Here is a 115,343-nt window from a genome sequence, read left to right as displayed (position 1 = left end):
GAGCCGGGTGGCCACCACGACGCCGCGGTCCGCGACCATTGCGGCGTCGAGCAGCTCCAGCGCCTGCCCGGTTGACAGAGTTGCCAGCCCCGCCCGACTCATCCGGGCCTTGTCGCGGTCCCCCAGGTGTCCGGTCATCGCACTGGGCTGTTCCCACAACCCCCACGCCACCGACAATCCCGGCAACCCATGCGCGCGCCGATACGCCGCCAGCCCGTCGAGGAAGCTGTTGGCCGCCGCGTAATTGCCTTGTCCCGGGGTGCCCATGATCCCGGCCATCGACGAAAAGAGGACGAACGCCGAGACGTCCAGATATCGGGTCAACTCGTGCAGGTTCCAGGCCCCGTCCACCTTGGCGCGCAGCACGCCATCCATCCGCTCGGGCGTCAGCGAGGCGATCAGCCCGTCGTCGAGGACCCCGGCAGCATGAAACACCCCCCGAAGCGGATACCGCGGCGGCACCTGGGCGAGCAGCGCCGCCACCGCGTCACGGTCAGCCACGTCACAAGCCACTACCGAAACCTCGGCCCCGGCATCCCGCAACTCGTCCGCCAGCTCCGAAATCCCTTGGGCCCGGGTCCCGGATCGGCTGACGAGTATCACGTGGGCCACCCGGAGGCGGGACACGACGTGGCGGGCCAGCGCCGCACCGGCCATTCCGGTCCCGCCGGTGATCACGACCGTGCCCCCGGCAAGCCGGCCGGCGCTGTCGCAAACCGTCAACACCACCTTGCCGATATGACGAGCCTGGCTGACGAAGCGATACGCCCGCCGGGCCAGCCGCACATCGAAAGCCTTGGCCGGCAACGGCTTCAACTCTCCGGCAGCGAACATATCCATCAGTTGGGCCAACATCTGCGCGATCCGGTCCGGCCCGGCTTCGATCAGATCGAACGCGCGGTAACCGGCGCCCCGGTACTGCTCGGCGATCGTCTGCGGATCGCGAATATCGGTTTTGCCCATTTCGATGAAGCGCCCGCCCGGGCTCAGCAGCCGTAGCGACGCGTCGACAAACTCACCGGCCAGCGAGTTGAGCACCACGTCAACTCCGGCGCCGCCGGTGGTCCGGCGGAACTTCTCCTCGAATTCCAGGGTGCGGGAGTCGCCGATATGGTCGTCGTCAAAACCCAATGCCCGCAGGGTATCCCACTTGCCGCGACTGGCCGTGACGAAAACCTGCAGGCCCCAGTGCCGAGCCAGTTGGACCGCGGCCATACCGACCCCGCCGGCGGCGGCGTGCACCAACACCTTCTGCCCGGCCCTCACCCCCGCCAAGTCCGACAGACCGTAGAACGCCGTCAAGAACACCACCGGGACACCGGCAGCCGTATCCAGCGGCCAGTCCGCCGGAACCGCGGTCACCAGCCGCTGGTCCACCACCGCTTCGGGTCCCGCCACGCCCAGCAGCCCCAGCACCGCGTCGCCGACGGCCACACCGGATACACCCGGCCCTACCTCGACAACGACCCCGGCGCCCTCGATGCCGAGCTCGCCCCCGCCCGGATACATTCCCAACGCCACCAGCACGTCACGGAAATTCACCCCGACCGCGGCCACCGCTACCCGCACCTGCCCGGCGCTGAGTTCGCTTCGTTCATACGGGCCCACCTGCACGTCGTCGAGTGTGCCCGCGCCTCCGGGGATCAAGCGCCACCCAGACGGGACCTCCGGCAGCCGAAGCGTCGGGTCAGCCGGCCGCAGCCGAGCCTGATAGGCCACACCGTCGCGCGCCACCAGTTGCGGCTCACCAGAACGGATTACCGCGCTGACATCCACCGACCCGTCCGAATCCAACAGCACCACCCGGCCGGGATGCTCCGCCTGCGCCGAACGCACCAGCCCCCACACCGCCGCACCGGCCAAATCCGAGACGTCGTCGTCGGTCAGACCCACCGCGCCATGGGTCAGCACCACCAAGACGCCGGCCTCGTCGCCGGCCAACCACGACTGCAACACCGCCAGCACCGCATGGGTGGCCGCCCGTACCGATATCACCACGTCCGCCTGCCGCGGCACCTGGGCAGCCAACTCCCACACCGTAGCGGCTGGCTCATCAATACCGTTGTGCGCCACGGTTATCGGCGACCACGCCACTTCGAACAAGCCGCCGTCATCACCCACGACTGCGGACAGCGCCCGGTCGGGCAACGGACGAAACGCCACGTTCCGCACGGTCAATACGGGTAACCCCGCCGCATCAGCCAATTCCAACGACACCGAGTCGGCACCCGCCGGCGCCAGGCGGACCCGTACCCGAGATGCCCCCGCGGCATGCAGCGACACGCCCTGCCAGGAGAACGGCAAAACCGTCTTGCCCTGCCCGGCGGCGACACCCACCGCATGCAGTGCCGCGTCGAGCAGTACCGGATGGATGCCGAATCCGCCGACGTCCAGACCGGCATGCTCGGGCAGGGTCACCTCGGCGAAGATCTCCTCTCCCAGCTGCCAGATCGCCCGCAGACCGCGAAACGCCGGACCATACGTGTAGCCCCGTGCGGCCAGCCGCCCATATGCGCCGGTCACATCCAACGGGGTTGCGCCCGCCGGTGGCCATACCGACAAGTCTGTTCCCGGCGAGAGGACCCCGGGCGCCAACACCGCCTCAGCATGTAACGTCCAGGCCGAATCTCGTTGGGCAGCGCGCGAATACACCGATACGCTGCGCCGGCCCGACGCATCTTCGTCACTCACCACGAGCTGCACCTGCGCCGCGCCGGCCGTCGGCAACAGCAGCGGCGCCGTCACCGTCAGCTCCGCCACAGTGGCGCAGCCGACCTCGTCGCCGGCCCGGATGGCCAGCTCCGCGAATCCCGCACCCGGGAACAGCGCCACCCCGGCCACCGCGTGGTCGGCCAACCACGGCTGGGCAGTCACCGATAGCTGTCCTGTCAGCACGACTCCGCCGGAGTCGGGCCGCTCGATTACCGCACCCAGCACGCCGTGCGCGGCGCCGGTCAACCCCAGACGCCCCGCATCTAATCGCCCGGCATCGGGTTGGGCGAGCCAGAACCGGCGATGGACGAAACCGTACGTCGGCAGTTCCACGCGGCGAGCGTGCAGACCGGCGAACGCCGCGGCCCAATCCAGCCCGACGCCCGCCACATGTGCCTGTGCTGCCGACAGCCAGAATCGGTCCAGTCCGCCGTCGTCGCGGCCCAGAGACGGGATGACGATCGGTTGGTCGGCGTCGGCAGAGTCGTGCTCGGTCAACGTCTCTTCAATGGCGACGGTCAGGACGGGGTGCGGGCTGGATTCGATGAAGACTTGGCATCCGGCGTCGAAGGCGGCGCGGACCGCCCGGTCGAATTGCACCGTCTGGCGGATGTTTTGGTACCAGTAGTCGGCGTTGAGGCCGGCGGTATCCATGAATTGACCTGTCACGGTGGAGAAGAAGGCGATGGGCGCCGATCGGGCCTCGATGCCGGCGAGGGCGGCGGTGAGTTCGGCCCGGACGGCGTCGACGTGGGCGGAGTGCGACGCGTAATCGACGTCGATCCGGCGGGCCCGAATGCCGGCCGCCTCGCATCGCCGGATCAGTTCCTCGACAGCGGTCACTTCTCCGGAGACGACGATGGTCGAAACACCATTGACCGCAGCGATATTGAGTCCGCTACCGCAGCAGGCCAGTAGCTCCCGGGCGCGGGTCAGCGGACAGGCGATCGACGCCATACCACCCGCACCGGCCAACGGCACCAACAGCCGGCTGCGCAACGCCACCACCCGAGCCGCGTCGTCCACCGACAGTGCTCCCGCCACACAGGCCGCCGCGATCTCGCCCTGCGAATGGCCGATCACCGCGTCGGGCACCACCCCGACCGATCGCCACAATTCGGCCAGCGACACCATGATCGCCCATAGCGCCGGCTGCACGACATCCACCCGGTCCAGCCCGGGCGCTCCAGGTGTGCCGCGCACCACGTCGAGCAGCGACCAGGGCACGTACTCGCCCAGTGCCTTCTCGCAGTGGCGCATCTGCTCGGCGAACACCGGTGACGCGTCGAGCAATCGGGCTCCCATCCCGGTCCACTGCGAGCCCTGTCCGGGGAAGACGAACACGATCTTGCCGGTCGGCCGGGCGCGGCCGGCCACCGCCGCGCCACCCGGCTCACCGGCGGCAAGACCGGCCAAACCCTGCAACAACTGCGCCCGGTCGGCGCCCACCACCACCGCCCGATGCTCGAACACCGACCGGGTGGACACCAACGACCACCCCACATCCACCACATCAAACCCGGGACGCTGCTCCACCCACGCCAACAACCGCCGCGCCTGGTTGACCAACGCCGGCCCCGAGCGTGCCGACACCACCCACGGCACCACCCCGGTAACCGGCTCGGCCAGCTCACTGGTCGCCGCACCATCCGCGGGCGCTTGCTCGAGAATCACATGCGCATTGGTGCCACTGATCCCAAACGACGACACCGCGGCCCTTCTAACCCGGCCCCGCGCCCGACCCAGCACCGGCTCAGCCGGCCAGGGCCGCGCCTGGGTCAACAACGACACCGCCCCCGCCGACCAATCCACATGCGGCGTCGGCACATCCACATGCAACGTCTTGGGCAACACCCCATGCTGCATCGCCAACACCATCTTCATCACCCCGGCCACCCCCGCCGCCGCCGACGTATGGCCCATGTTGGATTTGATCGACCCCAACCACAGCGGCCCGCTGCCAGACTCACCACCACGCTGCCCATAGGTGGCCACAATCGCCTGCGCCTCAATCGGATCCCCCAGCATGGTCCCGGTGCCATGCCCCTCCACCACATCCACATCGGCCACCCCCAACCGCGCACTGGCCAACGCCGCCCGAATCACCCGCTGTTGCGCCGGCCCATTCGGTGTCGCCAGCCCGTTGGAGGCGCCATCCTGATTGACCGCCGAACCGCGCACCAACGCCAACACCGGATGCCCCCACCGCCGCGCATCGGCGAGCCGCTCCACCACCAACACCCCCGCACCTTCGGAAAAGCCGGTGCCGTCGGCAGCCCCCGCATACGCCTTACACCGGCCGTCGGGCGCCAGCGCACGCTGCCGACTGAACTCCACGAACATCGCCGGGGTGGCCATCACCGTCACCCCACCCACCAGCGCCAGATCGCACTCGCGCGACCGCAACGACTGCACCGCCAAATGCAACGCCACCAACGACGACGAACACGCCGTATCCACCGACACCGCCGGGCCCTCCAACCCCAGCACATACGCCGCCCGACCCGACGCCACACTCAACGTCGAACCCCGCAGCCCGTACCTCTCGAGGTCGCCGGGCACCCGGCCCTGGCCACCATACGAGCCGTGGAACACGCCGACGAAGACGCCGGTGGGCGAGCCGCGCAGGGTGGTCGGGTCGATCCCGGTGCGTTCCAAGGCTTCCCAGGACACCTCCAGCAGCAACCGCTGCTGCGGATCCATCGCCAGCGCCTCGCTGGGCGCTATGCCGAAGAACTCGGCGTCGAAGCCGGCGACGTCGGCCAGGAATCCGCCGCTGCGGGTGTACGAGGTGCCCACCGCGTCGGGGTCCGGGTCATACAGATTCGCCAGATCCCAGCCGCGATCCGCCGGAAAGTCCGACACCACGTCGCGGCCGGCAACCACCATCTCCCACAAGCCCTCGGGGCTGTCAATGCCACCCGGATAGCGGCAGGCCATTCCCACCACGGCCACCGGCTCCGTCGTCTGGGCCAGGTAGTCACGGTTTTCGCGCTTCAGCCGCTCGTTTTCCTTGAGCGTCTTGCGCAGGGCCGTGATGAGCTGTTCTGGGGTGCTGTCCATACCACGCGGTCTTTCGTGCTACTCCAAGAACCGGCGCGACCGGCACGCCGCCTCCGCAACCCCCCGACCGAGCAGCCAGTCCACGTCGATTAGTGCCAGCGCAGCAGTACTAGTTCGGAGCAGAATCCCGGGCCCATCGCCATCATCAGCCCCGGACTTCCACTGGGCGGTGGTTTGGCGATCGTGTCGCGCAGCACGTGCAGCACCGACGCCGAGGAGAGGTTGCCGATCTCGCCCAGGGAACGCCAGGTCAGCTCCAACGCCTCCGGGGGCAGGTTGAGACTCTCGGTGATCGCGTTGATGATCTTGGGGCCGCCGGGATGGGTCACCCAGGCACCGATGTCGGGAATGCTCAAACCATGCCCGGCCAGGAATGCGGTGACGTCCTCGGCCACATACTGCTCGACAACGGCCGCGAGGTCCTTGGACAGGACGAGCTCGAACCCGGCCGAGCCGACGTCATAGCCCATGGTGCGCAACGAGTCGGGGTAGAGATGACTGCGCGAATCCAGAATGTCGGGGCCGTCGGCACCGACCTGGTCGGCGCGACCCTCTCCGACAGCCACCACCGCGGCGGCGCCGTCAGCAAACAACGCGCTGCCCACCAGGCCGGCCAGGGAGGGCTTGTATCCGGGATAGGTGAGCGAGCACAGCTCGACCGAAACCAGGGCCGCGATGCCGTCCGGTGCTCCGCGCAGGTAGTCGTGCAGCCGGGCCACACCCGCCGCTCCGGCCACGCAGCCCAGGCCGAACAGCGGCATCCGCCGCACATCCGGGCGCAGTCCGACCCGGCCGGCCATGCGCGCGTCCAGCGACGGCACGGCCACACCGGTGACCGTGGTGGTGATGATGAGATCGAGGTCCTCGGGCTGCAGCCCAGCCACGTCGAGCGCCCCCATCAGGGCTTCGACGCCAAGGTCGACGGCCTTGTCGATGAAAATCTCGTTGGCCTCGCCGAAGTCGTTCAGCTCCGGGTACGTCTCCAACGGCAGGACCAGGTGACGGCTGTCGACCTTCGAATTGGCATGCAGCTGCCGAACCACGTCTTCGTAACCCCGGAAATCCGGGATGTTGACGAATGTTTCGGTGAGTTCTCGCTGGCTATAGCGATACGGCGGTAAAGCACCGAACACACCGGCGATGACGCTCATTGGTCCCACCCCTTTAGCACGAACACCAACGCCGAAACGTTCAATCAGATAACCTAGCGGTAGAAGTCTAGTCCGCCGAGAACGGACCGGAGCGCGGTTTCGCCTAGGGCGTTAATTTCCGGCGCAATCGGTCGGTGGCATTGTTCACGACGTTGAGTTGATCGGCCACCCGGCTCGGCGCGGTACCACCCCGGGCGTCGCGCGACGCCACCGAGCCCGCCACGGTCAAGACGTCGCGAACTCGCGGCGTCAGATCGGCGCTGATGGCGGCCAATTCGTCGTCGGTGAGTTCCGGCAGCCCGACCCCACGTGCTTCGGCGGCGCGTACCGTCGCGCCGGCGGTCTCATGCGCAGTGCGAAACGGAATACCTTGGCGCACGAGCCATTCCGCTATATCGGTGGCCAGCGTGTAGCCGGCCGGCGCCAGCGCGGCCATGCGCTCGACGTGAAAGCTCAAGGTGCCCACCAGGCCTGCCATCGCCGGCAGCAGCAGCTCCAGCTGAGCTACCGAGTCGAACACCGGCTCCTTGTCCTCCTGCAGGTCGCGGTTGTAGGCCAACGGCTGGGCCTTCAGCGTCGCCAGCAGTCCGGTGAGGTTGCCTATCAACCGCCCGGACTTGCCGCGGGCCAGTTCGGCGATGTCCGGGTTCTTTTTCTGCGGCATGATCGAGCTACCTGTGGACCAGGAATCGTGCAGCGTCACATAACCGAACTCCGTGGTGCTCCAGATGATGATGTCCTCGGCCAGCCGCGACAGGTCGACGGCGATCATGGCCAGCACGAACGCCGCCTCGGCGGCGAAATCCCGGGCGGCGGTCGCGTCGACGGAATTCTCGGCGGCGGCCGAGAAGCCCAGCTCCGCGGCGATCGCGTCCGGGTCCAGGCCGAGCGACGAGCCCGCCAATGCGCCCGAGCCGTACGGGGACACGGCCGCGCGTTTGTCGAAGTCGACGATCCTTTCCACGTCGCGCAGCAATGGATGAGCGTGAGCCAGCAGGTGGTGAGCCAGCAGGATCGGCTGGGCCGACTGCAGGTGTGTCTTGCCGGGCATGATCGCGCTCGGATGCGCGGCGGCCTGCTGGGCCAGGGCTTGCACCACGTCGAGCACACCGGCGGCCACCCGGCGCACCGCGTCGCGCAGCCACATCCGGAACAGCGTGGCGATCTGGTCGTTGCGCGACCGGCCGGCCCTCAGGCGGCCGCCCAGGTCCGGGCCGACCCGGTCGATCAAACCGCGCTCCAGCGCGGCATGCACGTCCTCGTCGGTGACCAGGGGGCCGAAGCTGCCGTCGGCGACGTCGTGGGCCAGGCTGTCCAGCCCCGCCAACAGCCCGTCGCGCTGCTCTTCGGTGAGCAGCCCCGCTTGGAAGAGCACCTTGGTGTGCGCCCGCGAGGCTGTGATGTCGTAGGGTGCCAGCACCCAGTCGAAGTGGGTGGACTTGCTCAACGCGGCCAGTGCGTCGGAGGGGCCGCCGGCGAACCGCCCGCCCCATAGCGACCCTTCGTTGGTGCTCACTTTTTCTCCGCGAGCAGCCGCAAAAGCCCCTCCACGCCCGGCGTGTCGGGGGCTTTTGTGTCTGCTCGCCAAGGGTGCGTCACCGGAGGTCCCGGCGGGCGGCGAGCTTGGACGACAGCCCGTGCACGTAGACGAAGCCCTTCGCGGCGGACTGGTCGAAGGTGTCGCCCTCGTCGTAGGTGGCCAGGTTGAAGTCGTAGAGAGATTCGGCGCTGCGCCGGCCGTTGACCGCGATGTGGCCGCCGTGCAACACCAGCCGGATCTCCCCGGACACGTGCTCCTGAGTCTTGGCGACGAAGCTTTCCAGCGCGATCTTCAGCGGCGAATACCACAGCCCGTCGTACACCAGCTCGGCCCAGCGCTGGTCGGTATGACGCTTGAACCGGCCCAACTCGCGCTCCAATGTCACATGTTCGAGTTCGGTGTGCGCGGTGATGAGGACCATCGCACCCGGCGCCTCGTAGATCTCGCGGCTCTTGATGCCGACCAACCGGTCTTCGACCACATCGAGCCGGCCGACACCTTGCGCACCGGCGCGGCGGTTGAGTTGTTCGATGGCCTGCAGCACCGATACCGATCGACCGTCGATCGACACCGGCACGCCTTGTTCGAATCCGACGATCACCTCGTCGGGGGTGTTCCAGTTGACCGTGGGGTCTTCGGTGTAGGCGTAGATGTCCTTGGTGGGGGCGTTCCACAAGTGCTCCAGGAAGCCGGTCTCCACCGCACGACCCCAGACGTTCTGGTCGATGGAAAACGGTGAGCGCTTCGTGACATTGATCGGGATGGCGTTTTCCTCGGCGAACGCGATCGCCTTCTCCCGGGTCCAGGCGTAGTCACGGACCGGCGCCAGTACCTCCAAATCCGGTGCCAGCGAAGCGAATCCGACTTCGAATCGGACCTGGTCGTTACCCTTGCCGGTGCAGCCGTGCGCGACGATGCCGCCGCCGTGCTCGCGTGCGGCCGCAACCAGGTGCTTGACGATCAACGGTCGGCTGATCGCCGACACCAGCGGGTAGCGGTCCATGTACAGGGCGTTGTTCAAGATCGTGGGCAGGCAGTAGCCCTCGGCGAACTCGTCGCGGGCATCGACGACGACGGCCTCCACGGCGCCGCAGTCCAGCGCCCGCTGCCGCACCACCTCCATGTCCTCGCCACCCTGACCGAGGTCGATCGCCACCGCCACGACCTCACGGCCGGTCTCCTTGCCGATCCAGCTGATGGCCACCGAGGTGTCCAGACCGCCCGAATATGCCAGGATGACGCGTTCTGACATGAACCAACTCCTTTATTTCAGGTTTTCCAAGGCCGAGGCCAGCTCGGCGCCGGTCATCGGCTCGCGGGCGGCTACGAACACGGTGTCATCGCCGGCGATGGTGCCGACGACGTAGGGTAGCGCCGCGCGATCGATGGCGCTGGCCAGGTAGTGAGCCCCGCCGGGCGGAGTGCGCAGCACGGCCAGGTTGGCGCTGGCGTCGGTGGACACCAGCAGCTCGCCAAGCAGCCGGGAAAGACGCCCGGTGCCGCCAGTGACCCCCCGCACCGGGCTGCCGTCTTCGGGCACGACGTAGACCCCGACCCCGCCGTCGGCGCCCCGCAGCTTGACCGCGCCGAGCTCTTCGAGGTCGCGCGACAGCGTGGCCTGGGTGACGTCGATGCCTTCGGCGGCGAGCAACCCCGCCAGTTCGCTTTGGCTGCTGACCGGTTGCGTCGACAGGATCGCCACGATGCGCGCCTGCCGTCCGGCTCGAGTGATTTCAGGTGCGGCCTTCGATCCGCCGTCGCGGGTCATTGCGACCGCTCCAACAGCCACACCAGCAGCGCTTTTTGGGCATGCAACCGGTTTTCGGCCTCGTCCCAAACCGCGCTGGCCGGGCCGTCCATCACCTCGTCGGTGATCTCGTCGCCGCGATGTGCCGGAAGACAATGCAGCACAACAGCTTCCGAGTCGGCCAGACCCAGTAGTCGCGCGTTGACCTGGAACGGGCGGAACGGTTTGACGCGATCCAACCCGTCGCCCTCCTGTCCCATCGACGTCCAGGTGTCGGTCACCAGGACGTCGGCGCCGGTGGCGGCGGTCTCAGCGTCGGCGGTCACCGTCACCGAGGCGCCGGTCGACTGAGCGCGCTTTTCGGCGGCGGCCAGCACTGACCGGTCTGGCAGGAAGCCTCCGGGTGTCGCGACGGTGACGTGAATACCTGCGGTGACCCCGCCGAGCAGCAACGAGTGGGCCATGTTGTTGGCGCCGTCGCCGAAGTAGCACAGACGCAGGCCGCGCAGTGACCCTTTGCGCTCGGCGATGGTCTGCAAATCGGCGAGCACCTGGCAGGGGTGGAACTCGTCGGAAAGCCCATTGATGACGGGCACCGTGGCGGCCCCGGCCATAGCGTCGAGGCGGTCTTGGCCGAACGTTCGCCAGACGATGGCATCGACGAAGCGGGACAACACTCTTGCGGTGTCCTGCAGAGTTTCGTCGCGGCCCAGCTGGGTGCTCTTGGCGTCGACGACGACGGCGTGCCCGCCAAGTTGCGCGATGCCCATCTCGAAGGAGAAGCGGGTGCGGGTGGAATTCTTGTCGAAGATGACCGCCACCCCGCGCGGCCCCTGCAACGGGCGGCGGCTGAACGGGTCCTTCTTCAGTTCCGCGGCAAGCTCGAGAACCTCGGCCTGCTCGGTGGGCGACAGGTCGTCGTCGCGCAGAAAATGTCTGGTCATGTCTGTGCTCCGGCGGTGTCGAGGATTCCAGGCAGTGCGGCCACGAAGCCGTCGAGCTGCTGTTCGCTGATGATCAGCGGCGGCGCCAGCCGGATCACGTCGGGCGCGGCGGCGTTGACCAGGTAACCGGCGTCGCGGGCGGCCGCCTCGACGGCTTTGGCGTACTCGCCCGTCAACACGATGCCCAGCAGTAACCCACGGCCGCGGACATGGTCGACGAGCGGGTGTCCCAGCGATTCGATGCCCTGCCTCAGCGTTTTGCCCAGCACATCGGCGCGGCGGACCAAATCGTCGGTCGCCAGCGTTCGAAGCACTGCCAGGGCCGCCGCGGTGCACACCGGGTTACCGCCGAAGGTGCTGCCGTGCAGGCCGGGGGTCATCAGTTCCGCGGCCGGCCCGACGGCCAGGCACGCCCCGATCGGCAGCCCACCCCCGAGACCCTTGGCCAGGGTCACCACGTCCGGGGTGATGCCGTCGTGCTGGTGGGCGTAAAAGGCGCCGGTGCGGCCCATTCCGGTTTGCACCTCGTCGAGCACCAGCAAGGCGCCGTGTCGTGAAGTGATGTCGCGGGCGGCCGCCAGGTAGCCCTCGGGCGGGACGACCACACCGCTCTCCCCCATGATCGGCTCGAGAAACACTGCGGCGGTGTCGTCGTCGACCGCGGCGGCCAATGCGTCGACGTCGCCGTAGGGGACGTGGGTGACGTAACCCGGTAGCGGCTGAAACGGCGCCTGCTTGGCGGGCTGCCCGGTGAGCGCCAGCGAACCCATCGTCCTGCCGTGGAAAGCCTCTTGGGCGGCAACCAGTTTCGTGCGGCCGGTGAGCCGGGACAGCTTGAATGCCAACTCGTTGGCCTCGGTTCCGGAGTTGCAGAAGAAGACTCGTGCTCGGGTTTCGGCGCCCAGCAGTGCCACCAGTTCTTCGGCCAGCGTGACCCCTGGTTCGGTGGCATACAGGTTGGAGGTGTGGCCCAGCGTTGAAAGCTGTTGGGTGACAGCATCGATGACCGCCGGGTGACGATGGCCCAGGACGTTGACCGCGATGCCGCCGAGCAGGTCGACGTAGGTGTTGCCGTCCACATCGGTCACCATGGCGCCGTCCCCGCTGGCCAGCGCTATCGGCGGGATGCCGTAGTTGTTCAGCATCACGGCCTGCCACCGTTGTTGCATGCTTTCGGTTTGTGTCACACACCCACCACCTTGGTGCCCGTGCCCTCGTTGGTGAACAGCTCCACCAACACACAGTGTTTGACCCGGCCGTCGATGACGTGTGCACTGGGCACGCCGCCGTCGACAGCTCGCAGACACGCCTCGATCTTGGGGATCATCCCCGCTTCCAGGGTGGGCAGCAGTTGCGCCAATGTGGCCGTGTCGATTTCGCTGACCAAGGAGTTGCGGTCGGGCCAGCGGGTGTACAGACCCTCGACATCGGTAAGCATCAGCAGCTTTTCGGCTCCCAGCGCTTGGGCCAATGCCGCTGCAGCCGTGTCGGCGTTGATGTTGTGCACCACACCGTCGGCGTCCGGCGCCAGCGTCGAGACCACCGGAATCCGCCGCGCACCAATGAGATCCACCACAGCATCCGTGTTCACCTTGTCGACGTCGCCGACCAGGCCGATGTCGGTGGCCACGCCGTCGACCGTGACGCTGCGCCGCACCGCGGTGAACAGTTGGGCATCCTCACCGGTGATCCCGACGGCGTAGGGACCGTGCGCGTTGATCAGGTTCACCAGCTCGCGGCCCACCTGACCGAACAGCACCATGCGTGCCACGTCGAGCACTTCCGGTGTGGTGACCCGGAATCCGCCCTTGAAGTCACCCTCGATGCCCAGCCGCCGCAGCATCGCGGTGATCTGCGGTCCCCCGCCGTGCACCACGACCGGATGGATTCCGCAGTTGCGCAGAAATGCCATGTCCGCGGCGAATGCCCGCCGCAGCGTGTCGTCGATCATCGCGTTGCCGCCGTACTTGATGACGATGACCTTGCCATGCAACTGTTTGAGCCAGGGCAGCGCTTCGGCGAGCACCTGCGCCTTGACCTGAGTGGGCAGTGCCTCAATCGTCATGAGCGCCGCTCCTCCTCATCGCTTCGCTCTGCATCGTCGCGGCCGCGGGTCATGAGCTGTAGGCCGAGTTCTCTTCGACATAGGCGTGCGACAGGTCGGTGGTCCGGATGGCGGCCTGCCCATCGCCGACATTTAAGTCGACGGTAATGTCGATGTCGGCACCTGACAGGTCGACCTCGCGTGCTCCCGGAACACCGACGCCGTCAACACAGACGGCTGCTCCGTTGAACGACACACTGATTCGATTGGGGTCTAGAGTGACCGGTGCCATCCCGACGGCGGCCAACACCCGGCCCCAGTTCGGATCGGATCCGAACAGCGCCGTCTTGACCAGGCTGTCGCGAGCGATCACCCGAGCGGCGGTCAACGCGTCGTCGTCGCTGGTTGCTCCTCTTACCGTTACGGTGACGCGTTTGGTGACGCCTTCGGCGTCGGCTTGCATTTGAGCGCACAGATCATCGCAGACCCGCAGCACCGCATCATCGAGGTCGGCTTGCGACGGCGCGAATTCGCTGGCCCCCGAAGCCAGCAACAGCACCGTGTCGTTGGTGGAACAGCTGCCGTCGATGTCGAGCCGATCAAAGGTGCGGGCGGTGGCTCGGCGCAGCGCGTGATCGAGTGCCGCAGGCTCGGCGACCGCGTCGGTGGTCAGCACACACAGCATGGTGGCCAACGATGGCGCCAGCATGCCCGCACCCTTGGCCATCCCGCCGACCGTCCACTTCTGATGGTGCAGCGCAACCTGTTTGGGAACGGTGTCGGTGGTCATGATGGCGTGTGCGGCGTCGTCGCCGCCGGTCAGCCCGCCGTGCATCTCGTGCACGATGTCCCGAACGCCGTTGAGTACCTTGTCCATCGGCAACCGGTCGCCGATCAGGCCGGTGGAGCAGACGGCGACCTCGATGGCTCCGGTCTCGGTTCCCCAGTCCGACAGCGCGGCGGCGACCGCTTCGGCGGTGGCATGGGTGTCCTGAAAGCCGCCCGGCCCGGTGCAGGCGTTGGCGCCGCCGGAGTTGAGGATCACCGCGCGCAACTGGCCGGTGGTCAGCATCTGCTGGGTCCACAACACCGGCGCGGCCTTGACCTTGTTTCGGGTGAAGACGCCTGCGGCGGCATAGTCGGGGCCTTCGTTGAAGACCAGCGCGAGGTCGGGCCCGCCGGAAGCTTTGATCCCAGCGGCGATGCCTGCGGCCCGGAAGCCGGCCGGTGCGGTGACCCCTTGAGCCCGCAGTAACCTTGTGGCGGTTGGTGTTTCGGTCATGGCGCCACTCCCACGACCGAAAGTCCTTCGGTTTCCGGCCAGCCCAGCGCCAGGTTCATCGATTGGATCGCCGCACCGGCCGTTCCTTTGACCAGGTTGTCGATCGCAGCCAGCGCGACCAGCGTCTGGGCTTCCTCGTCCACGGCGACGGCGATGTGCGCAGCGTTGCTGCCGATCACCGCACCCGTGCGGGGTAGTTGACCCTCAGGTAGCAGATGGACGAATGGTTCAGCTTCGTAAGCCTTTTCGTACGCCGACCGCAATTGCGTCAGGGGTGCGCGGCTGCGAGCGGTGCAGGTGGCTAAGATGCCGCGCGAGGTTGGTATGAGGACCGGAGTGAACGACACCGTGACGTCACGGTCGGTCACCGCACGCAGCCCCTGCGCGATTTCCGGGGTGTGCCGGTGGGCGCCGGCGATGTTATAGGCCCGAGCCGACCCGATGACTTCCGATCCGAGCAGGTCCGTGGTGGCCGCGCGGCCCGCGCCGGAGGTGCCGCTGACGGCGACGACGGTCACGGCAGGCTCGATCAGGTCGTCGGCCATGGCGGGCAGGAGCGCCAGCAACGCGGCGGTTGGATAACACCCGGGAACGGCGATGCGGCGTGCGCTCCTCAGCCGTTCCCGCGCACCCGGCAACTCGGGTAGACCGTAGGGCCAGCTCCCGGCGTGCGGGGATCCGTAGAACCGCTCCCAGGCCGCCGCGTCCGTAAGCCGGAAGTCCGCACCGCAGTCGATGATGAGGGTCTCCGGCCCGAGTTGAGCGGCCAGCGCCGCCGAATACCCGTGCGGCAGAGCAAGGAACACCACGTCGTGGTCGGCGAGCACGCTGCGCTCCGTGGGTTCGAGAATTCGTTCAGCCAACGGCACCAGGTGCGGGTGATGCTCGTCGAGCGCGCTGCCTGCGCTGCCCGCGGCGGTCAACGCTCCGATCGTCAACCGGCCGGCGATGTAGGCTGGATGCCCGAGCAACAAGCGTAGGATCTCACCGCCCGCGTAGCCGCTGGCACCGGCAACCGCCACCTTTGTCACATCGGCCATTCAGCCGATTCTGCATGGTTATGCAGATGTTTGCAAATCCATTCTGGCGTGCGTCGGCTGGGCGTTGTTGCCGCCACGGTTGGAGGCGTACCACGACGCCGTCGGGCTACCCTGCACCGACCTCAACACCGAGGCTCGCGCTCAACGCCGCTTGGATGGCGAGTTGGAGGTTGGCCAGGGCAGCGCCGATATTGGCAACGAGTCCAAGAGATGCATTGTCCAAAGCCGTCAGAATTACCCCACCGGTCTGGGCGAGTCCGGCGGTGGCGTTGGCGATACCTGCGGCAAACGTCAGACCGACTTGGGACAGCCCCGGAAACCCGACGCCGAAGGTTGCCTCGACGGCGCCGCCCAGCGCACCGCCGATCTGAGCCGCGGCATTCTCCCAAATGGCCGCGAGCGCTTCACCCGTCTGCAGTAGTCCGGAAGCGCCTGCACCGAAACTGCCGGCGAGCAATTGGCCCGTGCCGATGAGACCCGACAGCCCAGCACCCAGACCACCCGCCAGAGTTCCGCCGGTCTGTACCAGCCCCGATCCCAATGCGGACAACGCGCCGTTCACGCTCGTCGCCAAGGCCGCGCTGAGTTCCGCCGATAGGCTGCCGCTCAAGCCCGCCGACAGGGCCGCGGATAGCCTCGCCGCCAGCTCCGGCAAGCTTCCACCGAACGCTACTCCCAGGCTGCCGAACAGATTCTGTCCGGTTTGAATCACTCCGTGGAGCCCGCCGTTGAGCGCGGCCACCACTTGCGGGAAGGATCCAACCAGGCTGGCCTGCAACATTGCGCTCAGTTGCGCAGCCAACGCCGGAGCATTGAAGCCGCCCGCCAAGCTGGCCACGAACGTCTCGCCGGTTTGAATCAGGGCATTCAACCCGCCACCGAAATTGCCGGCCAAGCTGGTCGCCAACGACTGGCCGGTCTGTATCAGCCCGTACAACCCACCATTGAGCGCGGCCACCACTTGCGGCAACGATCCACCCAGGCTGGCCTGCAACATCGCACCGAGCCGCGCGACCAACACCGGAGCACTCAACCCACCGGTCAAACTCGCCACGAACGTCTGGCCCAGCTCCACCAACCCGCGCAACCCACCATTGAGCGCGGCCACCACTTGCGGCAACGATCCACCCAGGCTGGCCTGCAATATCGCACCGAGCCGCGCGACCAATGCCGGAGCGTTGAAGCCAGCGGTCAGGGTCGCCACGAACGTCTGGCCCAGCTCCACCAACCCGCGCAACCCACCATTGAGCGCGGCCACCACCGCCGGGGCATTAACCACCGCGCTCAACGCCGCCGTGAAGCGCTGCCCCACCTCCACCAACCCGTACAACCCACCATTGAGCGCGGCCACCACTTGCGGCAACGATCCACCCAGGCTGGCCTGCAACATCGCACCGAGCCGCGCGACCAACACCGGAGCACTCAACCCACCGGTCAAACTCGCCACGAACGTCTGGCCCAGCTCCACCAACCCGCGCAACCCACCATTGAGCGCGGCCACCACTTGCGGCAACGATCCACCCAGGCTGGCCTGCAATATCGCACCGAGCCGCGCGACCAATGCCGGAGCGTTGAAGCCAGCGGTCAGGGTCGCCACGAACGTCTGGCCCAGCTCCACCAACCCGCGCAACCCACCATTGAGCGCGGCCACCACCGCCGGGGCATTAACCACCGCGCTCAACGCCGCCGTGAAGCGCTGCCCCACCTCCACCAACCCGTACAACCCACCATTGAGCGCGGCCACCACTTGCGGCAACGATCCACCCAGGCTGGCCTGCAACATCGCACCGAGCCGCGCGACCAACACCGGAGCACTCAACCCACCGGTCAAACTCGCCACGAACGTCTGGCCCAGCTCCACCAACCCGCGCAACCCACCATTGAGCGCGGCCACCACCGCCGGGGCATTAACCACCGCGCTCAACGCCGCCGTGAAGCGCTGCCCCACCTCCACCAACCCGTACAACCCACCATTGAGCGCGGCCACCACTTGCGGCAACGATCCACCCAGGCTGGCCTGCAACATCGCACCGAGCCGCGCGACCAACACCGGAGCACTCAACCCACCGGTCAAACTCGCCACGAACGTCTGGCCCAGCTCCACCAACCCGCGCAACCCACCATTGAGCGCGGCCACCACCGCCGGGGCATTAACCACCGCGCTCAATGCCGCCGTGAAGCGCTGCCCCACCTCCACCAACCCGTACAACCCACCATTGAGCGCGGCCACCACTTGCGGCAACGATCCACCCAGGCTGGCCTGCAACATCGCACCGAGCCGCGCGACCAACACCGGAGCACTCAACCCACCGGTCAAACTCGCCACGAACGTCTGGCCCAGCTCCACCAACCCGCGCAACCCACCATTGAGCGCGGCCACCACCGCCGGGGCATTAACCACCGCGCTCAATGCCGCCGTGAAGCGCTGCCCCAGCTCCACCAACCCGTACAACCCACCATTGAGCGCGGCCACCACTTGCGGCAACGATCCACCCAGGCTGGCCTGCAACATCGCACCGAGCCGCGCGACCAACACCGGAGCACTCAACCCACCGGTCAAACTCGCCACAAGACTCTCACCCGTTTGAATCAATGCATTCAGGCCACCACCGAAGCCGCCCGCCAAGTTGGTCGCCAGCGACTGACCCATCTGAAGCAACCCCGACACACCACCGTTGACCGCCGCCACCAACGTCGGCAACGTCCCACCTAGAGTCGCCGAAAAGGCAGTATTGAGGTGGGCGGCAATCTCAGGCAGATTGCCACCGAAGCTGGCCAATAGGGTTCCGCCCGTTTGGACGAGCCCACTAAGCCCGCTGCTAAAGCCTATGAGCACGTTCCCAGTCAGGGTTTGACCCGTGTGGATCAGTCCGGTCAAGCCACCGTTGAATGCCGTGATCAGCTCCGGTAGGCCGATGTCGAGGCTGCCTGACAGCGACGCGCCGAGTTGAGCGCTCAACGAACCGCCCAACGTCATTGCCTGTGTCAGGGCGGCACTTGCCTGGGCGCTCAACCCAGCGCCGACGCCCGACATAAGGACGCCGAAATTCTGCAGGGAGTGGCCGGCCGCCACGATGACTTCGCCCGTCTGGACCAATCCCGCGCCGATACCGGACACGATGGCTCCTCCGGTCTGCAGGGCAAGACCGGAAGCTCCGGCGCCGAACGCGGTCGCGAGCGAGTTGGCAGCCTGGAGAGCCAGTTCACCGTTGAAGGCAGCGGTCAGACCGCCGTTGAGGCTGCCGCCCACTGCAGCAGCCGCATTTTGGCTGGTGAGGACTTTGACAGCATTCGCTACCTCGGCTTCGACGTATGAAGACGCAGCGCCGTTCAGCAGCTTGACGAAGTCTGCATGAAACGCCGACGCCTGGGCACTGATGGCTTGGTACTCCTGACCGAAAGTGCCGAATAGTGCTGCGATTGCAGCTGATACCTCATCTTCGCCCGCCGCCGCCAACGCAGTAGTGGGAGCCGCCGCTGCTGCGGTGGCCTCTTCCAGCGCCAGGCGAATACCTGCGAGATCCTGGGCTGCCGCCTGGACAACCGCAGGCACAGCGTTCACAAATGACATGCTCATCGCCCCCACAACATGAACGGTATGACCCAATGAGACCCGACCTCATCGGCAAAAAGAAACGTAATCCGCTGGGGCACAACGACAACGGAAAACGATCGTTTTCAGTTGATCGGGTCGAACTTATCTACGTGATTAGCGGCGAAGTAACACTTGACCGAAGGAGTTCAACTCCACTCGGGGCAGCGACCCGGCTGGGTCCGGCGCGGGACTGTAGTACACGACGCCATTTCACACAGCGAACTTGTTGCGCCATAGCAAATTTCGATGGCTTGTCAGGCGACTTGCCGACACGCGGCGACAGCAATCGGCCGCGCCCTCGATGCCCGCCCACCAGCAGCCTTGCCCATCGTGACCGATTCACGTTATTGTCCTGTTGTACAACAACGCATTTGAGCGCTACGACAGCGCTCACCATGCATTCAAAAGCCAGTCGTTGTCGGATCGCTCATCATCGTCGCAAGCCTGACTGGCGAAAGGCGTTCGGCGGGCACCGCTTCCAGCGAGTGAGCACTTGAGGCAGTGATAACGCCATCTCGTTAGCTGCAGTCAGGGCCGGCGCCGAATGTTCAGATTGCAAGGCCGCTGGCCTTACCCGGTGTTATGCCGCCGCGAGCACCAGGCAATCACGTCACCGGAGACATGCCGAGCGGTTAGTGCGGTTTGCCAAATCTGCCTAAACCGCGGTCATTAGCTTACGAATTGGTCGAGGCAAATCACCCACGCCCTGGCACGACAGGAAGCGCAAGCCGGCGCGTCAAAGCCGAAAGTCACACAAACCCGTGGGAAGCCACACATATCCCCGCCGAGAGATTGGTTTGATTATGAATTCATTTTTGGTGATCGGACGCTCCCACCGACGTGGACCGAATACGGACACAACAGGCTTAGGTTCTCGCTTGCCGCCGCATGGCCCCGCCACACTAATTCGCGCCGATACGGCCAGTCTCCGAGCGCCGCAACTTGGCGCTCCAGCGATTACTCATCGTCGTTGCAACGATCCCTAAGCCCTCCGCTCATCACGACAACGTCGGACGTCTCGACGTGGGCCGAACCATCCACGACACGATCGAGCGGGATCCCGCGAGGCTGGACCCGACAGCGCCATCACCGCCGCCACCACGCACGGCCCGAGCGGATGATGCTGAACGGCTGGCCCGCCGGCACCTGCGTGCGACCGGTCAGCGCGGATCGCGAGCACCTGGCGAAATTCCCTCTATAGCTCTCCGCGCGAAGCACAGCTCCCCAACTACGCCCCAATCGCGTTCGCGAGCTGTTGGGGCCAATAGTTCAGCAGAGCGGGAACGATGCCGCCGATCTCCGTGCCGTTGGTTGTGACGTTGAGCATGCCGCCGCTGAGCGGGTTCGGCGCAATAGCCGTGATGCGCTCGAGGGGATGCAGGATCCCGTTGAAGGGGACGTTGTTCTGCAGCGTGATCGTTTGCGGCACGACGCCGATCAGCGGGACCACGAACGGAACCGTCAACGTCAGCGGCGTGGGCAGCACGTATTGGCCATTGAGGAAGCCGTCTGCGATGACGGCGGGTGCGTCTACCAATGCGGTCAAAGCCAGCGGTATGTTCCCGGCCTGCACGGCTTGGGAAAATGCCGTGGCACTTTTTCCGGCTGCGGCGGCTGTCGAGAACGCCGGGCCTACCAGCTCAAGCCCTAATGCCACCGGGAACCCGAGGGTCTGGGTGGGAGCCAAGAAATTGGTGACATCCACCGATATGGTCGGGTCGGTAAGCAGCTTGACCACGGTGGCGAAGTTCTGCGCCGACTCTCCGGGGATGGTCAGGATCGGTAGCAGATCTCCGAGGGCACCATTGACGACCGCGGTGAGTTGCGGGAAGTTGCCGGTCACGGTGAACAGGCTGGAGGTATCGACGAAGAGGCCGAACACGCCGGTCGCCACCTGCTGCACTGCACCGCTGACGTTGCCCGCCAGAAGGTCGGAGAAAGCCGCCATCAGGTGTTGGGGCAACTTATACAAATTGCTGTTGAAGTCGGTGACCGCGGCGCTGAGCGACTGGCCGGTCAGCTGGATGTAGCCCTCCACGTTATTGGCGATCTGGCTCAGGAAAGGCGCTGGACTGCCAGCAGAGGCGGCGCTCGTGCTGGCAAGATTCACAGCCGTATTCGCCACGAAGGCTTCATACGCGTTGGTGGTGCTCGGCGGCGGGGCCACCCCCCCGGCTAGACCGGGACTGCCCAGCTGTCCGGGCGTGCCGCCGGTACCGTTCGTGCCGCCGTTGATGCCGCTGCCGCCATTGCCGCCGTTTCCGATCACCGTGGTGGCGGCGTTGCCACCATTGCCGCCGCTGGCAGGCGTAATCAAGTTGAGAGGGGAATTGCCGGAATTGCCGCCGTTGCCGCCGGCGCCGACAAGGCCCATGGCATTGCCACCGTTCCCGCCGCTGCCGGCACCCGCGAGCGCGGCAAAGGTTGAGCCGCCGAGGCCGCCGTTGCCGCCGCTGCCGATGGACGTGGCGTTGCCGCCGTTACCGCCGGCCCCGCCGGCGCCGGTGCCGTTGACGCTGCCGCCGTCGCCGCCGGTCCCACCGTTGCCGAACCACCCGGCGGTGCCGCCGTGGCCGCCGGCCCCGCCGCTGCCGCCGGCGCCCCCTTGAGCGGCCGCGGAGCCGCCGCCGGCACCCCCGGTCCCGCCATTGCCGATGCCGAAGGCGTTGCCTCCAGCCCCACCGGCCCCGCCGGTCCCGCTGACGGTCGCACCGTTACCGCCGACGCCACCGGCACCGCCGTTGCCGTACGACGAGCCGCCGTTGCCACCGGCACCCCCGGCTCCACCGGCCCCGGCTCCGGCCGAGCCGACCGCGCCATTCCCGCCGGCACCTCCGGCCCCGCCGGCGCCGGCGAGGCTGACGCTGCCGCCCTGGCCGCCGTCACCGCCGGCCCCGGTAGTGGCGCCCGCGTTGCCGCCGTCACCGCCAGCGCCGCCCGATCCGACGTTGGCGCTGCCGCCGTTACCGCCGGCACCGCCGGCGCCGCTGGTCCCGCCGACTCCGCCGGCCCCGCCGGCCCCGCCGTCACCCATCCCGAGGCCGGCGCCGCCGTTACCGCCCGCACCGCCGGCGCCCTTGCCGAGGCCGGCGCTGCCGTCACCGCCGGCACCGCCGTCGCCAAACCACGATCCGCCGTTGCCGCCGCTGCCGCCGGCCCCACCGGTGACGTTGCCGTTGTAAGTCAGCCCGCCGGTGCCGCCGATACCGCCGTCGCCCCACAGCCTGGCATTACCGCCGTTGCCGCCGGCCCCGACGGTTCCATTGAAGAGAACAGCAAGATTGTTGCCGCCGACGCCACCGTTGCCGCCGGCGCCGATCAGCCCGCCGGTGCCGCCATTGCCGCCGGTACCGGCTGTTCCCGCCGCTAGAACCCCACCAAGAGTGTCGCCGCCGGCTCCGCCGCCGCCGCCGTTGCCGAACACACCGCCGATGCCGCCTGTGCCGCCGCCGCCAGCGAGACCTCTGGTCGAGCTGCCGCCCGCCCCGCCGACACCACCGCTGCCAAACAGCGACCCGCCATTGCCGCCCACACCGCCCGCACCGCTGGTACCACCGCTGGTCCCGGCGACGTTGTTCGTGGAGTTCCCGCCCTGCCCACCGGCGCCGCCGGTACCGAAGTACTGGGAGTTGCCGCCGGCACCGCCGGTTCCGCCGGTCCCGGTCGTGACGCTCCCGCCGGCACCACCGTCGCCACCACCGACACCGAACACACCGCCGTCGCCGCCGGCGCCGCCGTTGCCGCCAAGTCCGGTGGTGGCGGAGCCGCCGGCGCCACCCGCACCGCCGTAGCCGAGCAACCCGGCATTGCCGCCGACCCCGCCGATACCGCCGTGGGCGTTGTTGACCGTCGTGCTCCCGCCGGCCCCACCAACACCGCCGTTGCCGTAAAGCCACCCGCCCGCACCACCGGCGCCGCCGGTCCCGCCGGCGGTGGCGGCCGTGCCCGGCCCGCCGCTCCCACCCTTACCGCCATTGCCCAGCAAGCCCGCGGCCCCACCCGCCCCGCCAGTGGCTCCGGTGTTGGTGCTATCGCCACCGTTGCCGCCGTTGCCCAAGAGCCACCCACCAGGACCGCCGCTAGTACCGACGGGTCCGCTGGTCCCGTCGGTGCCGTTACCGATCAGTGGGCGCCCGGTCAATGCCAGGAAGGGCTGGTTGATCAGGTCGATCAGGTTCTGCTGGACGTTGGCGGCCTCGGCACCGGCATAGGCGGCCGCACCCGACGTGAGGGTCTGCACAAACTGGGAGTGAAAAGCCACGACCTGGGTGCTCAGCGCCTGGTAGTCCGCCGCGTGCTGGGAAAACAGCGACGCAATAGTCGCCGACACCTCGTCGGCACCCGCTGCCAGCAGCCCCGTGGTTGGCACTGCCGCCGCCGCGTTGGCCGAGCTGATCGTCGAGCCGATGCTCGCCAAATCCGTTGCCGCTGAAGCCACCATCTCCGGCATCGCGATCACAAACGACATCCGACAACCTCCACTTCGCGTCCCGAATCAAGCTGTCGTCGCGTCGCGACGGCCGGTGAAAGCAGATGGTAGGCGTTCCGAGACGCGAATTCCGTGTTTTCCCTGACAATTTCACCGATATAGTTCGGGGGCCCCGCCGAGCACACCGAAGGGCAGGAACCCACCACGCGGCTAACTTGGCGCTCGGCCCACAGTTTCAGCGACGCAGCAGGGCGCCGACGCGTTCCGCGGCCAGCTGTACCGCCGCGTCGCGGGCCGCGCTTGCGTCGTCTTCGGTCAGCGTGCGATCGGGCGCGCGAAACCGTAGCGCGAAGGTCAGCGACTTGCGCGCTTCGCCGATCTGCGGACCGGTGAAGACGTCGAATAACTGAATATCCTCCAGCAACTCGCCGGCTCCTTCGCGAACCGCATCCGCCACGACTTGGGCCGGGACATCCGCGGACACCACGAGGCTGACGTCCTGAAACACCGCGGGGAACGGCGACACCCTGGGAGCCGGAAGCGATTTCACGACGGGGATCGCATCGAGGTTCAGCTCAATCGCGCAGGTGCCCTTCGGCAGTCCCGTCCGCTCGATCACGGCCGGATGCAGTTGTCCGGCGTGACCGACGGTGGCATCGCCGACGAACACTTCGGCGCAGCGGCCCGGATGCCAGGGCAGGTACCGGGCCGCGCGAAGAGTCACGTCAATTCCGCTGGCCCGGGCAATGATTCGCACCGCCTCGAAAGCGTCAGCGGCTTCGACCGCGCGGCCCGGACCCCACGGGCCGCGAGGCTCGCGCAAGCCGGCCAGCACCGCAGCGACGTGTTGCGGTTGCCGGGGCAGCGATGCGTCCAGCTTGGCGATCTCACCTTCGGTGGGCCGGCGGTGCACGGGGATCAGCTCGATGCCGCGAGTCTGCTCGGTCGGCCGGACCACCTGCGCGATGGCGAACAACGCGACATCGGTTAGACCGCGGGATACGTTGCGCCCCAACGCCTCCAGCAGGCCCGGCAACAGCGTGCTAGCCAGCTGCGGACGGTCGGCTTCCAACGGGTTGACCACGCTGGTCGTGGTCCGGCGCGGGTCATCGGCCGTTAGTCCCCACAGATCGAATACGCCGGCGGGCAGAAACGGCGTCGGCAGCACCTCGACATAGCCGGACAGCGCCAGTGATTTACCAATCGCCCGACGGCGCCGCTGCGTGGCCGTGAGTCCCCGGCCCGCGGGCGCGGCGGGCAGCACCGACGGGATGACCTCTAGCCCCTCCAGCCGCATCACCTCCTCGACGAGGTCGGCGGGCTGCAGCAGATCGGGTCGCCAACTCGGCGGCGTCACCGCCAACACATCGGGGCCGTCGACGACTACCCGGGCGCCGATTTGCGTCAGCCGCCGAGCAGCCGTGCCAGGGGCGTAGGACACGCCCGCGAAGCGGTCCGGCAGGTCGGCGGCAATCCGGATCGGCGGCATCGACCAGTCATCGACCGGCGGTTCACCCCGCCAATCGGTCAGTGCCGAAACGACTACTCCCCCGGCGATATCGGCGAGCAGCGCAGCACATCGATCCAGGGCGGCCACCGAAATAGCCGGGTCGACTGCGCGCTCGTAGCGCCGGGCCGCCTCGCTGGGCAGGTGCAACCGCCGCTGGGTACGCGACACCGCAGCCGGATCCCATATCGCCGCCTCCAAAAGGACGTCGGTCGAATCGGCGCGGACCTCGGTGCTGGCCGCACCCATCACGCCGCCGATCGCTGCGGTGGTGACGCCGTCGACGATCAGGACGTCGGCAGGTTCGAGTCGCCGCTCGATGTCGTCCAGGGTGACGACGGTCTCGCCGGGGCGAGCGAACCGCACGCCCAGACTCCCGGTGATCCGGTCGCGGTCGTGCGCGTGCATCGGGTGACCGAGTTCGAGCATCACGTAGTTGGTGACGTCCACCGCCGGCGAGGTCGCCCGGATGCCACAGAGCAGCAGCCGGCGCTGCAGCCACCAGGGCGACACCGCGGCCGGATCGATGCCGGTGACCGGCCGCAAGGCGAACCGGCGCACACCGGTGTCGGGCTGCACGGTCAGCGGCCACGCCTCTCCCTCGACGGGCAGGGCCGGCACCTCAGCGGGGTCGACGAATTCCAGGTCATAGGCGCAGGCGACCTCCCGGGCCAGGCCGCGCACCGACATGCAATAACCCCGGTCGGGGGTGATGGCCAAATGGAAGACCACGTCGTCCAATCCGAGCACACCCGCGCCGTCGGCTCCCGGTTCGGCTGTTGCCGGCGGCAGCACCAGGATCCCGGAATGGTCTGCGGCCAAACCGAGTTCGGCTGTCGAGCAGATCATTCCCGCCGAGGTGCGGCCGTAGGTCTTGCGGGCGGTGATGGTAAAGCCGCCTGGTAGGGTGGTTCCGGGCAGTGCTACGACCACCAAATCGCCAACCACGAAGTTCGTTGCGCCGCAAACTAATTCGTGCTGTACGTCGTCGCCGAGATCGACCAGGCAGGCCCGGATCGGCTTTTTGAAACCGGTGAGTTCCTCGATACTGACGACCCGTCCCACGGTCAGCGGACCGTCGACCGGGCCGAGTGCGGTCACTTCTTCGACTTCGTGGCCGATCCGGAACAACGTCTGCTCGAGTTCACCGGCCGGGACGTCCCAGCCCGGCGCTCCGGCCGAAACCACCTCGCGCAGCCAGCTATACGGAACGCGCATCAGGCACCCACCCCGAACGGCAACGAGAACCGGACGTCGCCCTCGACCATGTCGCGCATGTCGGGAATCCCGTTGCGGAACTGCAGGGTTCGCTCAAGACCCATCCCGAACGCGAAGCCCGAGTAAATCTCCGGGTCAATTCCGGCGGCCCGCAATACGTTTGGATGCACCATTCCGCAGCCACCCCATTCCACCCAGTCGGCGCCACCCTTCTTGTTGGCGAACCACACATCGACCTCGGCGGACGGTTCGGTGAAGGGGAAGAAGTGCGGCCGGATCCGGGTGCGCGCCAACGGCCCGAACTCGGCCCGGGCGAAGGCGTCCAGCGTCCCGCGCAGGTGCGCCATGGTGAGGCCGCGATCCACCGCCAATCCCTCGACCTGATGGAACACCGGCGTGTGGGTGGCATCGAGTTCGTCGGTGCGGAAGGTCCGGCCGATCGAGATGATGTAGACGGGCAATGCGCGCTCCAGTAGGGTGCGCACCTGTACCGGTGACGTGTGGGTGCGCAGCAGCTGCCGCGAATTCTCAGGCGCGATATAGAAGGTGTCTTGCTCGCTGCGCGCGGGGTGGTCCGGCGGGAAGTTGAGGGCATCGAAGTTGAACTGCTCGCTTTCGACCTCCGGTCCTTCGGCCAGCTCCCACCCCATGGCGATGAAGGTGTCGGCGATGTGCTCGGCCAAGATCGTGATCGGATGCCGGGCGCCGGTCGGCTGCCGGGTCGACGGCAGCGTGACGTCAATACCCTCGGCGGCCAGCACAGCAGCGTCACGTTCGGCCCGCAGCGCCGCCAAACGTTCGTCGTAGCTGCGCTGAGCATCGCCGCGGGCGACGTTCACGCGCTGGCCGGCATCGGCACGCTCCTCCTTGGGCAACTTGCCCAGCGCTTGCCGGGCCAGCGCCAGCGGCGAACGGTCCCCAAGGTGCTCGGACTTGGTGCGCGCCAGCGCCTCAAGACTGTCGGCTAGCGCAATAGCCTGCTGGGCGGCGTTGACCGCCTTGGCCAATGCCTCCGGCGACAGATCGACGGGTTGCTCACCCACGCGGCGACACTCTCCTTGCTGACGAGGCTAGGTATAACTGCCCGGCTCTCCCCCAGGGGGGACACCCACCTCGGTCCGTCACCCGGCCAGCGGGTGGGCCCTAACGGGGCTCACATCGTCGCGGGGTGGGTTCACGGCACGGGTATGACGCAACTGCCGATCATAAGTCATCGATCGGCTCGTTTTGGTGACGCCCATTGGGCAAACGCCCCGGGGGCCGGACCCGCGTGCCACATCATCGAGACCGTCCGCCCTCGCCGGTGGCAGCGAGTCAACCGTCGCCTCGCCGTAGGCCTTACTCGGCGTCCGCGAGGATAGGCCCTACGGTGGTCCGCATCCGCAAGGGCATGGTTCCAGACCACCCGGAGTTCGTTGAGAAGTCCCCCCGCCACCGGCCAACGTCCTATCGGGACACCCGTCCGGCCCGGCCACGCGTCATGCTTGAGCCGGTACGACCCGCATGGTCCGCCAACGGGCAAACGCGTAGGCCACGCCCGCGCCCAGCGCGCCCACGGCAACACCGCTCACCGATGTCCAGCCGGTGTGAGCCAGCAGTAGAAAGCCGAACCCGGACGAGACCGTGAGCAACGCATACCGCGGCGGCGTCCAGCGAACCGGCCGATCGAACCGCATGGTCACCAGCATGCCCAGCAAGAGCGAAAGGGCGTGGCCGGAGTCGGTGAAATCACCGCCGGCGATCGCGGTCGTCACGGCCAGCGACACCCACCAGCCGATCCATGCCGGCCGCCAGCGGCCGGGGATCGTCGCGGTGAGCGCTCCGACCACCGCAAGGGCGCCGTAGCTCATCCCGACGTCGCTGACCCGGGTGATCGACCACGGCAGCCAGCCGAACTCGACCGCGCCGGCCAACGCGGCCGCCACCAGCAAGGTGGCCCCGAGATGGCCTACGACGAACGCGAGGGTCAACCGTCCGGTATGCAGGTGCAGTTCGGCAAGCGCGAGCAGACAGGCCAGACACGGCAGCCAGAAGTACAGCGGCCCCTCGGCGATCACGAAGGCGCTATTCCACAGAGTGCCCAGGCGACCGTGTGACAGGTTGTGCAGGTTTGTACTGGCATGCCGAATGACCTGCTCGTGGGCATGCGGACCGAGCATCAAGATCGCGATGCTGACCGACGCAAGAGCTGCCAGATAGCCAAGCGTGAACCGGACCCGGCCGAGCCGGTACACGAGTGCCCAAATGCGATGAGTCATCGACATCTACTATGCCTGCTGTTCTGTCTCGGGAGCGTCACCAAAAGCTGGCAGCTCCTTACGAGGTTTGAGGCGATAAATCGCCAAGTCCGGTGGAATGCCGGTGAGCTTGCTGGAAAACATCGGCCGACGTGCCCGCTTGGCGACGACACCCAGTGCGTCCAACTCGCTTTGTGGAATCAAGTCCAGGGTGGGACTCGATATCATGATGCCACCTTTTGTGGCGCGTTCCATAACGCGAGCGGCGATGTTGACGTCGATACCGAGCCAGTCAGAGGCCAGTCGCTGCGGCCGGCCGGTATGGATGCCGACCCGCATCCGCGGCGTGTAACCCGCCACCTCGACTGCACTCAACGCCTCCCGAGCGGCGAGCACGGCGCGGACGGCTACAGCCGGATTGCGAAATACGGCCATGATGCCGTCGCCCATCCGCTTGACGATGTGGCCCCCGGCGTCCAGCAGCGGGGGCTCGACAGCCCGGGCCACCTGGCGCAGCAGCGCCAAAGTGGCATCATCACCGGCCTGCAGCGACCAGGTCGAGAAACCCACCAGGTCGGTGAAGACCAGCGTCACCTCGGGATTCACCGGACGGCGGGAAACTGCCTCAGTCAATGCCTGCCACAGTTGCAGCACGCCCAGGCTGACTTCGCGCGAGGCCGCATCACGGTCCCCCAGCAGCCGGTCGGCAGCCCGTGCCGCGGCCCGCGGACCGCCGTCACCCGCGGTGGACAGCGGATCGCCGAACTCGGGATCGCCGGGCAACAGCCGTCGCGCCCGCCGAATGAACGCCACGACGCCCGGGCTGTGGTTGGTGGAGCGCAGCCAATGCCCCGGAGAACGCCGACGCGGAGCCGACGACGCGAGCGCAGTCGCTGTCTCGTCGGGCACGCCGGACTCCCCTTCGCCAGCCCCGACCTCCACCTCGCAAGGGTAGGTGCTATGGGCTGAGCCAGGCAATCACAGTCGTCCCGCCAGCGCCCCGGACGATCAGCAACCTAGAAACCGGAGAACAACCCCAACAAGCCGGGAACAAGGCCGCCGACCTGTGTTCCGCCCAATGCAATCGACGTGGGCGTTCCGCTGGTCGGCGTGAGCGTAAGCGTGAAGGGCTGAAGGGGAGACAACAGCCCGCCAACCGGAACGCTGAACGCCACATCCGAGTAACCAAGCCCCGCCGGCGCCGCCATCGACTGCGTTATGGTGTCGTGGCCGAAAAGGAAGCTGTTTACGGCATTGACGGGAGCAAAGAACAGCGTGCCTGCCGCCGCCAACGGATTCCCGCTTGACATCGCGTTGCCGAACGCTGTGGCGCTATTTTGGAGCGCGGTCGCCGCGAGGTAATACGGGCCCAACGCGTCAATGCCGAGCGCAAGCGGCGGAGGTAAGGCGATGGAGCCGGAGTCCAAGGCTACTTGAAAGGTAGTAAGGTCCACGGTCCCGTTGAGCGTGAGCGCCACCGGACCGAACGGGGTGCTGGTACTCACCAGCGGAACACTCACGGGAGCGGTCAGGCCGGCCAGCGGCACCATTGCGCCGCCGCCCGTGGTACCGGTGGCCGTCGCACCAGTGGCCGTCGCACCAGTGGCCGTGGTACCGGTGGCCGTGGTACCGGTGGCCGTCGCACCAGTGGCCGTCGCACCAGTGGCCGTCGCACCAGTGGCCGTCGCACCAGTGGCCGTCGCACCAGTGGCCGTCGCACCAGTGGCCGTCGCACCAGTGGCCGAGCTGAGCCCCGCACCGACACTCCAGCCGGCGCTCTGCGCACTGGCGGCAGTCGCGCTGGTGCCGCTGCCGCCAGTGGCGGCAGCGGCACCAGAACCTGCGACGGTCCCCAGCAACGGATGGCCAAGCAACGACAGCGCGGGTCCATTCACCGCGTTCAGCAGATTCTGCTCGGCGTTGGCGATCTCGGCGCCGAGGTACGCACCCGCGCCATTACTCAAAGTACGGACGAACTGGTCGTGAACCGCCACCATCTTCGCGCTCAGCGCTTGATAGTCCTGGGCATGTGTCGCGAATACCGCCGTGACAGCCGCCGACACCTGATCTGCCGCCATGGCCACCAGCCCTGTTGTGGGCGGGGCCGCCGCCGCATTGGCCGCGCTCATTGCGGAACCAATTTCCGCCAAATTTCCCGCCGCCGCGTTCATAACGTCCGGTACCACATTGAGAATCGACAAAGCCGGGCCTCCTTGCTTGACTCAAGAAGAAAATCACCGAGTAGTCTTCAGGAAAGAAACTCTACTCCCGGCAATCGCCTTTTGGTTAGCCCTTTTTCGGCCCTTCCAGCAACACCCGGCGCCTCGCCGCACCAGCTCGAAGTCAACGTGACGAGAAGTAAACAAGGCCAACATCCCCGTTCCCGCGGATGTTAACCGTCCGATCGGAACTGTTTTATGGCAGCCGGCAACATCCCGGTGGGCCGTCGCGCGTTCATCCCATCCGGTCGGTCGCATCCGCGGCTCGCGACGTAGTCGACCCGGCCGCCGGGTCCGAGGGCACGAGCTCGCGGGTGGTCGGCACCATGTCACGCGCTGCGACAAACAACCCTGGTCACGCGGGCGCCACGCCGCTATGGACACCCGATTACGGGTGCCGGGGCGCTCGCCGAAACCGTAGACAACGTATGTTGTCACCGTTTATCGTGAGCGCACATCGAGCGCGTGGAGGCCGCGATGACTGCCACATCGACGACACCAGTCGAGCCACTCGGACCCGATTCGCTGACCTGGAAATACTTCGGTGACCTGCGGACCGGAATGATGGGCGTGTGGATCGGCGCGATCCAGAACATGTATCCGGAACTGGGCGCCGGCGTCACGGAGCATTCGATCCTGCTGCGGGAACCACTGCAGCGGGTGGCCCGGTCGGTGTATCCCATCATGGGCGTCGTCTACGACGGCGACCGAGCGGCCCGGACCGGCGAGCAGATCAAGGGCTATCACCACACGATCAAAGGAGTCGACGCCGAGGGTCGTCGCTATCACGCCTTGAACCCGGAGACCTTCTACTGGGCACACGCCACGTTCTTCATGCTCGTCGTCAAAGTCGCCGAATACTTCTGCGGAGGTTTAACCGAGGCCGAAAAGCGCCAACTATTCGATGAGCACGTGCGGTGGTACCGGATGTACGGCATGAGCATGCGGCCGGTCCCCAAGTCGTGGGAAGAGTTTCAGGAGTACTGGGCCCGGGTCTGCCGGGAGGAACTCGAGATCAACCAGGCCACGCTGGACATCTTCCACATGCGCATTCCCAAGCCGAAGTTCGTACTCATGCCCACGCCCCTCTGGGACCAGATGTTCAAGCCCCTGGTTGCCGGTCAGCGCTGGATTGCGGCCGGCTTGTTCGATCCGGCCGTGCGGGAGAAGGCGGGCATGCATTGGACCCCGGGCGACGAGGTATTGCTGCGCCTGTTCGGGAAGCTGGTGGAGCTGGTCTTCCTGGCGGTGCCCGACGAGATCAGACTGCATCCCCGCGCGCTGGCCGCCTACCGCCGGGAAGAGGGCCGGACCCGAAGTGACGCGCCGCTGGTCGAAGCGCCCGCCTTCGTGGCTCCGCCACGGGACCGCCGCGGATTGCCTATGCATTACTTCCCACCGCGCGCACGCGGATTCGCCCCGTTCCCGCTGGAGCCGGCCCGGCTGATCATGGAGCGGGCTGGATCGTTGGTGCACACCACGCTCTCGCTGGCCGGCCTGCGCCCGGCCCGGGGCCGGGGCCGGGCGGCTCGGGCCGCATAAGACGTCGCAATAAGGCGCCGCATCGATCTCAGCGAGCAGAGCCGAGCGCCAGGGCGCTCTGGTACAAGCAGATGGCCGCGGCCGCGGCGACGTTCAGGCTCTGCGCGCCGCCCGACATCGGGATGCGCACCCGGTGGTCCGCTTCGCCGGCGACGTCGGCGGACAGCCCGCGTGATTCGGGGCCGAACAGCCATGCCGTCGGGAGGCCCAGCAGTTGATCGGCATCGTCGAGGGACGTCTCGCCATCCACCGCGCTGGCCAGCACCTGCAACCCCGCGCCCCGCAACGACGCGACGACGGCGTGCGGATCGGTTGCGACGACGACGGGGATGTTGAAGATGCTGCCCGCGGACGCGCGCAAACACTTGCCGTTGTAGGGGTCGACGCTGTGTCCGGCAAGAATCACGGCCGCGGCCCCCATCGCGTCGGCGATGCGGATCAGCGTGCCCGCGTTACCCGGCTCGCTGATCTCCACGGCCGTCGCGATGAGCCGCGGTGAGCGGGTCAGCACATCATCCAGGCGGGTCGTCGCCATGTCACACACCGCGACCAGTCCCGCCGGGGTAACCGTGTCGGACAAGGCTTTTGCGGCACGCTCGGTCACCAGATGGACCGGCGCGTCATACGCGGTCAACCAGGTCTCGTGCCGTTGCGCCGCGACCTCGGTGACAAACACCTCCCGAACCAGCCCGCGCGCCGACGCGGCCTCGACCAGGTTGGGGCCTTCGGCGAGAAATCGATTTGCACGACGCCGGCCGACGTGGCGATGCAATTTGACCGCGGCGGCAACCCTGGCCGATCGTTCGGTGAGCACCGGAACGCGGTGCGCCTAAGCGGCCTCTCCGGAGGGCGCGTTGACGTCTTCGGGCAGGGCCGCCCGGGCGACCTCCACGAGCGCGGTGAACGCCGTCGGATCGGTGACCGCGATATCGGCGAGGTTCTTGCGGTCCACCTCGACACCGGCGGCCTTCAGGCCTTGGATCAGCCGGTTGTAGGTGATGTCGTTGGCACGCGCCGCGGCGTTGATCCGCGAGATCCACAATTTCCGGAACTCGCCCTTACGGGCGCGACGGTCGCGGTAGGCGTAACTCAGCGAATGCAGCTGCTGTTCTTTGGCTTTGCGGTAGAGCCGGGACCGCTGGCCCCGATAACCTTTCGAGGCCTTCAGGACGGAGCGCCGCTTCTTGTGGGCGTTGACTGCCCGCTTTACGCGTGCCATGGATTGTTCCTACTCTCGTTCGGACTCGGACGTGCTTGGTCAGGTACCGGCGCCAGCCGGTCGTGCGGGGCGCCGGCTAACCGTTCAACAGCGAATTGACCCGCTTGGTGTCGTTGGCCGCCACCGCCGTACGACCTTCCAGACGCCTGGTTCGGGTCGACGGTTTGTGCTCGAGCAGATGCCGGCGGTTGGCTTTTTGCCGGACGATCTTTCCGGTACCGGTGCGGCGGAACCGCTTCGAGGCGCCGCTGTGAGTTTTGGCCTTGGGCATTTTTCCTCAGTCCTGGTGAGTTCTGGTTGGGCTAGCGAGTTAGTTCGATGAAGGTTTGATGTCGCCGCCCGCTGGTCCCTCCCCATGCCGCGCCCTGGCGCGAGTTTTCGCGCCGCGGTGGGGTGCCAGCACCATCGTCATGTTGCGCCCGTCCTGTTTGGGCGCCGTTTCGACGAATCCGTAGTCGGCAACGTCGGCACCCAGTCGCTGCAGCAACCGATAGCCCAATTCGGGCCGCGACTGCTCGCGTCCACGAAACATGATGGTGACCTTGACCTTCGATCCGGCCTCCAAAAAACGCACCACGTGGCCTTTCTTGGTTTCGTAATCGTGATCGTCGATCTTGGGTCGCAGCTTTTGTTCTTTGACGACGGTCTGCTGTTGGTTCCGGCGGGATTCGCGCGCCTTCTGCGCCGCCTCGTACTTGTACTTGCCGTAGTCCATGATCTTGCAGACCGGCGGTCTGGCATTCGGGGCAACTTCGACAAGGTCGAGATCGGCGTCCGCGGCAACGCGGAGTGCGTCTTCGATACGCACGATGCCTACCTGTTCCCCCCCTGGGCCGATCAAACGAACTTCAGGTACGCGAATGCGCTCGTTGACGCGGGTCTCAGTGCTGATGTGGCCTCCCTTGTTGGCATTCTTCCGCTGCAGCCAGGGCCCGGACGGGCCGGAATCAGCAGTGGGATACACCAGCCATCAGCAAAAAAGCCCTGCCTAAGCAGGGCCCAATGCCGACCGATCGCGGCTCGAGACAACTCCAGCCGCCTGCGCCACGCGCAGAACAGGCATCGCAAATAATGCCTGTGACCGGACCGCGCAACCTTGAAAAAGCGTTCGACCTTTTCGTGGCTAGCGGTGGGAGTGGGACTCCACTTAACTGTTCCTGGCCTTCGCCGGGATGGTCGCAGCAGCCAGTTTAACAGCCAAGACCCGTCCTCCGGGCAGCGAGCCGGCCGTCGCGCCGGCCCAAGCGCGCTGAGCAGGTGCAATCCAGCCACCCGGTCGCCAGGATTTTCCCGGTTTGAGCGAATATCCTCGCGGTTTGTGACCATCGCAAAGCCTCGCTCGATGGAGAGCGGGCCCGCCTCCCGGTATCACTGGGTTCCCGCAGCAGCAGGCTGGACCGTCGGAGTCATCGCGACGCTGTCGCTGCTGGCGAGCATGTCGCCGCTGATTCGCTGGCTCATCAAGGTTCCACGGGAGTTCATCAACAGCTACCTGTTCAACTTTCCCGACACCAGCTTCGCGTGGTCGTTCGTGCTGGCCTTGCTGGCCGCAGCGCTGACCGCACGCAAACGAATTGCCTGGTTGCTGTTGCTGGGAAACATGGTGCTTGCCGCCTTCTTGAACGCCGCCGATATCGCCGCCGGTGGCAATACCGCAGCCGAAAACTTCGGTGAGAACCTCGGTTTCGCGGTCCACGTGGTCGCGATTGTCGTGCTGGTGCTGGGTTATCGCGAGTTCTGGGCCAAGGTGCGCAGGGGCGCATTGTTCAAAGCGGCCGCCGTGCTGTTAGCCGGTGGAACCATCGGAATCCTGATTTCCTGGGGCTTGGTAGAACTGTTTCCCGGATCGCTTGCGGCGCCCGACCGGCTACCCTACGTGGCCAACCGGGTGATCGGATTCGCGCTCGCCGATCCCGACCTGTTCACCGGGCGGCCGCACGTCTTCCTCAACGCCATCTTCGGTCTGTTCGGCGCCTTCGCCCTGATCGCGGCCACCATCGTGCTGTTCCAGTCGCAACGCGCCGACAACGCACTGACCGGAGAAGACGAGTCGGCCATCCGCGGATTGCTGGAGTTGTACGGCAACAGCGACTCACTGGGCTACTTCGCCACTCGTCGCGACAAGTCGGTGGTATTCGCGCCCAGTGGCCGCGCCGCCGTCACTTACCGCGTCGAGATCGGAGTCTGTCTGGCCAGCGGCGACCCGGTGGGCGACCCCCGGGCTTGGCCGCAAGCCATCGATGCATGGTTACGGCTGTGCCAGACCTACGGCTGGTCCCCCGGCGTCATGGGCGCCAGTTCCCAAGGGGCTCAGACATATCGCGAAGCGGGCCTGAACGCGCTGGAGCTGGGTGACGAGGCGATTCTACGGCCAGCAGATTTCAAGTTGTCCGGCCCGGAGATGCGCGGCGTGCGCCAAGCCGTGACCCGGGCGCGCAGGGCCGGGTTGACGGTGCGCGTCCGTCGACACCGCGACATTTCTGCAGCGGAAATGGAACAAACCATCGCGCGCGCTGATGCCTGGCGCGACACCGAAACCGAACGTGGCTTCTCGATGGCGCTGGGCCGCCTTGGCGACCCGGCGGACTCCGACTGTCTGCTCGTCGAGGCGCTCGACCCGGACAACCGGGTGGTGGCGATGCTGTCGCTGGTGCCGTGGGGCACCACCGGCGTCTCCCTGGACTTGATGCGTCGCTCTCCGGAATCGCCTAACGGCACCATCGAACTCATGGTCAGCGAGCTTGCGCTGCACGCCGAAAGCCTTGGCCTCAGCCGTATCTCGCTGAACTTTGCGATGTTTCGGTCCGCCTTCGAACAGGGCGCGCAACTCGGCGCCGGCCCGGTTGCCCGGCTGTGGCGATGGCTGCTGATTTTCTTCTCCCGCTGGTGGCAGATCGAAACGCTCTACCGGTCCAACCAGAAGTACCAACCCGAATGGGTGCCCCGCTACGCCTGTTACGAGGACGCGCGACTGATACCCAAGGTGGGTGTCGCCTCGGTGATCGCCGAGGGCTTCCTGGTCTTACCGTTCAGCCGACGCAACAAAGCGCACACCGGGCACCACCCTGCGGTGCCCGAACCGCTGGCAGCCACCGGATTGTTACATCCCGACGGCTCGGCACCCGATATCACCGAGCTACAGCAGGTGGACCTCACCGACGACGAAGTTGGGCGTCGCCTGCCCGAGCAGGTCCGGGTTCGACTGAACAAGCTAAAAACCTTGCGGCGCAACGGTATTGATGCCTATCCGGTAGGCCGTTCACCCAGTCACACAGTCGCACAGGCGATGGACGCGGACGACAAGGCCACGCTGTCGGTGTCCGGACGCATACTGCGGGTACGCCATTACGGCGGCGTGTTGTTCGCGCACCTGCGCGACTGGACCGGTGAAATGCAAGTGCTGCTTGATAATTCATGCCTGCAGCAGGGCCGCGCTGCGGATTTCAACGCCATCATCGACCTCGGTGACCTGGTGGAGATGACCGGGCACATGGGCTCGAGCAAACGGGGAACCAGATCACTGATCGTGTCCAGCTGGCGGCTGATCGGTAAATGCCTGCGGCCCTTGCCGAACAAGTGGAAGGGGTTGACCGATCCCGAGGCCCGAGTGCGGACCCGCTATGTCGATCTGGCGGTCAACGCCGAATCCCGTGACCTGCTCACCGCACGCAGCACGGTACTGCGCTCGGTCCGGGAAACACTGTTCGCCAAGGGCTTTATCGAAGTCGAGACGCCCATCCTGCAGCAGGTGCACGGCGGAGCCGCCGCCAGACCATTCGTCACGCACATCAACAGTTATTCGATGGACCTGTTCCTGCGCATAGCGCCGGAGTTGTACCTCAAGCGGCTGTGCGTCGGCGGCGTGGAACGAGTATTCGAACTGGGCCGGGCCTTTCGGAACGAGGGCGTCGACTTCAGTCACAACCCTGAGTTCACCTTGCTCGAGGCCTATCAAGCACATGCGGATTACCTGGTGTGGCTGGACAGCTGTCGCGAGCTCATCCAAGACGCCGCTCAGGCCGCCAACGGTGCACCGATCGCGATGCGGCCCACCCCCGACGGCTTGCAGCCGGTCGACATCTCCGGCGTCTGGCCGGTCAAGACGGTGCACGACGCGGTTTCTGAAGCCCTCGGTGAGCACATTGACGCCGACACCAACTTGGCGACGCTGCGTAGGTTGTCCGATGCGGCCCACATCCCCTATCGCGCGCAGTGGGATGCCGGCGCCGTGGTGCTCGAGCTGTACGAGCACCTGGTGGAAAGCCGCACCGAGCGGCCGACGTTTTACATCGACTTCCCCACGTCGGTGTCGCCGCTGACGCGGCCGCATCGCAGCAAGCTCGGAGTCGCCGAACGCTGGGATCTGGTGGCCTGGGGCATCGAGCTCGCTACCGCCTACAGCGAACTCACCGACCCGGTGGAGCAACGACGTCGTCTGCACGAACAATCGCTGCTGGCGGCCGGTGGAGATCCCGAGGCAATGCAGCTCGACGAGGACTTTCTGCAGGCCTTGGAGTATGCGATGCCGCCCACCGGGGGCCTCGGCATGGGCGTCGACCGGGTAGTCATGCTGATCACCGGACGCAGTATTCGCGAGACACTCCCATTTCCGTTGGCGAAGCCGCATTAACCCGGTCCGACAGCTACCAGCGAATACACAGCGAACATTCAATGAACACGTTCCAGGACGGTTAACAAGCGATCACAATGGTCCTTGTGACAGCGTCGACGGCGTATTTGGCGCAACCGCTGGCCAGCGCCCATACCTCGCTGATGTACGGCTGGCTGCCGATCACGGTCCAGCTGGTGACCGCGACCGTCCTGCTGTTGGCGATCGGCTCGCGCGTTCGCCGGTGGCGTCGGCTATCGGCCGCGGTGGCCGTCGGCGGTGCGACGGCCTGCGGGACCGGGTGGTATCTCGGCGGGCTGGCCAATGATCCGGCCCCGGTCGCGCTCTGGGTCTGGGCCGGTTTGACGGGCGTGGCCGCGACGGTACTGGTCCTGGGCTGGCGCAGTGCGCGCTGGTGGGGTCGCGGCGCATCGCTGATGGCGGTGCCGCTATGTGTGCTCAGCGCGGCGTTGGCGCTCAACCTGTGGGTCGGCTATTTCCCGACCGTTGAGGCCGCATGGAACCAGCTCACCTCCGGTCCGCTGCCCGATCAGGCGGATCCGGCCAGCGTTGCCGCGATGGCCGGCAAGGGGACCCGGCCGCCGCACGGCAGCGTGGTGCCGGTCAACATCCCGTCCACGGCGTCGCACTTCAAACATCGCGGGGAACTGGTGTACCTGCCGCCCGCTTGGTTCGCGACTGATCCGCCCCCGCGGTTGCCTGTCGTGATGATGATCGGCGGCCAGTTCAACACCCCCGCCGACTGGACGCGAGCCGGCAACGCCGTACAGACGGTCGACGAATTCGCCACCGCCCATCATGGCAATGCGCCGGTGCTGGTCTTCGTCGACTCCGGCGGAGCCTTCAACAACGACACCGAATGCGTCAATGGACGACGCGGCAACGCGGCCGACCATCTCACCAAAGACGTCGTGCCGTATATGGTCTCGAGATTCGGCGTCAGCTCGCAGCAGCGCAACTGGGGCATTGTCGGCTGGTCGATGGGCGGGACTTGCGCCGTGGATTTGACGGTCATGCACCCCGATCTGTTCAGCGCATTTGTCGATGTCGCCGGGGATTTCTACCCGAACGCGGGAAACAAGGCGGAAACCATCGCCAGGCTGTTCGGCGGCAACGCCGACGCCTGGGCCGCATTCGATCCGACGACGGTGATCACCCGGCACGGCCCGTATACCGGGGTTTCGGGTTGGTTCGCCATCTCTGTCCCTGGTCAGCCGGCGGGGCGTCGGGATACTCCGATCGTCGACACCGCCGCCATGCGGGTGGCCGGGCGCGATGCCGCCGCAAATCCGAGCAACCAGACGGCGGCCGCCAATGCGCTGTGCGCGTTGGGCCGGACCAACGGCATTGATTGCGCGGTGGTCCCCCAACCGGGCAAACACGATTGGCCCTTTGCCGACCAGGCGTTCGTGCAGGCGCTGCCCTGGCTGGCCGGGCAGCTGGGCACTCCGGAGGTGCCTCGGATTTCGTTACCGGGCACCGGCGGTGCGGCCGCGCAGGTCGTCTCTGCCGGGCGGTAGGCGCGTTGTCGTCGGTCGCGCGGGTTCGACGGGCGATCTTCGCGCGGCACTGCAATCCCTGCAGCGCGTGGACGCGCTGGGCGAGCACACCGCTGGTACTGGTGCCGATGTGGACGCGGCGCTGGAGCGACGCGGCGGTGATCGCATTGTGGCTGGTGCTCAATCCGGTTGTCTTCGGCAAGCCGAAACACCATCGAGCCTGGGCGACGCGGGCGATGTTGGGCGAGGAACTGTGGATCACCGAGCGTCCGGCTGACGCGGCGATGCTGGTCAGCGCGGTGACATCGGCCGTTTCGCTGAGCGCGGTGATCGCCGCCCGCCGCCGCCGACTCAAGCCGGCGGTTGTCGCAACCGCGCTGCAAATGACGCTGACCATGGTGTATTGGGCACAGATGGTCCGTTACCTCGATCGCCGGCGCGGCGGTGATCCACAGCCGCAGTAACGTGGCGGCATGCCCGACGAACCAGCAGCCCAGGCCGACCAGTCCGACGCCGGATCAACCGCCGGATATGACCCTGGATATGACCCTGCGGGGGTCCCGACCTTCGAGTCGGTCCGGGAAAAGATCGAATCCCGATACGCGACGGCCATGGGTGCGGCCGAACTGGATGCCGACACGACACAGGGCCGATCCGTCGAGGAGCAGTACGAGAAGCGCCAGCGCGCGGCCGCCGAACGACTGGCCCGAATCCGCGAGTCGATGCGCACCGATGAGTGACACGGTAGGCGGGAGGGGACGCCAGGTCTGGTCACCGCCGCCGGTGTTGGCCGACGCCGAAACTTCAACCGCTAGTAGCGTTGCGGCGGCGTGTCGTCGCAACGGACTAACTGTCGCGGCCGAACCCGGCTCAGGCGCTGACTTTGCGTCGGCGGTTCGAGCGGGGTGGGCCCGCCGGCTTCCCGGTGTCGACGACTTCGGCCAGGAATTTGCCCGTGTAGCTTTCCGGCACGGCGGCGACATCCTCCGGAGTGCCCTGGGCGACAACGGTTCCGCCCCCCGCGCCACCCTCCGGTCCCATGTCGACGATCCAGTCCGAGGTCTTGATCACGTCCAGGTTGTGTTCGATGACGATGACCGTATTGCCCTTGTCGACCAGACCGTTGATCACTTTGAGCAGCTTGCGGATGTCCTCGAAATGCAGGCCGGTGGTGGGTTCGTCGAGGATGTAAATGGTGCGCCCGGTCGAGCGTTTCTGTAACTCGGAGGCCAGCTTGACCCGCTGCGCCTCACCGCCGGACAGCGTCGGCGCGGGCTGGCCGAGCCTGACGTAGCCCAGGCCGACGTCGACGAGGGTCTTCAGATAGCGGTGAATGCCGGTGATCGGCTCGAAGAACTGTGCAGCTTCCTCGATCGACATGTCCAGCACCTCGGAGATGGTTTTGCCCTTGTAGTGCACCTCGAGAGTCTCCCGGTTGTAGCGGGCGCCCTGGCACACCTCGCAGGGCACGTACACGTCGGGCAGGAAGTTCATCTCGATCTTGATGGTGCCGTCGCCGGTGCAGGCCTCGCAGCGACCGCCCTTGACGTTGAACGAGAATCGGCCCGGTTGGTAGCCGCGGACCTTGGCCTCGGTGGTGGCGGCGAACAGGGTGCGGATCTTGTCGAACACCCCGGTGTAGGTGGCCGGGTTGGACCGCGGCGTGCGACCGATCGGCGATTGGTCCACCCGCACCAGCTTGTCAAGGTGGTCCAGTCCGGTGACCCGGGTATGCCGGCCGGGAACCTGGCGGGCCCCGTTGAGCCGGTTGGCCAATACCGCCGCCAGGATGTCGTTGACCAGCGTCGACTTGCCCGACCCGGACACCCCGGTCACCGACGTCAGCACACCGAGCGGGAAAGACACGTCGATGCCGCGCAGGTTGTGTTCGCGTGCTCCGACAACGGTGAGCTGACGCCGCGGGTCGGCAGGTCGACGGATCGCCGGAATATCTATGCTTTCCCGCCCCGAAAGATAGGCTCCGGTGATCGAGTTCGCATCGGCCAGCAGTTCGTCGTACGGTCCGCTGTGCACGATGCGGCCGCCGTGCTCGCCGGCGCCCGGCCCGATGTCGACGATCCAGTCGGCGTGCGCGATGGTGTCCTGGTCATGCTCGACGACAATCAGGGTGTTGCCCAAATCCCTTAAGCGGGTCAGGGTTTCGATGAGACGACGGTTGTCGCGCTGATGCAGGCCGATAGAGGGCTCGTCGAGCACATACAGCACGCCCACCAGACCGGAACCGATTTGGGTGGCCAGCCGGATGCGTTGCGCCTCACCCCCGGACAGGGTGGCCGCCGCGCGCGACAGCGACAGGTATTCGAGCCCGACATCAAGCAGAAACCCGAGCCGCGACTGGATCTCCTTGAGGACCTGCCCCGCGATCGCCTGCTCACGCGGACCCAGGGAGAGCCGCTGAAGAAAGTCCGCGCACTCCGCGATCGACAGTTCGCAGACCTCAGCGATCGACTTGGGGCCGAGCTCCCGCCCGGCCAGCGTCACCGCCAGAATTTCCGGCTTGAGCCGGGTGCCTTCGCATTCCGGGCACGGCACGTCGCGCATGAAGCCCTCGTAGCGTTCTTTCATCTGCTCGGACTCGGTCTGCGACATCTTTCGCTGCAAAAACGCCAGCACGCCTTCGAAATCGGCGTAGTACGACCGGGTGCGTCCGTACCGGTTGCGGTAGCGCACGTGCACCTGCTCGTCGCAGCCTTCCAGAATCGCCTTGCGCGCCTTGGCCGGCAGCTTGCGCCAGGGAGTGTCGACGTCGAAACCCATCGCCTCGCCGAGCCCGGCCATCATCCGGATGAAGTATTCCGCAGTGTGGCCCGTCGACCACGGGGCAACCGCACCCTCGGCCAGGGTGCGTTCCGGGTCGGGCACCACCAGGTCCGGGTCGACCTCCTTGCGGATGCCCAGACCGCTGCATTCGGGGCAGGCCCCGTAGGGCGAGTTGAACGAGAACGACCGCGGTTCCAGGTCGTCCACGGCCAGGGCATGCCCGTTGGGGCAGGCGAGCTTCTCGGAGAACCGCTGCTCACGGTGCGGCGCGCCCGGCTCGTGGTCGGGGAACTCCAGCACCACGATGCCGTCAGCCAAGTTCAGCGCGGTCTCCACCGAATCGGTGAGCCGCTGCTTTGCCGCGGCTTTGACGGTGAGACGATCCACCACGACCTCAATGTCGTGCTTTTCCTGCTTCTTCAGCTTCGGCGGATCGGTCAAGGAATGCACGACACCGTCGACCCGGACGCGGCTGTAGCCCTGGGCGTTGAGCTTGTCGAACAGGTCGGCGAACTCGCCCTTACGGGTGCGCACCACCGGCGCCAGCACCAGAAAGCGGGTGCCCTCCGCCATGGCCAGCACCTGGTCGACGATTTGCTGGGGCGTCTGGCGCGCGATCCGCTCCCCGCAGACCGGACAGTGCGGCGTGCCGGCACGGGCGTACAGCAGCCGCAGGTAGTCGTACACCTCGGTGATCGTGCCGACCGTCGACCGCGGGTTGCGGTTGGTGGACTTCTGGTCGATGGACACCGCCGGGGAAAGCCCCTCGATGAAGTCGACGTCCGGCTTGTCCATCTGCCCGAGGAACTGACGGGCATACGCCGACAGGGATTCCACGTAGCGCCGCTGACCCTCGGCGAAGATGGTGTCGAAGGCCAGCGACGATTTACCGGATCCGGACAGTCCGGTGAAGACGATCATCGCGTCGCGGGGCAGGTCGAGGTCGACACTGCGCAGGTTGTGTTCGCGCGCACCCTTGACGATCAGGCGCTCAGCCACCCAGGCCCTTTCACTGACGGATTCCTTCTAGAGACGGAGTTCGTTCCCCATGCTATGTGCCCATACCGACGAGCATTCGGGGACCAGTAAGGTGACGCCTATGACCTGCGCCGACAACGATAATGCCGGGGCAGCCGCGATAGTCGCGGGTACCACCGCTTGCTGGGGAGAGTGGCGCACATGACCACCGTCGATCACGACTACACCGGACACGTCGACCCGGGGACGGCGGCCCGACGCACGCTGCCCGGCGCCACCATCCTCAAGGCGTCGGTGGGGCCTATGGACAACAACGCCTACCTGGTGACGTGTGCTGCGACCGGCGAAACGCTACTGATCGACGCCGCCAATGACGCCGACGTCCTCATCGACCTGATCCGGCGGTATGCGCCGAAACTTTCGTTGATCGTCACCAGTCATCAGCACTTCGACCATTGGCAAGCACTGCAGGCGGTGGCCGAAGCCACCGGTGCCCCCACCGCCGCCCACCAAATCGACGCAGAACCGCTGCCGGTCAGGCCCGATCGTTTCCTGGCCAACGGCGACACCGTCCAGATCGGCGAGCTGACGTTCGATGTCATCCACTTGCGCGGGCACACACCAGGATCGGTCGCGCTGGCGCTCGAGGGAGCCGCGACCGGCGGGGTCACACAGTTGTTCACCGGCGACTGCCTGTTTCCCGGTGGGGTGGGCAAGACCTGGCAGCCCGGCGATTTCACCCAGCTGCTCACCGACGTCACCACCCGGGTGTTCGACGTGTACGCCGACTCCACCGTCATCTACCCCGGCCATGGTGACGACACCGTGCTGGGCATCGAACGCCCTCACCTTCAGGAGTGGCGCGACCGCGGCTGGTGAACGACACTTCGCGCTGACATACGGTCAGAACAAGGCCAGAAGACAGTGGCTGAAGGGGACCTTGTTCCCTCGTCGGCAACCCGCCGGCAGCGCACAATCGGCACGAAGCCCGGCGTGAAGTGAGGTAGGCGCCGGTCGTAGCGCGTAGGAATGGAGCTCCGACGATGTGGGCACCGTCATCTGTCCCGTTCTCCGTTTGGCGCAAGATCGCCATGGCTACCTGGCGCCCCAGAAAGGACCCGATCATCTGGGCGACGGCCGAAATCGATGCTTCGCGGCTGCTGGACTACATCGCCCGGGTCCGCGAGGCCACGGGCCAGCATGTCACCCCCGTGGATCTGGTGGGCCGGGCGGCGGGCAAAGTCGTCGAAGCGCTGCCCGGCCTCAATGGCCGCGTGGTGTTCGGCAGCTTCCTGCCATCCCCGACAATCGACTGCTTTTTCGTCGTGTCGCTGCGGACAGACGTGGTGACGGGAGTCGAAGCGGCCCGGACGGATCTTTCCGGTGCCGTCGTGCGTCGCATCAACGAGAAGCCGCCCTGGGTCATCGCCAAAGAACTGGCTGATCGTGCCGCACGCATCCGCCACAACGAAGATCCACAGTTCAAGCAAGCCAAGACCATGGTCAAAGGCCTTCCGCCGCTGCTGCTGCGCCCGGTGATGGATGCGATCGCGTTCGTTACCGAAAGTCTCCAGCTGCCCCTGCCCTTCCTCGGGCTCGAGGCCCGTCCCTACGGTTCGATACTCGTCAGCAACGTGGGCACCTACGGCCTGGACACGGCCGCCGCTCCCTGGCCGACGTTTTGCCACGTGCCATTCGGGATCCTGATCGGGGCCGTGACCGACAAGGTGCTCGCCGAAGACGGTCAACCGGTGGTACGCCCGGTGCTGCCGTTGACGATCGGTCTGGACCACCGGTTCATCGACGGTTACCAGGCGGCGACGATGGCCCGGGTGTTTCGCCAGTATCTCGAGGATCCCGCCGCATTCGATCCGGTCCCTGCTGCCAGACCGCCACGCAAGACGCGTCAGTCCCTCGCCCGCCGGAATGGGAAGCGACCGGTGATGGCATAAGCGTGCTCTTCGCCGAAAGCAGGAGATGTCATGGAGCTAGCGCAAAAACGGGTCCTCATCACCGGAGCTTCGCGTGGTATCGGAGAAGCCCTCGCCCACGCTTTCGTCGGCGCCGGGGCAACCGTAGCGCTCGTCGCGCGAAGCGAAGGGGCTCTCCACGCGCTGGCCGTCGAGCTTGGCGGTTCTGCCCACGTTGCCGACTTGTCGGACCCCGGTCAGGTCGCAACCCTGATCAGCCGGGTTGAAGGCGAAGTCGGGCCGATCGACGTCCTCGTCAACAATGCCGGCATCGACAACAGCACGGGTAGCTTTACCGACGCACCCGACGATGACTTGCGAAGAGTGACCGAGGTCAACTACCTCGCCCCGGCCGAACTGTGCCGGCAGGCGATCCCCCGGATGCTTCGCCGCGGCTACGGGCACATCGTCAACGTCTCCTCGATGGGGGGCTGTGTCGCCCTGCCGGGGCTGGTGACCTACTCGGCTTCCAAAGCGGCCCTTTCTCATTTCACCGCGGGCCTGAGAGCCGACCTTCGCGGCTTGCCGGTACGCACCACCCTCGTCGAACTCGGGCCGATCCCCACCGACCTGCTGGCCCACACCGAGGATTACCCGCCGACCGCTGACTCCTTCCGCCGCCTTTACCGGATGCATCTCATGGTCGACGTCCCCCGCGAGGTGGTTGCCGATCAGGTCGTGTCCGCTGTACAGAGGGGCCGCAAACACGTCCGGCTGCCCAGGCGGGCAGCCGTCTTCCCGATGCTTGCCGAGGCTCCCAGGCGTACTGCCGAAATCGTTCTCACCGGCGTACCGCATCAAACGAAGCGCTCCGGGATGCGGGTTCGCCCCCCGTCTGCGCGAGCCACCGGTGAAAATGCGCCGAACGGAAATTCGGTCACCCCAGCACCCGGCCGGCCAGTTTGGCCCGGCTAGAGAGCCTAAGTGGTGTGCACGATGAGCACGTCGACCTTGGCCCGCCGCGAGACGTTGGCCGGCACCGAACCCAGCAACCGCCCCGCGATCGTGCTCAGGCCGACGTTGCCGACCACCAGCAGGTCGGCCTTCGCTTCTTCGGCAAGGCTGACCAGCGCGTCGACCGGAGCGCCCACGATCGCGCGTTCCTCGACGTTCTTCGCGCCGGCGTTGTGCGCCCGTTCCTTGGCGTCGTGCAGGATCTCGTAGATCGGGGCGGTGCCCGTCACCTTGTAGCTTTCGTCCTTGAGGACGTCGGCGGCTCGGGCGTCCTCGTGTTGAGGCAGATACGCCGATGCGATGATCAACGTGGCATCGGCCCCGGCGATCTGTGCGGCCCGGTCCACTGCCCGCATCGACGAGTCCGAGCCGTCGGTTCCTACCACCACGGTCCGATAGGCGCCCATTTACCCTCCCAGTGTCGGTTGCTACGCCAACCCCAGACAGTATCGCTTTGCCTGATCCAGATGGGTCAGATTACCCACACCGCAGCGGCGTGGCGCAATCCGCATGTTGCCGGGGCCGGGCAGCCGTAGAACGTCAGTGGGTGACGGCAACGCAATCGACAGTCCCGGGTCGCTCTGAAAATGGCTGCGGCGCAACGTGTTTAGCTAGATATGGTGATCATTCGAGGTGGCACCGGCGGCGGTGCGCCCCGACGCCGGCCGGGTGGCGAGACGACGGCTGGTGACCGGAATCATCGCCGGCGACCTACAGTGACAGGCATCATGTCTGCACCGACCCTCGATCAGGACGCGGCGCCGCTGGCGGGCGAGGCTGCGCACTCGCATGCCCCGGGCCGGCGCCTCGACCCCTGGGCGGTCGCTTTGCTGGCTATGGTCGTGAGCGGAGCCTGGGCCGGTCGGCCGTCGCTGTGGTTCGACGAGGGTGCGACGATCTCGGCTTCGGCACGGCGCACCCTGCCGGAGTTGTGGAACCTGCTGAGTCATATCGACGCCGTGCACGGCCTGTACTACCTGCTGATGCATGGCTGGTTCGCGATCTTCCCGCCGACCGAGTTCTGGTCGCGGGTACCCAGCAGCCTGGCCATCGGAGCCGCCGCCGCCGGCGTCGTCGTGTTCGCGAAACAGTTTTCCGGCCGCAGCACCGCATTGTGTGCGGGAGCCGTCTTTGCCATCCTGCCTCGGGTGACCTGGGCGGGCATCGAGGCGCGCTCCTCTGCACTCTCGGTGACGGCTGCGGTCTGGCTGACGGTGCTGCTGGTCGCCGCGGTGCGGCGCAACAAGCCGTGGCTGTGGCTGCTGTATGCGTTGGGGCTGATGCTGTCGATCTTGATCAGCATCAACCTGGGACTGCTGGTGCCCGTGTACGCCGCGCTGCTACCGCTGCTGGCGCCCGCGACGGCGCGGAAAGGTGCCGTGATCCGGTGGACGGTCGCCTCGGTGGCCGCGGTCGGGGCCATGACGCCCTTCGTCCTGTTCGCGCACGGACAGGTGTGGCAGGTCGGGTGGATCTCCGGGCTGAACCGAAACCTCTTCCTCGATGTGGTGCATCGGCAGTACTTCGACCACAGCGTTCCGTTCGCCATCCTTTCGGGTGTGGTCGTCGCAGCCGCGGTCGTGGTGCGGTTGGCCGGCGCGCCGTGGCCCGGCGAGGGCACCCGCCCGCTGCTGCTGGCCGGCGCGGCCTGGGTCGTCATCCCCACCACCGTCGTCCTGATCTACTCGGTGGCCGTCGAACCCATCTACTACCCGCGCTACCTGATCCTGACCGCGCCCGGAGCGGCGATCATCCTGGCCATCTGCATCGTCACCGTGGCCCGCGAGCCCTGGCTCATCACCGGGGTGGTCGTGCTCTTCGCCGTCGCCGCGTTCCCGAACTACTACTTCACCCAGCGTGGACCCTACGCCAAGGAAGGCTGGGATTACAGCCAGGTCGCCGACGTCATCAGCGCCCATGCCGCGCCGGGAGACTGCCTCCTGGTGGACAACACCGTGCCCTGGCGACCGGGGCCGATCCGGGCGCTGCTGGCCACCCGCCCGGCCGCGTTCCGGTCGCTGATCGACGTCGAACGCGGCGCCTACGGACCCAAGGTCGGCACACTGTGGGACGGCCACGTGGCGGTGTGGCTGACCACCGCCAAGATCAACAAATGCCCGACGCTGTGGACGATCACCAACCGCGACAAGTCGTTGCCGGATCATCAAGCAGGACAAGCGTTGTCGCCGGGAACGGCGTTCAGGCGCACGCCGGTGTACCAGTTTCCCGGTTATCTGGGCTTCCACATCGTCGAGCGGTGGCAGTTCCACTACTCGCAGGTCGTCAAATCAACCCGGTGACCGACGTTGGCGGTGGGTCGCCCGGCAGGAGGCGATGAACCCGAGGGCGGCCAGCACGGTGAATACCGCGAACAACCAGCGAGCGGCCGCCACCTCGCCCCCCGCGGCCGCGTTGACCACGACGCCGGCCAGGCCGGCGCCGAAGGCTGCCGAGATGAGCTGCACGATGTTGATGGCCGCCGCCGCGGCGCCGCCTTCGGCCGGGTCGTCGACGCAATCCATCGCCCACGCGGACAGATGCGGCCAGGCGATCCCGATCCCGGTCCCGGTGATCAGCAACGCCAGCGCCCACAGCCCGACGATCCCGAGGGACGCATCGGCACGCTGGGTGAGGGCGCCCAGCGCCAAACCCGACGCCATCACCAACGGCGCGGCCGCCACCACATGCCCGATCACTCGGCTGTTGTTCAGCGATGCGCTGACGATCTCGCTGGCCGTCCAGCCGACGGCCAGCGACGCACCCAAGAATCCGGCCGCCACCGGTGTGAGGTTCCCTAACCGCTGACCGAACAGCGGCACATAGGTGGTCACCATCGCGGCGACCATCTGCACCGACATGGTCAGGTAGATCCACTTCAACGGACCAGGACCAAAGACGCTGTGCGGCAACACTGCCGCCTGCATCCGCCAGTCGACGACCACGAAAATTCCGATCAGCAGCACGCTGGCGACCAGCAAGCCCGCGGTCTGCACCAGGTAGCGCGGGAGTTCGGCGACGCTGACAGCCAGGGCGGCAGCTCCCATCAACAACAACGACCACACCGGCACCCTGTGCGCGGGTGTCACCGGTTGCTCACCGCTGGCACCGGCCCGGGTGCGCAGCACGCCCAGCACCAGCACGGCCATCAGCCCGGACATCGCCGCCGTCGCAGCGAACGCCCACCGCCACAGCCCGAACTGTGCGAAAAGTCCGCCCGTGGCCGGCCCGACCAGCGTCGCCACCCCCCACATCGCAGACACCAGCGCCGATCCGCGGGTCCACAACCGATGCGGCAGCGCGGAGTTGATCAGCGCGTAGCCAAGTCCGGCCAGCAGCCCACCGGCCACCCCCTGCAGGGTGCGTCCGGCCACCAGGGTCTCCATATTCGGCGCGGCCCCGCACACCAGGCTCGCGACGCCGAAAACGGTCAACCCCATCAGGTACGAGGTGCGGGCACCGACCCGCAACAGCATGGGGTTGACGGCGGTCGCCGCCACCACCGAACCGACGAGATACAGGGTTGTCACCCAGGCGTACAGCCGGCTGCCGCCGATTTCGGCGATGATGCTCGGCAGGAGGCTGACGGTCAGGAACTCGTTGGTGGCATACAGCGCGACACCGCCGGCCAGCATGATGGCCGTACCCAAGTGCGTGCTCAGCAGTTCACGCCAGCTGCCGGTCTCCCTCGCCGTCTCGGTCACAGCTACACCGTAGGCACCGCGTGGTCACCGCGAGTCACTTGAGCCCGGCAGCGTCCATTCCGCGCAATTCCTTTTTCAGGTCGGCAATTTCGTCGCGGAACCGGGCGGCCAGCTCGAACTGCAGGTCGCGCGCGGCGGCCATCATCTGCTCAGTGAGGTCCTTGATCAGGTCGGCCAGCTCAGCGCGGGGCATGTTCGATGTGTCGCGGCCCTCGAAGACGCCCGCGCTGACCGCCCGGCCCGGGGCACCCTGGGCACGTCGCCCGCGGGACGCGTTGCGGCCCGACCCACCGACCGGGATCGACTCCGAGGCTTCGATATCAGCGGCCTCGCGGTAGACCTGGTCGAGGATGTCGGCGATCTTCTTGCGCAGCGGCTGCGGGTCGATCCCATTGGCCTCGTTGTAGGCGATCTGCTTTGCCCGGCGCCGCTCGGTCTCGTCGATGGCCTCCTTCATCGAGTCGGTGATCTTGTCGGCGTACATGTGCACCTCGCCGGAGACATTGCGCGCGGCGCGGCCGATCGTCTGGATCAGGCTGCGCGACGACCGCAAGAAGCCCTCCTTGTCGGCGTCGAGGATCGACACCAGCGAGACCTCGGGCAGGTCCAGGCCCTCGCGCAGCAGATTGATGCCGACCAGCACGTCGTAGTCGCCCAGGCGCAGCTGACGTAACAGTTCCACCCGCCGCAACGTGTCGACCTCGGAATGCAGATAGCGCACCCGGATACCCATCTCCAGCAGGTAGTCGGTGAGGTCTTCGGCCATCTTCTTGGTCAGTGTGGTCACCAGCACCCGCTGGTCGGCATCGGCGCGTTTGCGGATCTCCCCGATGAGATCGTCGATCTGCCCCTTGGTCGGTTTCACCACCACCTTCGGGTCCACCAGGCCGGTCGGGCGGATCACCTGCTCGACGAACTCGCCGCCGGACTGGCTGAGCTCGTACGGTCCCGGCGTGGCCGACAGATAGACCGTCTGCCCGATTCGGGTGGCGAACTCCTCCCAGGTCAGCGGGCGGTTGTCGCACGCCGACGGCAGCCGGAACCCGTATTCGACCAGGTTGCGCTTGCGCGAGATATCGCCCTCGTACATGCCGCCGATCTGCGGCACGGTGACGTGCGACTCGTCGATGACGAGCAGAAAATCCTCCGGGAAGTAGTCCAGCAATGTCGCCGGCGGCGAGCCCGGCCCCCGGGCGTCGATATGCCGCGAATAGTTCTCGATGCCCGAGCAGAACCCGACCTGCCGCATCATCTCGATGTCGTAGTTGGTGCGCATCCGTAGCCGCTGGGCTTCCAGCAACTTGCCCTGCCCCTCCAATTCGGCGAGCCGCTCGGCCAGCTCCTCCTCGATGGTGGAGATCGCATGCGCCATCCGCTCGGGCCCGGCCACGTAGTGAGTGGCCGGGAAGATCCGCAGCGAGTCGACCTGGCGGATCACCTCGCCGGTCAGCGGGTGCAGGTAATACAGCGCCTCGATTTCGTCGCCGAAGAACTCGATACGAACCGCCAGCTCCTCGTAGGAGGGGATGATCTCCACGGTGTCGCCGCGCACCCGGAAGGAACCGCGGGTGAAGGACAGGTCGTTGCGGGTGTACTGCACGTCGACCAGCAGCCGCAGCAGCCCGTCCCGCGGCACCTCGGTGCCGACCCGCAACTCGACCGAGCGGTCCAGGTAGGACTGCGGGGTGCCCAGGCCGTAGATGCAGGACACCGAGGCCACCACCACCACGTCGCGCCGCGATAGCAGCGCCGACGTGGCGGAGTGGCGCAACCGCTCCACGTCGTCGTTGATCGAGCTGTCCTTTTCGATGTAGGTGTCGGTCTGGGCGATGTACGCCTCCGGCTGGTAGTAGTCGTAGTACGACACGAAGTACTCAACCGCGTTGTGCGGCAACATCTCTCGCAGCTCGTTCGCCATCTGGGCGGCCAGCGTCTTGTTGGGTTCCATGACCAGGGTGGGGCGCTGCAGGCGCTCGATGAGCCACGCGGTGGTGGCCGACTTTCCGGTGCCGGTGGCGCCGAGGAGCACCACGTCACGCTCCCCCGCGTTGATCCGGCGCTCCAGCTCGTCGATGGCGGCCGGCTGGTCACCGGCGGGCGCGTGCGGGCTGACCACCTCGAAGCGCGCGCCGGAGCGCACCAACCCCTCCACGTCCTCTGCGGCTGGGCGGTATTCGGAATGGGCGACTACTGGGTGTTCGGTGGCAAAAGCCATGTCATCAGGGTAGAACGAGGCACCGACACGTCTTAGCCCTGACGGAACCACATGCGGCGATCGGGTCGCATTCGAGCAGGTAGGCCTCGTTGGAGGCGGAGATGGCGAACACCGGGAATGTCCGGTCCGTCGCTGTGCCGGGTTCGTGCGGTGGAAGATCCGGCTGAGCCGCTGACGAGACGCTAACGGTAAGGTGACGCCATCCACCCACCCAAGCACGAGACGTTCGACATCGTGGCCCGCACCAACACCGATCCCAAAGGCATTGTGCGGGCCGTCGATGAGTACGCCGTGCATCCATGGGGGCTCTATCTGGCACGGCCCACCCCGGGCCGTGCCCAGTTCCACTACCTCGAGTCCTGGCTGCTGCCATCATTCGGGTTGCGCGCCAACGTCTTTCACTTCAATCCTGGGCATGAGCGCGACTACGACCACTACCTCGACGTGGGTGAATACACGCCCGGCCCCGCGGTGTGGCGTTCCGAAGATCACTACCTCGACATCGAGGTCCGCACCGGACACGGGGCCAGACTGGCCGACGTCGATGAGCTGCTGGATGCGGTCCGTCACGGACTGTTGCCAGCCGAGGTCGCTGAGCAGGCACTGCAGCGGGCGGTGACCGCCGTCGACGGCCTGGCCCGCCATGACTACGACCTGGTGCGCTGGTTGGCCAGCAACGGCATGGCGCTTACCTGGCGCTCCGGTTGATCGCCGGCCGCCGCGGGTCATTTGCGGCCACAACGGGTACCTGTCTCTTATGCAATTGATCGAGAACCGGCGCCGACGGCGGGCCGACCGTACCGGGGGGCCGCGCGCCGAAGCGCCAGGACGACACCGCCCGAAGAAATTGACGGCCGAGGAGGGGCCGCGTTTCGTCATCCGGCACCACGTGGCCGACGGCGACCACTATGACGACCACTACGACCTGTGCCTCGAGATCGACGGTGTGCTCGCATCGTGGGCGATGCCCAAGAGTCCGTCGGCAAGTCCGAAGGACAAGCGGATGGCCCGTCGCATCGACGACCACCCGGTGCAGTACGCGACCTTCGAGGGCACCGGCGGGGTCATCGTCTGGGACTATGGCACGTACGCCAACATGACCGGCCACGAAATGATCAAAGGCCTTGAGTGTGGCCACCTTTCGTTCCGATTGCGCGGTCGGACGGTGCGCGGCGGCTACGCGCTGACCCGAATCCGCGAAGGTGACGACGAAACCTGGCTCATGACCAAACGCGACGACGACCCTCGGCCCCAAGAGGCCGACGCCCACCGCGAACCACCCGAAGCGGCCCTAGCCCGCGGCTTACTCGACGACCGGTCGTGACGGATTTCGCCCGCCCGCCGGGCTCGGTAAGCGTTGTGCTGCCCGCGACATTCCCCAACGGCTCGCGGGACAGCCGGATCCGTGAGCGGGCAGGTCAGGGCACGTTCGCGTGCTGGCCCAACCCCGGCAACCACGCCGGCAGCCGGCGCCGCGCTGGGCCGATTTCTCGGCCGCGGCGATCGTGGCCACCGCGCGTAACGTCATCGCTATGAGCTCCACCACGCAGAAATGGTCTTCGATCGCCGCGATGACGGCCGTCGCGGTCGGCTCACAAGTAGACCCGGCAACCGCGCTGGCCGACCTGCACAACGTCACCTACATTGCCAGGATCGACGGTGTCGCGCCCGGTAGCCAGGCCACCTTCGTGCTCAACGGCGGCCAGACAGCCACCGCCCCGCTGAGCCCGATGCCCGGCAACGTGTTCGAGGCCAACGAGGTACTGGCCGATCCGCAACGGGCGGGGATGCAGGTGGTCCTGCACTGGCCCTACTCCGCGAATGTGCACTGCGAGATCGACGTCGACGACAACATCGCCACCCAAGTCGACCAGTTCGTCAGGCCCAAGCAGGGCAACAGTGATCCCATGAGCGGCGTACTGCAGTGCGGCGCCCCGCTGCCCAGCGCCTGACCGGCCGCCCCCGGAGCGCGCCCGGCCTTAGGGCCGCCAGCCGACGGAGTCGGCCCAATCCCACGCCCGCCGGTAGGCGTCGAGAAACCACGGCTCTTTGGCTGCCGCGTAGTGTGCGATGTCGCCGGCACCTGATGCCGCGCTCTGCTCCGCGGCCCGCTTGACCGACAGATAGTCGGCCCGCACACCGGGGTTGGCCCGCAGCCAGGCCACGAACAGCAGCGCGAACTGCTGATTGGGCCAACCGTCCACCCGGATATGCACATTAGTCGGCCGCCCGGGATCGGCTGAGGCGTGAAAACGCTTGTGCCACATCGTATTATCGGCACTGTGATCGTAGCGGTCGACGGTGCTCCGGGCGTCGGCTTTGGCGACGTCCTGGGTGACGTGCTCCAGGCGCGGATAACCGGCGGATAGCAGCGATTCGGCGAGTTCGTCTGCCACCGCCAGTGATTCGACGGTGATCTGTATGTCGATGACGTCCTTGGCGTCATAGCCCGGCACCGCCGTCGAACCGATGTGGTCCACTCGCAGCGCCCGGTGGCCGGCTGCTGTCTTGAGCCGGTTGACGACGCGGCGGGCCTGGTCCGGCCAACTCGGATCGGCCGGTACCAGCCGTGTCGCTGCGCGGGCACACCGACGTTCGCCGAGGTTGTGGGCGAACGGCAGTATCCGGTTGTACCAGACGTCGCGGGCCCGCTCGATCAAAGCGTCCACGCTGCCCGAGTTGTCCAGCCAGATATCGGCGACTTCACGGCGCTGCTCATCGGTAGCCTGCGCGGCGATCCGGGCGCGGGCGTCCGCTTCGGGCATGCCGCGGTGCTCGATCAGCCGCCGCACCCGTTGTTCGGCGTCGGCGTGCACGATCACCACCAGCGGGAACAGCGGCGCCATCCCCGATTCGACCAGCAGCGGAATGTCCTCAACGACAACCGCATCCTGCGCTACCGCCGCAAGGATCTCGGCACGGCGGCGGGCCACCAGCGGGTGCACGATCCCGTTGAGTTTCGTCCGCGACTCGTCATCGCGAAAAGCCTTGGCGGCCAGCGCAGGTCGATCCAGCGCCCCGCTGGGCAGCAGGATGTCGTCGCCGAAAGCGTCGACCAGTGCCGCAAGCCCCTCGGTGCCCGGCTCGACTACCTCGCGGGCCAGAACATCCCCGTCGACGATGATTCCACCGCACTGCGCGAACGTGGTGGACAGCACCGACTTGCCGGAGCCGATGCCGCCGGTCAGTCCGATGCGCAGCATCGGCGACTAAGCGTTGCCGGCGAGTTTTTCCCGCAGTGCCGCCAGCTGGGCGTCGCTGGCCAGTGACCCGCCCGCGGCCTTCTCCGTCGACACCGGGCTGCCCGTGGACTGCTCGCCACCGCCGTGTCCGGCCGCCTCGGCCGCGGCGAACTTCTCCATCTGCGCGGTGTGCATCTTGTGCCGCCGCTCGGCTTCGGCGTAACGGGCTTCCCATTCGGTGCGCTGCGCGTCGAATCCTTCCATCCACTCGTTGGTGTCGGGATCGAAGCCCTCGGGGAAGATGTAGTTGCCCTGCTCGTCGTAGCTGTCTGCCATGCCGTACTTCGCCGGGTCGAACTCCTCGGTGTAGTCCTCGTTGGCCTGCTTGAGCGACAAGGAAATCCGGCGGCGTTCCAGGTCGATGTCGATGACCTTGACCATCGCGTCGTCGCCGACGGCAACCACCTGGTCGGGCACCTCGACGTGGCGCTCGGCCAGTTCGGAAATGTGCACCAGGCCTTCGATGCCCTCCTCGACGCGGACGAACGCACCGAACGGCACCAGCTTGGTGACCTTGCCCGGCACGATCTGCCCGATCGCGTGGGTGCGCGCGAAGTGGCGCCACGGGTCTTCCTGAGTTGCCTTCAGCGACAACGAAACCCGCTCGCGGTCCATATCCACGTCGAGCACCTCGACGGTGACCTCGTCGCCCACCTGAACCACCTCGGACGGATGGTCGATGTGCTTCCAGGAGAGCTCGGAGACGTGCACCAGACCGTCCACACCGCCGAGGTCGACGAAGGCGCCGAAGTTGACGATGGAGGACACCACGCCCTTGCGGATGGTTCCCTTCTGCAGCTGGTTCAAGAATTCGCTGCGCACCTCGGACTGCGTCTGCTCCAGCCAGGCCCGCCGGGACAGGACCACGTTGTTGCGGTTCTTGTCCAGCTCGATGATCTTGGCTTCGATCTCCTTGCCGATGTACGGCTGTAGGTCGCGAACCCGGCGCATCTCGACCAGCGAGGCGGGCAGGAAGCCGCGCAGCCCGATGTCGAGGATCAGGCCGCCCTTGACCACCTCGATGACGGTGCCCTTGACGGCCTCGTCCTTGTCCTTGAGCGCCTCGATGGTGCCCCAGGCGCGCTCGTACTGTGCGCGCTTCTTCGACAGGATCAGCCGGCCCTCTTTGTCCTCCTTGGTGAGCACCAGGGCTTCTACCTTGTCGCCGACGGAAACGACCTCATTGGGGTCGACGTCGTGCTTGATGGAGAGTTCGCGGGCGGGGATGACCCCTTCAGTCTTGTAGCCGATGTCGAGGAGCACCTCGTCCCGGTCCACTTTGACGATGGTGCCTTCGACGATGTCGCCATCGTTGAAGTACTTGATCGTTTTGTCTATTGCTGCGAGAAAGTCCTCGGAGGAGCCAATGTCGTTGACGGCTACTTGCGGCGAGGTGACGGCGGGACTCGGCATATTGTTGGGTTGCTCCGGACAGGGTCGGTCGTAGGTACTGGGACGTTGAATTGTTGATATGACCCGCCATCGAGCACCGACGGGCATCTGTCGAGGCTACTCGACTGTGTACATGCTGGACAAACCGCATCATCCGTCGCGAATGTAACGCCACGGCGAATTTCAGCGAGTTTTTCCCGCCGCCACGGTACACGCGCCGCCCGATCGCCTGTCAGTGAGCCGCCGCGTCCCAGCTGCGGCCGAAGCCCACCGACACTTCCAGCGGAACGTCCAACGGATACGCGCCGCCCATCTTGTCGCGCACCAGTGCTTCGATCCGCTCGTGTTCGCCCGGCGCGATCTCGAACAGCAATTCGTCGTGGACCTGCAGCAGCATGCGCGACGCCAGCCCGGCCTCGGTGAGCGCCTTGTCGACCTCGATCATCGCCACCTTGATGATGTCGGCCGCACTGCCCTGGATCGGCGCGTTGAGCGCCGCCCGCTCGGCGGCCTCACGCACCTGCCGATTGCTGCTGTCCAGCTCGGGAAGATAGCGCCGGCGCCCCAACACGGTTGAGGTGTACCCGTCCTTGCGGGCCTGCTCGACCACGGCCATCAGGTAGTCGCGCACCCCGCCGAAGCGCGCGAAGTATTGGTCCATCTGAACCTTGGCCTCTTCGGTGGAGATCTTCAGCTGCGTGGACAGCCCATAGGCACTCAACCCGTAGGCCAGCCCGTACGACATCGCCTTGACCCGGCGGCGCAACTCGCCGGTCACCTCGTCGATGGGCACACCGAAGGCGCGGGACGCGACGAACGAGTGCAGGTCCTCGCCGGTATTGAAGGCTTCGATGAGGCCTTCGTCGCCCGACAGGTGCGCCATGATCCGCATCTCGATCTGGCTGTAATCGGCGGTCATCAGCTCGCTGTAACCGGCGCCGACGACGAACGCGTCGCGGATCTGCCGACCGGCGTCGGTGCGGATCGGAATGTTCTGCAAGTTGGGCTCGGTCGAGGACAACCGGCCCGTGGCCGCGATGGTCTGGTTGAACGTGGTATGAATCCGGCCGTCGGCGGCCACCGAGTTCAACAACCCGTCGACGGTGACCTTGAGCCGGGTGACGTCGCGGTGTGCCAGCAGGTGCTGCAGGAACGGGTGCCCGGTCTTGTCAAAAAGACCCTGAACAGCGTCGGCGTCGGTGGTGTAGCCCGTCTTGGTCCGCTTGGTCTTCGGCATCCCGAGTTCGTCGAACAGCACTATCTGCAGCTGCTTGGGCGAGCCGAGGTTGATCTGCTTGCCGATGACGGCGTATGCGGCCTCGGCGGCGTCGCGGATCTGGTCGGCGAACTGGCTTTGCAGTTCGGCCAGCATCGGAATGTCGACGGCGATGCCGGCGCGCTCCATGTCCGCCAGCACCCGCTGCACCGGCAGTTCCATCTCGGCCAGCAAGGCCGTGGAGTCGATACGGGCCAGCTCGGCGTCCAGCGCTTCGGCCAGGTCCGCCACGGCCCGAGCCCGCAGAATAGCCGTCTGGACCGCCTGGTCGTCCACTCCTTCGATGTCGTCGAGCAGTGAAAGCTGTTGTTGCTCAGGCATTTCCGCGCGCAGCTCGCGGCGCAGGTAGCGCAGCGAGAGATCGTCGAGGGTGAAGCTGCGCTGCCCCGGCCGCACCAGGTAGGCCGCCAGTGCGGTGTCGGAGGTGACGCCGTTCAGGGTCCAGCCGCGGCCACCGAGGTCATGGATGGCGAGCTTGGCCTCGTGCAGTGCCTTGGGTTTGGCCGGGTCGGCCAGCCAGGACGCCAGCGCGGCGTCGTCCTCGGGTGTCACCGTGGCGGTATCGATGTAGCCGCCGTCGCCGTCGGCGGCCGCGATTGCCAGCGCGGTGGCGTCACCGCCGTGCGGCAGATGGGTGCCCACGACCGTCAGGCCGCAGCGGCGCCCGTCGCCGGCGTGCTCGGCCAGCCACTGCGCCACCGTGCCGGGCTGCAGCGCCCCGCCGCGCACGTCGAACCCCTCCTCGACCTCGGGCTCGACCGCGGCCAGCGTGTCGAATAACCGGTCTCGCAACACCCGGAACTCCAGGTCGTCGAAGAGCCGGTGGATGTGGTCGCGGTCCCAGGGCTGCAGCCGTAACGTGCCCGGGGTTTGGGCCAGCGGCACATCACGCACCAGGTCGGTGAGTTCGCGGTTGCGCACCACGCTGGCCAGGTTGGCGCGCAGTGCATCGCCAACTTTGCCGCGAACCGAGTCGACATGGTCGACCAGCTCCTGCAACGAGCCATATTCGGCGATCCACTTGGTGGCGGTCTTCTCGCCCACCCCGGGAATGCCGGGCAGGTTGTCGCTGGGGTCGCCGCGCAGCGCGGCGAAGTCCGGGTATTGCGCTGGCGTGAGCCCGTACTTCTCGACGACGGCCTCGGGGGTGAAGCGAGTCAGTTCGCTGACCCCTTTGCGCGGGTAGAGCACCGTCACGTCGTCGCTGACCAGCTGCAGGGAGTCGCGGTCGCCGGTGACGACCAGCACCCGATATCCCTCCTTCTCGGCCTGGGTAGCCAGCGTCGCGATGATGTCGTCGGCCTCGAATCCCGGTTCGGCGAGCACCGTGATGCCCAGCGCGCCCAGAACCTCCTTAGTGATGTCGATCTGGCCATGGAATTCGTCGGGCGTCGATGACCGGTTGGCCTTGTACTCCGGGTAACGCTGGGAGCGGAAGGTCTGCCGGGACACGTCGAAGGCCGCGGCGATGTGCGTCGGAGCCTCGTCGCGCAGCAGGTTGATCAGCATCGCGGTGAAGCCGTAGACCGCGTTGGTGGTCAACCCGCCGCGCGTCTTGAAGTTCTCCGCCGGAAGGGCATAAAACGCCCGAAACGCCAGCGAGTTGCCATCCAGCAACATCAACGTCGGCTTGGCCTGATCCTCACTGGCGGTGCTCACGGATCACACTCTATGCACCTGGTCCGACGCGGATGCGGCGCCGGAACTGCAACACGTTTCAGTTTTGTGCGTCTCACTCGGTAGGCTGGGCCGGTGCCTGAGGTCACCAGCCAAGCACCGGCCATTGACGGGTGGTTCGCCACCGACGACGCCGGCAACCCGCATCTGACCGGCAGCAAGTGCCCACAGTGCGGCACCTATGTCTTCCCGCCGCGCGAGAACAACTGCCCCAATCCGGGCTGCACCGGTGATTCGCTGGAATCGGTCGCACTGTCGAGGCGCGGAAAGCTCTGGAGCTACACCGAGAACCGTTACGCGCCACCGCCGCCCTACCGGTCGCCGGATCCCTTTGAGCCGTTCGCCGTCGCCGCGGTGGAGCTGGCCGACGAGGGGCTGATCGTGCTGGGCAAGGTGGTCGAGGGCACGCTGGCGGCCGACCTGACAGTGGGCATGGAGATGGAGCTGACCACCATGCCGCTGTTCACCGACGACGACGGTGTGCAACGCATCGTCTACGCGTGGAGGATCGCCTCATGAGTACGCCTGAACCCGTGTACATCCTCGGCGCAGGCATGCACCCGTGGGGCAAGTGGGGTCGCGACTTCACGGAATACGGCGTGGTTGCCGCGCGCGCCGCACTGGCCGAGTCGGGCCTGGACTGGCGCCAGATCCAGCTGGTGGCCGGCGCCGACACCATTCGCAACGGTTACCCGGGTTTTGTCGCCGGCGCCACCTTCGCGCAGAAACTCGGCTGGAACGGCGTGCCGGTCAGCTCCAGCTACGCCGCCTGCGCCAGCGGATCCCAAGCGCTGCAGAGCGCACGCGCCCAAATTCTGGCCGGTTTCTGCGATGTGGCGCTGGTGATCGGCGCCGACACCACGCCGAAGGGTTTTTTCGCCCCGGTGGGCGGCGAGCGCAGGAACGATCCCGACTGGCAGCGCTTCCATCTGATCGGCGCGACGAACACGGTGTATTTCGCGCTGCTGGCGCGGCGCCGGATGGACCTGTACGGCGCCAGTCTCGAAGACTTCGCTCAAGTGAAGGTCAAGAACTCCGGGCACGGGCTGAACAACCCGAATGCCCGCTACCGCAAGGAGAACTCGATCGACGACGTGCTGGCTAGCCCGGTGGTCTCGGATCCGCTTCGGCTGCTTGACATTTGCGCAACCTCTGACGGTGCGGCCGCCCTGGTCGTGGCGAGCAAATCGTTCGCCGAGAAGCATCTTGGCTCGCTAGGGGGTGTACCGTCGGTACGTGCGGTCAGCACCGTGACCCCGCGCTACCCGCAGCATCTGCCCGAATTGCCGGATATCGCAACGGATTCCACCGCGGCAGTGCCGGCGCCGGACCGGGTGTTCAAAGACCAGATCCTGGACGCCGCCTATGCCGAGGCCGGCATCGGGCCCGAGGACCTGAGCCTGGCGGAGGTCTACGATCTGTCCACCGCGCTGGAACTCGACTGGTACGAGCACCTGGGGTTGTGCGCCAAGGGTGAGGCCGAGGCGCTGCTGCGCAGCGGCGCGACCACCATCGGCGGCAGGGTCCCGGTCAACCCGTCGGGCGGGCTGGCGTGCTTCGGCGAAGCGATCCCCGCGCAGGCGATCGCCCAGGTGTGTGAGCTGACTTGGCAGCTGCGCGGTCAGGCCACCGGCCGGCAGGTGGAGAACGCGAAGGTCGGCATCACCGCGAACCAGGGCCTGTTCGGCCACGGCTCGTCGGTGATCGTGGCGCGGTAATCGCTGGCGAGCAGACGCAGAATCGCACTCCGCTGCGCGGATCGGTGCGATTCTGCGTCTCACTTACTCGAAAATGCGGTGACCCGAAGCGGGTGAGTGGCGGGCCCCCGGTGTTGGGCGGCGTGGGTGAGGGGTTCGAGAGTGACTGTGTAGCCAAGGGCCTGCAGTTGTTTGATGGCTTTTGCTTTGGTTTGCCCAGGGTGGTGTCGGGTGGAGTAGTCGGCGCCGGGGTCGTGGTAGAAGGCGCCGTTGACCACCATGTTCCAGGCGTCAATGAGCATGCTGTGTTCGACAGCGACCACGGCGATCAGGGCGGGCACCGACGGGCTGCGAGCTTTGCGGCGGTGGGATGTGGCGGGCCGGTGGGTGCCGGCGATGCGGCGGTAGCGGGCGTTGTAGTAGGTGTCTTTGGAACGCGCTGCCGACAGCGCGGCCACCCCGAGAGCGGCTTTGAGGTGGCGGTTGCCGGGGCGGGTGGTGGCCGATTTGACCCGGCCCGCCGATTCGTTGCAGCCGGGCACCACCGCGGCCCACGACGCCAAATGGGCAGCGGTGGGAAACACGCTCATGTCCGCGCCGGTCTCGGCGATAAACACATCGGCGACGATGTGGGAAAAGCCTGGGATACTCATCAGCAATTCCCGGGCGGGTTGAAAGGGTTTGATCGCCTCCTCGATGCGCTCCTCAAGGCGGGCGATGTCGGCGCCGTGGGCGTCGATGCGATCCAAATACAGCCGAGCCATAAACGCGTGATGGTCGCTAAACGGCCCGCGCAACGCCTCGGTCGATGCGGGGATCTTCTCACTCGAAAATGCGAGCCGCTGTTTGGCCAGATCGGCGAGCACCACCGGATCACGCTGCCCGCCGATCAACGCCTCCAGCATCGCCCGCCCCGAGACCCCGACGATGTTGGAGGCCACCGCCGACAGTTTGATCCCGGCATCTTCGAGCGGCTTTTCCAGCCGCTGGATTTCTTTGGTGCGCGCTCGGGTGATGGAGGTGCGCGCCCGGGTCAGATCACGCAACACCCGAATCGGCTCCGGCGGCACGGTACACGCCGATGCGGTCTGGGTGACGGCCTCGGCAGTGTGTGTGAATGAGACGGAACGCGGTATAACCCAATGACTCTGGCCCCGAATCGACGATGATCGCCTGGTGGCGGATCGCCTTGGCGGTGGCAGTGATCCACTGCTCCCACTCGTCGGGGTGTTGCGGCTCGACCTCAGCGTGCAGCAGTAGCTGGCCGCAAAGCGGGCAGCGTCCGCGCTGCATGCGGATCAGTCTCGACCGGGCCCGGCCCAGCGGGGGTCTCCCGCGGCGGCGCCGGGTCGCCCAGTAGTCGGTCAAGGCAGGGTCGTCCGGGGACGCCCAGCCCTTGACCAGGGTGTGCCGGGTGATCGCCGTCCAGGCGAACTTGACCAGGTAGGCGCCGTGTCGCGGTCACCGAATACCCAGCGGTCGCGCCGGGACGGGTGGAACGCGCCGAAGTAACGGGACACGATCCAGCGCCGTCCCTTGTGCGGATGGGTGAATCTGGCCCACTTGTCGGTGAGCTTCCACACGTGATTGTCCAGCGCATTGAACACCCGGGCCGACACGCAGTGCCGGTAGTAGGCCGACCACCCCCGAATGATCGGGTTGAGCCGGATGAGCACCATCTGGGCGTTGTGGCCCCGCAGTGCTCGCATCTCGGTGGTCAGCCGTGCCCGGATCCGTTTCACGGCCGCCTTGCTGGGTTTGATCAGCAGCCTGTTGCGGTAGCGGCGGATGTTGAACCCCAGAAAATCCACCCCGTCCTCGAGGTGCACGATACGGGTCTTGTCCTCGTTGAAGACCAGACCCCGAGGTCGCAGCCACTCCGTGAGCCGCGCCTTGACCTGTTGGGCGTGTTCCCGCGAGTGGCACAGGGCCAGCAGATCATCGGCGTATCTGATCAAAACCGGGGAGCCCGGCCGCGCCGTTTCGGCGTTGGTGCCGGTGCGGATATAGCGGACTCCGGCGGCCTGTTCCATTCCGTGCAGGGCAACGATCAGCAACGGGCTGATCACCCCGCCTTGTGGGCTGCCGTCCTCGGTCGGTGCGAACCGACCTTGATCGATCACCCCCGCGCGTAGCCAGGCCGCGATCATTCCCGCGCGGGGAACGAGCCGAGCTGCGCGAGAAGATGGGCATGATCGATGCGGTCGAACGCGGCGGCCAAATCGGCGTCTAGCGCCCACACGCGTTTGCAGGTCGCACCGCGAGCGGTCACGAAGATCGCCTGCATCGCGTCCTGACAGCTACGGCCTGGCCGAAACCCATACGATCGGGACTCGAACCGGGCCTCCCACTCGGGTTCTAGCGCGTTGACCGTGAGCGCTTGCAGCGCCCGATCGGCGATCACGAGAATCCCGAGGCCGCGCCGTTTTCCGTTGCTCTTCGGAATGAACACCCGCTTGACCGGTCGAGGTCTCCACGCGTTGGTGTCGCGCTGCAGCCAGGTGGCCATCTCGGCCTTTTCCCATCCCGCGAGCACGACCCTGCCGTCGACCCCGGCCGTCTTGCGGCCAGCGTTGAGCTCGGTGACCCGCCGCACACTCAGCAGAGCGTTTGCGTGGGAACCCAGCATCAGCTTCTGCAGATTACGGACCCGCTTGAGGTCCCCCGCCTGCATCGCCGTGAAGATTCGTCGCCGCAGCCTCCGTACGTCGTCTTCGACTTGGCGCCAATCCACGGCGTCCCAGTCGATGATCTCGTCCTCAGGTCCGTTCACCGTCACGGTGTCCAACTTGCCCATCGGTTCTGGAGTCTCCGATCATCTGGTCTTCACAGGCTCACCCGACCCACGTCAGCTCCCTTTCGGGCCGGGCAGCACGCCCGTATCCGACCGGTTATGCGGCTACCATCTGGCGGAGGAGCCAAATCGTGCGGTTGCCGGTTTCCCGTTGCCTTTCGGTGTGTCGGCATCGGCTTCTTGGGTCATCCAGCGCCTGCCGGGGAGTTGCACCTTCCCCACGGTCGGCCTACCGGCAGAATTCACCGGACCCCAACAGGGTTGTCATGTTGCGCATGAACAAGATTCGACCGGGCAGGGTGCCCCCTTTACCCCGGGGACGGTGATGCGCTCCCGACCAGCGACTATCCTCTGGCCGACACCCGCCGCTTCCAGCGGCGGGTCCCTACGGCCCCGCTGACACATCCCATCGGCGGGGGTCACCTTCACAAGGCGTCATCAGGGGTTCACTCGCGTTCACCCATCACCGCACGACGACTGGATGCCGCCCCGCAGCCGGGAAGCGCGTTCGCTTCCCGCCGGTCTTCTCCTCGCCCACGGTCCACGGATGGAACGCGAACCGCTTCGGCTTCTACCCCGGGCTTCGCACCCCGCAGTCACCCGCAGAGCACGCCGAGGCGAAGACAGGCCCTCACGCACTGGCCCGAGTACTACACCTACGGCATCAGCCGAACCTCCAAACGGTGCCTCCTGCTTCACTCATGCACCCTCATGTCGCACATACTCCGAGGTGGATTCGATCACCACGCAGCTGACCTGCTCGGCGATCCGATGCTCGACCACCGCCAAGATCTCGGCGGTGGTCGAGCCCCACGTGCTCACCGTCGTCGACGTGGCACGCCGACCCTGCCCCTGAACCCGGATACACGCCGTGGCGTCCTTCGTCGAGACATCGATACCCACACACCGCGGACGTATCACCTCCATAGTGGCACTCCTTCACCCAGAGTTATTGTCGTGGAGCGTGTTTCGGAGAGAGCCAAACAAACAGGAGTCTCACTCACGTGCGCACAGGCAACAATCCACCGCCCCCGCACAACCACCGGGGCACTCTCCGCTCCCAAGCTGCTCGCCGTGCTCACCGGCACCACAGACGCAACGGGGCCCACCGAAACACCCCCCACGCCTCGACCCCACCAGCCCGCCAAACAACCACTTACCCAGCCGAACGGCCGGCACCAATTTTCATCCCCCACCGCGGGGCTGGCCTAGCCCCCCGCACAACTGCTCGCGCCGTTAGGTGGGCGTGTCGAGGGTCTCCAGGACCACTTCGGCCACCCGCTTCATGGTGGTCCGCCGGTCCATGGCGGCGCGCTGGATCCACTTGAACGCCTCCGGCTCGGTCATGCCCTGCTTGGCCTGCAGCAGGCCTTTGGCACGTTCGACGAGCTTGCGAGTTTCCAGCCGGTCGGACAGCGCCGCCACTTCCTGTTCCAGCGCGGTGATCTCGCTGAACCGGCTGACGGCCAACTCGATGGCCGGGATCAGGTCGCTGGCAGTGAAGGGCTTCACCAGATAGGCCATGGCCCCGGCGTCGCGGGCGCGTTCCACGAGGTCGCGCTGGCTGAACGCGGTGAGCACCACGATCGGCGCGATGCGCTTGCTGGCGATCTCCGACGCCGCGTCGATCCCGTCGCGGCGCGGCATCTTCACGTCCATGATGACCAGATCGGGCTTGTGCCGCTCGGCGAGTTCGACGGCTTCCTGGCCGTCGCCGGCCTCTCCGACTATGTCGTACCCCTCCTCTCGCAGCATTTCGGCGAGGTCCATTCGGATGAGCGCTTCGTCTTCCGCGATCAAGACACGGTGTGGCTTTGCGGCATCGGCGTCGTTGGTGGGGCCGGTCATGACGGACATTGTGGCGTGAGCGGCTGAGATGGGAAACCTTGGGGGGCGGCGAGTCGGGATGACGGCATGAATCCGCTATGGTTGGAGGCTGCTCTGAGGTGGAACGCCGTACCGGAACAACCTCAGCCCTCGTATCCCAACTGGCAGAGGAAACGGACTCAAAACCCGTCCAGTGTGGGTTCGAATCCCACCGAGGGCACTCCGGGATCATGCTGTACACCATTGGCCACGGCGCCAAGACCGCCGGGCAACTCACCGACATGCTGCGCCAACACGACATCGCGCTGCTGGTCGACGTGCGCAGTTTCCCCGGCTCCCGTCGCAACCCCGACGTGTCCAAGCAGGCAATGCCCGATTGGCTGGGCGTCGCCGGGATCGCCTACCGGCACGAACCTGATCTCGGTGGCCGACGCAAGCCGCCCGCCGCGCCGGTGCCGCGCGACCGGTGGTGGGAAAACCCGGCGTTCGCGAACTACGCGGCGCATACCCGAACTCCCGGCTTTCACGCGGCATACCAGCGGCTGCTGTGGGATGCCGACACCACCAATGTGGCGGTGATGTGCGGGGAACCGACCTGGTGGCGCTGTCACCGGCGCATGATCGCCGACTTGGCCGCCCGCGACGGACACCAGGTGCTGCACATCATGCCCAACGGTGCACTATCGCCACATCGTCCGTCGGAGTGGCTCACCCATGACATCTCTGACGGGTCCTGAGTCTTGGCAGGTGGCCGACAATATCGAGCGCAGCGGTTACGCTCTTGATCGTGGCGGCTATGAAACGCGGTGCCCCACGGAAACGATCCGAGGGCTCAACACGCCACGACTGCGTCATGGTCGTGCGCGAGCAAACCCGCGAATTCGACCAGCACTACGCCCGCAGTGCGGCGCGCCGGGCCCGGCTGCTCAATATCGCCGCCTGGCTGGCCGTGATGGTCAGCGCGAGCTTTGTGCTGATGCAACTCCTGACCGATGCCTGGCTGTGGCCGCTGAGTTGGATCAACGTCGCCGCGGCCGGGGTCTTCGCGATCGTCCCGATGCTGCACCGGTTCGGGGAATTGGTGGCACCGCTGACGTTTATCGGAGCGGCCTACGTGACGGTCTTCGCCAGCTGCTGGAGCATCGGTACCGGGTCGGGCGCGCAGTTCTTCTTTCTCGTCGGCGCCTGCCTGGTGGTGCTGGTGCTGGGCATCGAACACATCGTGCTGGCCAGCGGACTGGCGGCCCTGGCGACGGCGTTGATCATCGCGGTGGAGTTCCTGGTCCCCCGCAACACCGGAGTGGAGCCCGGCTGGGCTCAATCGGCGGGCTTCGTCATCACCACGGTCTCCGCCTGCGTGGTGGTGGTCGTCTCGGTCTGGTTTGCCCTGTGGGACACCGCGCGCGCCGAAGCGATCATGGAAGCCCAATACGACCGGTCCGAGGCCCTGCTGACCAACATGTTGCCCGCCAGCATCGCCGAGCGACTCAAACATCCCGAGCGTGACGTCATCGCCGACAAATACGACGAGGCCTCGGTGCTGTTCGCAGACATCGTCGGCTTCACCGAGCGGGCCAGCAGCGCCGCGCCGGCCGACCTCGTCCGCTTCCTGGACCGGCTGTACAGCGCGTTCGACGCGTTGGTGGACAAGCACGGGCTGGAGAAAATCAAGGTCAGCGGCGACTGCTACATGGTGGTCAGCGGCGTGCCGCGGCCACGGCCCGACCATGTGCAGGCATTGGCAGACTTTGCGCTGGATATGGTCGGCGTCGCGGCCGGATTGACGGACCCGCAAGGCCACCAGGTGCCGCTACGGGTGGGCCTGGCCACCGGTCCGGTAGTCGCCGGCGTGGTGGGTTCGCGCCGCTTTTTCTACGACGTGTGGGGCGACGCGGTCAATGTCGCGTCACGAATGGAGACCACCGACTCGGTCGGCAAAATTCAAGTGCCGGATGAGGTCTATGAGCGCTTGAAGGCCGATTTCGCGCTGCAGGAGCGCGGGCACATCAATGTCAAGGGCAAAGGGGTCATGCGCACCTGGTACCTGCTCGGTCGCAGGCCGGCAGAGCAGCCGGCCGACGAGCTCGCCGCGGAGCCGAGCACGGCCAGCGTCTGAAACGTCTCTGCAACGCATTCTGAAACGTCACCGGACCCGCAACCACCGGTGGTTCACCTCTATGCCAAAACCGTCACATGCGTCACACTGGTGCCATGCAAACCACACCAGTCTCGGGCCCTGTCCCCCGCTTGTTGCCGCATCTGTGGAAATCGACGCTGTTGTCGGGACTCCTGTCGCTGGTCCTCGGCGTTGTGATCCTGGTCTGGCCCGGAATATCGGTCCTGGTGGCCGCCGTCGCATTCGGCGTCTACCTCGTCGTGACCGGCATCGCGCAGGTTGTCTTCGCGTTCAGCCTGCACGTTTCGGCCGGCAGCCGGATCCTGTTGTTCATCAGCGGCGCTGCCTCACTGATCCTGGCCCTCTTGGCGTTCCGCCATTTCGGCAACGCGGTCCTGCTGCTGGCCATCTGGATCGGCATCGGGTTCATCTTCCGCGGCGTCGCCACAACCGTGTCCGCGATCAACGACCCGACCCTGCCTGGACGCGGATGGCAGATCTTCGTCGGCGTTATCAGCCTGATCGCCGGCGTGGTGGTGATGGCCGCGCCGTTCGAGTCGATCATCACGTTGGCCATCGTCGTGGGTGTGTGGCTGGTCATCATCGGCGCCTGCGAGATCGTGTCGGCGTTCGGCATCCGTAAGGCGGCCAAGACACTGGGGCTATAAATCCTCCGATAAGCATCACTCAACTCGCGTCAACGCCGATACCTCTACTACACTTCGTCGTAGCCCGCTGTAAGGCCTGCATCCCGGGAGATGACAGATGAATGTCGTCGATATTTCGCGCTGGCAGTTCGGTATCACTACCGTCTACCACTTCATCTTCGTGCCGCTCACCATCGGCCTGGCCCCGCTGCTTGCCGTGATGCAAACGGTGTGGGTGGTCACCGGTAATACGGCCTGGTATCGGCTGACCAAGTTCTTCGGGAAGTTGTTCCTGATCAACTTCGCCATCGGCGTGGCCACCGGGATCGTGCAGGAATTTCAGTTCGGAATGAATTGGTCCGAATATTCCCGATTCGTCGGCGACATCTTCGGCGCCCCGCTGGCAATGGAAGGCCTAATGGCCTTCTTCTTCGAATCGACGTTCCTCGGACTGTGGATCTTCGGTTGGAGCAGGCTGCCCCGATTGGTCCACCTGGCCTGCATCTGGATCGTCGCGATCGCGGTCAACGTCTCCGCATTCTTCATCATCTCCGCGAACTCGTTCATGCAGCACCCGGTGGGGGCGCATTACAACCCGGCCACCAAACGCGCAGAGCTGAACAGCATCACCGCGCTACTCACCAATAACACTGCGATAGCGGCATTTTCACACACCGTAGCCGGTTCGTTGCTCACCGCAGGAACCTTTGTCGCCGCGGTCAGCGCATGGTGGCTGGTGCGTTCGAACACCGCCCCCGTCGGGCCCGGCACCCGCGCCATGTATCGCCCGGCGACCATCCTGGGCTGTTGGGTTGCGCTGGTCGCCACCGTCGGCTTGTTCTTCACCGGTGACCACCAGGGCAAGCTGATGTTTACGCAGCAACCGATGAAAATGGCGTCCGCGGAATCGCTGTGCGACACCCAGACCGATCCGGACTTTTCCATCCTGACGGTCGGCCGGCAAAACAATTGCGACAGCCTCACCCGGGTCCTCGAGGTGCCCTACGTGCTGCCGTACCTCGCCCAGGGCCAAACCACCGGTGTCACGTTGCAAGGTGTCCGCAATTTGCAGCAGGACTACAACCAACGATTCGGCCCCAATGATTACCGGCCCAATCTATTCGTCACCTACTGGTCATTTCGCGCGATGATCGGGTTCCTCGCGATTCCGGTGCTGTTCGCGTTGCTGGCCCTGTGGCTGACCCGCGGCGGACGGATCCCGGGACGGCGGTGGTTCGCCTGGTTTGCGCTTTTCACGATTCCCGCGCCGTTCCTGGCCAACATGTTCGGATGGGTTTTCACCGAGATGGGCCGTCAGCCCTGGATCGTGGCTCCCAACCCGACCGGCGACCAACAGGTTCGACTCACCGTCGCAACCGCTGTCTCCAACCACCCGTTCGGCTTGGTCGTCACCTCATTGATGACGTTCACGCTGGTCTACGCGGTGCTCGCGGTCATATGGTTCTGGCTGCTCAAGCGCTATGTCGTCGAGGGGCCGCAGGAGCACGACGCGGAGCCGGCGGCGGCTGCGACGCCTGGCAGCGACGAAGTGGCACCGTTGTCGTTCGCTTACTGACACCCACTGACCCAGAAGGGAGATGACCCGGTGGGACTCCAACAATTGTGGTTCGCTGTCATCGGGGTGCTGTTCCTCGGTTTCTTGGTTCTCGAGGGATTCGACTTCGGTGTTGGCATGCTCATGGAGCCGCTGGCTCGGGTGGCCCCGGGCGATCCTGAAATCCAAAGGCGAGCTGTACTGAACACCATCGGCCCGGTCTGGGACGGTAACGAGGTCTGGCTGCTCACCGCGGGCGCGGGAATGTTCGCCGCGTTTCCCGGCTGGTACGCGACAGTATTCTCGGCGTTGTATTTGCCGCTGCTGGCCATCTTGTTCGGCATGATCCTGCGCGCGGTGGCCATCGAATGGCGCGGCAAGGTCGACGACACCAAATGGCGGGCGTGGGCAGATTTCGGTATCGCCGCGGGGTCTTGGCTGCCCGCTGTCCTGTGGGGCGTCGCGTTCGCCATCCTGGTGCGCGGACTCCCGGTCGACGGCGACGCTCACGTGCATCTGGGCATCGGCGATGTGCTCAGCGCTTACACACTATTGGGCGGCCTCGCCACCGCAGGGTTGTTCCTGCAATACGGCGCGGTGTTCATCGCCTTGAAAACCGCAGGGCCGATCCGCGACAGCGCCTACCGGATCGCGCTGTGGCTCGCTCTGGCGGCGACGGTGCTGGTTGGGGGGTTCGGAGTGTGGACCCAGCTGGCGTATGGCAAGCAATGGACCTGGGCGGCACTGGGCGTGGCGGTGATCGCCCAGGTGGCCGCCGTACTGCTGGTATGGCGGCGGGCATCCGACGGGTTTGCGTTCCTGAGCACGTTGGTGGTCGTCGCGGCCGTGGTGGTGTTGTTGTTCGGCGTGCTGTACCCGAACCTGGTGCCGTCGACGCTGAACGAGCAGTGGAACGTCACGATCTACAACGCTTCGTCGACGCCGTACACCCTGAAGATCATGACCTGGGTGACGGCCATTTTCGCGCCGCTGACGGTGGTGTACCAGGCCTGGACGTACTGGGTGTTCCGGCAACGCATTTCGGCTGACCGGATACCTCCGTCCATCGGTCTGGCGAGGCGCACGTCCTGAGCGCAACGGATAAATCGGCCCGGGCGCCGCTGGATCCGCGGCTGTGGCGGGCATCGTCGGCCCTGCGCCGCCACCTGATCGCCGCGGTGGCGTGTGGAGTGGCGATATCCGGTTGTGCGATCGGCTCGGCGGTGGTCCTGGCGGGAATCGTGGCGCGGGTCGTGGCCGATCCCTCGACTCGACACCTAGGCTGCTGGCTGGGACCGCTGACAATATTGTTGGCGCTGTGGACAATCCGCGCCGTGATTCACTGGCTGCAGGCACGTCTGGGGCAGCGGGGAGCCAGCGCGGTGATCGCGGATCTCAGCGGCCAGCTGCTGACGGCAGTAACCGGCCTCCAGCCCAGGCAGGTTGCGGCACAGCGGGATGCCGCGGCGGTGCTGGTCACGCGCGGACTGGACGGACTGCGCCCGTACTTTACCGGTTACCTGCCCGCCTTGCTTCTTGCGATGATTCTGACGCCGGCCACCGTCGCGGTCATCGCGCTCTACGATGTGAAATCGACGGTGATCGTGGTGATCACGCTGCCGCTGATTCCGATCTTCATGGTGTTGATCGGACTGGCGACCGCCGATCGGTCGGCAGCCGCGCTGGCCGCGATGGGCACGCTGCAGGCCCGGCTACTGGACCTGATCGCCGGCATCCCCACCCTGCGGGCGCTGGGCCGCGCAGTGGGACCGGAGCAGCGCATCGCAGAACTCGGTGCGGCCCATCGGCGTTCGGCGATGGCCACGCTGCGGGTCGCCTTCCTGTCGGCGTTGGTGCTCGAACTGCTGGCCACGCTGGGCGTGGCCCTGGTTGCGGTGAGCATCGGTCTTCGCCTGGTGTTCGGCCAGATGAGCCTGGCGGCCGGGTTGACGGTACTGCTGCTGGCGCCTGACGTCTATTGGCCGCTGCGGCGCATCGGCGTGGAATTTCATGCCGCCCAAGACGGCAAGACCGCGGCCGACCAGGCTTTCGCGCTCATCGGCCAGCCGGCGCCCGCTTCGGCGGGCACCCGCACGGTGGCGGCCCGCGGAGCCCTGATCCGCATCGAAAACCTCAGCGTCGCAAGCAGAGACGGCCGATCGCCGGATGACCTGACCGCGGTGCTCGAACCCAGCCGAGTGACGGTACTGACCGGGCGAAACGGCGCGGGCAAGAGCACCGCCCTGCAGACGATAGCGGGCATCACCGTGCCGTCGTCGGGACGGGTCACCGTCGCCGGAATCGATGTCCGCGACTTGGACCCCGCCGACTGGTGGCGGCAGTTATCCTGGCTACCGCAACGCCCGGTGCTGATTCCGGGTACCGTTCGCGACAACCTGCTGCTGCTCGGTGATCTCGAGGACCTCGACAAGGCTTGCACCGCAGCAGGCTTCGATACAGTACTGGCCGAGCTACCCGACGGATTGAACACCACGCTCGGCCGCGGCGGCATCGGCTTGTCGCTGGGGCAACGCCAGCGCCTCGGACTGGCCCGAGCCCTCGGATCCACCGCCCCGGTGCTGTTGCTCGACGAACCCACCGCACACCTGGACGCCGACACCGAGGACCGGGTGTTGCGGGCCGTCGTCGAACGGGCCCGCCAGGGTGCGACGGTGGTGGTCGTCGGCCACCGGGCACCCGTTGTGGCCATCGGTGACCGGGTCGTCGAGGTCACCGCCGGCAGCGAGGTTGGCTATGCCCCGGTCTGATCCGCTGCTGGCCGGCTATGACCTGCTGCGTCCTCGACTCGGGCGCGTCCTGGCCGCGATTGCTTTGGCGGCGTTGTCGCTGGGCAGCGGCCTGGCCCTGGCCGGCGTTTCGGCATGGTTGATCACCCGCGCCTGGCAGATGCCGCCCGTGCTGGACTTGTCCATCGCGGTCGTCGCGGTGCGGACGTTCGCGATTTCGCGCGGGATCCTGCACTACTGCGCGCGACTTGCCACCCACGACGCCGCGCTGCGCGCGGCCGGCGCCGCCCGCGCCCGGATCTACCACCGGCTGGCCGCGGGGCCGCCGGCCGCCGCGGTCCGGCTGCACAGCGGCGAGGTGGTGGCCCGTGTCGGTGCCGACGTCGACACCGTGGCCGACATGGTGGTGCGCGCGGTGGTACCGATCGGCGTCGCTGCAGTACTGGCGCTGGCCGCGACCACCGCCGTCGCGATCATTTCGGTGCCGGCTGCAGCGGTGCTGGCGATGTGCCTGCTGGTGGCCGGGGCTGTCGCGCCCTGGTTTGCCGGCAGAGCCGCCGTCGAACACGAAGCGCTGGCCCGCCGACATCATGGCGGACGCGACACGTCGGCGATGGCCGCACTCGACCATGCACCCGAGCTTCGGGTCGCCGGGGTCCTGCCGGACGTCATTGCCGAATCCCAACGGCGACAACGTACTTGGGGTCAGGCCCTCGACAACGCGGCCAGGCCGGCGGCGATCGCCGAGGCGATACCGACCGCCGCGATCGGGGTCAGTGTGTTGGGTGCGGTGGCGGCGGGGATCGGCATGGCACCCACGGTCGCGCCGACGACCCTGGCCGTGTTGATGTTGTTGCCATTGTCGGCCTTCGAGGCCACCAACGCACTGCCGGCGGCCGCGGTGCAGTTGACCCGGTCACGCATCGCCGCTCGGCGGCTGCTCGACCTGGCGCCGCCCAACCGCCTCGATGAGGCAGCCACAACACCAGCGGGCAGCGCGGTCACCGGGCGTCTGTCCGCCGATGTGTGGTTCGGTCACGTCCAGGCGCGGTCAGCCCGGGCGTTGGTCGACCTGCCACCGGGCGCCCGGCTTGCTGTCACCGGCGCCAGCGGCTCCGGCAAGACGACGCTGCTGATGACATTCGCGGGACTGCTGCCGCCGCTGCGTGGCCGGGTGCTCGTGGACGAAATCGACGTGAGCCGTTTCGATGAAGCCGAACTGCGAAGAGCCGTCACCTTTTTCGCTGAAGACGCACATGTCTTCGCCACCACGGTACGGGACAACTTGCTGGTCGTCCGCAGCGATTGCGGCGATGACGAATTGACGGCCGCCTTGGCGAAGGTCGGCCTCGGCGGCTGGCTGGCCGGCCTGCCCGAGGGCTTGTCGACGGTGTTGATCGGTGGCGCGCAAGGACTTTCAGCAGGGCAACGCCGACGGCTGCTGCTCGCGCGGGCGGTGCTCTCCCCCGCCCGCATTGTGCTGCTGGACGAGCCAACCGAGCACCTTGACGCGACCGACGCCGAGGCCGTCCTGCGCGATTTGCTGGTGCCCGGCCCCGGACCGATTCTGGGCGACAAGACGATTGTGGTGGCTACCCACCACCTGCCCGAAGACATTCACTGCGCCCGGCTGCGCGTCGACTCACCGGCGTGACCCTTCGGGTAGCCCTCGGCGCCGCGGCATGAATTCCAGGGAGAGCAGCACCAGCAGCAGCGGAACGATCTGGGTCAACGAGACCAGCGCATAGCGCCGTTCGGCCACTGCGTGGAACTTGCACAGGTACCGGTACAAGGACTCCAGGGAAATGAACGGGTCAAGCAGATGGATCAGCAGGTAGAACAAGCGTTGCGCGCGGCTCCGGTGCGCCGCGTCGAAGATCTCCGGGAAAGCCGCGAATGCCAGCGAGAGCCGTTGCGCGCCAGCCTCTTTGGCAGCGGTGATCATGTCGACGCTGAGCCGCTCGTCGATCCCGTTCGGGGCACCACTGCGCCGCCACGGCACGTCGAGGGAGAAATCACTGCCGCCGCCCGCGATCGTGAATCGGTCGAAGCCCTGCACCCGCCCCGAAGCGTCCCTGGCGATGATCAGCTGAACGCCTGGGTATTTGCCTTCCAGTACGCCGTCCAGGCTCATGCAGAAGCCGCGGTCGGTGCGCGCCCCCTTGGATGACGCCAGCAGCATCTCGGTCAGCTCTGCGCGCTGCTTGTCGTCGAGTTCCTGCTCCGCCACGATCTCGGTGGTGATGCCGGCGTTATGGGTCCGTTTGACGGCCTGACGCAGGTTGCGAAACTTGCGGCCCACCATCGCGAAGTTGGGCACATCGATGACGACGTCTCGCCCGATGGGTACCGCCCGCAGCGACCGTCCGGGCACGGCGGGGTCGGTCCACAGACTCAGCCGTCGCTCACTGCAGGCCAGCACCGCAATCCGCCAGCCGCGGGCATGACAGGTGGCGGCGAAGTCGGCAACCAGCTCGGGAAACTGCGATTCGTCACCGATCGGGTCCCCAGCGACTACCGCAAAGCCCAGCCGTGTCCGGTATGCCAGCGCCGCGGTGCCGGCCGCGCTGAAGTGGTAGCACTTACCCGCCTGCATGGCGAACGGCGCCAACGGATCCTCGCTGGTGGCGTTGATCAATGCCCACACCCGGGGTAAGTCACCAGGTCGTGGGTGCGACGACGTCGGCCACATCAACACCAATCCCGATCCGGCGATCAGCGTTTCACCGGCCAGGTCGAAGGACAGCACATGCAGGCCCAGCCCCGCGACCAGGAATAGCGCGGCCGCTGCCGCATGCATGGCTGTGACCGGACGCCCGAGGAAGATGCCCCGCGCAATCAAGGCCACCGCAGCCAGGATCGTCAGCGACCAACTCAGCCGCCCGGCCGCCTGCCAATCCTCGTGCCGGTAGTTATGCGCGAGCAGCGCAATGAGCCAGCACGCCGCACAGAACACCGCCAGGGCACCGACCAGGCGAGCCCTAAATGTGTCGACGTGGACGACGACGCGTTCACGGGCACGGACCCTCGGCGCGACATCGACCGACGGTTCGTTCACACTCACCTCCCGCTGACCTGCCTCTCAGCTGCCGGAAGGGTACCCGCTACCAGGAACGGTACGCCTCAGCGTGGCCGGGTTGAGCCGAAACCGGGCGGTTGTCCTTCGGTTACCCGACCTGTCTATCGGCGAGCCGCGGGAAAGTATTTCAGGACGCCCTCCTGCACCACGGTCGCGATAAGTCGCCCGCCGCGGTCGAAGAAATGCCCGGTACCCAGCCCGCGCGAATCCGCGGCCACCGGTGACGATGTCGAATAAAGGACCCAGTCGTCGAAGTCGACCTGGCGGTGAAACCACACCGAGTGGTTGGCGGACGCGGCGAAAATCCGGTCGAAGCCCCACGACAGCCCATGGGTGGTGATCACCGAGTCCAGGACCGTGGTGTCCGAGGAATACAGCATCGTCGCGGTGTGCAGCACCGGGTCGTCGGGCATCGCGCCCAGAGCCTTGAGCCAGACCCGGTTGTAAGGAAGCCGGTCGCCCTTCTCCCGCATCACCCAGGACGGGTCATTGGTATAGCGCCACTCGATCGGTTGCAACGCGTTGACGAAGTGCGGGACGGTGTCCTCATAGCCGCGCAACAGCTCGCCGATCGGCGGCCGGGTGTGCGGCTCGTCCACCTCCGGCGGATCCACGGCGTGCTCAAGCCCGGGACCGCCGGACATGTAGGAGATCATCGCCGAAGACAGCAACATGCCGTCCTGTACCGCGTCGACACGCCGGTTGGCGAACCGCCGCTCGTCGCGCAACCGCACCACATGGAATTCGATGTCCTTGGTGGTGTCACCCCCATTGATGAAATGCACCGAGAGCGCGCTGGGCGGTAGCTCTTCGCGGGTCAGCGTGCGGGTGCTGGCGACGAACGACTGCGCCACCAGCAACCCGCCGAAGGTGCGCAGCGGGTTCTTGCTGGGATGAGATCCGATGAACCGGTCGTCGGCGGCCCGGTGGAGATCCAGCACCGCCAGCAGTTCGTCAAAGTCGGACAACTAAACGTCGTCCTCACCGATCCGGTGCACGTGGATCAGGTTGGTGGAACCCACCGTTCCCGGAGGCGCACCCGCGACGATCACCACCAGGTCGCCCCGCTTGTAGCGGCCGAGCTCCAGCAGCGACTTGTCCACCTGGCGGATCATCCCGTCGGTGGACTCCATCTTCGGAACGATGAATGTCTCGGTGCCCCAGGTCATCGCGAGCTGGCTGCGCACCTCGGGCCACGCGGTGAAGGCCAGCAGCGGCAGCGGGGTGTGCAGGCGGGCCAGCCGCCGCACCGTGTCGCCGGATTGGGTGAAAGCGACCAGGGCCTTGGCGTCCAGTCGCTCGCCGATGTCGCGGGCGGCATAGGAGATCACGCCCCGCTTGGTGCGCGGCACATGCGTCAACGGCGGAGCCGCCGTCGAATTCTCTTCGACCGCACAGATGATCCGCGACATGGTCCGCACCACCAACAGCGGATACTTGCCGACCGACGTTTCCCCGGACAACATCAGCGCGTCGGCGCCGTCGAGCACCGCGTTGGCGACGTCGGAGGCCTCGGCGCGGGTCGGCCGCGAATTCTCGATCATCGAGTCCAGCATCTGCGTCGCCACGATCACCGGCTTGGCGTTCTCCCGCGCCATCTGGATCGCCCGCTTCTGTACCAGCGGAACCTCTTCCAACGGCAACTCGACCCCGAGATCACCGCGAGCCACCATGACGGCGTCGAAGGCCAGCACGATGGCCTCGAGGTTGTCGATGGCTTCGGGCTTCTCCAGCTTGGCGATCACCGGCACTCGCCGGCCGATCCGATCCATCACCTCGTGGACCAGTTCGACATCAGAGGGCGAGCGCACGAAGGACAGCGCCACCATGTCGATGCCCAGGTTCAGCGCGAACGTGAGGTCCTCGATATCCTTTTCCGACAGGGCGGGCGCGGAAACACTCATGCCGGGCAACGAGATTCCCTTGTTGTTGCTGACCGGGCCGCCCTCGACGACAGTGCACACCACGTCGTCTCCGTCGACGTGATCGACCACCAATCCGACTTTGCCGTCGTCAACCAGCACGCGGTCACCGGCTGTGGCGTCCTGCGCCAACCTCTTGTAGGTGGTGGATACCCGGTCGTGGCAACCGTCGCAGTCCCGGACAGTGATCCGCACCGTTTCGCCGTCAGCCCAATAGGTCGGCCCGCTGGCGAAGCGCCCCAGCCTGATCTTCGGTCCTTGTAGATCGGCGAGCAGGCCGACGGCGCGCCCGGTGGCATCCGAGGCTGCCCGGACTCGTTTGTAGGCCGCCTCGTGATCGGCATAGTCGCCGTGGCTGAAGTTCATTCGGGCGACGTCCATTCCGGCTTCGACCAGCGCTCTGACCATGTCGTCCGATTGGGTGGCCGGCCCGAGAGTGCAGACGATCTTCCCGCGTCTTGTCACGACGACAAAGCATAGTCGCGGTCATGTGCCTTCGGTGCGCCTCGCCGATACCCGCCCATCGGGACCACAGCCGATCGTGGGCGTCGCAATACCGGTGCGCGAGCGCCCACTCTCCGCGCGGTGGGAACGCGGGCCGGCTGCTGCGGCACCGTCCCGTCGCCGCGCGCGAGCAACTTTCCGCGCGCAAAAGGTGCCGGAAAATTCCCGATTTGAGAAACTCCTCGTATGGACACCTATCGAGCCGCAATTGCTTCTCCCGTCGTCCGAATCCTTGGTCCCGCAGTGATCACCGCATGGGGTATCAGCGCCTCCGTCCTCCCCGGCTTTGTGATCCCGGCAGCATCCGCAGAACCCTGCCCCGATGTCGAGGTGGTGTTCGCCCGGGGCACCGGTGAGGCTCCGGGTGTCGGCCCCACGGGGCAGGCATTTGTCGACTCCCTGCGCTCGCGAGCCGGCGGCAAGACATTCGGGGTATATCCGGTCAACTATCCGGCCAGCGACCAGTGGGATACCGGGATCGACGGCATCCGAGACACTAGTGCCCATGTCATTTCCATGGCGGGCAGCTGCCCCAAGACCAAAATGGTCCTCGGCGGATATTCCCAGGGAGCGGCCGTGATGGGCTTCGTCACGTCGGCCGCGGTGCCGGATGGAGTCGATCCCGCCACCGTGCCCAAACCGCTGGCACCCGAGGTGGCCGACCATGTCGCCGCGGTGGTGTTGTTCGGGTTGCCGAACCACCGGGCGATGGACTTCCTCGGCCAGCCCCCGGTCGCTATTGGTCCCGCTTATCAGGCCAAGACCATCAAGGTCTGCGAACCGGAGGATCCGGTTTGCTCCGACGGGCTCAACTTCGCTGCCCATGACGCCTACGCAGGCGACGGGCTGGTGGTAGAGCAGGGTGTAGCCTTTGCCGCCAGTCGGCTTAACGCGCCTGACGCCGGGGCGCCGGGCCCGCTGTCCGGCTTCGGCAACTGAGCGGGCCGGCCGCCCGGCCGGGGTCACGGGAGGTCATGCGCCGAGAACGGTCGGCACCAACGGGAAGCCGGGCAGATTTCGCAGCACCGTCCACACCACCGTCGCCACCGCAAGGGTGATGATCGCGGGCGGGGGCAGCCACGACTGGCCGTTGCGGCGGCGCAGCTGCAACCAACCGGCGATCACGGGGATACCGGCCAACAAGAAAACCAAGAAAACATTGTCATTGATGGCGGCCGCGACATCACCATGCAGCAGGTCGTGCGTCATCCGCAGCCCACCGCACGCGGGGCAATTCCAGCCGGTGAGCAACTTGAACGGACATTGCGGGTACAGCGAATCGCCGCGGTGCGGATCGACCAGCCCGATGTAGCCCAAGGCGCCGGCAAACAGCACGGCCGAACCCGCGGCGCCGTAGAGACGACGCAGCCGCCGAGCGTGCCCGCCCCGGGCCCCCGAAACCCTGGCGGGCCGATCAGGTTCCATCGCGCAATGGGCGACCCCACGGGTCGCTGACTTTGTCAGTCAAGATCAGCACAGCGTCGATGACGCCCCAGATTACCGCGCCGACCCCGCACGTCAGCCAACCGACGAGCAGCTGCGCGATGCCCATCCCGGTGTGCCCGAGGTAGATTCGGCCGATACCGGCGATGCCGAACAGCCCCAATAGCTGTAACAGCCCCGCGATCGTCTTCGATTTGTCCGAAAGTGGTTGCCCGGTAACAGGATGCCGACCGAAGGGAGCCGACGGGTCCGCTGCCGGGCCGTAGTAGCCGCCGGGCCGGGAGTGTTCCGGATAGTACGGCGGCGGAAAAGGCGGCGGATATCCCGGTTGCTGCTCCGGTGAACCGGGCTGCGCCGCCCACGACTGGTCAGTCACCGCTTCAGCATGCCAGATCCAGCGGGTCCGCGCCCGAGCCGCTGGTGCCGCGGCCCGCGCCGCCGGCTACCGTCCCGACCGCTGTCGCCGGTTCCGCAACCGAGCCCGCCAGCCCTGCCGTGTCGAGCCGGTGCTGTCCGACGTCGGCGAGCTGGGAACGCGCGGTGCCCGGTCGCCATCACGGTGATCATCCGGGTCGGCATCCTGGTCCTCAGCGCCGCCGGAAGCATCCGCTTCCACCGGCTTCGGCGCGGTGGTGTCCTCCGCGTCAGTCGCCGAAGCCTGCGCCTGAGCGGGCGGCTCGTGCGACTCGGCCTCTTCGGATTCGGTGTCTGCGGTGTCCGGCTCGGCCTTTTCGGCTTGGGGCTCCGGGGCTTCAACCTCCGGAGCTTCAGCCTCGCCGGCCTTAGCCTCGGGAGCTCCAGCCTCCGGCGGCTCGGTTTCTTCAGCGTCGGAACCCGCTTCAGGCTCTTCGACTTCGGACTCTTCGGCCTCGGTTTCGGTCACGGATGGCGCAGCGAGCTCCGGCTCCCCGGTCTCCGATTCGCCTTCAGCCTGTGCAGGCTCACCCTCATCAGTTGCCGACTCGGCCTCGGGCTCGTCGACAACGGGTTCCGATTCTTCGGCTCGAGCTTCGTCGACCTCAGGCTCCTCGGGCACAGGCTCCGGCTCAGCCTCGGCCTCTTCAGCTTCTTCAGCGTCTGCGTCTTCGGACTCTTCAGCCTCGGGGGCCACCTCGGCCGCTACCTCACCGGTTGCCGGCTCCTCGGTCTCCTCTTGTTGGGCCTCGGATGCGCCGCCCTTGGACGCCGCGGACTGGGCCTTCAATGTGTGCGGCTCGGCGAGGTCGCCGGCTCGCTGTGTTTCTGACGACTCAGTCGGTTCGTCGTCTTCGGCACCGGCAGCCCTAGCGACTGCGGTGACAGCCGCCGAGCCCGAAGCCACAGCCGAGAGCTCCGCCTCGGGCTCGGCCGCTTCCTCAGCCTCGGCCGCTTCCTCGCCGACCACGGCGGTGCCACGCACCGTGGCCGGATCCTCGCGGCCCTTCGGCGCCAAGATCACATACACCACGGCGCCGATGAACACGAAAGTCGATGTGAACAAATTGATCCGGATTCCGGCGATGTGTGTGGCGGTATCGTCACGCATCAGCTCGACACCGAATCGCCCGACGCAATAAAGCGCGACATATAGCCCGAACAATCGCCCATGGCCGATCGTGAAACGCCGATCCAGATAGATCAGCACCCCGAATACTAGTACGTTCCACAGCAATTCGTAGAGGAACGTGGGGTGCACGACGACCGCGAGCTGCCCGGTCGAGACACCGTCAAGGGAATGAACGTCGACGAATCCGGCGGGATCGCGCCGGTAGAAGATCTCCAGTCCCCACGGCACTGTGGTCTCGCGGCCGTAGAGTTCTTGATTGAAGTAATTTCCGAGCCGGCCAATAGCCTGCGCCAAAACGACTCCGGGGGCGGCCGCGTCCAGGAAGGCCGGCAGCGGAATTCCGCGGCGCCGACAGGCGATCCACGCCCCGACGGCGCCGAGGGCGATCGCGCCCCAGATGCCCAGGCCGCCATCCCAGATTCGCAGTGCCGCGGCAAACCCGGCGCCACCGTGGCCGAAATATGTACGCCAATCGGTGGCCAGGTGGTAGAGCCTGCCGCCGATCAAGCCGAAAGGCACCATCCACAGCGCGATGTCGTAGATTACGCCGCGCTCACCGCCGCGGGCCGCAAAGCGTCGGTCGCCGATCAGTAAGGCCACGATGATGCCGGTGATGATGAACAGCGCGTAGGCGCGAATGGGCAGCGGCCCGAGGTGCCAGACGCCGCGCGGCGGGCTGGGGATGTACGCGAGCCACGTCGTGGTCATGAGGCCGGCCTTTCGCGGACCCCGGCGGCAAGTTCCTCCGTCAGTGCCCGCAGCGTCGGCAAGCCCGCACCCAGTGCCGACACCAACGCCGAGCCGACGATGACACCATCGGCGTACCCTGCGATCTGCGCCGCCTGTTCTCGTGACCGCACCCCCAACCCGACCCCGACCGGTATGTCCGACACCGCCTTCACCCTCCCCACCAGCTCGGGCGCGGCCTGTGAAACCACATCGCGCGCCCCGGTCACCCCCATCGTCGACGCCGCATAGACGAACCCACGCGACGCCTTGACCGTGATTGCCAATCGTTCGGGCGTCGACGACGGCGCCACCAGAAAAATGCGGTCCAATCGATGTTCGTCGGATGCGGCGAACCAGGGCTGCGCCTCGTCGGGAATCAGGTCGGGAGTGATGAGGCCCCGCCCGCCGGCCGCTGCGAGGTCCCGGGCGAACGCGTCGACTCCGTAGCGCAGCACCGGGTTCCAGTACGTCATCACCACGGCATTGCCACCGACCCGGCTGATCGCCTCGACCGCGGCCAACGTATCGCGGATCCGCACTCCCCCACGCAAAGCCGCCTCGGTAGCCCGCTGGATGGTGGGTCCGTCCATACCCGGGTCCGAATACGGAACACCGACTTCGACTATGTCACAACCAGATTCGACCAGCGCAGTCATAGCTTCCACCGACGTGCGCACGTCGGGATAGCCGGTGGGCAGATAGCCGATCAACGCCGCACGACCAGTCGCCCGGCACGACTCGAAAAGCGGCCCCAGCTTGCTCGTTTCACGCTGCTCAACGGTCATCGTCAAACAGACCCCTGTCCGCGTCGGCGCCGGGTGGCAGCAGGCCGAACCATCTGGCGGCTGTCTCGACGTCCTTGTCGCCGCGGCCTGACAGGTTCACCACAATGACTGCGCCCCTTCCCAATTCAGTCCCCAGCCGGAGCGCACCGGCCACCGCGTGCGCGGATTCGATGGCAGGGATAATCCCTTCCATCCGGCACAGCAGACCGAACGCCTCCATCGCCTCGGAGTCGGTGATCGGTTCGTAGCTGACGCGTCCGGTCTCCTTGAGCCATGCATGTTCGGGGCCGACTCCGGGATAGTCCAGACCTGCTGAAATCGAATGCGATTCGATGGTCTGGCCGTCTTCGTCCTGCAACAGGTAGGAGTACGAGCCCTGGAACGCACCGGGCGAACCTCCGGTGAATGTTGCCGCGTGCCGACCGGTCTCGACGCCGTCACCGGCCGCCTCGTATCCGACCAGTCGCACCCGCGGATCGTCGAGGAACGCGTGAAAGATACCGATCGCATTGGATCCGCCGCCCACGCACGCCACCACCGCGTCCGGCAACCTGCCTGCCTGGTCCTGGATCTGGACGCGTGCCTCCATGCCGATGATTCGCTGAAAGTCGCGCACCATGGTGGGGAAGGGATGCGGCCCGGCGGCCGTGCCGAAGCAGTAGTACGTGCTGTCGGCGTTGCTGACCCAATCCCGGAACGCCTCGTTGATGGCGTCCTTGAGCGTTTGGGAGCCGGTCTGCACGGAGACGACCTGCGCGCCGAGCAGCCGCATCCGTGCCACGTTGAGCGCCTGGCGCGCGGTATCGACGGCACCCATGTAGATAACGCACTCCAGACCCAGCAGCGCGCATGCGGTGGCGGTGGCCACCCCGTGCTGGCCGGCGCCCGTCTCGGCGATCACGCGGGTCTTACCCATCCGGCGGGCCAGCAACGCCTGACCGAGCACGTTGTTGATCTTGTGAGAACCCGTGTGGTTCAGGTCTTCTCGCTTCAAGAACAGTCGTGCTGACCCGGCATGCTCGCTGAGTCGGGTTGCTTCGTACAGCGGCGACGGGCGGCCGGCATAGTTGGCTTGCAACGCGTCCAGGGTGTCCAGGAAGTCCTGGTTGACGCGTTCCTTCTCGTAGGCGACGGTGACCTCCTCGATCACCGCCATCAGCGCCTCGGGAACGTAGCGGCCACCATAGCCGCCGGGGCCCCCGAAATGACCGCCGGAATCAGGATCGTGGCTGGTCCGTTCGGCGATGGCGGCACTCGTGCGCGGAAGGTCCGGGCGAGATAGATCTGCCATCACCGACGCTCGAGGTGCACGCGGGTCATCAACGACTAACGAGCCGGCTTCGGGCAGGACGGGTGGGTGCCCGCAGTGACCAGATCGGCAACCGCCGCACGCGGATCACCGCTTTTCACCAGACCTTCGCCGACGAGTACCGCATCAGCGCCCGCGCCGGCGTACGCCAGCAGGTCGCCGGTGCCGCGGACCCCGGACTCGGCGATCCTGATCACGTTGCTGGGCAGCCCGGGAGCGATTCGCGCGAAGCAATCCCGATCAACCTCCAGGGTCGTGAGATCGCGGGCGTTGACCCCGATGACCTTGGCGCCGGCCTTCAACGCCCGGTCGGCTTCCTGCTCGGTGTGCACTTCGACGAGCGCGGTCATACCCAGTGATTCGGTGCGGTCCAGCATCGACACCAACGCCGACTGGTCGAGTGCGGCGACGATGAGCAACAGCATGTCGGCACCGTGGGCACGGGCCTCGTGAATCTGATAGGGCTGCACCACAAAGTCTTTGCGCAACACCGGAATCGAGACAGCCGCACGTACCGCGTCGAGATCATCGAGGGAACCGTGGAACCGCCGCTCCTCGGTCAACACGCTGATGATGCGGGCGCCGCCACCTTCGTAGGCCCGAGCCAGCTTCGCCGGATCGGCGATGGTCGCCAGGGAGCCCGCCGATGGGCTGGCCCGTTTGACCTCGGCGATCACCCCGATGCCGGGCGCGCGCAGCGCCGCCATCACGTCAAGCGGCGGCGGCGCCGCAGCCGCGGCAGCCTTGATCTCCGGCAGGCTGACACGTGCTTCGCGCGCGGCTACGTCGGCCCGGACTCCCTCGAGGATGGAGTCAAGCACGGTTGCCGGACTCATGCCTGCTGTTTCCTTTCCCAACGGTCTCCAACGGTCTGCAACCGTCATCACCGTGACCCACGCCCCGCAGCCGATTGCGATGACGTTCATGAAGGGTAGCGGCCCTCGGCGCGCGCTTCGTCACCGACCCTCGGTGTCAGACCCGTGCGGTCGGTCGGTCGGGTCGACACCGTGGTCAAGGGCATCCCAAATCATTCGTTCCGACATCGGTCCGTCGTCGTCGCGGCCGGCCGTAGCCTGGCGCGCCGCAGGTCCGGCGTATCTTGTAGGGCCCGGATGAGCCGACCCGGCAATCGACGCCGAGCGCAGCAGCACCGCGGCGGCCATCAGGGTGCACATCGCAGCGCCCACCGCCACCGCTGCACCCCAGTAGTAACGTCCGCTGCCAACCAGGGCCGTCAGCGGGACATGGGCGAGTTCGGCGCCACGGGCCGCGACGTCGGGAATCACCCACAGGCTGATGCCGAGATAGCCGACCGCGAAGCTCGCCGCCGCCAGCAGGGCCGCCAACACCCGCAGCGGCCAGCCGCGCACTGCGAGTGCCGCCACCGCCGCGGCCAACAGCAACATCGCTACCGGCAGCAACGCAGTCGACCACGTCCCACCAGTCAACGTCAGCTGCCGGGGCGGCCCCAGCCCGTCGAACGAGCGAATGACAACCCACGGCAGCCGCGACGCCGCCCACAGCCCCCCGGCGGCAATGACCAGCAATAACTGGGCCATCCCGATCATCAGCCGACTGGTCAGCCGACGGGACCGGACCGGCCCGGCGTCAGTCACCGCCGGATACCCAGATCGAGCCTTGATCGGGCCGCTCCACGCCCCGCGTCGACGCCGGGCCGCAATCCGGACTGGCCAGCGTCTCGGCGGCGGCAATCGCGTTGAGCACCGCCCGCGCTTTGCTGCGGGCCTCGTTGTATTCGTAAGGCCCGTTGGAGTCGGCCACCACGCCGCCACCGGCCTGGACGTAGGCGGTGCCGTTGCGCATCAGCGCGGTGCGGATGGCGATCGCGAAGTCGGCGTTGCCGGCGAAGTCGAGGTAGCCCACCACGCCGCCGTACAAACCGCGGCGGGTCTTTTCCACCTCTTCGATCAACTCCATCGCCCGCACCTTGGGCGCGCCCGAAAGCGTGCCCGCAGGGAAGCAGGCGGTCACCGCGTCCAGGGCGGTGTGGCCCTGGTCGAGCAGACCGGTCACCGTCGACACCAGGTGCATGACGTGGCTATAGCGTTCGATGTGGCTGTAATCCTCGACCCGAACGGTGCCCGGCGTACAGACTCGGCCGAGGTCGTTGCGGCCCAAGTCGACCAGCATCAGGTGCTCGGCCCGTTCTTTGTCGTCGGCCAGCAGCTCCTTTTCCAGCAGCTGATCCTCGTCGTCGGTGTTTCCGCGCCACCTAGTACCGGCGATGGGGTGGGTCGTCGCTCGGCCCTCATGGACGGTGACCAGCGCCTCGGGACTGGATCCGACAATCGAAAAGTCGATTGCGCCAGCACTATTCGGTATCTGAAGCAGATACATGTAGGGACTCGGGTTGGTCACCCGCAGGATTCGGTAGACATCGATCGGATCGACGTCGGTGTCCATCTCGAAGCGCTGCGAGGGCACCACCTGGAAGGCCTCGCCGGCAGCGATTTGTTCGACCAGATATTCGACGATCGCGCCGTACTCTTCGACGGTGCGCTGGGCACGGTATCGCGGCTCGGGCGTGCTGAAGGTGGCGACCGTCGACGGTAGTGGCTGACCCAGTGCCGCGGTCATCACGTCCAGGCGCGCAACGGCGTCGTCGTAGGCCCAGTCGACCCGCTCGTCGGTGCCGTTCCAATTCACCGCGTTGGCGATCAGCGTGATGGTGCCCTCGTGGTGGTCGACCGCCGCCACATCAGTGGCCAGCATCAGCAGCATATCCGGCAGCTGCAGATCGTCGACAGCCAGTTCGGGCAACCTTTCGAGGCGCCGCACCATGTCATAGGCGAAAAAGCCGACCATGCCGCCCGACAGCGGCGGAAACCCGGGCTCGGACTGACTCGGCGCCGCTGTGGCAAGAAGGTCCAGGGTCGCCTGCAGCGCGGCCAGTGGGTCGCCGCCGGTGGGGGCATCCTTCGGGACCGTGCCCAGCCACACCGCTTCGCCGTCACGCACCGTCAACGCCGTTGGCGCCCCGGCGCCGATGAAGGACCATCGCGACCACGACCGGCCGTTCTCGGCTGACTCGAGCAGGAAAGTGCCCGGCCGGTTGGCGGCAAGTTTGCGGTACGCCGACAGCGGAGTTTCGCTGTCGGCCAAGACCTTGCGAGACACCGGAACCACCCGGTGCTCTGCCGCCAGCACGCGGAAATCCGCCCGCGTGGTCGTGGTTGCAAGGTTGGCGTGCACCGACCCATCCAACCAGATTCGCCGATCAGCACCGGCCTGACCTCGCGGTCCGGTTTTGCCGGAGACACCGCTGCCGACGCGGAACTCCGGATCGGACCCGCACCGCTGGCGCGCCGCCTGTCCGCCGTCGAATCGCGGGTGAGCAAGGACTGGCTTGCCGGGGCCCGCGCGGCCTGACCGAACCTTACGGCCCCAAGAAGTCCAATGCCGGCGGCAAGAACTTGAAGGTGGTCTTCAAGCTTCCTAGGGCATTCGCCGTGAGGTTATTGGTGCCGGGGAGCAGGCCCGAGACCGCAGCCGCGTTGAGATTGCCAAAGCCGGCTTGGGCGGAACCGCCGGTGCCGGCGTAGACGCCGGCGATGTTGGCGTTGCCAGAGCCCGCTTGGGCGTGGCCGTTGGTGGCGGAGACGACGGCTGCGATGTTGGCGTTGCCGTCGCTAGCATTGGCAATGCTGTGGTTGCCGAGGAAGACGCCGGCGACGTTGGCGTTACTGGAGTTATTGGCAAGGGTCCCGGCCATGACATTGCTGTTGTTCCCCTGGGCGAAGCCAAGGTTGAGGTTGCTGGTGGGGCCGCCCGCGACAGCCGGGTTGCCCCCGGCCCTCACCGTGTTGTCGTTACCGAAGGTCACGGCCGCGTTGCCGCTGCCGGACCCGGCAAGAGCCGAGCTGTAGTTACCGGAGACGGCGGCAAGGTTGCCGAAGTCGCGATTGCTGAACCCGGCAGAAGCTCCAGAGTGGTCGCCGGTGACGAAGGCGGTGCTGCCGAGCCCGCCGAAGCCCCCGGTGGCATTGCTGTAGTTGCCCAACACGGTTGCCGTGCACAGGGTGCCGTTGGCCACGGCAGTGTTGTTGTTGCCGATGGCAGTGGCGAAGGAACCTAAGCCCGGGGTGAGCATGGTGGTGTTGGCGGTGGCATTGCTGTTGGCGCCGAAGGCAAACGCAACACCCCCGAAACCGGAGGTGGCGTGCGCTGTGCCCGACTGGAACAGCGTCGTCCCGAACATCGACAAGGCGATGTCCGGACCCGCCGGGGCGGCCGCCGGGGCGGACGCACTCACCTGGCCCGGCAGGCTTTGCAGCATCCGCTGGAATGGGGTCAGCCGCGCGGCCACCGCCGAGGCGCTGCCGTGATAGCCGGCCATCGCGGCCACGTCCTGGGCCCACATCTGCTCATACTCGGCCTCGGCGCCCGCGATCGCCGGGCAGTTCTGCCCGAACCAATTCGTCAGCACCATCCGCACGAACGCATTGCGGTTGAGCGCCACCATGATCGGTTGCACCGTGGCCGCCTGCGCAGCCTCGAAGGCGCTCACCATGGCCCGGGCGTATCCGGCAGCCCCGCCCGCCTGCGCCGCCGCCGCGGTCAGCCACCCCATGTAGGGTGCGGCCGCGGCTGCCATCGCCGTCGACGCCGGCCCCTGCCAGGCAGCGCCCGCCAGCTCCGAGGTCACCGACGAAAACGAGGTTGCCGCAGCCTGCAACTCGGCGGCCAGCCCATCCCAGGCCGCCGCCGCCGACAGCATCGGACCCGGGCCTGCACCGACAAACATCCGCGCCGAATTGACCTCCGGCGGCAATACCGAAAAATTCATCACAGCCGTCCCTTCCTAGGTGGCCTGCCCGGGCTGACCCCACAAATCCACGGTGACGGCCGTGGCGCTCCCGGTTAACGCAAGCAGTTAGGTACCAGAACTTTATGACAATCGCGGCACCAAATCCCGGTAGTCAGCAAACTGGTGCGGGTTTCTTCGGAAATGTTTTCCGACCGCGCCTCCCCGCCCCGTCGACCCGCAAACCGCGAGCCGATCCGGCGCCGCCACCCCGATCCCCCGTGACCCCCGGCTATCCCCGGTCCCGTCGACAACTCTGCTCGACCACCCCCCGGTCGAGATCCTCTCCGAGCAGAGTCGGCCGGTCGGCGTAGCCTGACCGCCATGAAAACTGGTGACACCGTGGCCGACTTCGAGCTTCCCGACCAGACCGGCTCGCCTCGCAAGCTCAGTACGCTGCTGTCCGACGGACCGGTGGTTCTGTTCTTCTACCCGGCGGCCATGACGCCGGGCTGCACCAAGGAAGCCTGCCACTTCCGCGACTTGGCGGCAGAATTCGCCGCCGTTGGCGCCACTCGGGTCGGCATCAGCGCCGATCCCGTTCACAAGCAGGCCAAGTTCGCCGACATGCAGCACTTCGACTACCCGCTGCTGTCCGACACCGAGGGCAGCGTCGCCACCCAATTCGGCGTCAAGCGGGGCCTGCTGGGCAAGTTGCTGCCGGTCAAGCGGACCACCTTCGTCATCGACACCGACCGCACGGTGCTCGACGTGATCTCCAGCGAATTCAGCATGGACACTCACGCCGACAAGGCGCTGGAGACGCTGCGCGCGCGGTCTTGACGCGGCTTCACGGGACAATCGAAAGAAATAGATACGCGGCCAGCAACGCCAAATGCACCTCGCCTTCCAGCCGGGTGGCCCGCCCCGGTACCACCGTCAGCATGCTGACCGCGACGGTCAGTATCAGCAGCACCAATTGGGTCGGACCGAGACCGAGTAACAGCGGGCCGCTCAACCAGAGCGAGGCCAGGGCAATCGTCGGGATGGTCAACCCGATGCTGGCCATCGCGGAGCCGTACGCCAGGTTCAGGCTGATTTGCAGGCGACCCTGCCTGGCCGCGCGCGCTGCCGCCAGCGTCTCTGGGAGCAGCACCAGCATGGCGATCACCACGCCGACGAACGACGGCGGAAACCCGACCGCCGCGACGCCGCGCTCGATGATCGGCGATTCCACCTTGGCCAGGCCCACCACCGTCACCAGCGCGACCAGCAGAAGCCCGAGGCTGCGCAACGCCACGCGGGTACTCGGAGGTTCCGCATGGCGGTTATCATCGACGGCGCCCTTTTGGGCCACCGGCAAGAAGAAATCCCGATGCCGGACCGTTTGCGTGAACACGAAAAGTAGATACAAGCCCAACGAGGCGGCCGCGGCGAAGGCGAGCTGGCTGGGGGAAAACTGCGGCCCCGGCTTGCTGGTGGTAAACGTGGGCAATACCAGGCTCAACGTTGCCAACGTGGTGACCATGGCCAGGGCGGAACCGCTGCCCTGGTCGTTGAACAGTGTCACTCCGTAGCGCCGGGAACCAAGCAGCAGCGCCAACCCGGCGATCCCATTGGTCGTGATCATGACCGCGGCGAACACGGTATCGCGGGCAAGCGTTGCCGTCTCGTGCCCTCCGCCGGCCATGAGCGTGACAATGAGGGCGACCTCGATCACGGTCACCGCGATGGCCAACACCAGTGACCCGAACGGCTCACCGACCCGGTGCGCGACCACCTCGGCGTGATGGACCGCAGCCAGGACCGCACCGGCAAGCAACACCGCCATAAACAGGCCCATCAGTGGCTCGATTTTCTGGCCCCACGTCAATGCCAGCGCGATGAACGCAAGCACCGGCGCCACCACGCTCCAGGGCACGCGTTTGACCATCGACCGCCATTGTTGCCGATGCCATCAGCCGGCCGGTCATCCCCTAAGCCGGTTGGCGGGAGCCGAAGTAGGTGCCTGTCATTTCTGGACATATTCGCCGCGCACCGAAAGGGGTCGCCGCGCGCCGAATTGCGTGTCCGCCGCAACGGGGATGGCACCGAGGTGGTCCGCAAGCGCGCGGTGGGGCCCAGGCGCCGCGTCAGTAGCGTGCTCACATGCCGACCGACGCCGGCCAGAGTGACGGCCTCAGTGAAGGCGAGTTGTTCGCCGGACACACCATCGTGCGCCGGCTCGGCGCAGGCGGGATGGGAAAGGCGTACCCGGCGCAGCACCCCCGGCTGCCGCGGCGCGATGCCCTCACGATCCTGCCCCGCGAACTGACCGGCGACTTCGAGTTTCGTCAGCACTTCAACCGCGAGGCCGATCTGGCCGCCGCCGACGGCCTGGATGTGGCCGCCCGCTAGCCCTCGGGTTCCAGCAGCACGTCGGCGTCAAAGCAGCTGTGGTCGCCGGTGTGGCAGGCTGCGCCGACCTGGTCGACCGTCAGCAGGACGGCGTCCCCGTCACAGTCCAGGCGCACCGAATGTACGCGCTGGGTGTGCCCCGAGGTCGCGCCCTTGACCCATTGCTGGCCGCGGGATCGCGAAAAATAGGTGGCCTCACGGGTTTCCAGGGTGCGGGCCAATGCGTCGTCGTCCATCCAGGCGACCATCAGTACAGCGCCGCTGCCGCGCTCCTGCACGACCGCGGTGAACAAGCCGTCGGCGTTGCGCTTGAGGCGAGCGGCGATCGCGGGGTCGAGGCTCATCGCACCGTGATCCCCGCCGCGGCCATGGCGGCCTTCACCTGCCCGATGGTCAATTCTCGGAAATGAAAGACGCTGGCGGCCAACACCGCATCGGCTCCCGCGGCGACCGCAGGCGCGAAGTGTTCCACCGCGCCGGCGCCGCCGCTGGCGATGACCGGCACGGTGACCGCGGCCCGAACCGCGCGCAGCATCGCGAGATCGAAGCCGGCCTTGGTGCCGTCGGCGTCCATCGAGTTCAGCAGAATCTCCCCCACTCCCAGGTCGGCCCCGCGGGCCGCCCACTCCACGGCGTCGATGCCGGTGCCACGACGGCCGCCGTGGGTGGTGACCTCCCAGCCCGACGGCGTCGGAGGTGAGCCGACGGGCACGGTGCGCGCGTCGACCGATAACACGATGCACTGGGAGCCGAATTGCCGTGCCATATCAGCTAGCAGATCGGGGCGGGCGATCGCGGCGGTGTTGACCGAAACCTTGTCGGCTCCCGCGCGCAGCAACGCATCCACGTCGGCCACGGTGCGCACCCCGCCGCCGACAGTGAGGGGAATGAACACCTGCTCGGCGGTGTGCCGCACCACCTCCAACATGGTGGCCCGACCCGACGACGACGCGGTCACGTCGAGAAACGTCAGCTCGTCGGCGCCTTCGGCGTCATAGGCGGCGGCGAGTTCCACCGGATCGCCCGCATCCCGCAGGTTCTCGAAGTTGACTCCCTTGACCACCCGCCCGCCGTCGACGTCCAGACACGGGATCACCCGCACTGCAAGGCCGGTATCGGCGTACATGTCAGTAGTCCTCCGGTTGCCCGGTATCGCGCAGCATGTCGAGGATCTCGTCGTGCACGCCGGGCGCCGCGGCCAGCACCGAACGCGCTGCCGGAGTCCACGGGTCGCCGGCCAAGTTGGTCACGACGCCGCCGGCGGCGCGCACCTGAGCCACGCCCGCCGCATGATCCCATACGTGGCCACCGAAACTTATTGCACCACCGAGGATTCCGTCGGCAACGTAGACAAGGTCGATACCGGTCGACCCGTGCATGCGCAACCGCGACGAGATCCGGCTGAGGTTCTCCAGCACCGCCAACCGATAGCGCCCGGGGAATCGGCCCCGGGAATCCGCGCTGAACGTGCCGACGCCGACGAGACTGTCGGCCAGCTTGGCGGGCGCCAACCGCGGCCGTGGAACACCGTTTTTCATCAGCGGGCCGCCGGTGACTGCGGTGTAGCGCTCATCGATGAACGGCAACCAGGTCAGGCCGGCCACCGGATCGCCGTGGTGCAGCAGACCCAACAAGATCGCGGCCATCGGCGACCCGGCGGCGTAGTTGAACGTGCCGTCCACCGGATCCAATACCCATACCCAGGGCGAGTCGACGGGAGTGCCACCGAATTCCTCGCCGTGCACGCCGATTCCCGTGGCCGCCACCAGCGCGTCAACCACTTGGCGCTCGATCGCCAGGTCGACCTCGGTGGCGAAGTCGTTGCCCTTCTTGCGGACCGCGGAATCGGCACGGTGACCGTCCAGAAACCGCGGCACCGCGGCATCCAGAATCGCCGATGCCTGCTCGACCAGCGGTGTCAGCTGCGCAGCCAGATCCATGGCAGGGCTACTCCCGTACCGCGGCCAACGCCTGTGGCAAGGTGAACCGCCCGGCGTAGAGGGCCTTACCGACGATGGCGCCCTCAACCCCGCGGCCGGCAAGGGTGGCGATGACCCGCAAATCGTCCAGGCTGGATACCCCGCCCGAGGCGATCACCGGCGCCTCGGTGCGGTCGGCGACCTGGCGCAGTAGGTCGAGGTTTGGACCGCGCAGCGTGCCGTCCTTGCTGACATCGGTGACGACGAACCGCGAACACCCTTCATTATCAAGGCGTTCCAGTACTTCCCACAGGTCTCCGCCGTCGGTCTCCCAGCCGCGTCCACGCAACCGGTGCCGCCCATCGACGATGTGGACATCCAAGCCGACGGCGACCTTGTCGCCATGCTCGGCGATCACCCGGGCGCACCATTGCGGGTTTTCCAGCGCGGCCGTGCCCAGGTTGACCCGGGCGCACCCGGTGGCCAGCGCGGCGGCCAAGGAGTCGTCGTCACGAATGCCGCCCGACAATTCGACCTGGACGTCGAGCTTGCCCACCACCTCGGCCAGCAGTTCGCGGTTGGAGCCGCGCCCGAACGCCGCGTCGAGGTCGACCAGGTGAATCCACTCGGCGCCGTCGCGCTGCCAGCCCAGCGCGGCGTCCAGCGCCGAGCCGTACTCGGTTTCACTGCCGGCCTTGCCCTGTACCAGGCGAACGGCACGACCGTCGACCACGTCCACCGCGGGCAACAAAATCAGCGCCATGTCAAAGTCCCTCAACCCAGTTGCTCAATACGGCCGCTCCGGCGTCCCCGCTCTTCTCGGGGTGAAACTGGGTGGCGGCCAACGGTCCATCCTCCACGGCGGCCAGGAACGGTACCTGGTGGGTGGCCCACGTCAGCAGCGCCCCCGATCGCCCTTCCCAGCGCTGCGCGGCATAGGAATGCACGAAATAGAACCGGGCGCCGGCGTCCAGGCCCCGGAACAACGTGCTGCCCGCGGCGGCATTCACCACGTTCCATCCCATGTGCGGAATCACCGGGGCCTCCAGCCGGGTGACCGCGCCGGGCCACTGCCCGCAGCCTCGCGTCTCCACACCGAACTCGACCCCGCGCGCGAACATGATCTGCATGCCGACACAAACGCCGAGCACCGGGTGCCCGGCCGCGACCCGCTCGGCGATGATCCGCTCTCCCCCGATCTTGCGCAGACCCGTCATGCACGCTTCAAAAGCTCCGACGCCAGGCACCAGCAGCCCGTCGGCAGCGGCGGCAGTCTTGGCGTCGGCGGTCACTTCCACCGTCGCGCCGACCCGCTGCAGCGCGCGTTGGGCCGACCGCAGGTTGCCGGAGCCGTAGTCCAGGACAACAACTGATTTCGTTGTCACAGAACACCTTTGGTGGACGGCACACCGGAAATCCGGGGGTCGGGTTCGACGGCCTGACGCAGCGCGCGAGCGACGGCCTTGTACTGGGCTTCGGTGATGTGGTGCGGATCGCGTCCGTACAGGACGCGCACGTGCAGGGCGATGCGAGCGTTCATCGCCAGCGACTCGAACACGTGCCGGTTGATGACGGTGTGGTAGGGCACCGCGCTGCCGGCGATCGTGGTGTGCTGCAAATGATCCGGCTCTCCGGTGTGCACGCAGTAAGGCCGGCCGGACACATCGACCGCCGCATGGGCCAGCGTCTCATCCATCGGAATGAAGGCATCGCCGAAGCGGCGGATACCCTTCTTGTCACCCAGAGCCTGCGCAAGCGCCTGCCCCAGCGCGATCGCGGTGTCCTCGACACTGTGATGCGCTTCGATTTCGACGTCGCCCCTGGTGCGCACCGTCAGGTCGAAGCTGGCGTGGCTGCCCAGCGCCGTCAGCATGTGGTCGTAGAACGGCACACCGGTGTCGACGTCGACCTGCCCGGTGCCGTCGAGATCCAATTCGATGACGATGTCGGATTCGCGGGTGCGGCGTTCGACGCGCGCACGACGGGATCCGTTGCCTGTTGGGGGGGCGGTCATGACGCTCCTATTGGGCCGGTGGCGGGGACCAGTTCGGTGGCAGCGATTCGCGCGCTCGCCCGCAGGAACGCGTCGTTCTCGCCGACCAGGCCGGTGGTGGCGCGCAAGTAACCGGGAATACCGACATCGCGGATCAGGACCCCGGCATCCAGATAATGCTGCCAGGCGGCCGACGCGTCGGCGAATTTGCCGAACAGCACGAAGTTCGCATCACTCGGGACAACCCGGAAACCCATGGCGAACAGGGCAGTTGACACCCGCTCGCGTTCGGCGATCAGCGCGGAGACGCTGGCCAGGGTATCGTCGGCGTGCCGCAACGCGGCGCGCGCCGCTGCCTGAGTGACCGCGGACAGGTGATAGGGCAGCCGCACCAGCAGCATCGCGTCGACCAACGCCGGCGTGGCGATCAAGTACCCGAGCCGGCCGCCGGCGAAGGCGAACGCCTTGCTCATGGTGCGGCTGACGACCAGCTTGGTCGGATACTCGTCCACCAACCGCACCGCGCTGGGCTGCGACGAAAATTCACCGTATGCTTCGTCGACGATCAAGATCCCGGGCACCACCTCGAGCAGCCGTCGCAGGTCGCTCAACGAAACGCTTTGTCCGGTAGGGTTATTGGGGCTGGCAAGGAAGACCACATCCGGCCGTCGCCGCGCGACGGCGGCGACGGCGGCGTTGATGTCCAGGCTGAAGTCGTCGGCCCGCACCGTCTCCATCCACTCGGTGTGGGTGCCGCCGGCGATGATCGGGTGCATCGAATAGGACGGGACGAAACCGATCGCGCTGCGCCCCGGCCCACCGAACGCCTGCAGCAGCTGCTGCAGGATCTCGTTGGATCCGTTGGCGGCCCAGACATTTTCGACGCCGAGCTGGACGCCGGTTTGCACGGTGAGGTAGCCGGCCAGGTCACGTCGCAATGCCACCGCGTCCCGGTCGGGGTAGCGGTGCAAGTCGACCGCGGCCGCCCGCACCGACCGGACCACGTCGTCGACCAGCGCCTTGGTGGGTGGGTGCGGGTTCTCGTTGGTGTTCAGCCGCACCGGTACCGCCAATTGTGGTGCGCCGTAAGGAGTTTTGCTGCGGAGATCATCGCGCAGCGACAGATCGTCCAACGTCGGTCTAGCCGCCGTCACCGCTCGAACCTCCGCCGTACCGCCTCACCGTGAGCCGGTAGGTCTTCAGCCTTGGCCAGGGTGATCACGTGCCCGGAAACGTCCTTGAGCGCCGCCTCGGTGTAGTCGACCACATGGATGCCGCGCAGAAAGGTTTGCACCGAAAGGCCGCTGGAATGCCGGGCGCAGCCGGCCGTCGGCAACACGTGGTTGGACCCCGCGCAGTAGTCGCCCAGGCTGACTGGGGCCCAGGGTCCGACGAAAATGGCTCCGGCCGAACGTATCCGACCGGCAACCTGCGGCGCATCGGCGGTCTGGATCTCCAGATGCTCGGCGGCGTAGGCGTTGACGACCTTGATGCCGGCCTCCACATCGTCAACGAGGATGATCGCCGACTGGTGACCACTCAGCGCCGCCGTCACGCGTTCGCGGTGCACCGTGGACTGCAATTGAGCGGCCAACTCGTCGGCGGTCGCGTCGGCCAGCTGCTCACTCGGGGTGACGAGCACGCTGGCGGCCATCTCGTCGTGTTCGGCCTGGCTGATCAAATCGGCGGCCACATGCGCCGGATCGGCCGTGTGGTCGGCGAGGATGGCGATCTCGGTCGGTCCGGCTTCGGCGTCGATGCCGACGTGAGAGCGGCACAGTCGCTTTGCCGCCGTGACATAGATGTTGCCCGGCCCGGTGATCATGTCGACCGGCGTCAATTCGGCGCCCTCGGTGTCGCTGCCGCCGTAGGCCAGCAACGCCACCGCCTGGGCTCCGCCGACGGCCCAGACCTCGTCGACTCCCAACAGCCGCGCCGCGGCCAGGATGGTCGGATGCGGCAGTCCGCCGTAGCCGGTCTGCGGTGGGCTGGCCACCACCAGCGAGTCGACCCCGGCAACCTGCGCGGGCACCACGTTCATCACCACGCTCGACGGGTACACCGCGTTGCCGCCGGGGACATACAGGCCGACCCGCTGAACGGGAACCCACCGCTCGGTGACCGTCGCACCGGGGCCCAGCGTCGTGGTGACGTCGCTGCGGCGCTGGTCGGCGTGCACTGTGCGGGTCCGGTCGATCATCACCTGCAGCGCTTCCCGTACCTCGGGTGCGAGTTCAGCCAGCGCGGAGTCCAACGCGTAATCCGGCACCCGCACGGCCGCGGGGCGCACTCCGTCGAACGACTCGCCGAAGTCCAACGCAGCCTCGGCACCGCGCTCGGCCACTGCTTGCACAATCGGCCGGACCTTGGGCAGCACGGTCTCTACGTCGGTGCCGCCGCGCGGCAACGCCGCCCGCAGCCGCGCCGCCGTCAACTCCGCTCCCCGCAGATCGATACGGGCCAGCAGCGCGGGCGGTCTAGTCACGTGGACCATTGTCCCAGAGCAGCTCAACTCGATATCCGGCCGGTACAGTGCCGGTAGAACGGCTCCATCCCGGAAAGGTAGCCACATGTCGGCAAAGGATCACCCAAACAACGCCCCCGGCGTGCCGATGGTGTTCCCGCCCTGGTTCGAGAACTTCCAGATCAAATACATCAATCCCGCGCTCAAACCGATCGCCCGCTACCTGCCCGGAGCAGCGACCATCACCCACCGCGGCCGCAAATCCGGCAAGCCGTACCGCACCATCGTGACCGCCTACCGTAAAGGAAACGTGCTGGCGATCGCGCTGGGCCACGGCAAGACCGACTGGGTCAAGAACGTGCTGGCCGCCGGCGAAGCCGACGTGACGTTCACCCGCCGTCAGGTGCATATCACCAACCCGCGGATCCTGCCCGCCGGTTCCGACGGCGCGGGGTTGCCGTTTATGGCGCGCATGCAGGCGGGTCGGATGGGAATATTCGTCGCCGACATCGCCTGAGCTCAGCTCCGTGTGCTTCCGGGCTTGCGGATGCGGGATGTATCCCGCGTCACGCCCGACACCCTCGGAGCAGGGTCGGGGCAAGGCGCGATCAGGCGCTGGCGAACACAGTCTTTCCAGTCATCGCCGGCCAGGCCGACGGCGCGTCGTCCCACGCCACCACGCGATCGACGGCGGGCGATAGGTCGCAGCCGCCGGCGATCACGCCCAGGATTTCCGGGATGACGGCACGCGCGTTGACGCGGCCGGTCACAAACCGCACTCCACGGGTGTACATCGACAGCAACGGCATCTCGACCGTGGGTTGGTAGTAGATCCCGGTGTCGGTGCATACTCCGTCCGGCCAGGTGGCCCGTAGCGTGGCGGCCAGCACCGACGGGTCGGCCGAGGTGTGCACCGTGACCGGATACGGGTCCCACTCCTTGGCTGGCTTCGGCCGGTCATGCACGGTTGCCCCGAGCTTTTCGGCGACCGCGAGGCGCTGCGCGTCAGTGTCGACGTAGTCGACGTGAGCTCCCAGCGCCGCCGCGAAGGCCGCGGCGTACAGCCCGATCGACAACCGCCCGACCACCAAGACCCGGCGGTCGGCGGGCTCGAGCCCGGACAAGTCGTCCTTGAAGGGCCCCACGGTGCGCCAGGCGTCGGGAATGTTGTCCGACAGCGACGCAATGGCGATCAGGTCGCTGGGATTGATGCCGGCAGGAACCGCAACCAGCATCGCGTCGGCGTAGGGCACCGACACCAGGTCGGCCATGAATCCACCGCCATCCAGACCGGCGAGCGGACGCATCCCGTACATCGCCATCAGCGGCACCGAGTTGCACGAGCCCGTCATGCCGCGACGACATTCACGGCACGTGCCGCAGCTGATCTGGAAGGGCACCACCACCCGGTCGCCCACGCGGATGGTGGTGACGGCGTCGCCGACCGCCACGACTTCGCCGACCCCCTCGTGACCGACCGGATACCCGGGTGGCAGCGGCGCCCGGCCATCGACCACCGCGACATCGAGGTCACAGCAGGCCACGACCAGGGGCCTCACCAGCGCTTGGTCCGGGGTGGTGAGCACCGGGTCCGGCGCCTCGCGCCATCCGTATCGCCCGGTCTCTTCGAAAACCAATTGTCTCATTCCGATATTCTTGAGTGATCACTCAAGAATTGACAAGTATTTTTTACCCATGCCCAGACCAGATCACAGCCGTGCGGCGTTGATCGATACAGCCGCCACGCTGTTCCGTCGTCAGGGGTACGCAGCGACCGGGCTGAAGCAGATCCTCGACGACGCGGGCGTCAAAGCCGGGTCGCTCTACCACCACTTCCCCGACGGCAAGCAAGAGTTGGCCGCTGCGGTCGTCGGCACGGCGGGGGCCGCCATCGAGCAACTCCTGCGCAGGTTCCTGGCCACCGACCGGCCGGTGGCTGACGTCGTCGACCAATGGGTCGACCTGTTGGTCGCGGGACTGGCCGGCGACCATCGCGACGGCTGCCCGATCGAGCCGATCGCCACCGAAGCCGTGCACGCCAGCCCGCTGGTCCGCGAGGCCTCCGCACACGCATTCAAAGGATGGTGTGCGGCGATCGCGGAGCGGCTTCACGCCGAAGCTTGGGCGGCCACCGATGCGGAATCGGTTGCGCTCGCCGTGGTTTCGTTGATCGAGGGAGCCCTGGTCCTGTCCCGCGTCGCCGGCGATGCGGCCGCGCTGCACGCCGTCAAACCGGCAGCGCGCACCCTCCTGTGCGGCTAGACCTACATATCCAAACCGATATCGAGGACGCGCACCGAGTGCGTCAGCGCCCCCACCGCCAAGTAGTCCACCCCGGTTCGGGCGTAGGTCGCCGCGGTCTCGAGGCTGAGCCCGCCGGACGACTCGAGCAGCACGGTGGGTGCGCGTGCATCGCGTCGCTGGACCGCCGTCTGGGTCTGCCACACGGGGAAGTTGTCCAACAGGATCAATTCGGGCTTTTCGGGCAACACCGCATCGAGTTGCTCGAGCGAGTCGACCTCCACCTCGCACGGCAGCTCGGGTGCGGCAGTGCGCACCGCTCGCAACGCCTCGACCACCGATCCCGCGGCGGCGACGTGGTTGTCCTTGATCAACGCCGCATCCCCAAGGCCCATCCGGTGATTGACGCCACCGCCGACGCGCACCGCATATTTCTGCAACGCACGCAGACCCGGCAACGTCTTGCGGGTGTCGCGGATCTTGGCCTTGGTGCCGTGCACCGCGTCGACCCAAGCCGCAGTCACCGTGGCGATTCCCGACATGTGGCAGATCAGGTTGAGCATGGTGCGCTCAGCGGTCAGCAGTCCGCGCACGTCGGCCCGGAGGGTCAGCAACGGCTCGCCCGGCTGCAGCCGCACGCCGTCATCGACGCGGTCGAGCACCCGGTATCCGCCCTTGCCGATCACCTCGTCCAGCACCATCAGGGCGACGTCCACTCCGGCGATCACACCGACTTCCCGGGGAACCATCGACGCTGTGGCCACCGCGCCGTCGGGTACCGTCGCGGACGTGGTGACGTCCGGCCCGAAGCTCAAATCCTCATCGAGTCCGCGCCGAATGGTCTCCCGAGCAGCATCCCGTTCCCGGTCAGACAGCGTCATCAGCCCACCGCAGCCAACGCCGGCACACCCACCGTGTGGTCGTCATCGGCCAACCGAACCACGATGCTGCGCGCCTGCTCCGGGGCGGCGTCCTGGTACTCGGCACGATGGTGACAGCCGCGGCTTTCGGTGCGCGCCAAGGCGGCGGCAGCCACGACGCGGGCCGCAACCGCCAGCGACACGTCTTCGAAATCGCGACGGCCCGCGACCCTGCGCACCGGCCCGGCCAGCGATCCGGACAGCTGCTGCAGCCCGTCGGCGGTGCGCACCACCGATGCTTCCCGACTCATCGCCCGTTGCAGCTCGGCACGCTCTGGGGCAGTGTGCAGGGTCGGCTCAGGCAAGTTCGCGTGGCGCGGCCCGACCACCGCCGCATGTGCGGCCGCAGCCCTTCCGGCCCGGCCGCCGACCACAAGGCCTTCGAGCAAACTGTTGGAGGCCAGCCGATTGGCGCCGTGCATCCCGGTGCGGGCAACCTCACCGGCGGCGAACAACCCGGGCAGTTCGGTCTGGCCGGATACGTCGGTGACGACGCCGCCGCAGCTGTAATGCGCGCCCGGGACCACCGGGATGGGTCGGCGGACCGGGTCGATGCCGACGGCCCGGCACGAGCCGGTGACGGTCGGGAACCGCGATTCGAAACCGTCAATACCACGCGCGTCGAGGTAAACGCACGGCTCGCCGGTGGCCCTCATCCGTGCGTCGATTGCCGCCGCGACGACATCGCGAGGCGCCAGGTCACCCATCGGGTGTACGCCTGCCGTAATGGAACGGCCTTGGCGGTCAAGCAATTTCGCTCCCTCGCCGCGCAGCGCCTCGCTGACCAGCGGGCACCGGCCGCCGCTGCCCACCGCGTAGAGCATCGTCGGATGGAATTGGACGAACTCGAGGTCGCTGACCGCCACACCGGCCCACAACGCCAGCGCGATGCCGTCGGCGGTGGAGCCGTCGGGGTTGGTGGTCGCGCTGTACAACTGCCCGAGCCCGCCGGTGGCCAGGATCACCGACGGAGCACTGATGATGCCGAGACCGTGCGAGCTGAGCACCAACACGCCGGTCACCGCGGCGTCGTCGTGAAGCACCCGCACGACCACATGGCTGCTGCGAATGTCCAGCGCCCCGGCCGCGCGATCGAGCGCCCGCTGGACCTCGGCGCCGGTGGCATCGCCACCGGCATGCACGATACGGCGCTGCGAGTGCCCGCCTTCACGCGTGAGTGCCCAACGGCCGGGCGATGATTCGTCGAATCGCGCTCCGTCGCCGACGAGTTCGGTAACCGCACGGTAGCCGTCGGCGACGATCGAGTACACCGCCTCGGCGTCGCACAAGCCGGCCCCCGCGGCCAGCGTGTCGGCGACGTGCGCCTCGACGGAATCGTCGGTGTCCGGCAGCACCACCGCTATGCCGCCCTGCGCGTAGTGTGTCGCGGTCACCCCGACCAGCCGGGCCGCCTTGTTGAGCACCACGACGCTGCGTCCCGCGCGATGGGCCGCCAGCCCGGCGGCCAGGCCGGCCACGCCGGTACCGACCACAACGACGTCGACGGCATCGCGCCAGGCGGGAGCGGTCCTCATTCGCCACCGCCGGGCTGTCCGATTTCGATCATCCGCTGGACACTGCGTCGGCCCGCAGCCGCCACGTCGGGGTCGACGTGGACTTCGTCGGCCCCCTCCACCAGACAACGCAACAAAGCCGCGGGCGTGATCATCTTCATGTACTTGCAGGACGCACGGTCGTTGACCGCCTGAAAGTTCACGTCCGGCGCCGCGCGCCGCAGTTGATGCAGCATTCCGACCTCGGTGGCCACCAGCACCTTGCGGGCACGCGTTCGGCGGGCAGCGTCGAGCATGCCACCGGTGGACAGGATCTTCACCCGCTCTTGCGGGAAGGCGCCTTCGCCGGCCAGGTAGAGCGCCGAGGTAGCGCAGCCACATTCCGGGTGTACGAACAGCTCCGCGTCGGGATTGGCGCGCGCCTGGTCGGTGAGCTCGTCACCGTTGATCCCGGCGTGCACATGGCATTCGCCGGCCCATACGTGCAAATTCTGGCGGCCGGTGACGCGGCGCACGTGTGCGCCGAGAAATTGGTCCGGGCAGAACAGCACCTCGCGATCAGGGTCGATGGACGCGACCACGTCGACTGCGTTCGACGACGTGCAGCAGATATCGGTGAGCGCCTTCACCTCGGCTGTGGTGTTGACGTAGGAGACGACGACCGCGCCGGGGTGCTCAGCCTTCCAGGCACGCAATTCGTCAGCAGTGATGGACTCGGCCAGTGAGCAGCCGGCCCGTTGGTCGGGAATCAGCACCGTCTTGTGCGGGCTAAGGATCTTGGCGGTCTCAGCCATGAAGTGCACGCCGCAGAAAACGATGGTGTCTTCGGGCGCATCGGCGGCGATGCGCGACAGTGCCAGTGAATCCCCAATATGGTCGGCGACGTCTTGAATGGCGGGGAGCTGATAGTTGTGGGCCAGTATCGTGGCTCCGCGTAATCGTGCCACCCGGCGCACTTCCGCGGCCCACCGCGCGTCGCCCTCGACCCCGGTATAGCCGGTTGGCGTATCAGTGATCCGGGCGGTCATGTCGGTAATGCCCGTGCCGAGCGTGTCCATGCGACTCAAGACCGTCACTGCGGCTCCTTTCACGCCAGCAGGTTTTCGACTTACAATCGAAAACATGCCCCATGGTAACACCGCGCATGAAGTGCTGGCCGTCGTATTCCAGGTTCGCATGGTCACCGTCGGCCGGGAGCAACGGTCGAGTGCCGAGAAGCCGCAGCTCAACGTGCTGTTATGGGAACGCGCCCAGGACCCGCAGAAGGGCGCGTGGTCGCTGCCGGGGGGACGGCTGCGCAACGACGAGGATTTGACAACCTCGGTTCGCCGCCAGTTGGCCGAGAAAGTCGATCTGCGTGAGCTGTCCCATCTCGAACAGCTGGCCGTGTTCTCCGATCCGCATCGGGTGCCGGGCACTCGGGTGATCGCGTCGACCTTCCTCGGGCTGGTTCCCTCCCCCGCGACCCCGGAGTTGCCCGACGATACCCGCTGGCATCCGGTGAATTCACTGCCGCCGATGGCTTTCGACCATGGCCCGATGGTGGCCCATGCCCGCGCCAGGCTGGTCGCCAAAATGTCGTACACCAATATCGGGTTCGCCTTGGCTCCCAAAGAATTCGCGCTGTCCACGCTGCGCGGTATCTACGGTGCCGCGTTGGGCTATCAAGTCGATGCCACGAACCTGCAGCGGGTCCTGGCGCGTCGCAAGGTGATCACGCAGACCGGTACCGTGGCCCAATCCGGGCGCAGCGGCGGCCGCCCGGCGGCGCTCTACCGGTTCACCGATTCGCAGCTGAGGGTCACCGACGAATTCGCCGCATTGCGGCCTCCCGGCCAAGCCTGAAGATTCCGGGCACGACAGCTTCGGCTTCCGGAGCATTTCCGGGCCGGCGTGTCGGCAAGGATCGCGGTCTCACCGGATCTGATTGCCCAGGTCATCGATTGTGACGAGCGGCACGCCGCCCCCTTATCGCTCCAGCAACCGACGATGCCGTAAGTTGCATAAGAACTGAGTAAGGCTATATAAGAGGTAGCTAAGAGGCGCTGGCCGCCGTTGAGGTGCCGGTGCCTGACTATGACTGGGCTAATTGCGCTGTCTCCTGGTCCGGGACGGATTGATGCGCGAGACGCCAAGGCCGAGAAGGGAGCCTGATGGTTAGCGTCGGCAATCTGGCGGATGCGCGCGCCGCGGAATGGATCGGCCGGCCAACGCATGAGGAGTTGCAGCGCAAGGTGCGCCCACTGCTGCCGTGCGACGATCCCTTTTATCAGCCGCCGGCGGGCTACCAGCATGCCGAGCCCGGAACGGTACTGCGATCACGCGACGTCGAGCTGGCGTTTCTGGGTTTGATACCGCAATCGATCACTGCGACCCAGCTGCTGTACCGGACGACCGATATGAACGGCAACCCCGAGGCGACGGTGACCACGGTGATCCTGCCCGCCGAAGCCGCACCGGGGAAGACCTGTCCGCTGTTGTCGTACCAGTGTGCGATCGACGCCATAACCTCCCGCTGCTTTCCGTCCTATGCGCTGCGGCGCCGGGCCAAGGGCCTCGGCTCATTGACTCAGCTGGAGCTGTTGCTGATCACCGCCGCCGTCGCAGAGGGTTGGGCGGTCTCGGTACCCGACCACGAGGGCACGCGGGGACTGTGGGGGGCTCCGTACGAGCCCGGCTACCGCGTCCTGGACGGCATCCGCGCGGCCCTGAATTCGGAACGTCTCCGGTTGTCCCCGTCGGCGCCGATCGGGCTGTGGGGCTACTCGGGCGGCGGTCTCGCCAGCGCCTGGGCCGCTGAAATGTCCGGGGACTACGCGCCGGAGCTGGACATCGTCGGGGCGGTGCTGGGATCACCGGTCGGCGACCTGGGTAACACTTTCCGCCGGCTCAACGGCACCCTGCTCGCTGGTCTGCCCTCGCTGGTGGTGGCTGCGCTCGCACACACTTACCCCGGGCTGGACCGGGTGATCAAGCAACACGCCAACGACGCCGGGATCGACCTGCTCAAGCGGCTGGAGGGGATGACGACCATCGAGGCGGTCGTCCGCACGGCGAACAAGAACTTGGGCGACTATTTGGACGAGCCGCTCGAGGATATCCTGTCCACCCCCGAGATCGTGCACGTCTTCCAGGACATCAAGCTGGGTGCGGCGGTACCGGCACCCCCGGTCCTGATCGTGCAGGCGGTCCACGACTATCTCATCGACGTCGACGACATCGACGCGCTGGCCGAGGCGTATTCGGCCGGCGGCGCCAGAGTCACCTACCATCGGGATGCCTTCAACGAACACATGGTGCTGCACCCGCTGTCGGCTCCGATGACGCTGCGCTGGCTCACCGACCGATTCGCCGGGCGCCCGCTGAGCGAACATGTCATCCGGACAACTTGGCCTACCATGTTCAACCCGATGACCTACGCCGGCATGGCCCGACTGGCCGTCATTGCCGCCAAGGTCATCACCGGACGTAAAGTCCACCGCCGACCGCTCTGACGGCGGTTAAGCCACTCCGGCTTCTGACACCGGCTCGGTCGGCGCGTTCGACGCCTGCTCAGCAACCGGACAGCGGCCCAAGTCATCACGTGCGGTCCCGGCCGCGATCAGCGCGTACACCAGTGACGCGGTGGCCGCCGGCGACAGTAGCGTGGCCGCTACCAGCGACGGCCGCCAGGCAAAGAACACCGGCGGCGCCTGCGTGACGTACGTCAACGAATGATCGCCGCTTGCCAGCGGCACGGTGTCGAAATCCAGCGCGCCGTAGCGCAACCGAACCAGCAACGCCCCCACCGCCGCCGCTGCGGCCGCAGCGCCGACCAAGCCGACCGAAAGCGCGACGACCATCCCCGGTCCCCGGTATTCGCGCCACTGCCACACCAACACTGCCGCCACCACCGCCACCACACCCGACAATCCGAGCATCAAGAACGGGGCGATGAAGAAGTTTTGCGATTCTTCGCCCAAATAGTCGTGCACCCGTTCGCCCGTGCGGGTGAGCGCCACAACCGCATGAATCGGTGGCGCTATCCAGGCCCACAGCGCACCGACCACCACACCGGTCAGCGACAAGCCGAGCACTACCGTGACGGCTGCAGTTCTACGGGATGTTCGAGCGGCTGGCGGTGCCCCCGGCACGGTGACAGCCTGCGGCGCTGCAGAATCCTGAGGTACAGATTCGCCGGTCACCGCTGCGTCTCCAGGTCGGACGAATCCACCTGTCCGTGGCGGGAACACTGTGCCCGCCAGCCATCGGGACGAACTTGCACGATCATTCGCCGGCCGCACTCCGCGCAGAACCGCGGCGGCTCGAGGCCCAACTGGGCAGCGGTTGGGGTGGCCGTGCCCGCCGGTTGCCCGGTGTAGACGTTGTAGACGCCACCACCGACCGGATCGCCCAGCTTTTCGACCATGCGTGCTGCCTGCTCACAGGGTCGCGTTGAGGGCCTTGATCGGCATCTGCAGGTCGTCCAGCAGTTGCAGGTCGGCCTCGGCAGGGCGGCCGAGGGTGGTCAGGTAGTTGCCGACGATCACCGCGTTGATGCCGCCCAGAATCCCCCGTCTGGCACCAAGGTCGCCCAGGGTGATCTCGCGGCCACCGGCGAAACGCAGCATCGTGCGCGGCAGCGCCAGCCGGAAGGCACCCACGGCCTTGAGCGCTTCGCTGACCGGCAGCACCTCCAAGTCACCGAAGGGGGTTCCCGGCCGCGGGTTGAGGAAGTTCAACGGCACCTCGTCGGGGTTCAGCTCGGCCAGGTTGGCCGCGAATTCGGCCCGCTGCTCCAACGTCTCGCCCATGCCGAGGATGCCTCCGCAGCACACCTCCATGCCGGCGTCACGCACCATCGTGAGCGTCTGCCACCGCTCCTCCCAGGTGTGCGTGGTGACGACGTGGGTGAAGTAGGAGCGAGCGGTCTCCAGATTGTGGTTGTAACGGTGCACGCCCATCGCCGACAGCTGCTCAACCTGCTCGGCGGTCAACATGCCCAGCGAGCAGGCAATGTTGATCTCGACTTCGTTGCGAATCGCCTCGATGCCCGCCGCGACCTGGGCCAGCAGCCTGTCGTCGGGCCCGCGGACCGCGGCCACGATGCAGAACTCGGTGGCACCGGTCTTGGCGGTCTGCTTGGCCGCTTCGACCAGGCTGGGAATGTCGAGCCAGGCGCTGCGCACCGGCGACGTGAAGAGGCCCGACTGGGAGCAGAAATGACAGTCCTCCGGGCAGCCGCCGGTCTTCAGGCTGATGATGCCTTCCACCTCGACGTCGGGGCCGCACCACCGCATCCGCACCTCGTGCGCCAGCCCCAACAGCTCCTCGAGCCGGTCGTCGGGCAGCTGCAGCACCTGCAGCACCTGGGCCTGGGTCAGACCCTCACCACGCTCGAGCACCTGCTGCCGAGCCTCGGCCAAAATGTCGGCCGGAATGTCCGCGTCGGGCACGCCATGCTGGCCGGCATCGGTCGTCGGTCGAATCGGCGCGTGAGTCACCAGGTGCTCCCCTGCATCATCTTGTCGTGTCCGGGTGTGCGGACCCGCAGCTAGTTTCTGGCCCACTTCCGGCCGCACGGGCACGCGCGGCCGGAAGCAAACGGTGTTCAGGCTAGGGTAACGGTCTGCGTAGGCCCGCCAGCTTATGGGCATACTGCCGCGCCCGGTGCTGGGCATGGGCGTGGGCATGGGCGTGGTCACCGGTTGCCGTGGGTACGGTGATCGTATGGGCCGATTTCGATGGCCCGCCTAAGAGCCCGGACCGTAACCACCATGACGACTCACCTGCACGTCGAGTACGCGGCTCACCATGCGCTTTTGCTGGCGATACCGGCGTTCTTGCCCGCTGTCATCGCCGTCGCTGTGGTGCTTTATGTCGCCATGCGCGACCGGCGCAGCTGACGAAACAGGATTGACGAGCGCTTCGTCTGGGCATCCGACATGCGGAACGAGTCAGCGGCCCGCCGATAGATTCCACGGGCCTGGACCTGGAGGCGATGGCGATGGGTTTGACGGTTGTCGCGGAGGCCGCTCCCGCGCGTGGTGCCGGGTTGCATCAAGTGATCGGCCTTTCGATAGCCGCCGTGGTGATCACGGTGGTGATGCTGTGGATCGGTCATGCGCACCGCAGTCACCGGATCAGCTGGCTCGGCAGATTCGCCGACTGGATGGCCGTCAAGTTCAAACGCCCCTCTTGGGTGGCGCTGCCGGTGCTGGTCTTCACCACGTCGATCATCTGCGCGCTGTTCGGCTTCATCTGGGATGTCAGCTGGCACATCGGCAGCGGCCGCGATTCCGGCCCGCTGGCCAACCCGGCTCATTACTTCATCATCATCGGCCTGTTCGGCGTATTCCTGGCCGGCATGATCGCGGTGGTGCTGCCTTTCGACAAGCCGGGACCCGCCCCGGTGCGCATCACCAGCAACTGGCACGCCCCGGTCGGCGGTGTGTTGATGGCCGGCTGTGGGCTTTACGCGATGATCGGCTTTCCGCTGGACGACATCTGGCACCGCATCTTCGGCCAGGACGTCACCCTCTGGGGCCCGACCCACTTGATGATGATCGGCGGCGCGGGGTTTTCCCTGTTCGCGGTGCTCATGCTGGAGTACGAAGGCGGGCGGGCCCAGTCAGAAGGGGATACCGAACGTCGGTTCGTGAAATTCCTGCGTTATCTGTCCTGCGGCGGATTGCTGATCGGCTTGTCGGTCTACCAGATCGAATATGACTTCGGTGTGGAGCAGTTCCGGCTGGTACTGCAGCCGATGATGATCGCCGGCGCCGCTGCGCTGGGTCTGGTCGTGGCTCGCATGACGATGGGCCGTGGCGCCGCGATCGTGGCGGCGTTGTTCGCCATTGCGCTGCGCGGGGCGGTTGCCTTGCTGGTGGGACCGATCTTGGGGGCTCCGACGAACTGGTTCCCGTTGTATCTGGGTCCCGCGGTCGTGGTCGAATTGCTGGCGTTCACCCCAGTGTTCAAGCGTCCGATCGCTTTTGGCGCCGTCGCCGGCCTGGGTGTCGGCACTGTCGGGCTGTGGCTGGAATCACTGTGGATCGGGGCGGTCTATCACTATCCGTGGCCGGTCAGCATGTGGGACGAGGCGCTGGCGATGGCGGTGCCCGTGGCGGTGCTGGCCGGGCTATGCGGGGCGATGACCGGCATGGTGCTCACCGGCCAGCGGTTGCCGCGTCGCGGTATCGGAATCGCGGTCGTAATGGTAACGGTGTTGGCGATCGGCGGCGCAGTGGCCAACGGCCTGCACATCGTCGTTCCGGAGCGGGCGAACGCGACCATCACGCTGACCGACCTTCCTAGCGACCCGGGCCAGCGCATGGTGTCGGCCGACGTGCAGATCAACCCGCCCGACCTGGTCAAGGGCAATCCGGAATGGGTCACGATCCTGTCTTGGCAGGGCGGCATGCAGAACCGCCGCGGCCTGGTGATCGACCGACTCGATCGAGTCGGCCCCGGCCACTATCGGTCCACGCAGCAGGTTCCCGTCTGGGGTTCGTGGAAGACCCTGCTGCGGGTTCAAGATGGTTACACCACGACCGCCGTGCCGATTTACGAGCCGGCCGATGAGGCCATTCCGGCGGCTGAGGTGCCGGCCTTGGCTTCCAGCACCAGGCCGTTTGTCCAGGAAATCACGATTCTTCAGCGCGAACGCGATCAGAGCACGCCGTTGTGGTTGTTCACCACGGGATCGGTGGTGGTGCTGATCTTCACGCTGCTGGTGATTGCGGCGCTGACGTGGGGCGCGGGCCGGATTAATGCCGCCGAGACTGCCCCCAGGGAGTCCGAAGAGGAGAAACAACCTCTTCCCCGAGCGGCGTAGCGCCATGATTCGCCGCCTTGCCAGCACCTGGGTGCCGGTGCTGATGTGGGGTATGGCCGCCTGCGGCGGCGCGCCGAGCCAGCCCACCGCCGCGACCCCGAGCCTTGCCGTCGATGTCACCATCGCCAATGGCCACGTAACGCCGGCCAACGCCACCCTGCAGGCCAGGGTCGAGGAGCCGATCACCCTGCGGGTCACCAGCGACGCCGCTGATGAACTGCACGTGCACTCGGTGCCCGATCACAAGTTCCAGGTCGCAACCGCGCCGAACCAGACGTTTCAGTTCAGCGTGGATGTGCCCGGCAACGTCGACGTCGAGTTGCATCACCTCAAACGCACCATCGCCACGACTCACGTTCAGCCGTGACCGGCGCCGACGGCATGGCGGTGTTGGCGCATGGCCTGGCGGGTCGAGCGATCTGCCGGTGCCGTACGCCTATGCGATGATCGGGGCGGCCTGGGCATTGACGTTCACGTTCGCCCTCGTCGCAGTTGCATGGCGGCAGCCACGGTTCGATCCGGCCAAGCCCGGACACCCGCTGCCCCGGTCGGTGACCACCCTGGTTGATTCCCGCGTCACCCGCTGGACAGCTGCCGGGCTGGCGTTGGCATTCGCGCTGTGGGTGGTGCTGGCCGGAATATGGGGTCCGCAAACGCAGGCCAACGGCCTGCTGGGAGCCTTCTATGTGCTGCTGTGAGTCGGGTTGGTGGCGGTGTCGCTGGTGTTCGGCCCGGTGTGGCGGGTGATCTCGCCGGTACGGACGGTGTATCTGCTGCTGCAACGTTGCATCCCGGAGCGCATGAGTCGGCCGCGGTCGGCCTGCCCCGACGCCTGGGGGTACCGGCCGGCCGCGGTGGGCCTCTTCGGTTTCGTCTGGATGGAATTGGCCAGTCCGGACCCGGCATCGCTGACCGGGGTGCGGACCTGGTTACTGGTCTACGCCGTGGTGCTGCTGGGCGGAGCCTGGTTGTGCGGCCAGCGCTGGCCGGCGCGAGCGGACCCGTTCGGCGTCTACAGCATGGCGGTTTCGCGGCTTTCACCTTTTTGGCGGAATCGGTCCTCAGGGCAAGTAGTGGTGGGCAACCCGTTCAACCATCTGCCGTCGCTGCCGGTGCGCCCGGGGGTGGTCATGATGCTGGCGGTGCTGCTCGGTTCGACGGCGTTCGACAGTTATTCGTCGTCACCGACCTGGCGCAACTTCTCCGACCGGCTGACGGGCTCGGTCCACGGTGTGCCGGAAACGCTGGCGTCGTCGGCGTTGCGAACCGTCGGCCTGCTCGTCTTCATTTCGGTTGTCGCAGTGTCGTTTTCGCTAGCGGCGCGGGCCACCGGCGACGTCGACCGCCCGCGGCGTCACGCCTTGCCCGGGCAGATGGCGCACTCGCTGATCCCGATCGTGGTGGGTTACATCTTCGCGCACTACTTGACTTACCTGGTCGAGCGTGGGCAGCAGACGGTCATTTCTCTTGCCGATCCATTCGCGCGGGGGTGGAACCTGCTGGGGCTGGCGCACCTGCATGTCGCCTACGTGTTGTCCACGCACCCGCCCGTGCAGCCACGATCAAGGTCGCGTGCGTGGTCACGGGGCACGTTGTTGCGGTGATCGCGGCACACGACAAGGCGCTGCGGCTGCTCCCGGCGGGCTATCAGCTCACCGGGCAGCTCACCATGATGCTGGTCATGGTCGGCTACACGTTCACCGGCTTGTATCTGCTCTTCGGCGGATAGTCAGCCGATTGGGTGCTCGAGCCGCTTGTTGCCCTCCCAGCGACGCAAACCCGTGAAGCCGCCGGCGAGCTGCGCCGGCCGTCCCGCGATCCGCAGTGCCCGTCCCAGCTGGCTGCCACCCACCCGACGAGCCAGCGTGACATGGGCGGTCCAGTGGCCGGGCAGGCTGTTGGACATCGGTGCGGGCGTCAGGTGCGGGAGGCAAAGTCGGTGCACCTGTGCCTGCAGCGTCAACAACTCGGTCGTCGGCACCACGAGCCGCGCGAACACGACGTTGGCCCGGCCGAATAACACCGCAGCGCCGACCTCACAACTCAGCGGCAGCGTTGCGGCGACCGGACGGAGCAACTCGTCGACCTCGGAGTCGATGTGGTCAGCAACGGCCAGCGTCACGTGCGGACGGCTGGCCGGCGCCTGGCTGGGTATGCCGGCGGCCGCCAGCTCGTCCCAGATGCGACGAATTGCCGCCTCGGTATCGGGGTCGAAAACCAGCTCGATCGAGTGAACCATCAGCCGACCAGCGTTCTTACCCACTCGGGCTGGAACGCGGCCGCGCCGATGGCCGCGAAGTCTTCGGCCACCCCGGCGCCCGCTGGAAGTACCGCCCGCACCGGAGCCATCCGGGCCAGCGCTGACCGATTCGACGTCTCCACCAAGCCGGGGCGGGCCGGCCAACTGCCGATCACCAGACCGGCACAGGAAATCCCTTGAACGGCAAGTGCTTCCAGAGTCAGCGCAGTGTGGTTAAGGGTGCCCAGTCCGGCGCCGACCACGACCAGCACCGCGGCCCGCAGCGCGGCGGCCAGATCGCGCAGCGTAACCCCGCCGTCGGCGAGCTCGACCAGTAACCCGCCAGCGCCCTCGACCAAGGTCAACCGGCCGGGCCGGTCGACGCCCCGGACGAGCTGCACCACCTGATCGCGTGTGGGCAACGCCATCCCGGCCTGCTCCGCCGCCGCGGCCGGCGCCATGGGCAGCGGGTAGCGGGCCAACCCGGCAAGCTCGGTCACCCCAGACAGCCGGCCCACCTCGGCCAGGTCGTCGTCGCCGGCGCCGGTGCCGGTCTGCACCGGTTTACACACCGCTACGTCGATGCCGGCCTGGCGCGCGTGTGACGCCAGCGCCGCACTGGCGATGGTCTTACCGACGCCGGTGCCGGTCCCGGTGACGAGCAGTACGGTCAACCGCGCGCCACAGCCAGGACGCCGGTCAGGACTCGTCGAGCCAACTCCAGCTCGTCGGGACTCAGCGAGGCGCGCGCCGTCAGCCGCAACCGCGACGTCCCGGCGGGCACCGTCGGAGGACGAAAACAGCCGACCCTGACCCCGGCGTCCAGGCAGGCCACCGCGGCGGCCACCGCCACCTCCGGATCACCCAGCACCACCGACACCACCGCGGATTCCGGCGCCGTCGGCACCCCGCAGGTCCCGGCCAAGTGGCGGGCATGCGCAAGCACCGCGTCGGGTCGCCACGGCTCGGCCTTCAGCACTCGCAGCGCGGCACCAGCCGCGCCCACCGCCGCAGGTGCCAGACCCGTGTCGAAGATGAACGGCCGGGCCGCGTCGATCAGATGCGCACGCACCGCCGCTGGTCCTAAGACCACACCGCCCTGACTGCCCAGCGCCTTGGACAACGTCGTCGTCATCACCACATCGGGCGCACCCGCCAGCCCGACTTCGTGCAACAGTCCCCGCCCGCCGCCGCGTACCCCCAGGCCGTGCGCCTCGTCGACGATGAGCAACGCCCGGTGCCGGCGGCACACCCCGGCCAACTCGCGTATGGGGGCCAGGGTGCCGTCGGCGCTGAACACCGAGTCGGTGACGACGACGGCGCGTTCCTCGTCGCGCGATCCCAACACCGCCGCCACCGCATCGAGGTCGCGGTGGGGGGCGACGACCACACGGGCCCGCGAAAGACGGCAAGCATCAACCAGGGACGCGTGCGAATAGGCGTCGGACACCAGCAGCGAGCCGGGACCGGACAAGCCCACGACAGCTCCGAGGTTGGCGGTGTACCCGGAGGAAAACAGCAACGCTGAGGAGGCGCCGACATACTCGGCGATCTCGGCTTCGAACTCCTGGTGCAGTTCGGTGTCGCCGGTGACGAGTCGCGAACCGGTTGCGCCGGCACCCCACACACGCAGCGCCTGGACACCACCCTCGATGACATCGGGATGCTGGGACAGACCGAGGTAGTCGTTGGAGGCCAAATCCAATTCGGTGGCTACGGCGGGACGTGGCCGCAGCGAGCGGCGCAACCCGGCCGCGTGCCGTTGCCGTTCGACATCGTCCAGCCACGCCAACGGCGACGTCTCGGTCGGTGCCTTCGCAGAGGCGTTCATAGGCGTTCAGACTACGAGTCGCGCGACTTCCACCATCGCGGAGGTGATCTGCGCGATCTCGGCGGGCGGGCAGATGTAGGGCGGCATCGCGTAAATCAGGTTGCGAAACGGGCGCAGCCAGACACCCTGATCCAGAGCCGCCGGGGTGGCGACAGCCAGGTCGACCGGGCGGTCGCATTCGATGACGCCGATAGCGCCGCACACCCGCACATCGGCCACCGCGGGCAGGGCTCGGGCCGGTTTGAGCCCAGCGGTCAGCCCGCCCGATATTTCGGAGATCCGCGAACGCCAGTCCTGTTCGAGCAGCACTTCGATGCTGGCCACCGACACCGCGCAGGCGAGCGGATTTGCCATGAAAGTGGGTCCGTGCATCAGCGCACCGGCCGCACCGGTGCTGATGGTGTGCGCAATGCCGGTGGTACACAATGTGGCGGCCAGGCTGAGATATCCGCCGGTGAGCGCCTTTCCGACACACATGATGTCCGGGCTCACCCCGGCATGGTCGGCGGCGAACAGTTCGCCAGTGCGGCCGAATCCGGTGGCGATCTCGTCGAAGATCAACAACACCTCGTGGCGACGGCAGATGTCGCGCACGTCACACAAGTAACGCGGGTCGTGGAAGCGCATTCCGCCCGCGCCCTGCACGACCGGCTCCACGATCACCGCGGCCAACTCGGCGGCATGCTCGGCCAGCTGCGCCTCGAACGCCGAGCTGTAGCCGGGGTCGTAGTCCCGCGGCA

Annotated in this window: 93 protein-coding genes, 1 tRNA gene and 6 pseudogenes (2 of these 100 running past the window's edge); 34 read left to right on the top strand and 66 right to left on the bottom strand. The window is 66.9% G+C overall.

The window, feature by feature from the left end:
* From EET10_RS13375 to EET10_RS31645, 17 genes and pseudogenes are all read right to left on the bottom strand, one after another.
* On the bottom strand, window positions 1–5,775 hold the 5' portion of the coding sequence (locus tag EET10_RS13375) for a type I polyketide synthase (RefSeq protein WP_122502211.1). It extends 606 nt beyond the left edge of the window; only the first 5,775 of its 6,381 coding nucleotides appear in the window; its start codon is at window positions 5,773–5,775; its stop codon lies beyond the left edge, outside the window.
* An 89-nt stretch (window positions 5,776–5,864) separates the two neighbouring features.
* Window positions 5,865–6,926, bottom strand: coding sequence for a type III polyketide synthase (locus EET10_RS13370; RefSeq protein ID WP_063467592.1), 1,062 nt, complete (start codon window positions 6,924–6,926; stop codon window positions 5,865–5,867).
* Window positions 6,927–7,029: 103 nt separating this feature from the next.
* The gene (gene argH, locus EET10_RS13365) at window positions 7,030–8,442 is read right to left on the bottom strand and encodes an argininosuccinate lyase (RefSeq protein ID WP_036403382.1); all 1,413 of its coding nucleotides are present in this window, start codon (window positions 8,440–8,442) and stop codon (window positions 7,030–7,032) included.
* A gap of 79 nt (window positions 8,443–8,521) precedes the next feature.
* Complete coding sequence (locus EET10_RS13360; protein WP_063467591.1) at window positions 8,522–9,718, bottom strand: argininosuccinate synthase; 1,197 nt, start codon at window positions 9,716–9,718, stop codon at window positions 8,522–8,524.
* A 12-nt stretch (window positions 9,719–9,730) separates the two neighbouring features.
* Window positions 9,731–10,234 carry an arginine repressor gene (locus tag EET10_RS13355; RefSeq protein WP_036403385.1) on the bottom strand — a complete coding sequence of 168 codons (504 nt, stop codon included), beginning with the start codon at window positions 10,232–10,234 and terminating at the stop codon, window positions 9,731–9,733.
* On the bottom strand, window positions 10,231–11,157 hold the full coding sequence (gene argF / locus EET10_RS13350; protein WP_036403388.1) for an ornithine carbamoyltransferase: 927 nt from the start codon (window positions 11,155–11,157) through the stop codon (window positions 10,231–10,233). The genes EET10_RS13355 and argF overlap by 4 nt, the downstream gene beginning before the upstream one ends.
* Window positions 11,154–12,344 carry an acetylornithine transaminase gene (locus tag EET10_RS13345; RefSeq protein ID WP_281280024.1) on the bottom strand — a complete coding sequence of 397 codons (1,191 nt, stop codon included), beginning with the start codon at window positions 12,342–12,344 and terminating at the stop codon, window positions 11,154–11,156. The genes argF and EET10_RS13345 overlap by 4 nt, the downstream gene beginning before the upstream one ends.
* Window positions 12,341–13,222 (bottom strand): acetylglutamate kinase, encoded by an 882-nt coding sequence (gene argB / locus EET10_RS13340; RefSeq protein WP_036403393.1) that lies wholly within the window; start codon window positions 13,220–13,222, stop codon window positions 12,341–12,343. The genes EET10_RS13345 and argB overlap by 4 nt, the downstream gene beginning before the upstream one ends.
* A 49-nt stretch (window positions 13,223–13,271) precedes the next feature.
* Window positions 13,272–14,483 carry a bifunctional glutamate N-acetyltransferase/amino-acid acetyltransferase ArgJ gene (gene argJ, locus EET10_RS13335; RefSeq protein ID WP_036403395.1) on the bottom strand — a complete coding sequence of 404 codons (1,212 nt, stop codon included), beginning with the start codon at window positions 14,481–14,483 and terminating at the stop codon, window positions 13,272–13,274.
* Window positions 14,480–15,539: pseudogene (gene argC, locus EET10_RS13330) on the bottom strand (N-acetyl-gamma-glutamyl-phosphate reductase). Before argC ends, argJ begins: the two are co-directional and overlap by 4 nt.
* A gap of 90 nt (window positions 15,540–15,629) precedes the next feature.
* Window positions 15,630–19,094, bottom strand: coding sequence for a PE family protein (locus tag EET10_RS31650; RefSeq protein ID WP_425461689.1), 3,465 nt, complete (start codon window positions 19,092–19,094; stop codon window positions 15,630–15,632).
* Between the two features lie 1,252 nt (window positions 19,095–20,346).
* On the bottom strand, window positions 20,347–23,586 hold the full coding sequence (locus EET10_RS13320) for a PE family protein (protein WP_099188357.1): 3,240 nt from the start codon (window positions 23,584–23,586) through the stop codon (window positions 20,347–20,349).
* A 196-nt stretch (window positions 23,587–23,782) separates the two neighbouring features.
* The gene (gene pheT, locus EET10_RS13315) at window positions 23,783–26,272 is read right to left on the bottom strand and encodes a phenylalanine--tRNA ligase subunit beta (RefSeq protein WP_122502210.1); all 2,490 of its coding nucleotides are present in this window, start codon (window positions 26,270–26,272) and stop codon (window positions 23,783–23,785) included.
* Complete coding sequence (gene pheS / locus EET10_RS13310; protein ID WP_036407611.1) at window positions 26,272–27,315, bottom strand: phenylalanine--tRNA ligase subunit alpha; 1,044 nt, start codon at window positions 27,313–27,315, stop codon at window positions 26,272–26,274. Before pheS ends, pheT begins: the two co-directional genes overlap by 1 nt.
* A gap of 435 nt (window positions 27,316–27,750) precedes the next feature.
* Entirely contained in the window at window positions 27,751–28,530 is a 780-nt protein-coding gene (locus tag EET10_RS13305) for a rhomboid-like protein (RefSeq protein ID WP_036407652.1), read from the bottom strand.
* A gap of 9 nt (window positions 28,531–28,539) precedes the next feature.
* A complete protein-coding gene (locus EET10_RS13300; protein ID WP_211187937.1) occupies window positions 28,540–29,451 on the bottom strand; it encodes an adenylate/guanylate cyclase domain-containing protein in 912 nt (303 codons plus the stop codon).
* A 74-nt stretch (window positions 29,452–29,525) separates the two neighbouring features.
* Window positions 29,526–30,695 carry a PE family protein gene (locus tag EET10_RS31645; RefSeq protein WP_281280108.1) on the bottom strand — a complete coding sequence of 390 codons (1,170 nt, stop codon included), beginning with the start codon at window positions 30,693–30,695 and terminating at the stop codon, window positions 29,526–29,528.
* Window positions 30,696–31,205: 510 nt separating this feature from the next.
* Here EET10_RS31645 and EET10_RS13285 point away from each other — a divergent pair.
* A complete protein-coding gene (locus EET10_RS13285; RefSeq protein WP_063467983.1) occupies window positions 31,206–32,270 on the top strand; it encodes an oxygenase MpaB family protein in 1,065 nt (354 codons plus the stop codon).
* 28 nt (window positions 32,271–32,298) lie between these two features.
* On the opposite strand, the gene EET10_RS13280 is transcribed toward EET10_RS13285, so the two are convergent.
* From EET10_RS13280 to infC, 4 genes are all read right to left on the bottom strand, one after another.
* Window positions 32,299–33,084: a TrmH family RNA methyltransferase gene (locus EET10_RS13280; RefSeq protein ID WP_063467978.1), complete on the bottom strand. Its 786-nt coding sequence runs from the start codon at window positions 33,082–33,084 to the stop codon at window positions 32,299–32,301.
* Between the two features lie 15 nt (window positions 33,085–33,099).
* A complete protein-coding gene (rplT, locus tag EET10_RS13275) occupies window positions 33,100–33,489 on the bottom strand; it encodes a 50S ribosomal protein L20 (protein WP_036407615.1) in 390 nt (129 codons plus the stop codon).
* A 76-nt stretch (window positions 33,490–33,565) separates the two neighbouring features.
* Entirely contained in the window at window positions 33,566–33,760 is a 195-nt protein-coding gene (rpmI, locus tag EET10_RS13270; RefSeq protein WP_023373729.1) for a 50S ribosomal protein L35, read from the bottom strand.
* A gap of 39 nt (window positions 33,761–33,799) precedes the next feature.
* Window positions 33,800–34,381 (bottom strand): translation initiation factor IF-3, encoded by a 582-nt coding sequence (gene infC / locus EET10_RS13265; protein ID WP_081260722.1) that lies wholly within the window; start codon window positions 34,379–34,381, stop codon window positions 33,800–33,802.
* A gap of 450 nt (window positions 34,382–34,831) precedes the next feature.
* Here infC and lysX point away from each other — a divergent pair, with 450 nt between their 5' ends.
* The 4 genes from lysX (at window position 34,832) to EET10_RS13245 (ending at window position 40,358) form a co-directional block, all read left to right on the top strand.
* Complete coding sequence (lysX, locus tag EET10_RS13260; protein WP_211187935.1) at window positions 34,832–38,119, top strand: bifunctional lysylphosphatidylglycerol synthetase/lysine--tRNA ligase LysX; 3,288 nt, start codon at window positions 34,832–34,834, stop codon at window positions 38,117–38,119.
* A gap of 77 nt (window positions 38,120–38,196) precedes the next feature.
* Window positions 38,197–39,639, top strand: coding sequence for an alpha/beta hydrolase (locus EET10_RS13255; protein WP_063467976.1), 1,443 nt, complete (start codon window positions 38,197–38,199; stop codon window positions 39,637–39,639).
* 5 nt (window positions 39,640–39,644) lie between these two features.
* A complete protein-coding gene (locus EET10_RS13250) occupies window positions 39,645–40,082 on the top strand; it encodes a DUF6653 family protein (protein WP_036407618.1) in 438 nt (145 codons plus the stop codon).
* Window positions 40,083–40,091: 9 nt separating this feature from the next.
* Window positions 40,092–40,358 (top strand): hypothetical protein, encoded by a 267-nt coding sequence (locus EET10_RS13245; RefSeq protein ID WP_036407619.1) that lies wholly within the window; start codon window positions 40,092–40,094, stop codon window positions 40,356–40,358.
* 130 nt (window positions 40,359–40,488) lie between these two features.
* On the opposite strand, the gene uvrA is transcribed toward EET10_RS13245, so the two are convergent.
* The gene (gene uvrA, locus EET10_RS13240; protein ID WP_036407622.1) at window positions 40,489–43,398 is read right to left on the bottom strand and encodes an excinuclease ABC subunit UvrA; all 2,910 of its coding nucleotides are present in this window, start codon (window positions 43,396–43,398) and stop codon (window positions 40,489–40,491) included.
* 180 nt (window positions 43,399–43,578) lie between these two features.
* On the opposite strand from uvrA, the gene EET10_RS13235 reads away from it, so the two are divergent.
* From EET10_RS13235 to EET10_RS13225, 3 genes are all read left to right on the top strand, one after another.
* Window positions 43,579–44,256, top strand: coding sequence for an MBL fold metallo-hydrolase (locus EET10_RS13235; protein WP_036407624.1), 678 nt, complete (start codon window positions 43,579–43,581; stop codon window positions 44,254–44,256).
* Between the two features lie 164 nt (window positions 44,257–44,420).
* Window positions 44,421–45,329, top strand: coding sequence for a 2-oxo acid dehydrogenase subunit E2 (locus tag EET10_RS13230; RefSeq protein WP_063467974.1), 909 nt, complete (start codon window positions 44,421–44,423; stop codon window positions 45,327–45,329).
* Window positions 45,330–45,359: 30 nt separating this feature from the next.
* Entirely contained in the window at window positions 45,360–46,262 is a 903-nt protein-coding gene (locus EET10_RS13225) for an SDR family NAD(P)-dependent oxidoreductase (protein WP_051490816.1), read from the top strand.
* Window positions 46,263–46,267: 5 nt separating this feature from the next.
* On the opposite strand, the gene EET10_RS13220 is transcribed toward EET10_RS13225, so the two are convergent.
* On the bottom strand, window positions 46,268–46,708 hold the full coding sequence (locus tag EET10_RS13220; protein WP_023373708.1) for a universal stress protein: 441 nt from the start codon (window positions 46,706–46,708) through the stop codon (window positions 46,268–46,270).
* Between the two features lie 210 nt (window positions 46,709–46,918).
* Between EET10_RS13220 and EET10_RS13215 the strand changes: the two genes are divergently transcribed.
* Window positions 46,919–48,601 carry a mannosyltransferase gene (locus EET10_RS13215; protein ID WP_174719689.1) on the top strand — a complete coding sequence of 561 codons (1,683 nt, stop codon included), beginning with the start codon at window positions 46,919–46,921 and terminating at the stop codon, window positions 48,599–48,601.
* On the opposite strand, the gene EET10_RS13210 is transcribed toward EET10_RS13215, so the two are convergent.
* Window positions 48,590–50,002 carry an MFS transporter gene (locus EET10_RS13210; RefSeq protein ID WP_122502208.1) on the bottom strand — a complete coding sequence of 471 codons (1,413 nt, stop codon included), beginning with the start codon at window positions 50,000–50,002 and terminating at the stop codon, window positions 48,590–48,592. The two genes, EET10_RS13215 and EET10_RS13210, sit on opposite strands and share 12 nt — an antisense overlap.
* Before the next feature lie 34 nt (window positions 50,003–50,036).
* A complete protein-coding gene (uvrB, locus tag EET10_RS13205) occupies window positions 50,037–52,217 on the bottom strand; it encodes an excinuclease ABC subunit UvrB (RefSeq protein ID WP_036407630.1) in 2,181 nt (726 codons plus the stop codon).
* 267 nt (window positions 52,218–52,484) lie between these two features.
* On the opposite strand from uvrB, the gene EET10_RS13200 reads away from it, so the two are divergent.
* The 3 genes from EET10_RS13200 to EET10_RS13190 all read left to right on the top strand — a co-directional run bounded on the left by EET10_RS13200 (window position 52,485) and on the right by EET10_RS13190 (window position 54,169).
* Entirely contained in the window at window positions 52,485–52,925 is a 441-nt protein-coding gene (locus EET10_RS13200) for a ribonuclease FAU-1 family protein (protein ID WP_099188779.1), read from the top strand.
* Between the two features lie 49 nt (window positions 52,926–52,974).
* Complete coding sequence (locus tag EET10_RS13195; RefSeq protein ID WP_036407636.1) at window positions 52,975–53,541, top strand: DNA polymerase ligase N-terminal domain-containing protein; 567 nt, start codon at window positions 52,975–52,977, stop codon at window positions 53,539–53,541.
* A gap of 208 nt (window positions 53,542–53,749) precedes the next feature.
* Window positions 53,750–54,169, top strand: coding sequence for a hypothetical protein (locus EET10_RS13190; protein ID WP_036407658.1), 420 nt, complete (start codon window positions 53,750–53,752; stop codon window positions 54,167–54,169).
* A 27-nt stretch (window positions 54,170–54,196) separates the two neighbouring features.
* Here EET10_RS13190 and coaE read toward each other — a convergent pair whose 3' ends face one another.
* The 3 genes from coaE to polA form a co-directional block, all read right to left on the bottom strand.
* Entirely contained in the window at window positions 54,197–55,420 is a 1,224-nt protein-coding gene (gene coaE, locus EET10_RS13185) for a dephospho-CoA kinase (protein ID WP_036407639.1), read from the bottom strand.
* Window positions 55,421–55,426: 6 nt separating this feature from the next.
* Window positions 55,427–56,872, bottom strand: coding sequence for a 30S ribosomal protein S1 (gene rpsA / locus EET10_RS13180; RefSeq protein WP_063467970.1), 1,446 nt, complete (start codon window positions 56,870–56,872; stop codon window positions 55,427–55,429).
* A gap of 211 nt (window positions 56,873–57,083) precedes the next feature.
* Window positions 57,084–59,747 (bottom strand): DNA polymerase I, encoded by a 2,664-nt coding sequence (gene polA, locus EET10_RS13175; RefSeq protein WP_099188777.1) that lies wholly within the window; start codon window positions 59,745–59,747, stop codon window positions 57,084–57,086.
* A 132-nt stretch (window positions 59,748–59,879) separates the two neighbouring features.
* Here polA and EET10_RS13170 point away from each other — a divergent pair, with 132 nt between their 5' ends.
* Both EET10_RS13170 and EET10_RS13165 read left to right on the top strand, forming a co-directional pair.
* The gene (locus EET10_RS13170; RefSeq protein WP_036407646.1) at window positions 59,880–60,323 is read left to right on the top strand and encodes a Zn-ribbon domain-containing OB-fold protein; all 444 of its coding nucleotides are present in this window, start codon (window positions 59,880–59,882) and stop codon (window positions 60,321–60,323) included.
* Window positions 60,320–61,522 carry a lipid-transfer protein gene (locus EET10_RS13165; protein ID WP_063467969.1) on the top strand — a complete coding sequence of 401 codons (1,203 nt, stop codon included), beginning with the start codon at window positions 60,320–60,322 and terminating at the stop codon, window positions 61,520–61,522. Before EET10_RS13170 ends, EET10_RS13165 begins: the two co-directional genes overlap by 4 nt.
* 59 nt (window positions 61,523–61,581) lie before the next feature.
* Here EET10_RS13165 and EET10_RS13160 read toward each other — a convergent pair.
* The 6 genes and pseudogenes from EET10_RS13160 to EET10_RS13150 form a co-directional block, all read right to left on the bottom strand.
* Window positions 61,582–62,580 (bottom strand): annotated as a pseudogene (locus EET10_RS13160) (transposase); the annotation flags it as partial.
* Complete coding sequence (locus tag EET10_RS30820; protein ID WP_246013617.1) at window positions 62,540–62,794, bottom strand: hypothetical protein; 255 nt, start codon at window positions 62,792–62,794, stop codon at window positions 62,540–62,542. The gene EET10_RS30820 and the pseudogene EET10_RS13160, both read right to left, overlap by 41 nt.
* A gap of 71 nt (window positions 62,795–62,865) precedes the next feature.
* Window positions 62,866–63,210 (bottom strand): group II intron maturase-specific domain-containing protein, encoded by a 345-nt coding sequence (locus EET10_RS31965; protein WP_246013723.1) that lies wholly within the window; start codon window positions 63,208–63,210, stop codon window positions 62,866–62,868.
* Between the two features lie 138 nt (window positions 63,211–63,348).
* A pseudogene (locus tag EET10_RS30810) lies at window positions 63,349–64,298 on the bottom strand (reverse transcriptase N-terminal domain-containing protein); the annotation flags it as partial.
* Window positions 64,299–64,994: 696 nt separating this feature from the next.
* Window positions 64,995–65,222: a hypothetical protein gene (locus EET10_RS29165; protein WP_136623061.1), complete on the bottom strand. Its 228-nt coding sequence runs from the start codon at window positions 65,220–65,222 to the stop codon at window positions 64,995–64,997.
* Between the two features lie 309 nt (window positions 65,223–65,531).
* A complete protein-coding gene (locus tag EET10_RS13150; protein WP_063468602.1) occupies window positions 65,532–66,143 on the bottom strand; it encodes an ANTAR domain-containing response regulator in 612 nt (203 codons plus the stop codon).
* Window positions 66,144–66,268: 125 nt separating this feature from the next.
* Between EET10_RS13150 and EET10_RS13145 the strand changes: the two genes are divergently transcribed.
* From EET10_RS13145 to cydC, 8 genes are all read left to right on the top strand, one after another.
* Window positions 66,269–66,342: transfer RNA gene (locus EET10_RS13145), tRNA-Leu, on the top strand.
* A gap of 10 nt (window positions 66,343–66,352) precedes the next feature.
* Complete coding sequence (locus EET10_RS13140; protein WP_036401391.1) at window positions 66,353–66,859, top strand: DUF488 domain-containing protein; 507 nt, start codon at window positions 66,353–66,355, stop codon at window positions 66,857–66,859.
* A gap of 50 nt (window positions 66,860–66,909) precedes the next feature.
* Window positions 66,910–68,238 (top strand): adenylate/guanylate cyclase domain-containing protein, encoded by a 1,329-nt coding sequence (locus EET10_RS13135; protein WP_036401393.1) that lies wholly within the window; start codon window positions 66,910–66,912, stop codon window positions 68,236–68,238.
* Window positions 68,239–68,315: 77 nt separating this feature from the next.
* On the top strand, window positions 68,316–68,906 hold the full coding sequence (locus EET10_RS13130) for an HdeD family acid-resistance protein (RefSeq protein ID WP_099188345.1): 591 nt from the start codon (window positions 68,316–68,318) through the stop codon (window positions 68,904–68,906).
* Between the two features lie 97 nt (window positions 68,907–69,003).
* Window positions 69,004–70,461, top strand: a complete 1,458-nt coding sequence (locus EET10_RS13125; RefSeq protein WP_063468600.1) for a cytochrome ubiquinol oxidase subunit I — start codon at window positions 69,004–69,006, stop codon at window positions 70,459–70,461.
* A 30-nt stretch (window positions 70,462–70,491) separates the two neighbouring features.
* Window positions 70,492–71,532: a cytochrome d ubiquinol oxidase subunit II gene (gene cydB / locus EET10_RS13120; protein WP_036400842.1), complete on the top strand. Its 1,041-nt coding sequence runs from the start codon at window positions 70,492–70,494 to the stop codon at window positions 71,530–71,532.
* Window positions 71,533–71,618: 86 nt separating this feature from the next.
* Complete coding sequence (gene cydD / locus EET10_RS13115; RefSeq protein WP_246013632.1) at window positions 71,619–73,208, top strand: thiol reductant ABC exporter subunit CydD; 1,590 nt, start codon at window positions 71,619–71,621, stop codon at window positions 73,206–73,208.
* The gene (gene cydC / locus EET10_RS13110; RefSeq protein ID WP_122502204.1) at window positions 73,195–74,841 is read left to right on the top strand and encodes a thiol reductant ABC exporter subunit CydC; all 1,647 of its coding nucleotides are present in this window, start codon (window positions 73,195–73,197) and stop codon (window positions 74,839–74,841) included. The genes cydD and cydC overlap by 14 nt, the downstream gene beginning before the upstream one ends.
* On the opposite strand, the gene EET10_RS13105 is transcribed toward cydC, so the two are convergent.
* The 3 genes from EET10_RS13105 to pyk all read right to left on the bottom strand — a co-directional run bounded on the left by EET10_RS13105 (window position 74,830) and on the right by pyk (window position 78,653).
* A complete protein-coding gene (locus EET10_RS13105; RefSeq protein ID WP_036400851.1) occupies window positions 74,830–76,245 on the bottom strand; it encodes a bifunctional lysylphosphatidylglycerol flippase/synthetase MprF in 1,416 nt (471 codons plus the stop codon). The two genes, cydC and EET10_RS13105, sit on opposite strands and share 12 nt — an antisense overlap.
* Before the next feature lie 122 nt (window positions 76,246–76,367).
* On the bottom strand, window positions 76,368–77,234 hold the full coding sequence (locus tag EET10_RS13100) for an acyl-CoA thioesterase II (protein WP_036400853.1): 867 nt from the start codon (window positions 77,232–77,234) through the stop codon (window positions 76,368–76,370).
* Window positions 77,235–78,653 (bottom strand): pyruvate kinase, encoded by a 1,419-nt coding sequence (pyk, locus tag EET10_RS13095; RefSeq protein ID WP_036400855.1) that lies wholly within the window; start codon window positions 78,651–78,653, stop codon window positions 77,235–77,237.
* A gap of 225 nt (window positions 78,654–78,878) precedes the next feature.
* Here pyk and EET10_RS13090 point away from each other — a divergent pair, with 225 nt between their 5' ends.
* A complete protein-coding gene (locus tag EET10_RS13090) occupies window positions 78,879–79,631 on the top strand; it encodes a cutinase family protein (protein ID WP_063468596.1) in 753 nt (250 codons plus the stop codon).
* A 33-nt stretch (window positions 79,632–79,664) separates the two neighbouring features.
* On the opposite strand, the gene EET10_RS13085 is transcribed toward EET10_RS13090, so the two are convergent.
* The 8 genes and pseudogenes from EET10_RS13085 to EET10_RS13050 form a co-directional block, all read right to left on the bottom strand.
* Window positions 79,665–80,117: a DUF2752 domain-containing protein gene (locus EET10_RS13085; RefSeq protein ID WP_063468595.1), complete on the bottom strand. Its 453-nt coding sequence runs from the start codon at window positions 80,115–80,117 to the stop codon at window positions 79,665–79,667.
* Window positions 80,107–80,522: pseudogene (locus tag EET10_RS13080) on the bottom strand (TM2 domain-containing protein). Before EET10_RS13080 ends, EET10_RS13085 begins: the two are co-directional and overlap by 11 nt.
* Window positions 80,523–80,577: 55 nt before the next feature.
* Window positions 80,578–82,389 carry a prolipoprotein diacylglyceryl transferase gene (locus EET10_RS13075; protein WP_099188339.1) on the bottom strand — a complete coding sequence of 604 codons (1,812 nt, stop codon included), beginning with the start codon at window positions 82,387–82,389 and terminating at the stop codon, window positions 80,578–80,580.
* A complete protein-coding gene (gene trpA, locus EET10_RS13070; RefSeq protein WP_036400864.1) occupies window positions 82,386–83,195 on the bottom strand; it encodes a tryptophan synthase subunit alpha in 810 nt (269 codons plus the stop codon). The genes EET10_RS13075 and trpA overlap by 4 nt, the downstream gene beginning before the upstream one ends.
* The gene (gene trpB, locus EET10_RS13065; RefSeq protein WP_036400866.1) at window positions 83,185–84,486 is read right to left on the bottom strand and encodes a tryptophan synthase subunit beta; all 1,302 of its coding nucleotides are present in this window, start codon (window positions 84,484–84,486) and stop codon (window positions 83,185–83,187) included. Before trpB ends, trpA begins: the two co-directional genes overlap by 11 nt.
* A gap of 35 nt (window positions 84,487–84,521) precedes the next feature.
* Entirely contained in the window at window positions 84,522–85,340 is an 819-nt protein-coding gene (gene trpC, locus EET10_RS13060) for an indole-3-glycerol phosphate synthase TrpC (protein ID WP_036401395.1), read from the bottom strand.
* A 120-nt stretch (window positions 85,341–85,460) separates the two neighbouring features.
* Complete coding sequence (locus EET10_RS13055; protein ID WP_063468607.1) at window positions 85,461–86,072, bottom strand: TIGR02234 family membrane protein; 612 nt, start codon at window positions 86,070–86,072, stop codon at window positions 85,461–85,463.
* A gap of 40 nt (window positions 86,073–86,112) precedes the next feature.
* Window positions 86,113–87,717, bottom strand: coding sequence for an anthranilate synthase component I (locus tag EET10_RS13050; protein WP_122502203.1), 1,605 nt, complete (start codon window positions 87,715–87,717; stop codon window positions 86,113–86,115).
* On the opposite strand from EET10_RS13050, the gene EET10_RS13045 reads away from it, so the two are divergent.
* Window positions 87,712–87,894, top strand: a complete 183-nt coding sequence (locus EET10_RS13045; protein WP_063468592.1) for a hypothetical protein — start codon at window positions 87,712–87,714, stop codon at window positions 87,892–87,894. The genes EET10_RS13050 and EET10_RS13045 overlap by 6 nt on opposite strands.
* Window positions 87,895–87,901: 7 nt before the next feature.
* Here the strand turns inward: EET10_RS13045 and EET10_RS29980 are convergent, their stop codons facing one another.
* Window positions 87,902–89,311: a PPE family protein gene (locus EET10_RS29980; protein WP_051490351.1), complete on the bottom strand. Its 1,410-nt coding sequence runs from the start codon at window positions 89,309–89,311 to the stop codon at window positions 87,902–87,904.
* Between the two features lie 342 nt (window positions 89,312–89,653).
* On the opposite strand from EET10_RS29980, the gene EET10_RS13035 reads away from it, so the two are divergent.
* Window positions 89,654–90,112, top strand: coding sequence for a peroxiredoxin (locus EET10_RS13035; protein WP_036400868.1), 459 nt, complete (start codon window positions 89,654–89,656; stop codon window positions 90,110–90,112).
* Window positions 90,113–90,119: 7 nt separating this feature from the next.
* Here the strand turns inward: EET10_RS13035 and EET10_RS13030 are convergent, their stop codons facing one another.
* Window positions 90,120–91,202: a calcium:cation antiporter gene (locus tag EET10_RS13030; RefSeq protein WP_063468591.1), complete on the bottom strand. Its 1,083-nt coding sequence runs from the start codon at window positions 91,200–91,202 to the stop codon at window positions 90,120–90,122.
* Between the two features lie 215 nt (window positions 91,203–91,417).
* Here EET10_RS13030 and EET10_RS13025 point away from each other — a divergent pair.
* Window positions 91,418–91,636: pseudogene (locus EET10_RS13025) on the top strand (serine/threonine-protein kinase); the annotation flags it as partial.
* 26 nt (window positions 91,637–91,662) lie between these two features.
* On the opposite strand, the gene hisI reads toward EET10_RS13025, so the two are convergent.
* From hisI to hisD, 8 genes are read right to left on the bottom strand one after another with little or no spacing between them, the layout of a single operon-like run.
* A complete protein-coding gene (gene hisI, locus EET10_RS13020; RefSeq protein WP_036400870.1) occupies window positions 91,663–92,010 on the bottom strand; it encodes a phosphoribosyl-AMP cyclohydrolase in 348 nt (115 codons plus the stop codon).
* Window positions 92,007–92,792 (bottom strand): imidazole glycerol phosphate synthase subunit HisF, encoded by a 786-nt coding sequence (gene hisF, locus EET10_RS13015; protein WP_036400873.1) that lies wholly within the window; start codon window positions 92,790–92,792, stop codon window positions 92,007–92,009. Before hisF ends, hisI begins: the two co-directional genes overlap by 4 nt.
* Window position 92,793: 1 nt before the next feature.
* Window positions 92,794–93,606, bottom strand: coding sequence for an inositol monophosphatase family protein (locus EET10_RS13010; RefSeq protein WP_036400875.1), 813 nt, complete (start codon window positions 93,604–93,606; stop codon window positions 92,794–92,796).
* 7 nt (window positions 93,607–93,613) lie between these two features.
* A complete protein-coding gene (gene priA, locus EET10_RS13005) occupies window positions 93,614–94,348 on the bottom strand; it encodes a bifunctional 1-(5-phosphoribosyl)-5-((5-phosphoribosylamino)methylideneamino)imidazole-4-carboxamide isomerase/phosphoribosylanthranilate isomerase PriA (protein WP_036400877.1) in 735 nt (244 codons plus the stop codon).
* 1 nt (window position 94,349) lies between these two features.
* Window positions 94,350–94,970: an imidazole glycerol phosphate synthase subunit HisH gene (gene hisH / locus EET10_RS13000; RefSeq protein ID WP_036400880.1), complete on the bottom strand. Its 621-nt coding sequence runs from the start codon at window positions 94,968–94,970 to the stop codon at window positions 94,350–94,352.
* Window positions 94,967–95,599, bottom strand: a complete 633-nt coding sequence (gene hisB, locus EET10_RS12995; RefSeq protein WP_063468588.1) for an imidazoleglycerol-phosphate dehydratase HisB — start codon at window positions 95,597–95,599, stop codon at window positions 94,967–94,969. Before hisB ends, hisH begins: the two co-directional genes overlap by 4 nt.
* Window positions 95,596–96,732 (bottom strand): histidinol-phosphate transaminase, encoded by a 1,137-nt coding sequence (locus tag EET10_RS12990; RefSeq protein WP_036400886.1) that lies wholly within the window; start codon window positions 96,730–96,732, stop codon window positions 95,596–95,598. Before EET10_RS12990 ends, hisB begins: the two co-directional genes overlap by 4 nt.
* The gene (hisD, locus tag EET10_RS12985) at window positions 96,729–98,045 is read right to left on the bottom strand and encodes a histidinol dehydrogenase (RefSeq protein ID WP_099188775.1); all 1,317 of its coding nucleotides are present in this window, start codon (window positions 98,043–98,045) and stop codon (window positions 96,729–96,731) included. The genes EET10_RS12990 and hisD overlap by 4 nt, the downstream gene beginning before the upstream one ends.
* 103 nt (window positions 98,046–98,148) lie before the next feature.
* Between hisD and EET10_RS12980 the strand changes: the two genes are divergently transcribed.
* Window positions 98,149–98,559: a nitroreductase family deazaflavin-dependent oxidoreductase gene (locus EET10_RS12980; RefSeq protein WP_036400889.1), complete on the top strand. Its 411-nt coding sequence runs from the start codon at window positions 98,149–98,151 to the stop codon at window positions 98,557–98,559.
* Window positions 98,560–98,650: 91 nt separating this feature from the next.
* Here the strand turns inward: EET10_RS12980 and EET10_RS12975 are convergent, their stop codons facing one another.
* The gene (locus tag EET10_RS12975; protein ID WP_036400892.1) at window positions 98,651–99,688 is read right to left on the bottom strand and encodes an alcohol dehydrogenase catalytic domain-containing protein; all 1,038 of its coding nucleotides are present in this window, start codon (window positions 99,686–99,688) and stop codon (window positions 98,651–98,653) included.
* Between the two features lie 49 nt (window positions 99,689–99,737).
* Between EET10_RS12975 and EET10_RS12970 the strand changes: the two genes are divergently transcribed.
* Entirely contained in the window at window positions 99,738–100,304 is a 567-nt protein-coding gene (locus tag EET10_RS12970; protein ID WP_122502202.1) for a TetR/AcrR family transcriptional regulator, read from the top strand.
* Window positions 100,305–100,306: 2 nt separating this feature from the next.
* Here the strand turns inward: EET10_RS12970 and nadC are convergent, their stop codons facing one another.
* From nadC to nadA, 3 genes are read right to left on the bottom strand one after another with little or no spacing between them, the layout of a single operon-like run.
* Window positions 100,307–101,164, bottom strand: a complete 858-nt coding sequence (gene nadC / locus EET10_RS12965) for a carboxylating nicotinate-nucleotide diphosphorylase (RefSeq protein WP_122502201.1) — start codon at window positions 101,162–101,164, stop codon at window positions 100,307–100,309.
* Window positions 101,164–102,738: an L-aspartate oxidase gene (locus EET10_RS12960; RefSeq protein WP_036400898.1), complete on the bottom strand. Its 1,575-nt coding sequence runs from the start codon at window positions 102,736–102,738 to the stop codon at window positions 101,164–101,166. Before EET10_RS12960 ends, nadC begins: the two co-directional genes overlap by 1 nt.
* Window positions 102,735–103,793, bottom strand: coding sequence for a quinolinate synthase NadA (nadA, locus tag EET10_RS12955; RefSeq protein ID WP_063468585.1), 1,059 nt, complete (start codon window positions 103,791–103,793; stop codon window positions 102,735–102,737). Before nadA ends, EET10_RS12960 begins: the two co-directional genes overlap by 4 nt.
* 46 nt (window positions 103,794–103,839) lie before the next feature.
* Here nadA and EET10_RS12950 point away from each other — a divergent pair, with 46 nt between their 5' ends.
* Entirely contained in the window at window positions 103,840–104,562 is a 723-nt protein-coding gene (locus EET10_RS12950) for an NUDIX hydrolase (protein ID WP_036400900.1), read from the top strand.
* A 308-nt stretch (window positions 104,563–104,870) separates the two neighbouring features.
* A complete protein-coding gene (locus tag EET10_RS12945; RefSeq protein WP_036400902.1) occupies window positions 104,871–106,211 on the top strand; it encodes a lipase family protein in 1,341 nt (446 codons plus the stop codon).
* Window positions 106,212–106,217: 6 nt separating this feature from the next.
* On the opposite strand, the gene EET10_RS12940 is transcribed toward EET10_RS12945, so the two are convergent.
* From EET10_RS12940 to bioB, 3 genes are read right to left on the bottom strand one after another with little or no spacing between them, the layout of a single operon-like run.
* Window positions 106,218–106,850, bottom strand: coding sequence for a DUF2567 domain-containing protein (locus tag EET10_RS12940; RefSeq protein ID WP_063468606.1), 633 nt, complete (start codon window positions 106,848–106,850; stop codon window positions 106,218–106,220).
* A gap of 47 nt (window positions 106,851–106,897) precedes the next feature.
* Entirely contained in the window at window positions 106,898–107,125 is a 228-nt protein-coding gene (gene bsaP, locus EET10_RS12935; RefSeq protein WP_036400905.1) for a biotin synthase auxiliary protein BsaP, read from the bottom strand.
* A gap of 13 nt (window positions 107,126–107,138) precedes the next feature.
* Window positions 107,139–108,200 carry a biotin synthase BioB gene (bioB, locus tag EET10_RS12930; protein WP_122502200.1) on the bottom strand — a complete coding sequence of 354 codons (1,062 nt, stop codon included), beginning with the start codon at window positions 108,198–108,200 and terminating at the stop codon, window positions 107,139–107,141.
* Window positions 108,201–108,473: 273 nt separating this feature from the next.
* Between bioB and EET10_RS31635 the strand changes: the two genes are divergently transcribed.
* From EET10_RS31635 to EET10_RS12915, 4 genes and pseudogenes are all read left to right on the top strand, one after another.
* A complete protein-coding gene (locus EET10_RS31635; protein WP_099188333.1) occupies window positions 108,474–108,602 on the top strand; it encodes a hypothetical protein in 129 nt (42 codons plus the stop codon).
* 95 nt (window positions 108,603–108,697) lie between these two features.
* Entirely contained in the window at window positions 108,698–110,533 is a 1,836-nt protein-coding gene (locus EET10_RS12925) for a V-type ATP synthase subunit I domain-containing protein (RefSeq protein ID WP_122502199.1), read from the top strand.
* A gap of 4 nt (window positions 110,534–110,537) precedes the next feature.
* On the top strand, window positions 110,538–110,900 hold the full coding sequence (locus tag EET10_RS12920; RefSeq protein WP_036400910.1) for a hypothetical protein: 363 nt from the start codon (window positions 110,538–110,540) through the stop codon (window positions 110,898–110,900).
* A 14-nt stretch (window positions 110,901–110,914) separates the two neighbouring features.
* Window positions 110,915–112,262 (top strand): annotated as a pseudogene (locus EET10_RS12915) (hypothetical protein).
* Here the strand turns inward: EET10_RS12915 and EET10_RS12910 are convergent.
* The 4 genes in view from EET10_RS12910 to EET10_RS12895 are tightly spaced (at most 6 nt apart) and all read right to left on the bottom strand, a layout consistent with a single transcriptional unit that may run on beyond the window.
* Complete coding sequence (locus EET10_RS12910) at window positions 112,263–112,772, bottom strand: 2'-5' RNA ligase family protein (RefSeq protein WP_036400913.1); 510 nt, start codon at window positions 112,770–112,772, stop codon at window positions 112,263–112,265. It lies immediately after the preceding pseudogene.
* Window positions 112,772–113,446 carry a dethiobiotin synthase gene (bioD, locus tag EET10_RS12905; protein ID WP_036400915.1) on the bottom strand — a complete coding sequence of 225 codons (675 nt, stop codon included), beginning with the start codon at window positions 113,444–113,446 and terminating at the stop codon, window positions 112,772–112,774. Before bioD ends, EET10_RS12910 begins: the two co-directional genes overlap by 1 nt.
* A complete protein-coding gene (locus tag EET10_RS12900) occupies window positions 113,443–114,603 on the bottom strand; it encodes an 8-amino-7-oxononanoate synthase (protein WP_036400917.1) in 1,161 nt (386 codons plus the stop codon). The genes bioD and EET10_RS12900 overlap by 4 nt, the downstream gene beginning before the upstream one ends.
* A 6-nt stretch (window positions 114,604–114,609) precedes the next feature.
* A protein-coding gene (locus EET10_RS12895) for an adenosylmethionine--8-amino-7-oxononanoate transaminase (RefSeq protein ID WP_063468605.1) crosses the window boundary here: on the bottom strand, window positions 114,610–115,343 show its 3' portion. 574 nt of this gene lie beyond the right edge of the window; the window shows 734 of its 1,308 coding nt (coding positions 575–1,308); its start codon lies beyond the right edge, outside the window; the stop codon is at window positions 114,610–114,612.

The sequence above is a fragment of the Mycobacterium pseudokansasii genome (assembly GCF_900566075.1).
Taxonomy (GTDB): domain Bacteria; phylum Actinomycetota; class Actinomycetes; order Mycobacteriales; family Mycobacteriaceae; genus Mycobacterium; species Mycobacterium pseudokansasii.
The sequence above is the reverse complement of the archived record's forward strand: the minus strand, read 5'-3'. Positions and strand labels throughout refer to the sequence as shown.

Bases quoted from the DNA above. Each gene is read 5' to 3' on its own strand.
- EET10_RS13150 (WP_063468602.1), bottom strand. From the start codon at position 66,143: ATGACCGGCCCCACCAACGACGCCGATGCCGCAAAGCCACACCGTGTC.
- EET10_RS13360 (WP_063467591.1), bottom strand. From the start codon at position 9,718: ATGTCAGAACGCGTCATCCTGGCATATTCGGGCGGTCTGGACACCTCG.
- hisF (WP_036400873.1), bottom strand. From the start codon at position 92,792: ATGTACGCCGATACCGGCCTTGCAGTGCGGGTGATCCCGTGTCTGGAC.
- EET10_RS30820 (WP_246013617.1), bottom strand. From the start codon at position 62,794: ATGCAGCGCGGACGCTGCCCGCTTTGCGGCCAGCTACTGCTGCACGCT.
- bsaP (WP_036400905.1), bottom strand. From the start codon at position 107,125: ATGGTCGAAAAGCTGGGCGATCCGGTCGGTGGTGGCGTCTACAACGTC.
- EET10_RS13125 (WP_063468600.1), top strand. From the start codon at position 69,004: ATGAATGTCGTCGATATTTCGCGCTGGCAGTTCGGTATCACTACCGTC.
- EET10_RS13370 (WP_063467592.1), bottom strand. From the start codon at position 6,926: ATGAGCGTCATCGCCGGTGTGTTCGGTGCTTTACCGCCGTATCGCTAT.
- EET10_RS12970 (WP_122502202.1), top strand. From the start codon at position 99,738: ATGCCCAGACCAGATCACAGCCGTGCGGCGTTGATCGATACAGCCGCC.
- pheT (WP_122502210.1), bottom strand. From the start codon at position 26,272: ATGCGCGTTCCGTATAGCTGGCTGCGCGAGGTGGTTTCGGCCGGAGCG.
- EET10_RS31635 (WP_099188333.1), top strand. From the start codon at position 108,474: ATGACGACTCACCTGCACGTCGAGTACGCGGCTCACCATGCGCTTTTG.
- cydC (WP_122502204.1), top strand. From the start codon at position 73,195: ATGCCCCGGTCTGATCCGCTGCTGGCCGGCTATGACCTGCTGCGTCCT.
- argJ (WP_036403395.1), bottom strand. From the start codon at position 14,483: ATGACCGAAACACCAACCGCCACAAGGTTACTGCGGGCTCAAGGGGTC.
- rplT (WP_036407615.1), bottom strand. From the start codon at position 33,489: ATGGCACGCGTAAAGCGGGCAGTCAACGCCCACAAGAAGCGGCGCTCC.
- EET10_RS13010 (WP_036400875.1), bottom strand. From the start codon at position 93,606: ATGGATCTGGCTGCGCAGCTGACACCGCTGGTCGAGCAGGCATCGGCG.
- EET10_RS13090 (WP_063468596.1), top strand. From the start codon at position 78,879: ATGGACACCTATCGAGCCGCAATTGCTTCTCCCGTCGTCCGAATCCTT.
- EET10_RS12975 (WP_036400892.1), bottom strand. From the start codon at position 99,688: ATGAGACAATTGGTTTTCGAAGAGACCGGGCGATACGGATGGCGCGAG.
- EET10_RS13075 (WP_099188339.1), bottom strand. From the start codon at position 82,389: ATGACCACGACGTGGCTCGCGTACATCCCCAGCCCGCCGCGCGGCGTC.
- EET10_RS13215 (WP_174719689.1), top strand. From the start codon at position 46,919: ATGGTGATCATTCGAGGTGGCACCGGCGGCGGTGCGCCCCGACGCCGG.
- EET10_RS31650 (WP_425461689.1), bottom strand. From the start codon at position 19,094: ATGTCATTTGTGAACGCTGTGCCTGCGGTTGTCCAGGCGGCAGCCCAG.
- EET10_RS29165 (WP_136623061.1), bottom strand. From the start codon at position 65,222: ATGGAGGTGATACGTCCGCGGTGTGTGGGTATCGATGTCTCGACGAAG.
- EET10_RS13140 (WP_036401391.1), top strand. From the start codon at position 66,353: ATGCTGTACACCATTGGCCACGGCGCCAAGACCGCCGGGCAACTCACC.
- uvrB (WP_036407630.1), bottom strand. From the start codon at position 52,217: ATGGCTTTTGCCACCGAACACCCAGTAGTCGCCCATTCCGAATACCGC.
- EET10_RS13305 (WP_036407652.1), bottom strand. From the start codon at position 28,530: ATGACTCATCGCATTTGGGCACTCGTGTACCGGCTCGGCCGGGTCCGG.
- coaE (WP_036407639.1), bottom strand. From the start codon at position 55,420: ATGCTGCGCATCGGACTGACCGGCGGCATCGGCTCCGGCAAGTCGGTG.
- EET10_RS13195 (WP_036407636.1), top strand. From the start codon at position 52,975: ATGCAATTGATCGAGAACCGGCGCCGACGGCGGGCCGACCGTACCGGG.
- trpC (WP_036401395.1), bottom strand. From the start codon at position 85,340: ATGAGTCCGGCAACCGTGCTTGACTCCATCCTCGAGGGAGTCCGGGCC.
- EET10_RS13225 (WP_051490816.1), top strand. From the start codon at position 45,360: ATGGAGCTAGCGCAAAAACGGGTCCTCATCACCGGAGCTTCGCGTGGT.
- EET10_RS13245 (WP_036407619.1), top strand. From the start codon at position 40,092: ATGCCCGACGAACCAGCAGCCCAGGCCGACCAGTCCGACGCCGGATCA.
- EET10_RS13055 (WP_063468607.1), bottom strand. From the start codon at position 86,072: ATGATCGGGATGGCCCAGTTATTGCTGGTCATTGCCGCCGGGGGGCTG.
- trpA (WP_036400864.1), bottom strand. From the start codon at position 83,195: ATGACCGTTGAGCAGCGTGAAACGAGCAAGCTGGGGCCGCTTTTCGAG.
- argB (WP_036403393.1), bottom strand. From the start codon at position 13,222: ATGACGATTGAGGCACTGCCCACTCAGGTCAAGGCGCAGGTGCTCGCC.
- EET10_RS12925 (WP_122502199.1), top strand. From the start codon at position 108,698: ATGGCGATGGGTTTGACGGTTGTCGCGGAGGCCGCTCCCGCGCGTGGT.
- EET10_RS13320 (WP_099188357.1), bottom strand. From the start codon at position 23,586: ATGTCGTTTGTGATCGCGATGCCGGAGATGGTGGCTTCAGCGGCAACG.
- EET10_RS29980 (WP_051490351.1), bottom strand. From the start codon at position 89,311: ATGAATTTTTCGGTATTGCCGCCGGAGGTCAATTCGGCGCGGATGTTT.
- EET10_RS13230 (WP_063467974.1), top strand. From the start codon at position 44,421: ATGTGGGCACCGTCATCTGTCCCGTTCTCCGTTTGGCGCAAGATCGCC.
- EET10_RS13030 (WP_063468591.1), bottom strand. From the start codon at position 91,202: ATGGTCAAACGCGTGCCCTGGAGCGTGGTGGCGCCGGTGCTTGCGTTC.
- rpmI (WP_023373729.1), bottom strand. From the start codon at position 33,760: ATGCCCAAGGCCAAAACTCACAGCGGCGCCTCGAAGCGGTTCCGCCGC.
- hisB (WP_063468588.1), bottom strand. From the start codon at position 95,599: ATGACCGCCCCCCCAACAGGCAACGGATCCCGTCGTGCGCGCGTCGAA.
- EET10_RS31965 (WP_246013723.1), bottom strand. From the start codon at position 63,210: ATGCGAGCACTGCGGGGCCACAACGCCCAGATGGTGCTCATCCGGCTC.
- EET10_RS12960 (WP_036400898.1), bottom strand. From the start codon at position 102,738: ATGAGGACCGCTCCCGCCTGGCGCGATGCCGTCGACGTCGTTGTGGTC.
- EET10_RS13220 (WP_023373708.1), bottom strand. From the start codon at position 46,708: ATGGGCGCCTATCGGACCGTGGTGGTAGGAACCGACGGCTCGGACTCG.
- EET10_RS13085 (WP_063468595.1), bottom strand. From the start codon at position 80,117: ATGGAACCTGATCGGCCCGCCAGGGTTTCGGGGGCCCGGGGCGGGCAC.
- argF (WP_036403388.1), bottom strand. From the start codon at position 11,157: ATGACCAGACATTTTCTGCGCGACGACGACCTGTCGCCCACCGAGCAG.
- rpsA (WP_063467970.1), bottom strand. From the start codon at position 56,872: ATGCCGAGTCCCGCCGTCACCTCGCCGCAAGTAGCCGTCAACGACATT.
- EET10_RS13235 (WP_036407624.1), top strand. From the start codon at position 43,579: ATGACCACCGTCGATCACGACTACACCGGACACGTCGACCCGGGGACG.
- EET10_RS12950 (WP_036400900.1), top strand. From the start codon at position 103,840: ATGCCCCATGGTAACACCGCGCATGAAGTGCTGGCCGTCGTATTCCAG.
- EET10_RS13035 (WP_036400868.1), top strand. From the start codon at position 89,654: ATGAAAACTGGTGACACCGTGGCCGACTTCGAGCTTCCCGACCAGACC.
- EET10_RS12945 (WP_036400902.1), top strand. From the start codon at position 104,871: ATGGTTAGCGTCGGCAATCTGGCGGATGCGCGCGCCGCGGAATGGATC.
- lysX (WP_211187935.1), top strand. From the start codon at position 34,832: ATGGAGAGCGGGCCCGCCTCCCGGTATCACTGGGTTCCCGCAGCAGCA.
- EET10_RS12910 (WP_036400913.1), bottom strand. From the start codon at position 112,772: ATGGTTCACTCGATCGAGCTGGTTTTCGACCCCGATACCGAGGCGGCA.
- EET10_RS12920 (WP_036400910.1), top strand. From the start codon at position 110,538: ATGATTCGCCGCCTTGCCAGCACCTGGGTGCCGGTGCTGATGTGGGGT.
- EET10_RS13355 (WP_036403385.1), bottom strand. From the start codon at position 10,234: ATGACCCGCGACGGCGGATCGAAGGCCGCACCTGAAATCACTCGAGCC.
- polA (WP_099188777.1), bottom strand. From the start codon at position 59,747: ATGTTGCTGGATGGCAACTCGCTGGCGTTTCGGGCGTTTTATGCCCTT.
- nadC (WP_122502201.1), bottom strand. From the start codon at position 101,164: ATGACGCTGTCTGACCGGGAACGGGATGCTGCTCGGGAGACCATTCGG.
- EET10_RS13165 (WP_063467969.1), top strand. From the start codon at position 60,320: ATGAGTACGCCTGAACCCGTGTACATCCTCGGCGCAGGCATGCACCCG.
- EET10_RS13190 (WP_036407658.1), top strand. From the start codon at position 53,750: ATGAGCTCCACCACGCAGAAATGGTCTTCGATCGCCGCGATGACGGCC.
- EET10_RS13130 (WP_099188345.1), top strand. From the start codon at position 68,316: ATGCGTCACACTGGTGCCATGCAAACCACACCAGTCTCGGGCCCTGTC.
- trpB (WP_036400866.1), bottom strand. From the start codon at position 84,486: ATGGCAGATCTATCTCGCCCGGACCTTCCGCGCACGAGTGCCGCCATC.
- hisI (WP_036400870.1), bottom strand. From the start codon at position 92,010: ATGAGCCTCGACCCCGCGATCGCCGCTCGCCTCAAGCGCAACGCCGAC.
- EET10_RS13255 (WP_063467976.1), top strand. From the start codon at position 38,197: ATGGTCCTTGTGACAGCGTCGACGGCGTATTTGGCGCAACCGCTGGCC.
- EET10_RS13285 (WP_063467983.1), top strand. From the start codon at position 31,206: ATGACTGCCACATCGACGACACCAGTCGAGCCACTCGGACCCGATTCG.
- priA (WP_036400877.1), bottom strand. From the start codon at position 94,348: ATGGCGCTGATTTTGTTGCCCGCGGTGGACGTGGTCGACGGTCGTGCC.
- EET10_RS12900 (WP_036400917.1), bottom strand. From the start codon at position 114,603: ATGAACGCCTCTGCGAAGGCACCGACCGAGACGTCGCCGTTGGCGTGG.
- EET10_RS12980 (WP_036400889.1), top strand. From the start codon at position 98,149: ATGTCGGCAAAGGATCACCCAAACAACGCCCCCGGCGTGCCGATGGTG.